96 protein-coding genes and 2 pseudogenes (1 of these 98 running past the window's edge) are annotated in these 115,343 nt (G+C 46.0%); 64 read left to right on the top strand and 34 right to left on the bottom strand.

Features of this window, described 5'->3' with window-relative positions; all coding sequences use genetic code 11:
* From DC345_RS29370 to DC345_RS29355, 4 genes and pseudogenes are all read right to left on the bottom strand, one after another.
* Positions 1–101 (bottom strand): annotated as a pseudogene (locus DC345_RS29370) (IS1182 family transposase); it reaches 1,457 nt to the left of the window's first position.
* 314 nt (positions 102–415) lie between these two features.
* Positions 416–1,204, bottom strand: coding sequence for a formate/nitrite transporter family protein (locus DC345_RS29365; RefSeq protein WP_053784134.1), 789 nt, complete (start codon positions 1,202–1,204; stop codon positions 416–418).
* A gap of 104 nt (positions 1,205–1,308) precedes the next feature.
* Positions 1,309–1,527, bottom strand: coding sequence for a bacteriocin immunity protein (locus tag DC345_RS29360; protein ID WP_113056142.1), 219 nt, complete (start codon positions 1,525–1,527; stop codon positions 1,309–1,311).
* 299 nt (positions 1,528–1,826) lie between these two features.
* Complete coding sequence (locus DC345_RS29355) at positions 1,827–2,816, bottom strand: quinone oxidoreductase family protein (RefSeq protein ID WP_113056141.1); 990 nt, start codon at positions 2,814–2,816, stop codon at positions 1,827–1,829.
* 136 nt (positions 2,817–2,952) lie between these two features.
* Here DC345_RS29355 and DC345_RS29350 point away from each other — a divergent pair, with 136 nt between their 5' ends.
* The 3 genes from DC345_RS29350 to DC345_RS29340 all read left to right on the top strand — a co-directional run bounded on the left by DC345_RS29350 (position 2,953) and on the right by DC345_RS29340 (position 6,067).
* The gene (locus DC345_RS29350; RefSeq protein WP_113056140.1) at positions 2,953–3,819 is read left to right on the top strand and encodes a LysR family transcriptional regulator; all 867 of its coding nucleotides are present in this window, start codon (positions 2,953–2,955) and stop codon (positions 3,817–3,819) included.
* Between the two features lie 15 nt (positions 3,820–3,834).
* Positions 3,835–4,935 carry a threonine aldolase family protein gene (locus DC345_RS29345; protein WP_113056139.1) on the top strand — a complete coding sequence of 367 codons (1,101 nt, stop codon included), beginning with the start codon at positions 3,835–3,837 and terminating at the stop codon, positions 4,933–4,935.
* Between the two features lie 232 nt (positions 4,936–5,167).
* Positions 5,168–6,067, top strand: coding sequence for a LysR substrate-binding domain-containing protein (locus tag DC345_RS29340; protein ID WP_113056138.1), 900 nt, complete (start codon positions 5,168–5,170; stop codon positions 6,065–6,067).
* Positions 6,068–6,275: 208 nt separating this feature from the next.
* Here the strand turns inward: DC345_RS29340 and DC345_RS29335 are convergent, their stop codons facing one another.
* The gene (locus DC345_RS29335; RefSeq protein WP_113056137.1) at positions 6,276–7,265 is read right to left on the bottom strand and encodes an aldo/keto reductase family protein; all 990 of its coding nucleotides are present in this window, start codon (positions 7,263–7,265) and stop codon (positions 6,276–6,278) included.
* 140 nt (positions 7,266–7,405) lie between these two features.
* On the bottom strand, positions 7,406–8,437 hold the full coding sequence (locus DC345_RS29330; RefSeq protein ID WP_113056136.1) for a PocR ligand-binding domain-containing protein: 1,032 nt from the start codon (positions 8,435–8,437) through the stop codon (positions 7,406–7,408).
* Positions 8,438–8,806: 369 nt separating this feature from the next.
* Here DC345_RS29330 and DC345_RS29325 point away from each other — a divergent pair, with 369 nt between their 5' ends.
* From DC345_RS29325 to DC345_RS29300, 6 genes are all read left to right on the top strand, one after another.
* Positions 8,807–9,952, top strand: coding sequence for a glycerol dehydrogenase (locus DC345_RS29325; protein ID WP_113056135.1), 1,146 nt, complete (start codon positions 8,807–8,809; stop codon positions 9,950–9,952).
* Positions 9,949–11,718, top strand: coding sequence for a dihydroxyacetone kinase subunit DhaK (gene dhaK / locus DC345_RS29320; protein WP_113056134.1), 1,770 nt, complete (start codon positions 9,949–9,951; stop codon positions 11,716–11,718). The genes DC345_RS29325 and dhaK overlap by 4 nt, the downstream gene beginning before the upstream one ends.
* 447 nt (positions 11,719–12,165) lie before the next feature.
* On the top strand, positions 12,166–13,344 hold the full coding sequence (locus tag DC345_RS29315; RefSeq protein WP_113056133.1) for an alanyl-tRNA editing protein: 1,179 nt from the start codon (positions 12,166–12,168) through the stop codon (positions 13,342–13,344).
* 197 nt (positions 13,345–13,541) lie between these two features.
* Complete coding sequence (locus DC345_RS29310) at positions 13,542–14,093, top strand: MarR family winged helix-turn-helix transcriptional regulator (RefSeq protein ID WP_113056132.1); 552 nt, start codon at positions 13,542–13,544, stop codon at positions 14,091–14,093.
* A gap of 75 nt (positions 14,094–14,168) precedes the next feature.
* Positions 14,169–15,389 carry an MFS transporter gene (locus DC345_RS29305; protein ID WP_258530915.1) on the top strand — a complete coding sequence of 407 codons (1,221 nt, stop codon included), beginning with the start codon at positions 14,169–14,171 and terminating at the stop codon, positions 15,387–15,389.
* 85 nt (positions 15,390–15,474) lie between these two features.
* Positions 15,475–16,779, top strand: a complete 1,305-nt coding sequence (locus tag DC345_RS29300; protein ID WP_113056131.1) for a DUF1963 domain-containing protein — start codon at positions 15,475–15,477, stop codon at positions 16,777–16,779.
* Between the two features lie 467 nt (positions 16,780–17,246).
* On the opposite strand, the gene DC345_RS29295 is transcribed toward DC345_RS29300, so the two are convergent.
* Both DC345_RS29295 and DC345_RS29290 read right to left on the bottom strand, forming a co-directional pair.
* On the bottom strand, positions 17,247–17,588 hold the full coding sequence (locus DC345_RS29295) for a DUF1801 domain-containing protein (protein ID WP_113056174.1): 342 nt from the start codon (positions 17,586–17,588) through the stop codon (positions 17,247–17,249).
* Between the two features lie 2 nt (positions 17,589–17,590).
* Entirely contained in the window at positions 17,591–18,166 is a 576-nt protein-coding gene (locus DC345_RS29290; RefSeq protein ID WP_181586775.1) for a GNAT family N-acetyltransferase, read from the bottom strand.
* 254 nt (positions 18,167–18,420) lie between these two features.
* Here DC345_RS29290 and DC345_RS29285 point away from each other — a divergent pair, with 254 nt between their 5' ends.
* The 3 genes from DC345_RS29285 to DC345_RS29275 all read left to right on the top strand — a co-directional run bounded on the left by DC345_RS29285 (position 18,421) and on the right by DC345_RS29275 (position 22,445).
* Positions 18,421–18,876, top strand: coding sequence for a GNAT family N-acetyltransferase (locus tag DC345_RS29285; protein ID WP_113056130.1), 456 nt, complete (start codon positions 18,421–18,423; stop codon positions 18,874–18,876).
* 243 nt (positions 18,877–19,119) lie between these two features.
* On the top strand, positions 19,120–20,475 hold the full coding sequence (locus DC345_RS29280; protein ID WP_113056129.1) for an amino acid permease: 1,356 nt from the start codon (positions 19,120–19,122) through the stop codon (positions 20,473–20,475).
* Between the two features lie 215 nt (positions 20,476–20,690).
* Entirely contained in the window at positions 20,691–22,445 is a 1,755-nt protein-coding gene (locus DC345_RS29275) for a methyl-accepting chemotaxis protein (protein ID WP_113056128.1), read from the top strand.
* A gap of 102 nt (positions 22,446–22,547) precedes the next feature.
* Here DC345_RS29275 and DC345_RS29270 read toward each other — a convergent pair whose 3' ends face one another.
* Positions 22,548–23,453 carry a LysR family transcriptional regulator gene (locus DC345_RS29270; protein ID WP_113056127.1) on the bottom strand — a complete coding sequence of 302 codons (906 nt, stop codon included), beginning with the start codon at positions 23,451–23,453 and terminating at the stop codon, positions 22,548–22,550.
* Between the two features lie 141 nt (positions 23,454–23,594).
* On the opposite strand from DC345_RS29270, the gene DC345_RS29265 reads away from it, so the two are divergent.
* The gene (locus tag DC345_RS29265) at positions 23,595–24,638 is read left to right on the top strand and encodes a 2,3-butanediol dehydrogenase (RefSeq protein ID WP_113056126.1); all 1,044 of its coding nucleotides are present in this window, start codon (positions 23,595–23,597) and stop codon (positions 24,636–24,638) included.
* Positions 24,639–24,784: 146 nt separating this feature from the next.
* Here DC345_RS29265 and DC345_RS29260 read toward each other — a convergent pair whose 3' ends face one another.
* Positions 24,785–25,294 carry a GNAT family N-acetyltransferase gene (locus DC345_RS29260; RefSeq protein WP_113056125.1) on the bottom strand — a complete coding sequence of 170 codons (510 nt, stop codon included), beginning with the start codon at positions 25,292–25,294 and terminating at the stop codon, positions 24,785–24,787.
* A gap of 171 nt (positions 25,295–25,465) precedes the next feature.
* On the bottom strand, positions 25,466–26,233 hold the full coding sequence (locus tag DC345_RS29255) for a helix-turn-helix transcriptional regulator (protein ID WP_113056124.1): 768 nt from the start codon (positions 26,231–26,233) through the stop codon (positions 25,466–25,468).
* A 194-nt stretch (positions 26,234–26,427) separates the two neighbouring features.
* On the opposite strand from DC345_RS29255, the gene DC345_RS29250 reads away from it, so the two are divergent.
* The 5 genes from DC345_RS29250 to DC345_RS29230 all read left to right on the top strand — a co-directional run bounded on the left by DC345_RS29250 (position 26,428) and on the right by DC345_RS29230 (position 33,409).
* Positions 26,428–28,749 (top strand): beta-L-arabinofuranosidase domain-containing protein, encoded by a 2,322-nt coding sequence (locus DC345_RS29250; RefSeq protein ID WP_113056123.1) that lies wholly within the window; start codon positions 26,428–26,430, stop codon positions 28,747–28,749.
* 82 nt (positions 28,750–28,831) lie between these two features.
* Positions 28,832–29,398, top strand: coding sequence for a Uma2 family endonuclease (locus DC345_RS29245; RefSeq protein WP_113056122.1), 567 nt, complete (start codon positions 28,832–28,834; stop codon positions 29,396–29,398).
* Between the two features lie 358 nt (positions 29,399–29,756).
* On the top strand, positions 29,757–30,488 hold the full coding sequence (locus DC345_RS29240; protein ID WP_258530914.1) for a hypothetical protein: 732 nt from the start codon (positions 29,757–29,759) through the stop codon (positions 30,486–30,488).
* A gap of 12 nt (positions 30,489–30,500) precedes the next feature.
* The gene (locus tag DC345_RS29235; RefSeq protein ID WP_113056120.1) at positions 30,501–32,189 is read left to right on the top strand and encodes a vWA domain-containing protein; all 1,689 of its coding nucleotides are present in this window, start codon (positions 30,501–30,503) and stop codon (positions 32,187–32,189) included.
* An 80-nt stretch (positions 32,190–32,269) separates the two neighbouring features.
* Positions 32,270–33,409, top strand: a complete 1,140-nt coding sequence (locus DC345_RS29230; RefSeq protein WP_113056119.1) for a toxic anion resistance protein — start codon at positions 32,270–32,272, stop codon at positions 33,407–33,409.
* A gap of 106 nt (positions 33,410–33,515) precedes the next feature.
* On the opposite strand, the gene DC345_RS29225 is transcribed toward DC345_RS29230, so the two are convergent.
* The 3 genes from DC345_RS29225 to DC345_RS29215 form a co-directional block, all read right to left on the bottom strand.
* The gene (locus DC345_RS29225) at positions 33,516–34,229 is read right to left on the bottom strand and encodes a YoaK family protein (protein ID WP_181586774.1); all 714 of its coding nucleotides are present in this window, start codon (positions 34,227–34,229) and stop codon (positions 33,516–33,518) included.
* Positions 34,230–34,328: 99 nt separating this feature from the next.
* Complete coding sequence (locus DC345_RS29220) at positions 34,329–35,369, bottom strand: cupin domain-containing protein (protein ID WP_113056117.1); 1,041 nt, start codon at positions 35,367–35,369, stop codon at positions 34,329–34,331.
* Positions 35,370–35,536: 167 nt separating this feature from the next.
* Entirely contained in the window at positions 35,537–36,145 is a 609-nt protein-coding gene (locus tag DC345_RS29215; RefSeq protein ID WP_113056116.1) for a TetR/AcrR family transcriptional regulator, read from the bottom strand.
* 190 nt (positions 36,146–36,335) lie between these two features.
* Between DC345_RS29215 and DC345_RS29210 the strand changes: the two genes are divergently transcribed.
* Entirely contained in the window at positions 36,336–37,094 is a 759-nt protein-coding gene (locus DC345_RS29210) for an SDR family oxidoreductase (RefSeq protein ID WP_064640518.1), read from the top strand.
* Positions 37,095–37,219: 125 nt separating this feature from the next.
* On the opposite strand, the gene DC345_RS29205 is transcribed toward DC345_RS29210, so the two are convergent.
* Positions 37,220–38,248 (bottom strand): LacI family DNA-binding transcriptional regulator, encoded by a 1,029-nt coding sequence (locus DC345_RS29205; protein ID WP_064640517.1) that lies wholly within the window; start codon positions 38,246–38,248, stop codon positions 37,220–37,222.
* A gap of 458 nt (positions 38,249–38,706) precedes the next feature.
* Between DC345_RS29205 and DC345_RS29200 the strand changes: the two genes are divergently transcribed.
* The 4 genes from DC345_RS29200 to DC345_RS29185 all read left to right on the top strand — a co-directional run bounded on the left by DC345_RS29200 (position 38,707) and on the right by DC345_RS29185 (position 43,711).
* Positions 38,707–39,993, top strand: coding sequence for a sugar ABC transporter substrate-binding protein (locus DC345_RS29200; protein ID WP_113056115.1), 1,287 nt, complete (start codon positions 38,707–38,709; stop codon positions 39,991–39,993).
* 94 nt (positions 39,994–40,087) lie between these two features.
* On the top strand, positions 40,088–41,443 hold the full coding sequence (locus DC345_RS29195; RefSeq protein ID WP_113056114.1) for a carbohydrate ABC transporter permease: 1,356 nt from the start codon (positions 40,088–40,090) through the stop codon (positions 41,441–41,443).
* The gene (locus tag DC345_RS29190; RefSeq protein WP_076290382.1) at positions 41,440–42,276 is read left to right on the top strand and encodes a sugar ABC transporter permease; all 837 of its coding nucleotides are present in this window, start codon (positions 41,440–41,442) and stop codon (positions 42,274–42,276) included. Before DC345_RS29195 ends, DC345_RS29190 begins: the two co-directional genes overlap by 4 nt.
* 148 nt (positions 42,277–42,424) lie before the next feature.
* Positions 42,425–43,711 carry an MFS transporter gene (locus tag DC345_RS29185; protein WP_113056113.1) on the top strand — a complete coding sequence of 429 codons (1,287 nt, stop codon included), beginning with the start codon at positions 42,425–42,427 and terminating at the stop codon, positions 43,709–43,711.
* Positions 43,712–43,809: 98 nt separating this feature from the next.
* Here the strand turns inward: DC345_RS29185 and DC345_RS29180 are convergent, their stop codons facing one another.
* A complete protein-coding gene (locus DC345_RS29180; RefSeq protein WP_113056112.1) occupies positions 43,810–45,969 on the bottom strand; it encodes an alpha-amylase family glycosyl hydrolase in 2,160 nt (719 codons plus the stop codon).
* 488 nt (positions 45,970–46,457) lie between these two features.
* Here DC345_RS29180 and DC345_RS29175 point away from each other — a divergent pair, with 488 nt between their 5' ends.
* Genes DC345_RS29175 through DC345_RS29165 form a run of 3 tightly spaced genes read left to right on the top strand, consistent with a single transcriptional unit; the run spans position 46,458 to position 50,661 of the window.
* Positions 46,458–47,831 carry an alpha/beta hydrolase gene (locus DC345_RS29175; RefSeq protein ID WP_113056111.1) on the top strand — a complete coding sequence of 458 codons (1,374 nt, stop codon included), beginning with the start codon at positions 46,458–46,460 and terminating at the stop codon, positions 47,829–47,831.
* 2 nt (positions 47,832–47,833) lie between these two features.
* Positions 47,834–49,255 carry a hypothetical protein gene (locus DC345_RS29170; RefSeq protein WP_113056110.1) on the top strand — a complete coding sequence of 474 codons (1,422 nt, stop codon included), beginning with the start codon at positions 47,834–47,836 and terminating at the stop codon, positions 49,253–49,255.
* Complete coding sequence (locus tag DC345_RS29165; RefSeq protein ID WP_113056109.1) at positions 49,252–50,661, top strand: ANL family adenylate-forming protein; 1,410 nt, start codon at positions 49,252–49,254, stop codon at positions 50,659–50,661. Before DC345_RS29170 ends, DC345_RS29165 begins: the two co-directional genes overlap by 4 nt.
* Positions 50,662–50,894: 233 nt before the next feature.
* On the opposite strand, the gene DC345_RS29160 is transcribed toward DC345_RS29165, so the two are convergent.
* Together DC345_RS29160 and DC345_RS29155 are read right to left on the bottom strand one after the other, a co-directional pair.
* Positions 50,895–52,664, bottom strand: coding sequence for an alpha-glycosidase (locus tag DC345_RS29160; protein ID WP_113056108.1), 1,770 nt, complete (start codon positions 52,662–52,664; stop codon positions 50,895–50,897).
* Between the two features lie 200 nt (positions 52,665–52,864).
* The gene (locus DC345_RS29155) at positions 52,865–53,446 is read right to left on the bottom strand and encodes a hypothetical protein (RefSeq protein ID WP_113056107.1); all 582 of its coding nucleotides are present in this window, start codon (positions 53,444–53,446) and stop codon (positions 52,865–52,867) included.
* Positions 53,447–53,606: 160 nt separating this feature from the next.
* On the opposite strand from DC345_RS29155, the gene DC345_RS29150 reads away from it, so the two are divergent.
* Both DC345_RS29150 and DC345_RS29145 read left to right on the top strand, forming a co-directional pair.
* Positions 53,607–54,764 carry an epoxide hydrolase family protein gene (locus DC345_RS29150; RefSeq protein WP_113056106.1) on the top strand — a complete coding sequence of 386 codons (1,158 nt, stop codon included), beginning with the start codon at positions 53,607–53,609 and terminating at the stop codon, positions 54,762–54,764.
* 223 nt (positions 54,765–54,987) lie between these two features.
* Entirely contained in the window at positions 54,988–58,467 is a 3,480-nt protein-coding gene (locus DC345_RS29145) for a glycoside hydrolase family 2 TIM barrel-domain containing protein (protein WP_113056105.1), read from the top strand.
* 176 nt (positions 58,468–58,643) lie between these two features.
* Here DC345_RS29145 and DC345_RS29140 read toward each other — a convergent pair whose 3' ends face one another.
* Positions 58,644–60,212: a stalk domain-containing protein gene (locus DC345_RS29140; protein ID WP_113056104.1), complete on the bottom strand. Its 1,569-nt coding sequence runs from the start codon at positions 60,210–60,212 to the stop codon at positions 58,644–58,646.
* A gap of 198 nt (positions 60,213–60,410) precedes the next feature.
* On the opposite strand from DC345_RS29140, the gene DC345_RS29135 reads away from it, so the two are divergent.
* Positions 60,411–60,881, top strand: a complete 471-nt coding sequence (locus DC345_RS29135) for a DUF4362 domain-containing protein (RefSeq protein WP_113056103.1) — start codon at positions 60,411–60,413, stop codon at positions 60,879–60,881.
* A gap of 128 nt (positions 60,882–61,009) precedes the next feature.
* Here the strand turns inward: DC345_RS29135 and DC345_RS29130 are convergent, their stop codons facing one another.
* Positions 61,010–61,396 carry a VOC family protein gene (locus tag DC345_RS29130; protein ID WP_113056102.1) on the bottom strand — a complete coding sequence of 129 codons (387 nt, stop codon included), beginning with the start codon at positions 61,394–61,396 and terminating at the stop codon, positions 61,010–61,012.
* Between the two features lie 309 nt (positions 61,397–61,705).
* Here DC345_RS29130 and DC345_RS29125 point away from each other — a divergent pair, with 309 nt between their 5' ends.
* The 6 genes and pseudogenes from DC345_RS29125 (at position 61,706) to DC345_RS29100 (ending at position 70,328) form a co-directional block, all read left to right on the top strand.
* Entirely contained in the window at positions 61,706–62,878 is a 1,173-nt protein-coding gene (locus DC345_RS29125; RefSeq protein WP_181586773.1) for a WXG100 family type VII secretion target, read from the top strand.
* Positions 62,878–63,360: a hypothetical protein gene (locus DC345_RS29120; protein WP_113056100.1), complete on the top strand. Its 483-nt coding sequence runs from the start codon at positions 62,878–62,880 to the stop codon at positions 63,358–63,360. The genes DC345_RS29125 and DC345_RS29120 overlap by 1 nt, the downstream gene beginning before the upstream one ends.
* Positions 63,361–63,542: 182 nt before the next feature.
* On the top strand, positions 63,543–64,202 hold the full coding sequence (locus DC345_RS29115; RefSeq protein ID WP_113056099.1) for a hypothetical protein: 660 nt from the start codon (positions 63,543–63,545) through the stop codon (positions 64,200–64,202).
* 232 nt (positions 64,203–64,434) lie between these two features.
* Positions 64,435–67,558: pseudogene (locus DC345_RS29110) on the top strand (DUF3427 domain-containing protein).
* Between the two features lie 51 nt (positions 67,559–67,609).
* The gene (locus tag DC345_RS29105) at positions 67,610–68,431 is read left to right on the top strand and encodes a hypothetical protein (protein WP_113056098.1); all 822 of its coding nucleotides are present in this window, start codon (positions 67,610–67,612) and stop codon (positions 68,429–68,431) included.
* 37 nt (positions 68,432–68,468) lie between these two features.
* Positions 68,469–70,328 carry a DUF2075 domain-containing protein gene (locus DC345_RS29100; protein WP_113056097.1) on the top strand — a complete coding sequence of 620 codons (1,860 nt, stop codon included), beginning with the start codon at positions 68,469–68,471 and terminating at the stop codon, positions 70,326–70,328.
* 72 nt (positions 70,329–70,400) lie between these two features.
* Here the strand turns inward: DC345_RS29100 and DC345_RS29095 are convergent, their stop codons facing one another.
* A complete protein-coding gene (locus DC345_RS29095; protein WP_036606225.1) occupies positions 70,401–70,742 on the bottom strand; it encodes a helix-turn-helix domain-containing protein in 342 nt (113 codons plus the stop codon).
* Between the two features lie 141 nt (positions 70,743–70,883).
* Between DC345_RS29095 and DC345_RS29090 the strand changes: the two genes are divergently transcribed.
* The 6 genes from DC345_RS29090 to DC345_RS29070 all read left to right on the top strand — a co-directional run bounded on the left by DC345_RS29090 (position 70,884) and on the right by DC345_RS29070 (position 76,505).
* The gene (locus DC345_RS29090; RefSeq protein ID WP_181586772.1) at positions 70,884–71,399 is read left to right on the top strand and encodes a HEPN domain-containing protein; all 516 of its coding nucleotides are present in this window, start codon (positions 70,884–70,886) and stop codon (positions 71,397–71,399) included.
* Between the two features lie 193 nt (positions 71,400–71,592).
* A complete protein-coding gene (locus DC345_RS31910; RefSeq protein WP_143781496.1) occupies positions 71,593–71,817 on the top strand; it encodes a hypothetical protein in 225 nt (74 codons plus the stop codon).
* Between the two features lie 160 nt (positions 71,818–71,977).
* Positions 71,978–73,012: a WXG100 family type VII secretion target gene (locus DC345_RS29085; RefSeq protein WP_113056095.1), complete on the top strand. Its 1,035-nt coding sequence runs from the start codon at positions 71,978–71,980 to the stop codon at positions 73,010–73,012.
* Positions 73,013–73,020: 8 nt separating this feature from the next.
* A complete protein-coding gene (locus DC345_RS29080; protein ID WP_309304355.1) occupies positions 73,021–73,524 on the top strand; it encodes a hypothetical protein in 504 nt (167 codons plus the stop codon).
* 226 nt (positions 73,525–73,750) lie between these two features.
* A complete protein-coding gene (locus tag DC345_RS29075; protein ID WP_113056093.1) occupies positions 73,751–74,077 on the top strand; it encodes a nucleoside triphosphate pyrophosphohydrolase in 327 nt (108 codons plus the stop codon).
* Positions 74,061–76,505, top strand: a complete 2,445-nt coding sequence (locus DC345_RS29070) for a DEAD/DEAH box helicase family protein (RefSeq protein WP_113056092.1) — start codon at positions 74,061–74,063, stop codon at positions 76,503–76,505. Before DC345_RS29075 ends, DC345_RS29070 begins: the two co-directional genes overlap by 17 nt.
* Before the next feature lie 764 nt (positions 76,506–77,269).
* Here the strand turns inward: DC345_RS29070 and DC345_RS29060 are convergent.
* From DC345_RS29060 to DC345_RS29050, 3 genes are all read right to left on the bottom strand, one after another.
* Positions 77,270–78,046: a MerR family transcriptional regulator gene (locus DC345_RS29060; RefSeq protein ID WP_113056090.1), complete on the bottom strand. Its 777-nt coding sequence runs from the start codon at positions 78,044–78,046 to the stop codon at positions 77,270–77,272.
* The gene (locus DC345_RS29055) at positions 78,021–78,947 is read right to left on the bottom strand and encodes a DUF2268 domain-containing putative Zn-dependent protease (protein ID WP_113056089.1); all 927 of its coding nucleotides are present in this window, start codon (positions 78,945–78,947) and stop codon (positions 78,021–78,023) included. Before DC345_RS29055 ends, DC345_RS29060 begins: the two co-directional genes overlap by 26 nt.
* A 221-nt stretch (positions 78,948–79,168) precedes the next feature.
* A complete protein-coding gene (locus tag DC345_RS29050; protein ID WP_090893640.1) occupies positions 79,169–79,888 on the bottom strand; it encodes a hypothetical protein in 720 nt (239 codons plus the stop codon).
* Positions 79,889–79,971: 83 nt separating this feature from the next.
* Here DC345_RS29050 and DC345_RS29045 point away from each other — a divergent pair, with 83 nt between their 5' ends.
* Positions 79,972–80,733, top strand: a complete 762-nt coding sequence (locus tag DC345_RS29045; RefSeq protein ID WP_113056088.1) for a hypothetical protein — start codon at positions 79,972–79,974, stop codon at positions 80,731–80,733.
* Positions 80,734–80,801: 68 nt separating this feature from the next.
* Here the strand turns inward: DC345_RS29045 and DC345_RS29040 are convergent, their stop codons facing one another.
* Positions 80,802–81,275: an N-acetylmuramoyl-L-alanine amidase family protein gene (locus tag DC345_RS29040; RefSeq protein ID WP_258530917.1), complete on the bottom strand. Its 474-nt coding sequence runs from the start codon at positions 81,273–81,275 to the stop codon at positions 80,802–80,804.
* A gap of 73 nt (positions 81,276–81,348) precedes the next feature.
* On the opposite strand from DC345_RS29040, the gene DC345_RS29035 reads away from it, so the two are divergent.
* The 10 genes from DC345_RS29035 to DC345_RS28990 all read left to right on the top strand — a co-directional run bounded on the left by DC345_RS29035 (position 81,349) and on the right by DC345_RS28990 (position 89,713).
* Positions 81,349–81,747 carry a hypothetical protein gene (locus DC345_RS29035; RefSeq protein ID WP_113056086.1) on the top strand — a complete coding sequence of 133 codons (399 nt, stop codon included), beginning with the start codon at positions 81,349–81,351 and terminating at the stop codon, positions 81,745–81,747.
* Between the two features lie 235 nt (positions 81,748–81,982).
* On the top strand, positions 81,983–82,609 hold the full coding sequence (locus tag DC345_RS29030; RefSeq protein WP_113056085.1) for a sigma-70 family RNA polymerase sigma factor: 627 nt from the start codon (positions 81,983–81,985) through the stop codon (positions 82,607–82,609).
* 3 nt (positions 82,610–82,612) lie between these two features.
* The gene (locus DC345_RS29025) at positions 82,613–82,792 is read left to right on the top strand and encodes a YvrJ family protein (RefSeq protein WP_076290346.1); all 180 of its coding nucleotides are present in this window, start codon (positions 82,613–82,615) and stop codon (positions 82,790–82,792) included.
* The gene (locus DC345_RS29020; protein WP_113056084.1) at positions 82,773–83,024 is read left to right on the top strand and encodes a helix-turn-helix domain-containing protein; all 252 of its coding nucleotides are present in this window, start codon (positions 82,773–82,775) and stop codon (positions 83,022–83,024) included. The genes DC345_RS29025 and DC345_RS29020 overlap by 20 nt, the downstream gene beginning before the upstream one ends.
* A gap of 275 nt (positions 83,025–83,299) precedes the next feature.
* Entirely contained in the window at positions 83,300–83,791 is a 492-nt protein-coding gene (locus DC345_RS29015) for a MarR family winged helix-turn-helix transcriptional regulator (protein ID WP_113056083.1), read from the top strand.
* Between the two features lie 174 nt (positions 83,792–83,965).
* Positions 83,966–84,784 (top strand): NAD(P)H-binding protein, encoded by an 819-nt coding sequence (locus DC345_RS29010; RefSeq protein WP_113056082.1) that lies wholly within the window; start codon positions 83,966–83,968, stop codon positions 84,782–84,784.
* A 207-nt stretch (positions 84,785–84,991) separates the two neighbouring features.
* Positions 84,992–86,290 carry a galactokinase gene (locus DC345_RS29005; protein WP_113056081.1) on the top strand — a complete coding sequence of 433 codons (1,299 nt, stop codon included), beginning with the start codon at positions 84,992–84,994 and terminating at the stop codon, positions 86,288–86,290.
* Between the two features lie 191 nt (positions 86,291–86,481).
* Positions 86,482–88,095, top strand: a complete 1,614-nt coding sequence (locus DC345_RS29000; RefSeq protein ID WP_181586771.1) for a helix-turn-helix domain-containing protein — start codon at positions 86,482–86,484, stop codon at positions 88,093–88,095.
* A 104-nt stretch (positions 88,096–88,199) separates the two neighbouring features.
* On the top strand, positions 88,200–89,249 hold the full coding sequence (locus DC345_RS28995) for an ABC transporter substrate-binding protein (RefSeq protein WP_113056079.1): 1,050 nt from the start codon (positions 88,200–88,202) through the stop codon (positions 89,247–89,249).
* Positions 89,250–89,431: 182 nt separating this feature from the next.
* Positions 89,432–89,713, top strand: a complete 282-nt coding sequence (locus DC345_RS28990; protein WP_113056078.1) for a hypothetical protein — start codon at positions 89,432–89,434, stop codon at positions 89,711–89,713.
* A gap of 146 nt (positions 89,714–89,859) precedes the next feature.
* Here the strand turns inward: DC345_RS28990 and DC345_RS28985 are convergent, their stop codons facing one another.
* Positions 89,860–90,390, bottom strand: coding sequence for a hypothetical protein (locus DC345_RS28985; RefSeq protein ID WP_113056077.1), 531 nt, complete (start codon positions 90,388–90,390; stop codon positions 89,860–89,862).
* Between the two features lie 149 nt (positions 90,391–90,539).
* Between DC345_RS28985 and DC345_RS31905 the strand changes: the two genes are divergently transcribed.
* Positions 90,540–90,908, top strand: a complete 369-nt coding sequence (locus tag DC345_RS31905) for a hypothetical protein (protein WP_181586770.1) — start codon at positions 90,540–90,542, stop codon at positions 90,906–90,908.
* A gap of 129 nt (positions 90,909–91,037) precedes the next feature.
* Here DC345_RS31905 and DC345_RS28975 read toward each other — a convergent pair whose 3' ends face one another.
* From DC345_RS28975 to DC345_RS28950, 6 genes are all read right to left on the bottom strand, one after another.
* Positions 91,038–91,661: a TetR/AcrR family transcriptional regulator gene (locus tag DC345_RS28975; RefSeq protein WP_258530912.1), complete on the bottom strand. Its 624-nt coding sequence runs from the start codon at positions 91,659–91,661 to the stop codon at positions 91,038–91,040.
* Positions 91,662–91,728: 67 nt separating this feature from the next.
* On the bottom strand, positions 91,729–92,793 hold the full coding sequence (locus DC345_RS28970) for an ABC transporter permease (RefSeq protein ID WP_113056074.1): 1,065 nt from the start codon (positions 92,791–92,793) through the stop codon (positions 91,729–91,731).
* On the bottom strand, positions 92,790–93,521 hold the full coding sequence (locus DC345_RS28965; protein WP_113056073.1) for an ABC transporter ATP-binding protein: 732 nt from the start codon (positions 93,519–93,521) through the stop codon (positions 92,790–92,792). Before DC345_RS28965 ends, DC345_RS28970 begins: the two co-directional genes overlap by 4 nt.
* A 286-nt stretch (positions 93,522–93,807) precedes the next feature.
* The gene (locus tag DC345_RS28960) at positions 93,808–94,971 is read right to left on the bottom strand and encodes a Ger(x)C family spore germination protein (RefSeq protein WP_113056072.1); all 1,164 of its coding nucleotides are present in this window, start codon (positions 94,969–94,971) and stop codon (positions 93,808–93,810) included.
* Positions 94,968–96,473 carry a spore germination protein gene (locus DC345_RS28955; protein ID WP_113056071.1) on the bottom strand — a complete coding sequence of 502 codons (1,506 nt, stop codon included), beginning with the start codon at positions 96,471–96,473 and terminating at the stop codon, positions 94,968–94,970. The genes DC345_RS28960 and DC345_RS28955 overlap by 4 nt, the downstream gene beginning before the upstream one ends.
* Positions 96,430–97,566, bottom strand: coding sequence for a GerAB/ArcD/ProY family transporter (locus DC345_RS28950; protein WP_113056070.1), 1,137 nt, complete (start codon positions 97,564–97,566; stop codon positions 96,430–96,432). Before DC345_RS28950 ends, DC345_RS28955 begins: the two co-directional genes overlap by 44 nt.
* A gap of 195 nt (positions 97,567–97,761) precedes the next feature.
* Between DC345_RS28950 and DC345_RS28945 the strand changes: the two genes are divergently transcribed.
* The 5 genes from DC345_RS28945 (at position 97,762) to DC345_RS28925 (ending at position 104,774) form a co-directional block, all read left to right on the top strand.
* Positions 97,762–98,655 carry an NAD(P)-dependent oxidoreductase gene (locus DC345_RS28945; protein ID WP_113056069.1) on the top strand — a complete coding sequence of 298 codons (894 nt, stop codon included), beginning with the start codon at positions 97,762–97,764 and terminating at the stop codon, positions 98,653–98,655.
* 249 nt (positions 98,656–98,904) lie between these two features.
* Entirely contained in the window at positions 98,905–99,636 is a 732-nt protein-coding gene (locus DC345_RS28940) for a nuclease-related domain-containing protein (protein ID WP_113056068.1), read from the top strand.
* Positions 99,637–99,969: 333 nt separating this feature from the next.
* Complete coding sequence (locus DC345_RS28935) at positions 99,970–100,869, top strand: hypothetical protein (RefSeq protein WP_113056067.1); 900 nt, start codon at positions 99,970–99,972, stop codon at positions 100,867–100,869.
* Positions 100,870–101,182: 313 nt separating this feature from the next.
* Complete coding sequence (locus DC345_RS28930; protein WP_113056066.1) at positions 101,183–102,952, top strand: ABC transporter ATP-binding protein; 1,770 nt, start codon at positions 101,183–101,185, stop codon at positions 102,950–102,952.
* Positions 102,933–104,774 (top strand): ABC transporter ATP-binding protein, encoded by a 1,842-nt coding sequence (locus DC345_RS28925; protein WP_113056065.1) that lies wholly within the window; start codon positions 102,933–102,935, stop codon positions 104,772–104,774. The genes DC345_RS28930 and DC345_RS28925 overlap by 20 nt, the downstream gene beginning before the upstream one ends.
* 59 nt (positions 104,775–104,833) lie before the next feature.
* Here the strand turns inward: DC345_RS28925 and DC345_RS28920 are convergent, their stop codons facing one another.
* Positions 104,834–105,850 carry an NADP-dependent oxidoreductase gene (locus tag DC345_RS28920; protein ID WP_113056064.1) on the bottom strand — a complete coding sequence of 339 codons (1,017 nt, stop codon included), beginning with the start codon at positions 105,848–105,850 and terminating at the stop codon, positions 104,834–104,836.
* A gap of 176 nt (positions 105,851–106,026) precedes the next feature.
* On the opposite strand from DC345_RS28920, the gene DC345_RS28915 reads away from it, so the two are divergent.
* The gene (locus DC345_RS28915; protein WP_113056063.1) at positions 106,027–106,590 is read left to right on the top strand and encodes a TetR/AcrR family transcriptional regulator; all 564 of its coding nucleotides are present in this window, start codon (positions 106,027–106,029) and stop codon (positions 106,588–106,590) included.
* Between the two features lie 124 nt (positions 106,591–106,714).
* Here DC345_RS28915 and DC345_RS28910 read toward each other — a convergent pair whose 3' ends face one another.
* Positions 106,715–108,706: a DUF4832 domain-containing protein gene (locus DC345_RS28910; RefSeq protein ID WP_113056062.1), complete on the bottom strand. Its 1,992-nt coding sequence runs from the start codon at positions 108,704–108,706 to the stop codon at positions 106,715–106,717.
* Between the two features lie 645 nt (positions 108,707–109,351).
* Between DC345_RS28910 and DC345_RS28905 the strand changes: the two genes are divergently transcribed.
* The 5 genes from DC345_RS28905 (at position 109,352) to DC345_RS28885 (ending at position 114,898) form a co-directional block, all read left to right on the top strand.
* A complete protein-coding gene (locus tag DC345_RS28905; protein ID WP_113056061.1) occupies positions 109,352–110,452 on the top strand; it encodes a Gfo/Idh/MocA family protein in 1,101 nt (366 codons plus the stop codon).
* 11 nt (positions 110,453–110,463) lie between these two features.
* Positions 110,464–111,354, top strand: a complete 891-nt coding sequence (locus tag DC345_RS28900; RefSeq protein WP_072735121.1) for a carbohydrate ABC transporter permease — start codon at positions 110,464–110,466, stop codon at positions 111,352–111,354.
* A 12-nt stretch (positions 111,355–111,366) separates the two neighbouring features.
* A complete protein-coding gene (locus tag DC345_RS28895; RefSeq protein ID WP_099855528.1) occupies positions 111,367–112,200 on the top strand; it encodes a carbohydrate ABC transporter permease in 834 nt (277 codons plus the stop codon).
* Positions 112,201–112,270: 70 nt separating this feature from the next.
* Complete coding sequence (locus DC345_RS28890) at positions 112,271–113,614, top strand: ABC transporter substrate-binding protein (protein WP_053784042.1); 1,344 nt, start codon at positions 112,271–112,273, stop codon at positions 113,612–113,614.
* A gap of 252 nt (positions 113,615–113,866) precedes the next feature.
* Positions 113,867–114,898, top strand: coding sequence for a LacI family DNA-binding transcriptional regulator (locus DC345_RS28885; RefSeq protein WP_113056060.1), 1,032 nt, complete (start codon positions 113,867–113,869; stop codon positions 114,896–114,898).
* The last annotated feature ends 445 nt before the right edge of the window (positions 114,899–115,343 follow it).

Genomic DNA, 115,343 nt, shown 5'->3' with positions numbered 1-115,343 from the left:
TTAACCGCGTCATTCACGACACGCACGAGGTGATTTTCGGGAATATCTGTCTCCAAATCCATTGGCAAGAAAAGTTGATCCATGGTATATTGAATGTACAAAGAAACCGTCTCCTTTCGAATGGTTGGGTGGTACCTCCATTTTACCAAGGAACGGTTTCTTTTTGTTTTACAATTTAGAGAAAGAGGATATCCCAAGCCATATTTATGCCTTTTGGGACATCCCCCTCTTGCTGTGTTAAAATGTGTTAAGGATTCTTCTGAAATACGCACCCATTAATATGCATAAATATACAAAATGAATTTTGCGTTTTTTCTCACTAATTATGAAAATTTGTGTTGATGTACAAGCCTTTATTGCTGATTTTTCTCATTAATTATGACAACACACAGGAGGAGATTTTTTTGCCAAAGTATTAGTGTGTCTCTTCGTCCAGAAACGGTTTGTTCACCGCATAATACATGAAGCCCATCAGCAGCACACCGCCCACCAGATTGCCAAGCGTCACCGGAATCAGATTGTGAATAACCCCGCCGAATGAGATCGTCCCCGGATGGTTCAGTACCAGCGCAATGGCGAATGTACACATATTGGCGACGCTGTGCTCATATCCCGAGATGAAGAAACAGAAGACGAAGAGCATCATGGCGAACATTTTCGCACCATTCTCCTTCATGAACATCGGCACAAAGAACGCCAGACATACGAGCCAGTTACACAGGATACCCCGGAAGAAAAGCTGCATGGCTGGAGCCTCCATCTTGTGCTCTACGACACTCAGCAGAAAACCATTCACCTGAGATGAATCGAACAGACCCGTCAGATAGATTAATAGGGCAAATACCGCCGCACCCATCAGATTCCCACTGTAACTTGCAATCCACAGCTTCACCACTTCGAACCATTTCAGTTTCTTGCGCAAGGCGGCATAGGTGTAGTAGAACGTATTTCCTGTGAACAAATCACCGCCACCATAAGCGATAAGAATAATTGCCGCGCCGAACGTGAGGGCAGCCATGGGGTATGTAAAAGGGGAATCCTCCATATAAAAGAAGTTACCCGTCTTGAACGCCACGATGACGCCAAACCCGATAAACATGCTGGCGAGCATGGAGCGTGCAAGGTACCTGATCAAGCTTTGTTTGTAAATCTTGTGTTTCTTCAGCGCCAGCTTCTCTACGTTGCGTAAACCTTCCGTTTCCATAATTCGCCTCCTGTTTGCCTGATGTCTTATTTACATTATAACGAAATTATGGAAGTTGGGGAGAGGTGGTCTGGATTTGAGGGGATTATTTAATAGGATAAGGTCTAAGGGCTGGGCGGAAGTATGATCGGACGAGCAGTCAGCGCCTCTTCCACAATCTGTTCGGGTGTCAGGTCTCGATCATCCCAGAAAATCAGATTGCTGATCTCTGCATAAGGCATCTGTTGCTGTAGCTCGTCTAGCATCTCATCCAGTTCATCTTCGGTTCCTTCGGCATTCATCAGCTTGCGAACTAATTCTACCAAGTGCAAATGATTGGACATAGCGATACCTCCTGAATGATTCATAGAGTGAATAATCTAGTCTTTCATGGGTTGATCCAATGGATCATACGTAACGATCACCGGTAAAAATTTGGGTTCAAGCGTTCAGGGTACTTTGTGTTCACATATAGCGTAGTTATCCCTCGGGCAAAGGTTGCTTTCAACATCGGAATTTGGGCCAAAAGTATAATTGCGACGAGAACAATGGCTGAACGTTTAGCGAGACGGGTCAGATGGACTCCCCCTATTATCGTAAAATGATATTTACCAATTCATGAAGGTCCATCTAAAACCAGATGTCACTCCACGAGTATAGCAAGATTGCCAAACTGCTCTCCCTTTTCCATACGTTCGAATGCTTTCGCTGTGTCCTGTAGCGGATATATGCTATCGATCACAGGATGTAAATTATGTTCTTCAACCCATTGGAGCATCTGGACAAACTCTTCACGGCTGCCCATGGAGGTGCCGATCAGGCTAACTTGAGGGAAAAAGATCGAGCGGATTGGAACATTCAGATCATCTCCCGAGCTTGCACCATACATCACGATACGGCCACCTGGTCTGATTATATCAAAATATTTGGGGAACATGGATTGTCCGATGCTATCCAAGATGAAGTCAACAGAATCGAGATCGTTCTGCAGACTCCAGTCTGCCTGACTGTCCAGAGCTTGGAAAGCGCCCAGGCGCAGAGCCTCATGTTTCTTGGCTTCACTTCTGGATGTAACGGTTACCTTGGCACCAGCAGCTACGGCCATGAGCAGGGCATAGGTCGCTACACCGCCGCCAATGCCGGGAATGAGGATATGTTCACCCTGCTTAAGTCCGCCACGAGTGAATAAGGCGCGGTATGCTGTCAAAGCCGAAAGGGACAATACCCCTGCTTCCGCCCATGATAGATGAGAGGGTTTGGGCAAGGCATTTCTGGCAGGCAGCGTAATATATTGTGCGAGAGTTCCATCCGTAGGGCCTCCTACAATATCGGGCACAAGGGGTATGTCTACTGCTTGGTCCCAACCGAGAGTAGGGTGGATAATTACCTCATCACCTACAGATAAACCCTCAACACCTTCGCCAATCTCAACGATTACACCTGCTCCATCGGAGCCAAGAATGAGTGGTGTGTCCTGGTATGTACGTCCTGCCATGATGAACAGATCACGATGATTAATTCCAGCAGATTTCAGTTGGATATGTACTTCATCGGCTTCTGGTGCTCGAGATGTTGACTCTGTATATTGAAGACCTTCAAGGCCGCTCTGGCCGGAATGTATAATAGCTTTCATTTTCAAAATTCCTCCTTGTGTATATAAAACTTCACTATTGAGCCTCATTGTACAGATGGGTCAGATTCACGTAAAATGAACAAAAATGAATGTCAGTATCAATTCAGATAATAGATAACAAGCAGGTGATCAGCGCATGGATGCAGGAGATTTGAAAATATTTCAGGCGGTTGCCCGCGAAGGCAGTATCAGCAAAGCGGCATTAACGCTGAATTATGTGCAATCCAATGTAACAACACGAATTAAACAGTTGGAAGATCAGCTGCAAGTACCGCTGTTTCATCGCTCCAACCGGGGCATGTCGCTCACACCAGCCGGTGAGAATTTGCTGGGATATGCGGATAAAATATTACATTTGTTATATGAAGCGGAGCAGGCAACGCAGATTGGGAATCCACCTGCAGGGGTGCTTCGTCTTGGCGCAATTGAGACCGCAGCCTCCAGTTATCTGACGCCGCTGCTCGCTGAATACCGTTTATGTTACCCCAGGGTGCAACATTCGTTAATTACAGGGGGGACACATGAACTCAATCAGAAGGTCATTCAACATGAGCTGCATGGGGCTATAATATATGGCCCAATCGACCACCCTGAGCTGAACTATATGAAAGTGTACGATGAAGAATTGGTACTGATTGCTGAACCCGGAACCCATGAAATGCATGCTCTATTGTGCAAACCGATGTTGTTTTTTGAAGTAGGCTGTACCCATCGCGTGCAGGCAGAAGCCTTTTTGAAAGATCAAGGCGTGCACACCCTCAACGTTACGGAATACGGAACACTGGACACCATTATGAATGGCGTATCTGCGGGAATAGGTGTGTCATTGCTCCCACGCTCTTCGGTTACGAAAGCCGAACGGAGAGGCGAGGTTACAGTGTTATCTTTGCCTGATCCGTATTGCAGGTTGGAAGTAGGATTCGTGCATTCGCAGAGTGAGCATCTATCCGGGGCGCTGGGTGCACTGGTGCAGATGATGACGAAACAAGGAATAGAACAATAAAAGGAGTGAATAACCTTGAAGGATACAGAGCTAACGTTAGCGGAAGCATTTCGTCAGGCGGAGTTTATTGTAGGCGGTCACGGCAACCGTAAAGTCAAAGTGCTTCAGGAAGTGCTGGAGCAGGTGGATGGGGAACAGGATAGTGATCATTATGGCAACGGCAAAATTATTGATGAATTCCAGCAGCAAATGGCCGACGTTCTGGGCAAGGAATCAGCTGTATTTTTCCCCAGTGGTACGATGGCACAGCAAATTGCGTTACGTATCTGGTGTGACCGCAAAGGCATCAAGCGGGTAGCTTATCATCCTTTATCTCATCTGGAAATCCATGAGGAAGACGGACTGAAGGAACTGCATCAGATTGAAACCATTTTACTGGCGGATGAGGACCGACTGATTCGATTGGAAGATGTAGAAGGGATGAATGAGGAAATTTCCTGCCTCTTGCTTGAACTGCCTCAACGCGAGATTGGTGGACAATTGCCTGCCTATGAAGAGTTGGAGGCCATCTCGGCCTATTGCCGTGAACGTGAAATCAAGCTTCATCTGGATGGTGCACGCCTGTTTGAAATCACACCATACTATCAGAAGACACCAGCTGAGATTTGCAGTCTGTTTGATAGTGTATATGTATCCTTTTACAAAGGTATTGGAGGAATCGCTGGCGCTATATTAGCAGGGGATACGGAAGTTATGCAAGAATCAAAAATATGGAAGCGTCGGCATGGCGGTGATCTGATTGGCCTATATCCATATATTCTTAGTTCCCAATATTATTTCAATGAACGGATTGGCAAAATGGGGCTTTATTACGAGCAGGCCAAGGAACTTGCTTCCTTGTTAAATGCGTGTCACGGTATACGAACGTTGCCAGAAGTGCCCGTCTCCAATATGTTTCATGTACATTTTCCCTTGGCTCAAGCCGAGGTGGAGCGTATTTTGGCATCCATGACTCAGCAATTCGGGTTAGGGATTACTTCATACTTGCAGCAGACCAGTGCTCATAGCTGTGCTTTTGAGTTGTCAACGGGGGATCGTTATCAGAATGTGCCCAAGGACAAGCTGCATTCAGCGCTGCAATGGTTGGATGAAGAACTACGGAAACATGTGAACTAAAATAAAGCTATGCGTATTCTGCCTTATCCACCTCTGGATAGGGCTTTTTTTTGCAGGAAAAGAAAGATAGGTGACGAAAGGTACTTTAATGCAGCAATAACAGCAATAATGCATCTTCTGGTATCATCGTGTCGTTAATAGTGAACATATTCGTGGACCACAATTTCATTGTGTTTCATGTTCAGGAACAGATGAAGTAACAGGCTAGTCGGAAGGGAAGTACACCAGACGTATGGATATTCGAAAACTACGATACTTTATCACCGTGGCGGAGGAGCTTCATTTCCACCGTGCGGCTGAGAAATTAAATATGACGCAGCCGCCGCTGAGCCAGCAGATTCAGAATCTGGAAGAAGAGCTCGGCGTGAAGCTGTTGGAACGCACGAAAAAAATGGTTCGTCTCACAGCAGCCGGTGCCGTATTTCTGGAACAGGCGAGGCTGATCATGGCCCAACTTGAGCGATCCATCCAGCTTACGCAGAAGGCTGATCAGGGGATCATTGGACATTTAACGGTCGCTTTTGTGGATTCGGCTTCGGGAAGTATTATGGTCGATGTGTTGAGAAAATTCCGTGCGGCGTACCCGCAGATTGAACTTACGTTGCGCGAGATGACCTCGTCCGAACAATTGCAGGCACTAGCAGATGGACAGATCCATATTGGATTTTTGCGGTATCAGGATCATAACGGACAATTGTCGTTCCGAGTCTGTCAGACGGAAACATTACTCGCAGTGCTGCCAGACCATCACCCTTTAGCTTCACAGACTCAGGTGTCAATCACCGAGCTGGCGGACGAAGATTTTATTTTATTCCCGCGGCATCTGGGTTCTCCGTTCCATCGTCTCGTTCTGGATTATTGCAGGGAGCATGGTGTAGATCCTCGTATTACACAGGAAGCTATTCAGATGTACACGATTGTGAATCTCGTTGCAGCAGGCATGGGCATCTCTATCGTTCCTTCTTCAGTAGATGTGTTCGAGCGGAGGGGCGTGGTATTTCTACCACTAATAGAAAATCCGCCCTCCGTACCGTTGTACACGGCATGGCGGACGGACTTGAATCAGGAAGTGATTTCCCGTTTTATGAATATTGTAGATGAATGTGTTGATGGGGAAAATAAGTTGAGCTAAAAATGATGTACACTTGCACTACGATGACAGAACAACCTTCCAATCGGAAAATCTGGAGATAAGCGTATGCTTCCGATGCAGCTTTCTTGTAGAAAGCTTGTAGCTTCGCTTTTTCAGTTTTTTTCTGCCCTCTCCGTTTTCGTGTAAACGATTAGTTCAACTTATATAGTATGTTTAAAGTAGTTGAAGGTAGTTGAAAAAAGAGCGACTAACCGGTCCGTGCAGGGTCTCTCTCAATCCACTCACCAAATATTTCATCAATGCGGGACAGGGTGTCCCGATCGAGTTGAACACCAGAGGCTTTTACATTCTCAAGGACTTGCTCAGGACGGGATGCACCAATAATGACGGATGACACATACGGATGCTGAAGAACCCAGGCAATGGCGAGTTGAGGGAGTGTCAGCCCGATCTCTTTCGCCAATGGAACAAGCTGCTGCACAGCAGTCAGAACATCGTCCCGTAACCACCGACCAGCCAGATTGTTGAAAAAGGGTGCTCCAGCCTCGGCCGCTGCACGTGATCCGGCTGGCAGCGCTTCGTGCGGAAGATATTTACCAGATAGTATGCCCTGAGCCAGGGGAGACCATGTAATGTGGCCAAGACCTGCTTGTGTACTTGCTGGCACAACTTTCTCCTCAATAACCCGCCATAACATCGAATACTGTGGTTGGCTCGCAATAAAAGGCACGCGAAGCTCTTTAGCTAATGCGGAACCTTCTTCAATCTGAGCCGCAGTCCATTCGCTAACTCCAATATAGTGAACTTTGCCCTGACGAACCAGATCGGCAAACGCAAGGAATGTTTCCTCCAGCGGCGTATTTGGATCATAACGGTGAGCATAATAGACATCGATATAATCGGTTTGCAACCTTTGCAATGAAGCGTTGCAGGCCTCCATGATATGTTTGCGGGAAAGTCCTCTGTCGTTGCGACCTGAGCCGGTTGGATGACAGACTTTGGTGCATAGTTCAATACTTTCTCTTCGGATATCCTTTAGAGCATGTCCTAATACAGTTTCTGCCTTGGTGTTGGAATAGACGTCTGCCGTATCAAATGTCGTGATGCCAGCATCCAATGCAGCCCGGACACAGGCTTTTGCGGTTCCATCATCCACTTGTGCTCCATGTGTAATCCAGTTGCCCAGTGAAATCTCACTGACGGTTAGACCGCTGTTTCCCAATTTGCGATATTCCATTCGTGACGCCTCCCTAAGTAATCTGGACTCCATTGTAGCAATGGCAGATTAATAGGTGAAATATCTTTTAAGCCCATCTTTGATATGAAAAAGATATCACTCGATTTTCTCTTCTAACAAAAACATATAGTTAGGCTTGCTCATTGTTCCTGCATGTATTTGCGATAGAGGGCTGGCGTAATCTCCTCGAATTTTTTGAATATTTTGATAAAATACCCCGATTCATTGAACCCCAGTTCATCACTGATCTGTGACACGGGCATGTCCGTAACTTCAAGCAGTTGCTTGGCCCATTTGATTTTGAGTCGAGCAATATAAGTCGTGAAGTTTTCACCCGTTTCCTTGGCAAACAGCCTGCTGAAATAACTTGGACTCAGGTGGCACAGATCGGCCATTTGTTTAAGCGAGACTTGCTCACTCTTGTGACTGTGAATATATTCAAAAGCAGGTTGAAGCACCGGGCTGGAGCTCTCTGTATCACTTGGACTGTTTTTAAGATAGGCATCCGCAATCGCATTGGTCATTTCTTTTTTGATCGACTCAATGTTACGGATAGAGTATCCAGGCAGAATAGTGGACAGATTCAGAGACTCCTGATGACCCGAAGCTTTCTCGAACATTTCCACCAGCAAATTTTTGTTCAGCGCTTCCTCCACGATGTAATTACAGAGTAAAGAAAGCATGTTGGAAATTTTCACAACTTCTTCGTAGGTCATGACAGGCAGTTGGTCATAGTCTTCCTGTAATTCCTTTAGCTTCGCAGCATGCATAGGTACGTTCTTGGATGTGACGATCTGTTCCAGTTCCGTCCCTTTCTCCGGGTCAGCGAGCTTCACCTGTCCTGCCATTACGGCACCAATATATTTCCCGTCGATCGTGATGGGAATTGCGATATCCACGATATTGAAATGACACAAGTAAACATAAGGCTCATTCAATCGAACCGCTTCCAGCCCACCGCGGGAATCACATTTTTGGCAGTAGGGGAGCAGTTCGGGATTTTTGCGAACATTTTGGCAAAAGGCCTGACAACTGCTATGGCTGGTCACGGGAATGCCTTTATAGTCAACGGTTAGAATAGCCAGCTTGGTTACGGTAGCCAGTGAATCCTGTAGACGCTTCCATTTATTCAGGTCGAGAATTTTATTAATATGCAGATATTCTTTAATCATGGGTGGAACCCTCCATAGCTAACCTGATGAATGATTTCGTTCGTTAAAAGTTAGCAAGTTGTACATATTAAGATGAGTTAATGACGGGTAATGTATAGATGATGTCAAAATTAACCCATCGCATGACAATAAGATACCATGATTCCGTTGAAAAGCAAAAAATTACGATTGCAAATTATAATTATTTGTTATCAAAGTCCACTGTAAACCTCACATGCATGGTATATATTTAGGTTAATTGTGAGCATTTAAAATTGAATGTATAAGTTCATCCAAGAATTACATCAGGTAGCCTTGTTAAAGGTATGCAGGTAATTGATGCAGTAAACAAACTTAACTTATATCATCCTTAGGAGGGTCTATATCATTATGAGAAAAGCATTTATTAGTCCAACGAAATACGTGCAAGGCGAAGACGAGTTATTAAACCTCGGTTACTTTGTGAAATCCTTTGGTGAATCTGCATTGCTGATCGCACATCCAGATGATGTACAGCGTGTAAAGGCGAAGCTTGATGCAACGTCACAAAAATTCAATATTACATTTGTTGAAAGCGGTTTTAAAGGAGAATGTTCCCGCGAGGAAGTCGCTCGTCTCCAGGAAATTGCGAAAGAAAAAGGATGCACATGTACAATTGGTCTCGGTGGCGGTAAAGCGATCGATGCAGCAAAATGTGTGGCAGAAGGTGAAGCACTAATCATCTGTCCTACCATCGCAGCAACGGATGCGCCAACAAGTCACTCAGCTGTGTTGTACACGCCGGAAGGTGCTTTTGATGACTATGCTTATTTCAAACAAAGCCCAAGTGTTGTCCTCGTGGACACAACAGTTATCGCAAACGCACCAACACGTTTCCTCGTATCGGGTATGGGTGATGCATTGTCTACGTACTTCGAAGCTAGAGCTACTGCAAAATCCTATTCCCGTGTAAACGCAAGTTTGCCGATGGGTTCCCGTGAAGGATACACGCCATCTGCGGTAGGTACCAATGCAGCACTTGCTCTTGCAAAACTTTGTTATGAAATGCTGCTGACTGATGGAGTAAAAGCGAAAGTAGCCAGTGACAGCAACGTCGTGACTCAAGCGCTGGAAAACATCGTTGAGACCAACATTCTGTTGTCTGGTCTTGGATTCGAAAGTGGTGGTCTGGCTGCAGCCCATGCGATCCACAATGGGTTGACTGTTCTGGAGGGTACACATCACTTCTTCCACGGTGAAAAAGTATCATTCGGTACAATTGCACAACTCGTCCTTGAAAATGCACCAACCGAAGAGCTGCATGAAGTCATGGACTTCTGTCTCGCAGTGGGACTGCCTGTAAGCTTGGCGGATATCGGTGTAGATACCATTAGTCAGGAAGAGTTGTTGAAGGTGGCCGAGATCGCATGTATTCCGGAAGAATCCATTCACGCCATGGCGTTCCCGATTACGGTTCCTGAAGTGGCTGCTGCCATTGCGGCGGCTGATCGTATGGGACGGGACTACAAAGCAGCTCGCCGGGAGGCGAAATCATGAAGAAAATTATCAATCAGGCTGAAAATGTTGTCATGGAAATGTGCAACGGGATTGCGCTGGCGCACCCGGAGCTTGAATTTTTGAAAAAATATAAGGTCATTAAACGCAGAGAGATTAACGGGGATAAAGTCAGCCTCATCAGCGGAGGCGGTAGTGGACACGAACCGGCTCATGCGGGTTATGTGGGTAGAGGCATGTTGGATGCTGCGGTCTGTGGAGATGTATTCGCATCCCCTTCCCAGATTCAGGTATACCAGGCGATCAAGGCCACAGCTAGCAAGAAGGGCACGCTGCTAATCATTAAAAACTACAGCGGCGACATGATGAACTTCAAGAACGCGGCCCATCTTGCCGAGGAAGATGGCATTGACGTGCAATATGTACGGGTTGAGGATGACATTGCTGTTCAAGACAGTCTGTATACGGTAGGACGCCGCGGCGTTGCCGGAACGGTACTGGTGCACAAAATCGCTGGAGCTGCAGCCGAAGAAGGCCGCAGTCTGGCAGAGGTGAAAACTGTTGCTGAGAAAGCAGCCCAGAACGTTCGCAGCATCGGATTTGGGTTCACTTCCTGTACCGTGCCTGCCAAAGGAACACCGACATTTGAAATCGCTGAAGATGAGATGGAATTCGGTGTGGGAATTCATGGTGAGCCAGGCATTCGCCGCGAGAAATTGGTATCTGCCGATGAGCTTGCAGGACGCATGGTTGAAGCACTGCTTGCTGACATGAAGCTGGATAACGATGCATCCGCCGAGATTGCTGTGCTTGTAAATGGATTTGGTGCGACACCTTTACAGGAGCTCTATCTGCTCAACAACTCGGTTCAGCGTGAGCTGGCACAGCGTTCAGGGCTGGGTGTAGCCACTACTTTTGTTGGCAATTACATGACGAGCATCGATATGGCAGGCGCATCGGTAACTATCCTGAAACTGGACGATGAACTGAAAACGTTGCTGTTTAAGGAAAGTGATGCACCTGCTTTCAAAGTGTCTGGTCCTCCAGTAGCACAAGTGGCCTATTCGGAAGCGTTGGAAGCAGTTGTAACTGAAGATGCGCCAGTATCCTATGAAGTGGAGACACCGACATCTTCTGCGGTAATCAGCAACAATCAATTCTCCCTGGATAATATCGTCTACCTGATCGATAAGATGAGTGAGATCATTATCAAGAACGAAGTACCATTCTGTGAACTGGATTCCCATGCAGGTGACGGCGACTTTGGCATGAGCGTAGCGAAGGGCTTTAGACAGCTCAAGCGCGAATGGAACCATATCGTGAATGAAGAGAAAAAGAATATCGGTTCATTCCTCGATGCATGCTCTCTTATCATTATGGAATACTGCGGCGGTGCATCCGGCCCAATCTGGGGTTCGGCATTCCGGGCAGCAGGCAAAGCCGTTGGTGACAAGCAGCAATTGAACGTTGCAGAGTTCGCTGATATGATGCAGGCGGCAGTACAAGGGATTCAATCTACTGGCGAACGTTCCTTCGGACGTGGTGCCGTTGTAGGTGACAAGACATTAATTGATGCACTTGTCCCTTGTGCAGACGCATGGACGCAAAGTGCGAAGTCTGGAGATGACTTCAAAACAGCGTTTGCCAAAGGTGCCGAAGCGGCAGTGGAAGGTGCGAAGAAAACCGAAGACATCGTGGCACGTATGGGCCGCGCGGGCGCTGTGGGTGATCGGAGTCTGGGATACCCTGATGCTGGAGCCTATGCGCTGGGTGTTATTTTCACAGAGCTATCCGAGTCAATGAAATAAATATGGAGTGCAACGAGATTACACTTGGCCACTCCGATTGCAGACCATACGTGATTTAGACACTCAGGAACTACACAGACAGAAAACCTTTCGATCTCTCTTACCCCCGGATTTCAATGATTTCCCTCTGAAGGGAGAAATCCGGTGATAAAGGAGCACGCTCCGCTTCTTCAGGTCATTTCTGTCTGTTTCGCTCTTGTGTCTATACCAGATTAATATGACTGCATCTCGTTTTGGTGTAATCATAGGTACAAACCATATCCAACGTTTCATTAAATGTGGATAGTGGATATAAGTAAGTAGACCGCTCTGTAGCTTGGCTTACAGAGCGGTCTTTTTGATATGGAAAGCGATGATGTGGGGCAGGAATTTGGCTTGGCTGTTCCAGATAGTGTAATCTGGAGAGTATGGACAGCCATTTGAACGAGAAGGGATCGGGATGATTCGATGACGCAAAAAATCTATTATGACTCCGCGTACACACGGGAGTGGCATACACAAATTACAGGCAGAGTGGACAAGGAAGACGGTATATATGTCACGCTGGCGGAGACGGCTTTTTATCCACATGGGGGTGGACAGCCTTGTGATCTGGGGCAAATCGGCGGCATTGATGTGTTGGATGTGATTAGTGAAGATGGCGAGGTGTTGCACAAGCTGGAGCGTGCCCCGGAGCAGAATGACGTGGATTGCCACATCGATTGGCAGCGCAGATTCGATCATATGCAGCAGCATAGTGGGCAGCATTTGCTGTCGGCTATTACGCTGAAGCTGGCAGATGCGATGACGCTCAGTTTTCATCTGGGGACAGATTACATCACGATTGATGTGGCCGCAGCTGAACTGGGAGCGAACCAACTGGCTGCAATTGAAATGGAGGTCAATCAGCAGATTTACCGGAATGCACGAATCAGCAGTTCCTGGGTCACAGCGGAAGAAGCGGCCCGTCTGCCGCTGGTGAAGCAGCCTTCCGTAACTGAAGATATTCGCATCGTGGAGATGGAGGGTGTGGAATATAACGCTTGTGGTGGGACACATGTGTCAGCCACAGGAGAGATCGGAATTATTAAACTGTTGAAAACCGAGAAAGTGAAGGGTGGTACCCGGATTTATTTTAAATGCGGATACCGAGCACTGAATGAGTTCAATGCCGCGCAAAGCGTGCTGACCGGAATTACAGCCAAATTGAAGACCAGCCGGGAAGAGCTTGCGGATCGGATCGACAAAATGGAAGCAGAACAAAAGCAGCTGCAAGCAGAGCTGAACGCTGTGAAATCTTCCAATGACGCTTATTATGCGCAAGAGCTTTTATCTGCACGGGAAGGGCTTGTCGTTGCTCAAATCTTTGAGGACAAATCGCTCAAGGATATGCAGAGTCTGGCGACCAAGTTGACATCAGAACATGAGGGACTTGTACTCTTTGCGAGCATCTCGGAGGCCAAAGTTGTATTGGCGCAGAACGGGCAGCCGCCGGAGTGGGCTTGTGGACCTTTCTTCAAGGGCAATCTCGGAGCCTACCAGGGCAAAGGTGGCGGCAGCGACAAGATGGCTCAGGCGGGTTTTGCCAGCAGCGAAGATGCGCTCGCATTTTATGAATTTACGAAGGACCAATTGGGACATCATTAATCTACGGCTTCACAGCTAGAAATAGCGATGAAATGCAATGCAAAGCCAGTACGCCACGATGTGGCGTGCTCTTTTGCATTGGATAGATCTGTTTTGATTAACGGAACCAGTTTAAACTTGTATATTTTTGAGAATTGGGATAAAATCAATTCTAGTTAGATAATCTAATTATATAATGGATATTGGCAGGTGCAACGATGAAAGAAAAAAATATCAGGGAACATACAACAGAACCGCTCCCAAAGTTAGGGCCTGGACCATATGTAGAATTGATGCAAAAGACGGCGACAAAAAGTACAGATCAAAAGTCAGCCTATATCGGTTTACTCTCGCTTTGGTTGGGTGATAACATTCTGGACGTCATGGATTTGAATCTGGCTCAGTATGATATTACCGAGAGCAAGTTTGATCTGCTGCTACTCTTAACCCTGCACGAGGGGCACACACAAGTTACGCCATCGGCATTGGCAGAGCGTCTCGGCATCAGGAGGGCGTCCGTCACAGCGATGCTGGATTGGCTGGAGAAGCGGAGTTGGATTATCCGGGAATCAAGTGCCCGGGATCGTCGCAGTGTTCATGTACGCATCTCACCGGAAGGTAAAGTATTAGTAGAGAAGGTGTTACCTTCGTTCTGGTCCACCTGTGCATCCATTATGGACGATTTGGAGCCGGAAGAACGGAGTGTTCTGGAGAAGGTTATTTTGAAATTAAATACAAACATAGAGAAGAGGCTGGGTATGGGAAGATAATTTTTTTTGGATATATAATTAGATTATCTAACTAAAATAAAAAAGGATTTATACTAAAGTTTATAGAGGTGTGCGATGTCAAAATTAATACAGACTGGAGTTAACTCCAGAAATTATCTCATCATGACCATTATTTTGTGTTGGTCCGGACTGGTCGTCATGTCCAGTTTATATGTTACAGTTCCGCTCATTCCCGTGTTTGCTGAACAATTTGGGATAACTCTAACTCAGGCCTCGGCAGCTGGCAGTATATTTTCGCTGGGATTTGCAATGGGGTGTTTAATGTATGGTGCAATCTCTGACAAGTATGGACGTAAAAAAGTGATTTTGATCGGCATGATTACGTTATCGTTCATTTCATTGATACTAGGTCTTGTGCATTCATTTGCCTGGATTATTGTGCTGAGAGGGATACAAGGAGCAGCAGCAGCCACATTTTCTCCGGTTGCATTGGCGTATGCTGTGGAGATGTATCCGGGGAATCGAAGAGTGACCGCGATTGGATTCATCAGTACCGGATTCCTGGTAGCCGGTATTGTAGGCCAGATCATCAGCAGTTTAATCAACCAGCAATATGGATGGAATGCACTGTTTGTCATACTGGCGGTAGTGTACTTGATGACTTCGCTGGTAGTGTGGTCATTGTTGCCGCGGGATGAGATCAAGCGAGGAAAAGACTCTTCGATCTGGGAATCTCTTCTGCAGATCGGCACTGTACTGAAACAGCCCAAATTACGGTTGAGCTACGTGGTGGCTCTGGTTCTGCTGATGTCCTTTGTCAGCATGTATAGTGTCCTTGGCAGTTATTTGAGCGGGCCTGCATTTGGATTAAGTGCGCAGCAGATTTTGTACGTTCGTGCAGCAGGTATACTGGGCATGCTCGTTTCTCCTTTTGCAGGAAAATTAACTCAGCGGCTCGGCGTGCGTTCCGTTCTTCGATTAGGACTTACAATGGCGGTAGTAGGACTTGCATGTATGGGCTTTTTCACCAACTTGCCATTGCTTATCCTGATGAGTTTGCTTTTTGTGACAGGCATTGCTTTGTCGGTTCCTTCACTGGTTGCTTTGGTGGGTGAGCTTGGGGGTAAGTTAAGGGGGATCGCTGTATCGGTATATACATTTATCCTGTTTGCCGGTACGAGTATTGCACCCATCCTGTCCATTCAATTCATGCGAAGCGGCAGTTATCTGCTGACGTTCCTGATGATTGCATTTGTCTTGGCAATCGGATTGACGGCTGCCTGGTTTATAGGGAAGGGGACTACCGAAGCGACTCAGGACAGGGTAACAACCTGATTTCCTGACTTCCTAAATGGAGGCCAATTCTTCCTATGGTATACTCCAGTGATAACCATTACATGCAAAAAGGAGGTACTCATAGATGACAGAACGCATTCCATGCATACGAGAGGGATGCCCAAATACGATTTTGCCAGCAACGGCTGCCAGAACAGGTGGGTACTGCATGCCTTGCAAGCAGGAGATGGAACGTGAGGCACATCAAAGATACATTGAAGCCAATCGGCAGGATGTGAATTTGTATGAGGGAATCACGGACCCAGTGGAGATTTTGAAAATGATGCATACACGCCAGGTTCATGATCCGCTAATCCGTTATGTGGCATATGAGCATTCCAAGGAACAGGTATATCTGTCATTGTCTACGGAGCAGCAAGCCCTCATGATTGATTATGCGATGCAGCTGATTCGCACAGGGGATGACGATACAGGTAAAGATATTTTGGTATATCTGGTCTGTTACCATGATACCTCGTTGTGTGCACAGATTCCTGAGCTGTTGGAGCGCGAAATCTACTACCCTGTCATTTTGTATAAGAATGCCTCGGCTGAAGTACGTGATCAACTCTTGCAGCAGGTGAACACTGATGACGAGAATCGGAATAATCTGTTGCTCATGCTTGCCTATATTGGAGATGACGTTGTCGTACGTCAGTTCCAGCAATGGAGGCAGTCGCCACCTCGCTGGGCAGATCAGCTGCATGTCGCACCAGAGCACTTTACAACCGAAGCCGGTTGGGAGTTAACGAATGAAGGTCAGCGCAGGGATTTATTTATTACCCCAAGTTATTCACTCTATAAAGTAAAAGAGAATGAAGGGGCTGACGACACATCAATTGGCGATCCGATCTCCATGCTCTTGGCAGGTGCCGATAACTGTGAGTGGTGTGGCAGTCCGTTAATGACCTTAATTGATCTGGATGTACGACATCCAGCATTGCAGGACGTTGCTTGGAACAGTGAGCGACTTCAAGTGCAGACTTGCGTGATATGCAGTTGTTATGGCGTCGTTTATATGGAGATGGATTCAGCAGGTGAACCGTACTGGAGTGTGCATAATGTGATGCCGATGGGAGCGGATGACCTTGACCCGGACGACTATGCTCAGCTTGCACCGGATGCAGGGCAGCAGTTTCGGATTGCGACTGCACCACGTCATGCGTTCCATGCCAGTGAGTGGGCGATGGAGCCTTCTGCATCCCAGATCGGTGGCCATCCCGGATGGGTTCAGGACGCGGAGTATCCGAACTGTCCATGCTGCTCTTCTAAGATGAGGGCCGTTGGACAATTGGACTGGAGCGAGGTTGAGGAGTACGGGGATGGCATGTATTACATGTTCATTTGCGAGCCTTGTCAGATGACCGCGGTATCTTATCAACAATCCTGATGCGGGAAGCAATGATCTATTTATTTCATAGCGGCGATTTAAATTGTAATGACAGCTGCATACCCAAAAGGGGCGCTCCCATCTGTCTTCGACAGATGGGAGCGCCCCTTTGTTTGACTGGAAGCAGTCCCATAGATCATTTGGATGACATGGGACCGCCCTTATTCCCGTTACTTTGGTTTAACGAACCTGTTACACGTTATTTGCTCCCATTTGCACCGTTCTGAGATGTAACGAATTACAGAAACGTTATTTCATCGCTGAGGTCAATTTTAATGCTCTGACGCCACTGTTACACCGAAATAACCTCACTGAGATTCGTTAAAGTATGTATGCCTTGAGAATCCGCCATTTAGGGTGTAACAGGTTCGTTAACCTCTTAGCCAAGCGTAGCATCTCGGTCAAATGGTGAAATGAAATTTTGGGTTGTCTGGCTGTCTCATTAGGTGCCCCTTGTTCTTTAAAGCTTAAAGATCTGCCGATGCCTGTGTTAGAAGTGCAGCTAGCCATTCATAGTCGGGCGTATCTTTTTCTTTGATCTTGATTGTTTTACGTTCTGCTGGGCCTTCGAATATCCCATCTGGCAGCTCAAGTCCGGTTGCATTGAAGATCGTGAAGGATACTGCCGGCTTGGAAGGGGAGATGACCGCTGTGTATTTACCGTTTTTCAGGAAATGAGGTTTCTTGTATTGCACACGTTCCTCTACTTCAGGAATGGACTCATGTACCAACTCCCGCAGTTTACTTGCAACCTGGGCTTGCCAGGAAACCGGGATCTGTTCGATAAATTCAGTGACTTCTGCATTCATATTCATGCTTGTCCACCCTCCACATTGATCTGATTGTGTGTTTCCCATTCCGGTCTTAGAATTCCCATCAGTAAGCGATCATAGCGTTTTCCATCACGATACACGGCTGATCTAGCACGACCTTCCAACTGAAAGCCGACCTTCTCATAGGCACGGATGCCCTTGGCATTATAGGCGATGACATCCAGACCTACCCGGTCCAGATTCAATTCATGGAAGGCATACCGCAAAATAAGGTTCAAGGCTTCCGTTCCGTATCCCTTGTTGCGATGCTCTGCGAGTCCAATGCCAATGGCAAGTTGTCCGCAGCGGTTGTTCCACTCAATGCTGTGGATGACAACGAATCCGATCAGTTGTTCATCCTCAAGCGTTCGAAGCCGAAAGTAAACTTCCTTGTCCTTTGTCTCGCCTTCATCTTCAAGCTGTTTTTCCGAATAAGGGATGGCAATATCCGTATCCACATTTCGCAAATACTCAGGATCTTCATTCCATTGCAGCATGGTCTGCACGTCTTCTGCACGGGGCGGAGTCATTTTCAATCGTTTGCTATAAAACAGATTATCAGTCGATAGTGTCATGATGGTCTCCTTTTCACAAATTAAGTTCGCTTCACCTCAGCACGACAATTAGCTATATGACTGCTACGCAATATTCTTCGCTCCTTTTAGTTTCAGATAGCCTCACTATAATGGAAATTTAAGGGTATCACAATAGACATTTCATTTGTGTTTTTGAAGTTGTTGTCAGGAAACCTGTCATGGTAGTACTATATAAACATAGGCATATATTCAATGATACAATACACAACAAAATGTCGGCAGGAGTGGTAGATATGGAGATCAAAGTAGACGATTTGAGCGGTCATCAAGTCATTGGATTAATTGCAGAACATCTGCAGGGAATGGCAGCGGATTCGCCGCCGGAAAGCATTCACGCCCTGGATCTGGATGGGTTAAAGAAACCTGAGATTACATTCTGGTGTGCATGGGAATCAGAGGAGCTGCTGGGCTGCGGTGCCATGAAGGAATTGAATTCGGAGCATGCAGAATTGAAATCGATGCGTACAGCATCGGCTCACCTGAGAAAAGGCGTAGCAAGACAGATTCTTGCCCATATTATCGAGGTTGCCAAGAACCGGGGCTATAAACGGATCAGTCTGGAGACCGGATCGATGGATTCTTTTATTCCGGCGCGGAAGCTGTATGAGGACTTTGGGTTTGTTTACTGTGAGCCATTCGCGGACTATAGTTTGGACCCGAACAGCGCTTTTATGACGAAGGAATTATAAATTATATGATAGGAAGTAAAACATAGCAGGGACACAGGAAACCAGCATTCTGTTGATACAGACTACTGGTTTTTTTGCGTGTAATGATTGTTTTGTGAAGTGCCGGATGTCAGCATTCGTTTGGGATGAATTGGCCGTATGGAACTGCTGGGCTGATCCATGAACAATAGGGTATACTGGAAGTTATGTTTCAGAAAACATAACAGAAGTTTAAAGACGTTTTTTACATCAGGAGGACTTTAATTGGCTCAGACAGAAGGAACATTACAAAAGAAACTTAAACCAAGACATATTAGCTTTATGGCTATGGGCGGTGTCATTGGAACCGGAATTTTCAAAGGAAGCGCCGAAACAATTGGACTTGCAGGCCCAGGCGTCATTGTAACGTACATTTTTGCAGGATTATTGTTACTGGTTGTCATGGCTGCGATGGCGGAGATGGCTACGGTGTACAAGAACAAAAATATGAAAGACTTTGTGCAGGAAGCGTTCGGCAGCAGAGTCTCCTTTATCATGGGATGGATGTATTGTTTCCTCTGGTTGTCGGTATGTGTGATTGAGGTGATTGCAGCAGGGAGCTTTTTGCAGTATTGGTTCACGGAAGTGCCGCTGTGGGCGTTGAGCCTTGCGTGTGCGGTGTTTATTATACTGATTAATCTGCTGAGTGTGGGCGTATTTGGGGAATTTGAATTTTGGCTGGCGGGCATTAAAATCGCCATGATTATTATTTTTATTATCCTCGGGGCTGGTCTGATCTTCGGGATCATTCCAAGTGATAACACGCCTTATCTGCATAATTACACGCAAGCAGGCGGTTTCTTCCCTAATGGATGGTCATCGATCTTTTCGGCATTATTGGTCGTCATGTTCTCTTATGGAGGATCTGAGCTTATTGGCTTAACCTTAACGGAGACGGAAAATGCGGACAAGGTGATGCCCAAAATTGTAGGGAACTTTATGCTGAGAATCATTTTATTTTTCACGCTGCCGATTCTCATCATCTGTGGGCTCATTCCGTGGAATGAATTAGGGCCCGAGAGTAGTCCTTTTGTACAGGTGCTGGCTTCCACGGGACTTCCGGGTGCGGCACATATTATGAACTTTATTTTGGTGACCGCCGTTCTGTCTGCTGCAAATTCCGGCATTTATGGCGCATCCCGTATGATGCATTCCATGGCGGTAGGTGGTGAAGCTCCCAAGGCTTTATCACATACGAATCGCAACGGCAGTCCGGTAAATACACTGCTGGTATGTGCTGTGATTCTACTTGGGGGCTCCATGCTGGGGCTATTCGCACAAGATCAGCTCTTCCGCGTGCTGCTGGCGGTTCCGGGGTTTGTCGTGATGCTTGTGTGGATTTGTATCGCCACATCACAGATGAAGCTGCGCAAGAGATATCCAGTACAACCGACATTTAAAGTGTGGGGATTTCCTTACGTTACTGGAGCTGCTGTGCTGTGTCTCGGTGTCATTGCAGTCATGTTTGTATTTGATGAAGGCAACCGATTCAGCATCAGCATCTGTCTAGTTGTACTCGCATTGCTGATTCTCTGGTCACTTATTCGGTTCAGAAAGACGAATGGACAGGCGAAAAGTTAAGTTAATAAACATGATATATTTACCTTGGGTTTAAATGACATCTCGGCGTTCATGCCGAGGTGTTTTTTTATCGTTATTCTCATCCAATATTTTCTTGCCTAATTCGACAACTTCATATACTATTTTCACATTACATAGTGCTTCAAGCATGCTGTTTTTGGGTAGGGCGTAGTCGAAAAGGCTTACATACAGGTGTGAGGGGAAGAGGATCTCGGATGGTCGGTTTTTTCAAAAAACGTTTGGTTGTTCGCATTGTTGCCATAGTTACATTGGTCATTATGATTATATCTGCGGGAAGCATGCTGCTTCAGTTGGCGAATATGAAGCTAGCCGCGCAGGAGGCCATATCGAGTTACAATATTCAGATTGCCGAGAGTTATGTGAAACAGCTGGATACAGGGCCATATGTGGAATTTGCCAAAGATCCCAAGGAAAACGACGTGTTCTTGAAGATTCGTGATGAGCTGGATGATTTTCGTGTGAGCATCGGTGCGATGTATGTGTATTTTGTGAAAATAGACGATGCAGGCACGCCTCTCATTATGGTGGACGGCATGAAAGATTCAGATAAAGCATCACCGATCAATGAAGTGACGGATATCCCAGGCGATGCAGTCCAAAAGCTTCTGCAAGGGAAAACAGCCAGTTCCCCTATCATTAATAACGAGGAGTATGGCGAATATATTTCCTCTTACGCTCCGATTTTGGACAGCAAGGGGACCTTAACGGGTGTGATAGGAATCGATACAGCTGTATCGGTCATTGGAAGCATTGAGTCAGATATTATGAAATCGAGCATTCCATTGTATGCCCTGTTGTTATTCATTACGCTTGCAGGCATCGCGGTTGTATTGTGGTTCATCGTAAGAGGACTGCGACCGCTGAAACCGCTGAAGGCAAGCGTCGAACAAATGGCGCAAGGTGAGCTGGCGGAAGCCAACCGAATTCTGACAGCGTATCGGCTGCAAAGTGAGGATGAGATTGGCAGCACATTCAAGGCGATGATTCATATGTCTGGGGACTTAAATAAAATGATCGGCGATATGGTCGCAGGTGTCTCGGTTACCACTGATATCCTCTCCAAATCAACGGAACAATTCAGTCGTGATGCAGAAGACATGCTTATAATGAATAAGAGCGTTGACCAGTCCGTACAGCAAATTAGACAGGGCGCACACACCCAGAAGCATGGTGCTGGTGACAGCGCCAATGCGATGGAAGAAATCGCCAAAGGTATTACGGACATTTCAGAGTCTTCTACAGCCGTGTCTGACGCCGCAACAACTGCGCTTGCTACGGCACAATCAGGTAAGCAGAGCATGATGCAAATGAAGAAACAGATGGAAAGCATTTCGGCTGTATCTGCTGAAGTTGTAGCCATGGTCCAAGTGCTTAACAACTTCTCGCAGCAAATCGGCGGTGCGCTTCATACGGTGCGGGATTTTGCAAGTCAGACCAAGCTACTGGCGCTGAATGCTTCAATTGAAGCCGCTCATGCAGGAGAGCATGGGAAGGGATTTGCCGTTGTAGCGGATGAAGTACGAAAATTGGCGGAGGCTTCAAGCGCATCTGTGCAGGCGATATCCGATTTGTTGCTTGGCATTCAGCAGGAGTCCCAGCACATCGGATCACAGATGGATGTTACCTCGCAAGAGATCGGCCAGGGGGTGACGAGCACAGCAGAAGCAGAGCTTGCCTTCACGCATATGGTTGAGGCGTTTCGTGTGGTAACACATCGTATCCAGGAAGTATCCGCAGCAGCGGAGGAGATATCGGCGGGTTCCGAGGAAGCGGCAGCCTCGGTCAATACGATCTCTCAAATTTCATCTGGCGTTTCAGATCATTCGGATGACATTTATCGTTTGACAGGGGAACAGTCGAGTATGTTCCAGAAGGTGGCACAAACGTCCACCCTGCTGAGGCGGCAAACGATTGAGTTGAGCGAAGCTGTAAGAAAAGTAAAGGTATAAGGGAAGCAAGCAGCAAGCTGAAACCTTATCAAATGTGGAACACTCTGGTGTAAGCACCGGAGTGTTTTTTTTGATCCCCCAATTATGACTTAGACTCTGCCATCATAACTGATCCAGCTCAATTGCCTGTCTGAAGCGTTGAGCAAATCGCTCAGCGGCTATGGCAACCTCCTTGGATTCGGTCTGCACGAAGCCGATTTGCATTTTAGGTTGCTCGATCGAGGCAATCTCTACCATTTTTGCAATGCCTTCTTTCCATAGCGGATGTTGGTGGAAGGAGAAGTCATGGCCAATGGTAGCGGCAATATTATTTCTTAAAACGGTGGTGATTGCTTCCGAGTTGTTCGTTTTGAAGAGGATGGACAGAGGGCCGTAATCATACGCGAACTCCTGCAGGAAATCTTCGATGAATCCATCACGATACAGAGCCAGCTTATGTTCTTTTAATTGTTCGGGAGTAACCCGGTTAAGCTTGGCTAGATCGGATTGGTGATGAGTGCATACGACCAGTTTACCTGAATACATGGGACTGAAATGCAGTCCATCGAATTCCCGCAATTGTTTGGCGTAGATGGCGATGAAGCCCAGGTGGGTTCTGTTGTTACGGATGTCTTCAATAATTTCCATGGAACCTTTCTCTTCAATGGCAATATTCAATTGAGGGTGCTCGCGTTTCATATCTGCAGCAGTCTGAACAAGGTAAGGCATCACACTTGGAAAAGTGGCAACATGCAGGTCTCCGGTTAACGAGGATGTCTCGGCATTCAGGGATTTCAATTCATCGATGCGCTGCAAAATATCGAGTGCCTTGGCAATAAACTGTTTGCCTTCAAGGGTGGGAAACGTTCCATGCCGCGAGCGTTCGAACAGGATCATACCCAGCTCATTTTCAAGACGATGGACAGATTGGCTGATCGCCGACTGAGTAACGTGCAGGTGCTCCGAGGCGGCCGAGAACGATTGGGTTTTGGCAATTTCAACGACATATTCAAGCTGTTCCAAGTTCATGGTTTCATCTCCGTTTTAGCATTAGTACAAGTAATATTAACATTAGTATCTATAAATATGAATAATACGTGAACAGCGATATAATTAATAGACAGTAGTTGAGTCTCAGTTAGACAAGATAAACCAAAGGGGATGTGTCTCATGAAAGCAGCAGTATGGTATGCCAAGAAAGATGTCCGGGTCGAAGAACGGGAAATACCGGTAGCCCAATCAGGACAGGTAAAAATTAAAGTCGAGTACGCAGGGATCTGCGGTAGTGACTTGCATGCTTACCATCATGGCGTTGGCATTCAGGAAGGGCAGAACCACCCGCTTTCAGGACAGAAAGCGCCGCTGATACTTGGTCATGAGTTTGCAGGAACGGTCAGTGAATTGGGAAGTGATGTAAGCGGTATCAGTATAGGGGACCGTGTTGTTGTTGAACCGTTGTATCATTGCGGACAATGTGAGTACTGTATTCAGGGGCGCTATAACCAATGTACCGAGTTCGGATTTGTGGGACTGAACGGTGATGGAGGCTTTGCTGAATACGTTGTGGTTGAGGCGTATATGGTGCACAAATTGCCGGATAACGTATCCTTTGAAGAGGGCGCACTGGTTGAGCCTACAGCGGTAGCCTTCCATGCAGTTCGCCATAGCAAATTAAAAGTAGGTCAGAAGGTTGCTGTATATGGTGCAGGTCCGATTGGATTGCTGACGATCCTGTCAGCCAAAGCTGCTGGAGCTTCCGCGATCTATGCAGTCGATGTATTTGAAGAACGCTTGAATTTGGCTGCCAAGCTGGGAGCCATTCCGGTGAATAGTGCCAAAGTTAACGCTACTGAAGTGATTTTGCAGCAGTCTGGCGGAATAGATGTAGCATATGAAGCGGCAGGTGTACAGCCAACCATGGACAGCGCCGTAGCCGTGATCAAAAAAGGTGGAGAAGTTGTTGTCATTGCAGCAATTCCAAATCCACTTCAGGTGAATTTCTTCGACCTGTTAGTGAAAGAAGCGAACCTGACAGCAACGCTGGCCTATCGTCATATTTTCCCTGAAGTCATCTCTTTGATTGCTGAGGGAGCACTTGATGTGAAACAGGTGATTACCAGAAAAATCAAGCTGGACGACATCGTTCAGGAAGGACTTGAACTGCTCATGACCGACAAGAGCCATGCGAAAATTTTGGTGCAGATCGGCGGTTAATCGTGGGGAAAATGAAGCGACTAGCATTTGCTGCTCGACTCCGATTCTTTAGCTCAGAATAACGCTGAAAAGGGATACCCTCCGTCATATAATGACTTATGGGTATCCCTTTTTGTGTTATCCGCGCTTATTACTATTTGCGAGAATTATGAATCATAACGGTAGCAGATCGCTTTGCCTCCGCCACTCTCGGAACTGAATTCCGGGTCTTCTACAAAACCGAAACGTTCGTATAATCGAATCGCGTTGACCATCTGACCCCCCGTATATAAATACACCGTATTTTTGCCCATGTGTTTGGCAGATTCAACGCATTGTTGAAGCAGTTCTCTGGCAATACCGTGACCTCTCCACTTGGGATCGACGCCCAACAGTCGAATAAACGGATAATCAATAGGCAACTCGAAGTTCGGGTAAGCCTTATGCGCGGTCTCGAACAATTGGACCGTTCCGACAATCTGATTATCTATTTTGGCAATCCATAATTGCTTGATGTAAGGATTGCTCGGCGATTCCCGAATATCCTTCAAATAATGTTCCCATTGTTCCTGTGTTTGGAATGTCTCCCGGTACTCGGAGTAACTTTCAATGAGAATATGTACAATTTCTTCATGGTCAGCTTCTGTAGCGGGATGAATCGTTACTGCCGTTGTCATCTCAAGTTCTCCTTCTGATCTAATCTTGGTTTGATAAGAGATATAGTTGACTTGAATTGTATCACACCCAATGGTACTGGATTCATTCAAATTTTCTATATATGACTCATAAAATTCTATGAGTTGGTATATCCACACAAGCACATCCAAGGTTCGCACGTATAAGGTTCATTATAGACGGTTGAGCTGTGTGGAATACAAATTATTGCGATATTCGGTAGGTGTGTTGCCTTCGTATTGTTTGAACATGCGCAGGAAGAGTTTGTAATCCGAAAAACCGCATTGTCCTGCAATTTCTTTCACACTGGCATTGGTATTGAGCAGCATTTGCTTGGCCCGGCGAATCCGTTCCGTAAGGATATAGGTTTTGAGTCCAATGCCTTTCTCACGTTTCACCATTTTGGAGATATAGTCCTTGTTAAAATTAAAAGTCTCAGCAATCTTACCCACCGTAATGTCGGTATGCAGATGAATATCCACCCACTTGCAGATGTGGTCAACGATCGCATTATGCGGTCGATAACCAGCCTGTGTGTTGCGTTCCAGTTCTTTGAGCAGCAGCAGCAATGCTGCGTCTGCTTCTTCCGGTGAGAACGATGAACTATGCAGCAATTGCTTGAACAGCTGATTGGCGGTGGACGGAACCTGAATAGTCGCATGGGTGGGATACTGGTCGAACTCTTCCTCAATTGAATCATAATGAACCCAATAAAAGCTGACGGGAGCATCGCTGATCTGATAGCCATAATGGGTGCGCCCAGCTCTCAGAAACAGCAGATCATTAGCCCGAACCACGAACTGCTCGTCCTCCTCCGCAATGTACATCTCGCCCTCCAACATCAAAATGACCTCGTGAACAGGCATGCTGCGTTTCATATGGCTCCAATTGCCTTCGGTTATGAACTTGCCGCACAGATAATGTTCCAATGGTTTTTGCATAGGACGGATTTCTCCACCTTTTCTTGGATTATGAGTCTGATGTAGCTGTATTTTATTTGATAATATGAGGATATTCAAGGCCTGTATGAAGAAAGAACGCAAGAGACAATTGAATTGCAACACGGATTTTACCCTTTGTATATCTATAAAAGTATTTCTAAATATCCACTACATACCGAGGAGGAGCGAGCAGAATGATTGAAACCAAAAAGGGATTTCTGGGACCTGAGCATGTCAATCTGTTAAATGGCGTTTTTCAAACGTCACAGGAAGTTGGAGAAAAGTATTTGTTATCCCTCGACATTGACCGTTTTCTGGCACCATGTTTTGAGGCCCATGGGTTACCGGCAAAAAAGGAACGATACGCGGGTTGGGAGGCACGCTCGATTAGCGGGCATTCCCTTGGACACTATCTGTCTGCCCTGGCTGTGACCTATCAGGCGACAGGTAATGATACGTTAAAGCAGACGCTGGACTATGCCGTCAGCGAGCTTGCATCCATTCAACAGACAACAGGCAGCGGATATATTGGCGGCTTGTCCGAAGAAGCCTTCCGCATCGCATTCCGTGCAGAGCATATTGGCAGTTTCAATATCGGCGAATACTGGGTGCCTTGGTACAGCGTGCACAAGATCTATCGCGGACTAATTGATGCATACAAATTAACGGGCAATCAGCAGGCACTGGAGGTGGTAACACGGTTTGCGGATTGGGCGGTAGAAGGTCTAAGCCCGATGACCGAAGAACAGATGCAAACGATGCTTCAAAGTGAGCACGGTGGAATGAACGAAGTATTTGCACATTTGTATGGAATCACCGGGAAATCTGTATACCTTGAGATAGCTAACAAATTCACACATCAATTAATCCTCGAACCGTTGGAACACAAGCAGGACGATCTTCAGGGCAAACATGCGAATACGCAGATTCCGAAAGTCATCGGTGCAGCCGAAATCTACAATCAGGACCATAACCATGAGAGCTACCGAACAGCGGCGGAGTTTTTCTGGGACACTACGATTCATCATCGGTCTTATGTATTTGGTGCTACGAGCATTTCGGAGCATTATGAAGCGAAAGGCATGGAGAGTCTGGGCATCAAAACCGGAGAGAGCTGCTGTACCCACAACATGATGCATCTGACGAAGCAGCTTTATACCTGGAATCCCGACAGTGCCTACATGGACTATTATGAAAATGCGATCTACAACCACATCCTGGGTACACAGGACCCGGACACAGGGAACAAAACGTATTTTGCATCCACGCTGCAAGGCCACTACAAAATCTACGGTACTCACGATACCGCCTGGTGGTGCTGCACAGGATCTGGCATGGAGAACCCGGGCAAATACGCAGAGGCAATCTATTTCGAGGAGGAGCAGGATCTGTACATCAACCTGTATATTGCTTCCCAATTGGATTGGAAATCCCAAGGCATATCGTTGAAGCTCGAAACCGAATTTCCTTATTCGGAAAAGGTAACCCTTACAATCACCGAAGGCAGCGCCTCGGCCAATCTTAGACTACGCGTGCCCTCATGGCTGCAGGAGCCAATGACGGCAACGGTCAACGGGGATACGGCTCATCCGCATACCCGGATGGAACCCGGATACCTCGACATCGAGCGCACATGGACTGCTGGCGATGTCCTCACCATCACGCTGCCGATGTCACTTCATCAATACACGTCCCGGGATGATACACACAAGGTGGCATTCCTGTACGGCCCGATTGTGCTGGCAGGGGCTTTGGGAAGCGAAGGGCTGCCCGAGGATACCATCGTGGACGAAACGGCACTGAATCCCAAAACTGCACCTGTACCTGTGATCTGGACAGAGCAGGAGGATGTGCACGAGTGGATCAAGGTCGTGGACGCAAGTACGTTGACGTTTGAGATCAGCAAGGATGTCACTTCAGACGGTAACCCGGTGAAACTGATTCCGTTCTATGATGTACATCATGAGTTCTATACGGTCTATTGGCCGTTTAACGATGAAGGGGATGCACTGGAGAAGGAATTGAATGATATCACCATCGACAGGGTGCAGCCCGATGGTCAGCAGGATGAGATCGGACATCATCTGGATAGCAATTGCCGTGCAGAACATCATAACGGTTCATATACAGACAGCCGCAACAAGCTGCATATGTGGCGGGAAGCCTTTGGTGTCAGTGGGGCTTACTTCAGCTACCAGCTGGCAGTGGATGGTGCTGCACCGAACTATGTATGCGTAGCATACTGGGGCGGGGATCATTCTCCTTTTGAACGGGAAGGAATACGGCATGAGAGAATATTTAGTATCGCCGTCGATGGACATGTAGTCGGTGAACAGCGGATTCATATGAACAAGATCGGTGAAGTATTCTACGTTACCTATGATATCCCTGAGAAGGTTACGTCAGGCAAAGACAGTGTGCGAGTTGCATTCCAGGCGTTGGACGACAACGGATGTGCCGGGAAAGTCGTGGAGGTACGTACAACGCGCAGCAAACCGGAATCTATCTTCTCATAAAAGAGGCATTGTATGAAAATGGGCAAACACAATGTTATAATAAGAGCAACATGCGGATTAGGTAAAAGAGGAGGTTGGAAGTGTGGCAAAACCGGATAATAAAGGCATCTATAGTTTTCAGGATTGGTTAACTTGGGAGGGGACTTGGGAGTTAATTAACGGCAAAGCGTTCAATATGTCTTTAGCCCCTACCTCATTACACCAGTTTATTGTGGGTGAGCTGCACTTCTCCTTGCGTACTTTTTTTCAGAATCGGAAATGTATCGTATTTGTTGCTCCCTTTGACGTGTATTTCAGTGAGAATGAACAGTATGACGTACCTGATCATGTTGTCCAACCGGATTTATCGGTGGTTTGTTCCAAAGACCAAATATCCAAAAACGGCTGTCAAGGTGCGCCGTCTCTAATCATAGAAGTACTTTCTCCTTCAACTGCGCTGAAGGATTTTAACGAGAAGTTTAATCTGTATCAGAAATATGGTGTGAATGAATACTGGATTGTTGACCCTGGCAATCAGACCGTTCATGTGTACACATTGGAAGAAGGCAGTTACCAGAACCGTCAACTGTACACGGAGCAAGAAACGATTCAATCGGTGTTATATCCGGAACTTGCGATTCCGCTTCGAAATTTATTCAAGCTGAATTAGATCTGAGAATATCATCATCACTCCGGCGCCGGGCGTCGGGGTGTTTTTTTTGCTTTTTATCGAATAAGCCCTATATAAAAAATGACACGCACAGCAAATTTCCACGTATTACCTGATAACATTTCTTTTTCCGCCACGACTGTTCAAGGGCACCAGACTCGTTTCCCAAAGGTTACAAAATCTTATCCACGTTGTCCCTCTAAAGATGAAATGGGATAAGCCCAAGCCACGTATATTATGAATATCCATATTAATCCACCCGAATGCGGCAACATCATGTACAATGAAATAAAGTTCCAATGGTAAATATCGACATAAAGCTCCAACACATAGCGCGAAAGGAGGTCTGATGATTTACATGATAAAGTACATAAAACTGCTGGGGCTGATCTTCGGCGTTGTAGTCATGAATGTTCTATTGTTCTCACCAGGATTCATCGGACTGGAGTTTGGCGGGGGAGCATTTACGACAGCGCTCTCCGTGACATTTCTGTTTGGCAGCGTGATGGCTCTCTTCTATGGAAGCTACACTTTGTTGTTCAGACAGCCTGTAGTCTTGCCCGTGAAGAATATCGAAACCCATGAAGATTATGTGGAAGCGTTATCCTTTTATCGACGTATTAAAGTGCTTGAGGAAGATATCACATTGGGATTATCTCAACTAAGCCGCATGAAGAAAAAGAAAGAAACCCTCCTGAACGTGCTGAATCAGCGATTTGATCCGGGGGAACTGAGTTACAAGAAATTTGCTTCGGTCACCCTCGAGGTGGAGAAGTTGTTATACCTCAACATCCGAAGTGTACTTAACCGACTTAATGTGTTCGATGAAGCGGAGTACGCCAGCCTGATGAAGTCCAAATCCGCAACACTTCCCCAGAAGCTTTTTCAGGAAAAGACCAAAGTATATAACGATTATCTCAGCTATGTGAAAAACTCTCTCCATTCCAATGAGGAAATTCTTTTGAAGCTCGACCAGTTAATGCTGGAAATCTCCCGCCTGGACAGCTTTGAAGCAGGCGATATTGAACAGATGCCTTGTATGCAGGAAATTGACCAATTAATCAAGCACACCAAATTATACAGACAGTGAGGGGTTGTACGTATGGCTAAGAAGGGAAAGTTTTTTTTCATATCGATCTTAATGCTGGTACTCGTGTTTGGGCTCGTATATGCAGGCATCACGCTGACGTCGAACGTGGGTAAATCCAGTACACAGGTAACGACAGAGAATGCAGGCAAAGAATTAGGCAAGCTGTATGCGGACATTGCTCCGGCAACGGCTGAACCTGTGAAGGGACAGATTGATCTCGATCCGGTGGATGTGGCTGAATCACTGCCGGACATCTCCAAATTTCCGATCACGGTCGAGAATACAACGAATGATTATGTAGAGATCTTTTCTTCCATCGAGAAGGCGGGAACCGGAGCGGATGGCTGGTTAACCGAAGTAACCGAAGAGTTCAACAAGGCTAACATTACCGTTGGCGACAAACAGGTTTCGGTAAAATTACGTAATATCGCATCCGGTACGGCGGCTGATTATATTAAGTCTGGTAAATATGTGCCTGATGCGTTTACCCCTTCGAATGAGTTATGGGGCGAGATGGTAGCTGCAAGCGGAGTAAAGACTGACCTGGTATCCAAAAGACTGGTGGGGAACGTTCCCGGCATCGTCATCTCCAAAGCCAAATATGATGCGCTGGTCGACACGTACGGCTCGGTTAATGTAAAAACCGTGACCGAAGCGATTGCGAACAATGAGCTCGCGATGGGATACACCGATCCATTTGCCAGTTCCACGGGGCTAAACTTTCTCGTGACGGCACTCAACACATACGACAGCTCCAACCCGCTTGGAGAGAAAGCGATTGAGGGTTTTGAGAAGTTCCAGGCGAACGTACCGTTTACGGCGTCCACAACCATTCAGATGCGTGAGGCAGCCAAGTCAGGCCGACTGGACGCATTTGTACTGGAATACCAGACTTACGTAAACACCGCAGATCTGAAAAGCGGATACGTCTTTACCCCTTTTGGCGTAAGACATGACAGCCCGTTGTATGCACTGGGGCAACTGCCGCAGAACAAGCAAGAGATCATTAAGAAGTATGCAGAATTCGTAACCCAAGCGAAATATCAGCAATCGGCTGAGGAATTCGGCTTCAACGGTTTACAGGATTATAAGTCCGAATTGAACACAGTGGATGGTGGCACCTTGTTGTCCGCACAGAAAGTATGGAAAGAGAAAAAGAACGGCAGTAAACCGATTGCGGCCGTATTTGTAACCGACGTATCCGGGAGTATGGACGGCGAACCGCTGAACCGACTCAAGGAATCATTGCGCAAAGGTCAGAAGTTCCTGGGCACAGATAACAGTATCGGCCTCGTCTCCTACTCTAGTGGAGTAACGGTGAATTTGCCAATTGCCAAGTATGATACGAATCAGCAGTCGATGTTTGTGGGGACGGTGGATAGCCTGCAAGCGGGTGGCGGTACGGCAACCTTTGATGGAATCGTCGTGGCGATGAAGATGCTGGAAGATTATATGGCAACTGATCCGAATGTGAAGCCACTAATCTTTGTCCTAAGTGATGGAGAAACCAATGAAGGTCATACACTGAAGGATATTCGTGATCTGGTCGAGACGTACAAAGTGCCCATCTATACGATTGGTTATAACGCGGACATCAAAGCTTTGGAGAGCATCTCCAGTATTAACGAAGCAGCGAGCATTAACGCGGATACCGACGATGTGGTGTACAAAATCGGTAACCTGTTCAACGTGCAGATGTAGCACCTGTATTGCACACGAAATGACTAATGTAAGGTTCATTATTCCATTTTATATAGCACGTAATTGAAGGGGGAACTTGGATGTCGTTTTCGATGGAGATACCTAGCCAGAAGGAAATTCAGAAGGTGATTGAGGAAGAAGTAAAGCCTGTACCTGCCGAGGTGGCAGAGCTGCAGCAAGTCGCAAATGCCAATGTGGAGATGATCATGACACTGGATCTCGAATCGTTGGAGAAACGCAAGGAGATCCTGCAATCCATTGACGGCTTTGGCATGAACACGATGAGATCCTCTTCCGAGAAAAACGCGCTGCTTCAAGTCTCCGTTGGACATCTGTCCAAGACGGGAGACGAGGGCGGTCAGGTCGCCAAAGGCTTGACCGAGCTGCATATGCAGCTGAAGGATCTCGACCCGAGCGTGGTCGATTTTGCCAAGACTGGATTGCTCGGCAAATTGTTTAATCCGCTCCGGGCCTATTTCCTGAAATACCAGAAGGCTGATGCGGTCATCGCCGATATTGTGACCTCGCTGGATAAAGGCAGAGCGACCTTGAGGAACGACAATACTACACTGGAGATTGAACAGCAAAATCTACGGGAACTCACCAAACGATTGCAAAAGGAAATTCAGCTTGGGGTGCTGATGGATGAGTCGATTGACGCACAGATCGAAGCCGCCAAAGTGCGTAATGAGGACCCGGAGAAAGTCCGTTTTATCACGGAAGAAGTGCTGTTCCCGCTACGCCAGCGGGTCATGGATTTGCAGCAAATGTTGGTGGTGAACCAGCAGGGCATCATGGCCATTGAAGTCGTCATCCGCAACAACAAGGAATTGATCCGCGGTGTGGATCGTGCCAAAAATGTAACGATCTCGGCATTGAAAATTGCCGTCACCGTCGCGAGTGCACTCTACAATCAGAAGATTGTATTGCAGAAAATTGAACTGCTTAACCGGACGACCAACGACCTGATCGCAGGTACGTCCAAAATGCTGAAAGATCAGGGCATTGCCATCCAGAAGCAAGCTTATGATGCCAGCATTTCCGTCGATACGATGAAGCAGGCGTTCACGGATGTGCTTTCCGCGCTTGACTCTATCAGTGTGTATAAACAGGAGGCCTTGCCACGGATGCGGGAGACCATTAATCAGTTCCGTGAACTGGCGGATACCGGGGAACAACAGATTCAGCGGTTGGAGAAAGGGCAGAAGCTGGGTCTGTAGTTTGGAAGGTAGTCAGAAGGTGTAGAGGAAGTTACATGCATGACCTCAAAAAACGGTTGAACACAGATAAACTCTGGTTCAACCGTTTTTTTGATCTTGATGCTGATTAGGTCAAATCTCGTTGAACATGGAGGACGTAGGGGATCAGCAGAAGAAGCAGAGCCAGTGAAGCACTCAGGGCAAGCAGCAGGCTTCCTTGGATTAATAACAGTGCTCCCAGAGCTGCACCGATCACAAAAATAACCCAGGACAGGGCGAGTACTGCCCATTCGGAAGCAGGAGCCTTACCCCGAACAGCTTTGGCCAGTGCCTGTCCAATACCGAATAATGTGCCTGTCACAAAACCTTTGCCCACGTCAGCATGAGCAACCATCTGGTGCATGGTGTTTTGCATGCCCATGGCGACGGCAATCGGGAAAAGCACGCTCTGTGTTTCGAGGAACAGCAAGAATACAATGGCGCCAGCGAAAAGCAGGGATTCAAAGCCCAAGATGCCCGCCAGTCGCCATTTGCCCGATCGATCTGTGATCAACGTACCAATAAAGGCGCCAACAACGAATAAAAAAATGACCAGACCTATATTCGTTAATACAGCGGAATCTCCTTCAAATAGCGCGATACCAAGCTTGGTACTGTTACCACTCATGAAAGACAGATAGATTTTCCCCAACTGCAAATAGCCGACCGCATCAATGAAACCGGAGATCAGCACAAGCACACATGACAGCAGAAGCCGGGAAAGACCCGGCTCCAGTCGTTCTACGGTATGTCCCACACGTTTGCGATCACTTGCCGAATCGGAAGCAGAATCAGAAACCATGATGTCCAACCCCTTTTCCATGTTACTGGAGTGGTTACGTGATATATAACAGAAGGATCACTAACCCAAACCTATATTTAATTGGTAACGGTCGTTGGACTATGACTTCGTTTTATTCGGGTCAGGTGCGATAAAAAGAGTATCATTCGGAAGCTGTTCGGCTTCCTCTTTGGACATTTCCAGATTCGTGGACAGCACATCATCCGGATTGCCTGCGAGCCACTCGCTCAGATCAATAGCTTCATAGTGTCCACTGTTGAACCCGATTAACACACGGCAGACCTCATCTCCCGTATTTTTGATATAGTGGCCCGCACCCATTGGGGCATATCCCACATCACCTGCTTCGAATTGCTCTGTCACTGCATGACCTTCTGCGAGAAATACGGTCATTTCGGCAGTGCCGCTAATGTAATACTGCCATTCGTCGGCGTTGGGGTGCCAATGCATCTCTCGTAATGCGCCGGGTTGCAGCTCGATTAATGATCCGGCCATCGTAGTGGAGATGGGGAAATCTTCGACAGTAACCGTGCGCTGAGTTCCTCCGCCTGGCGCTCGTCTGGGCTGCTTGGCATGCAGCGGATATCGGTGGGGAGTCGTCAGCTCCGAATTGCGGCGATACGTTCCGGAAGAGGAGCTGTCATTAGGGACAGGCCCTTTGACGAAGTAGGCTTCGCCCTGAGGCAATTTCGCTGCACGCTCCGGGGTAATCCCGAGATTTTGGGCAACAATGTTATTCGGTGTATGAGACAGAAAATCGGTAATGCTGAACGTGTGATCTTCCGAGAAATCACCATTATCAAATATCAGAATAAAATGGCATTCGTCCGGTCCCAATCCCTGAATGGAGTGTCCGTAACCACGAGGGAAATACCACACATCTCCTGGCTCAAATGTATCGGTGTATGCATGTCCGTCGGGATGTATGACGGTGGTGCGACATGAGCCGCTGATCACATAAGCCCATTCTGCCGCATTGGCATGCCAGTGCAATTCACGCATGCCTCCTGGTTCCAGGCGCATGGATACGCCTGCAATTCCAATGGACGCAGGGAAATCCCGAACGGAAGCACCGCGGGTAATACCGCCAGGGCCCGTACGGGGTTCTTTTTGTTCAAGCCGATATTTGAAAGATGTCATCATGATTCCTCCTCATATTATATTAGGTACACATGTAAATAGTTAAATATGGCGTTCATACCTTTTACCCATATTTTGCGAAACTATTCAATTGATTCCTGATTAATATGAGGCAAAAGAGAGACTTTCATTCAACTTTTATGTTGGGTTTGCCAATACAATTGTGCTTAGGGCGCCTTATACGGGGTGTGATACACTACATTGCCAGGTTTGTAGTTAATGATTTTAAATAACTCATCTGCCATATAAGCAGGGCTATGTTTGAATTCCTGCCGAATCCATTCAATAATCATGCCAAAGATCGCGTGGGATTGATAACTTGCCAGCAGCTCGCGATTAATATGGGACGGAAATATTTCGTTCAGGTCCTGAAGGGCAAGGTCACGCAGAACATCGCAGATCATTTGCTGAAAGTTAGATGATGCTTCTGATTTGACGACAAGGGTGTAGAATTGCGCATGCTGATGTACATGTTCGAATATTTTGATTGCCGAAGAGGGCATATGACTTACTTCAAATATTTCTTTATCCAGATACGGTTCACGATAGGAGAAGACCAGATCCTTAATGATGTCATCGATGATCTCATTGAACAGGTCTTCTTTGTATTGATAGTGTCTGTAAAAGGTGCCCCGATTCAGATCCGCCAGCTGTACGATATCAGTAATGGATATTTCTTTGAATGACTGCTTTTGCATCAATTGGATGAGGGCATCCTTCAGTGCCGCTTTGGATTTCTTGATTCTTCGATCCATGGAACTCGGAAGTTCGGTCATATGCAGTACTCCTCGTAAATAGGTATTTTAAGATAAAGTACATTCGGAATTAGAAGTGTTGATTAACGTACAATTGGGCAAGCTTTTACTGATTGAACAGGAATGCTATGACTTATTATACTAAGGATAAGAGTTAATGAACATTTGTTTGTTAACTCATTGTAAACGAATACATGGAGGTTGATACAATATGAGACTTCAAGATAAAGTAGCTGTAGTAACTGGTGCAGGTTCCGGCATGGGTAAAGCAATTGCAACACTGTACGCGCAGGAAGGTGCTAAGGTGGTTGTATCGGATATCAATGAGGCTTCAGCGCAGGCGGTTGCTGAGGATATCAAGGCAAATGGTGGAGAAGCAACGTTTGTGGTTGCGAACGTGGCGAAGGAAGAAGATATTCAGAACCTGATCGATACGACGGTTAACACCTATGGAACTGTGGACATTCTGGTCAATAATGCGGGTATTATGGACAGCATGGAACCAGCTGGCGACATTGTGGATGACAAGTGGGAGCGGATCTTTGCGATCAATACCACAAGTGTTATGCGTGCTACTCGTAAAGTGCTGCCAATCTTCCTGGAAAAACAAAAAGGTGTTATCGTCAATATTGCCTCAGCAGGCGGATTGCATGGTGCGCGTGCAGGCGCAGCTTACACCGCATCCAAACATGCGGTTGTTGGATTCACAAAAAATACAGGCTTCATGTATGCTCAGCAAGGTATTCGCTGTAACGCGATTGCTCCAGGTGGGGTTGAAACCAATATTGCCTCCACGATGACAAACATTAACCACTTCGGTGCCAGCAGACAACAGCTGGGAATGGCAATTAATCCGCGTGCAGGAAAAAGTGAAGAGATTGCACAGGTGGCGCTGTTCCTTGGTTCGGATGAATCCAGCTTCGTGAACGGAACAGTCGTAACGGCAGATGCAGGATGGAGTTCTTACTAATCCATCGTTCATAACTGAAATATGCAAAGAAGCTCATACCAGTGTATGGGCTTCTTTTTGCATGTCCACAACAGGCGAGAAGGTGGGACATTAGGTCAGCAGGACAAACGTTTGCACAGACATGTCTACGCATTCCCGGATAACGTAAATAGGGACGAATCCCGAACAATCAAACGGTGCGGAATAATAACCGGATTCTGAGGCAGATGTTCACCATTTAGAATTTTTAACAATACCTGGACTGCAGTATAGCCCAGCTGATAAGTTCCGATATCAATTGAACTAAGCGGCGGCGAAGCAAGTTCCGATAAGGCAATATTGTTAAAGCTCACAACACTTATATCTTCAGGAACGTTGTATCCCAGCTCAGCCAGAGCACGAAGCACACCAAAGGCAACATTGTCGTCGATAACGACGAGCGCGGTTGGCCTGTCGGGTAGCGACATGAACAGGGACATCGACCGGAAGCCGCTTTCCTGCAGGAATTCTCCCTCCACGATCCAGTCATTGTTAGCATCAAGACCCGCTTCTTCAAGCGCATTTTTGTATCCGAGCAGGCGATCATGAGACAACGTCAAATCTGGTGGTCCGCTAACAAATCCAACGCGTTTATGCCCTTGGGCAATCAGATGTGTAGTTGCATCGAAAGCCGTCTGTACATTGTTATTGTCCACCATCGGAGCATCAGGATGCGTTTCGCTGCGGCCAATCAGTACAAAAGGGAACTTTTCCGCCTCCAAAAACGAAATAATCGGATCTTCCCGTTTGGAGCCAAGCAGCAAGATGCCATCCACGCGCCGCCCATGCACCAGGCGAGATATGGCATTTAATTCATCGCTGGAAGACGTTTCGGTTGAGAGAAGAAGTTCATAATTCATGCGGGTGGCATGGGTAATGATTCCCCGAAGCAATTCTCCGAAAAAGTAGTTCTGAAACAGCTCTTCAGCAGGTCGGGGCAGCATGATACCCAGGGTTTGAGTCGTTTTGGAAACAAGGCTTTTGGCCATCATATTTGGATGATAATTCATTTCTTTCATGATTTGCTTCACTTTGAGTGATGTTTCCGAACTGATTCTGGGATGGTTGGAAATAACCCGTGAGACCGTAGAAGGGGATACACCCGCCAATTTGGCAATATCTTTGATTGTAATCATGTGAAAAATCCCTTCTGTACAAGCATTTCAACATGTCTCCTATGTTAATTCAAAGACTTCGATAAATCAATTGCTAACTGCTTCATGGTGAAGAGGGGAAACGAAAAATAAAGGAAGATGGTGGGAGATCAAGCAAATAGGAAATTACAGAAAGAAACACCACAAAAGTGACGGAAAATGAACGAAAATGACTTGTGCAAACGTTTGTACAAATAAAGTTTGCTGTTGTATGATGTTATTGTCATTATAGCGCTTACATTAATTAAATCAACATACTTCTTAGAGAATTCATCCCGATTACATAAGGATTGGGCCAGTTCGAGGTTAATATGAGCAAACGTTTGTATTACTTTCAAACGGATACACGGCGAACTTCGGAGTACAGGAACAGTACACAGAAAAACGGATGAAAAGCGCGAGTACAGCATCGATCATGACCACGAAAAGGGGGAAATACAATGAGAAAATGGCACCAAGCAGCACTTGCAGGATTCATGGCACTCACACTTACCGCATGTTCAAGCGGAGGTGGAGGCGCAGCGCCAACCACAACAGACAGCGGTGAGACTGGAGAAACCACAGTGACCGCGGAAAATATTCAGCCAGAAGAGGGCGCAAGCCTTGTCATATGGGAGGATAAAAATCAGAGCAGCTTTATCGAGGAGCGTGCGAAGAAATTTGAAGAGGAGTACGGCGTTTCTGTAAAGATTGAGGAATTGCCGCCGACCGATCAAGTGACTAAGCTGACCACGGACGGACCCGCGGGATTGGCTGCGGATGTGGTCGTTTTCCCACACGACAAGATTGGCAGCGCTTCAGAAGCCGGACTGATCTTGCCGAATGATATTTTTGAGCAGGAGACTACGCAATCTACCAGTGACAATGCGGTTAAAGCCGTAACCTTCAAAGACATCTTATACGGATATCCCTACAGCGTAGAAACCTATGCGTTGTTTTATAACAAAAAGCTTTATCCCGAAGCACCAAAATCATTTGATGACATCATCAGCTTTGCCAAAACCTTTAATGACCCCAAAAACAACAAATACACTCTGATGTGGGAGCTCCAGCAATTCTATTACAACTTTGCTTATCTGGCTTCCCAAGGTGGATATATCTTCGGCGATGAAGGCATGAACAGCGAGGACATTGGCCTCAACAATGAGGGAGCCATCAAGGGCGGTCAGTTCCTGCAAACGCTGAAATCGGAAGTGCTGCCTGTAAAAATGGGCGATGTGAACTATGACATCAAGAAAGGTCTCTTCTCAAGTGGGAAACTGGCCATGGATATTAACGGACCTTGGTCCATCGCCGATTATCGCAATGCTGGCATTGACTTCGGTGTGGCTCCACTCCCGGCAATTGAAGGCAAACCAATGACGTCCTTCTCTGGAGTCAAGGCATATTACGTCAATGCATTCACAACCTATCCGAACGCTGCCAAGCTGTTTGCGGCCTATCTCTCCAGTGCCGAATCCCAGATGGTCAACTTTGAGATGAACGGAACTCTCCCGGCTAATAAAGACGTGGCGGCAGATCCGAAAATTCAAGGCGATGAAATCACAAAGGCATTCCTTGAGCAATTCAACAACTCCACCCCAATGCCTTCGCTTCCTGCCATGGATAGCGTATGGGGTCCCATCAGCGCGGCAATTACCGACATATGGGATGGAGGCAAGGATGTGAAAACCTCTCTGGATAACGCAGTCAACCAAGTCAAGGAGAGCCTTGCAACTGTCCAATAAAAAAGAAAGAGCAGGTGCAGGGGAAGCCAACAGGTCCTCTGCACTCTGCTATTACTGATCGGTAACTTCGCTTGCCGGGAAGGAGTAGGAATGAATGAAACAACAGCATGTTCCAGTCACTGTTAAGCCGAATCGAGAAAGACAGCATCGCATGACAGCGGCTTTGTTGTCCGTTGTCCTCCAAGGACTTGGACAGTTGTATAACCGTCAATGGATAAAGGGAATTTGTTTTCTGATCTTAGAGGGAGTGGGACTCGCATATCTGATTCCCCGTTTGAATCAGGCCGTATGGGGAGTATGGACGCTGGGCGAGCAGACGCAACGTTTCGTCAAGGTCAATGGATCAACGGTGCTGCAGCAGGGCGACCACTCCATCTTTTTGCTGCTCAACGGAATCATAGTACTTTTGGTATTTTTCGTTTTTCTTCTTCTGTATATCTTCAATATTCGGGATGCGTACATCACGGGAAAATTAAGAGAGGAAGGAAAGCAGGTCACCGGAGCTTCTGCTTCCCTGAGATATCTGCTCGATAAACAATTCCCGTATCTGTTCTTATCCATCCCTGCGCTGGGCATCCTGTTTTTCACCATTATGCCTATTTTGTTTACGATTACTTTGGCCTTTACCAATTACTCGGCACCGGATCATATTCCTCCTGCCAAGCTGGTGGATTGGGTTGGTTTCAAAACTTTTACGGATCTGATCCAGCTTAAATCGTGGAGCAATACCTTCTTTGGTGTATTAACGTGGACGGTGATCTGGGCCATTCTGGCAACGGTCACCACGTATTTCGGCGGGGTGCTGGTTGCACTTCTCATCGAGCAGAAGGGGATTCGCTTCAAAAAGGTGTGGCGAACAATATTCATTCTTCCTTATGCCATTCCACAGATTATCTCACTGCTCCTGATGCGTAACCTATTCAACGGACAGTTTGGTCCCATTAATACGTATATGAAGGCTTTTGGCCTTGAGGGGTTGCCATGGTTAACCGATCCGTTCTGGGCAAAGGTTACCGTCGTCATTGTAAACATGTGGATCGGAATCCCGGTCAGCATGGTGCTCATCCTGGGTGTGTTGACGGCGATTCCACGGGATTTGTATGAAGCGGCTGAGGTAGACGGTGCGTCTGGCTTTCAGAAATTCCGCATCATTACGCTTCCTTTTATCATGTTCGCTACGACACCGGTGCTTATTATGCAATTTGCCGGGAATTTCAACAACTTCAATGTCATCTTCCTGTTGACGAACGGTAATCCGCTGCGTGGCGATTATCAATACGCGGGATCAACCGATCTCCTCGTGACCTGGTTGTACAAACTGACGTTGGATAACAACAAGTTCAATATGGCTTCGGCGGTCGGCATCATTATTTTCCTGATTATTGCGTCGTTCTCCATCTGGAATTTCCGTCGTTCCAAATCGTTTAAGGAGGAGGACATGATTCAATGAAAAAGCGCAACAATCCCATGCGTCTGGCGATCAGTTATGTGCTGCTGGTCATCATTGCCATCGTATCGGTGTATCCCGTCTTGTGGATATTTCTCTCGTCACTGCGTCCAGGGGCAGCGCTGTACAGCGAACGTCTATGGCCTGAAGCGTTCACGCTGGCCCATTACGGGGAACTGTTTACCAACCCGTCGTTCATGTATGGCACATGGTATCTGAACACGTTGAAGATCGCCTTTTTCACGATGATTTTCTCAACGCTTATGGTGACTTTGGGCATGTATGCCTTGTCCCGTTTCCGTTTTCGCGGTCGTAAGACCATTCTATCCACCATGCTGATCCTGGGGATGTTCCCCAGCTTCATGAGCATGATTGCCATTTATATTATTTTGCTTCAGATCAAATTGCTGGACACCCATGCCGCGTTGATTCTGGTCTATTCGTCCGGGGCCGTGCTGGGTGGATTTATTGTCAAAGGGTTCTTTGATACCATCCCGCGTAGTTTGGATGAAGCAGCACGAATTGATGGTGCCAGTCATCTGCGTGTGTTCACCAGTATCATCCTGCCGTTGTCCCGGCCGATGCTGACTTATGTAGCCTTAACCAGCTTCACTGGTGCGTGGATGGACTTTATCTTTGCCCGGCTGGTACTGCGGACAAAAGAGAACTGGACCCTTGCAGTTGGCATGTGGGATCTGGTGAGCCGCTATCAGGACAGTAACTTTACGATGTTTGCTGCCGGGGCCGTACTGATTGCCATTCCGATTACGTTGTTGTTTGTATTCCTGCAGCGCTTCCTGGTGCAGGGGCTGACCTCTGGCGCCTCCAAAGGATAAAAGAATAAACATCTAACCTCATAGACACTCTGTAAAACAATTCAGGCCACCAATCAGGCGCTTCTGAGAGGTTCCATCATCGCTGGAACTGCTCCGGAAGCGCCTGCCTGCTGTTTGAGATCCGAATGACAAGAGGAGGAAAAGATCGATGGGAACGCTACAGTCCCCAGAACCGGAATTGGGACCGAACGGGGCTCTTGCTGCTGCGGAAAGTCAGAAAATCGCCAACAGGGCACTTTGGCGCAATGTTGCTTATCGCAGAATTTTGTGTGGCTACGGCATCTCCGTATTTGGTGATTGTTTCAACGGCATTGCCATCAGTCTGTGGGTATTGCAGACCACGGGAAGTGCGAAGAGCATGGCAGCTGTACAGGTATGTAACATGGTCATCAGTTTTCTGTTCGGATCATTCGCGGGTACGTTTGCCGACAGGCTGGATCGCAGAACATTGATGTTGTCGTCGGATTTGTTTCGCGGGGCCATGGCGTTTATCATCGCGGTGAGTCTGTTTGTGCTGCATGCTCCTTTTCCAATCGTACTGCTCATGCTTTCCCTTTCGATGTTCTCCAGCCTGTTTCAGGCGCCTGCATTTCATGCTTCGGTAACCAGTCTGGTGGGGAGGGAGCATCTGCAGCAAGCTACAGGAACCATTCATCTGGTCGATAATATTGCTCGGATTAGCGGACTGGCCGCAGCGGGGATTGCGGTTTCTGCATTTGGAGGGTTTACGGCTATTATGATTACGGGTGTGACCTTTCTGCTATCTGCGATATGTGTAATGTTGGCCGGGCGTTTTCCGGATGTACAACGCTCTTCCCTACATAGAGGATCGTTCGTAAAGGAGTGGGGCGGTTCGTTTTCCTACATCTTTGCACATCCCCTGATTCGCTCCATCGTTATTCTTAATCCGCTGCTGATTCTTTTCTTCATGTCAGCCATCATGCTTGTTCAAGTCATGGCCGTCAAAGTATGGCAGGCGAATCCTGTTCAGTTCGGACTGATCGAGACTTGTATTCCATTGGGGTACATGCTGGGTTCCGGAATTCTGATTGCCTCAGGCAACCGGCTGAAACGAAGAGGTCGATGGGTGTTTATCGGTCTACTGGTCCTTGGACCACTGTATATGCTGTTATCCCATGTATCTTCTCCTTTGGTGGCCTTGCCGCTGATCATTGCTGGGGGAGCCATGTTTGCGTGCTGTACGATGTTAACCCAGATCATGATGCGTGCCGAGGTTCCCGATGAACTGCAGGGAAGAATCTACGGGGTGCTCGGTACCATTACAAGTACAGCCCCGATCCTGGGATTAACGGTGGTTTCCGTTTTGGCTGATCAGTGGGGTGCCCAAACCGTGCTGGAAAGTTTGGGAGCATTGCTGTTGGTGGTAGGAATGATTGCATCAGTTGGATTAAAATCCATTCGGACCTATCGATAGCAAATGCAGCTATTTGTTAGGATGAGCCTAATCAAAGAACCCGGAAGCAGACGCTCATCGCGTCTGACTCCGGGTTGAATGATAGGACGGTGAAGGAATTAAGGCTGCCAGTTCACTGTAACGGTTGCGGTTCCACTGGTTGGTGTGGTGAAGGTATGATTGTTGCCATTTTCCCACGTAATCGTAGAACCGTTCTTTTTGAAGAACTTAAATTCCAGATTCGTTCCGGCAGGCACGCTCACGTCATAATACCAGGTTGGATAAGAATAGATCACTTGATTGAACGCCGGACCAATGGCGAGAGGGCCTGTGGACCAGTTACCCAATTCAGCGACATTGCCCGTCAGATAGAGATTCTGGCCGAGAGTTGTGGAGGCATTATTGATGACAAACCGAACGGAAACCTGGTTGCCACTAAGAATCGTGAAATTGTTATAGGTGTTACTGTTAACTCCGCTCGCTGCGACTTTAACTGCATAGTTGCCGGCGGCAACAGCAGGGATGGTCACTTTGATCTGAGTATCTTCCCATGATGTGATCGCTGAACCTGTAACAGCGGTTGTACCGAAATAGACAGTGCCTTTGGTAGTACCAAATCCACGACCATCAATGGTAACGGTATTACCCGCTTTGCCCATTACAGGGCCCACATGACCGATGGTTGGTGTAGTGGTACTGGCTGTATACTGCCAGACCGCTGTAGCTCCTGCTGCCAATGTGAAGTTAGCGACGTTACCTCCTGTAGAGGTAATGTTATTCCCACTTAATGCACCTGCAAGAACGTCGTTGTATGTACCCGAAGGAAGTGAAGTGGTCAGGCCACTGATGGAAGTGGAAGTCGAAAGATTACGGTTAACCGCTACGACGGCCACGTTGTTGCCGAATTTACGTTCATACACATACACATCGTTGTTAATCCAGCGCTGCTGGGTAGTTCCATAGGCGATGGCTGGATTGGTTTTACGCAATGGAGCGAGCTTGCTGATAACGTTAAAAGCAGTTGTTGTTTTGGAGAAAGAAGGCATTTTGGCACGGTTATCCGGGTCACCGTTACCTGTCATATACTGCTCAGTGCCATAATAGATGGCTGGTACGCCCCGTGAAGTAAGTGTAAATGCAAGAGCTTGTTCCAAGCGACGGTTGTTAACGGCACTTGTTTTGAAGCGATCCATGTCATGATTATCAATAAAAGTCACTTGGTCATTCACTTGGGCATAATCAGCGGCGGTGCTGGTGATCATGGAATCCAGGGCAACCATCGTGGAGGTGTTATCACGGAACACGTTACGTACTTCATTGTTGAAACGGAAGTCGAGCAGACTCATGCCGGATTGGTTGGCGAAGTTGGTGTTGTCCGCATCGGATGCGGATGAACCCAGGAACCATTCACCAAACGTGAATACCGGTTTGTAGCCATAGATGGAGGACATCCAGTTCTTTTGCCATCCCATCGGCATGTGCTTCACAGCATCCACCCGGATGCCGTCAATACCCATATCCAGCCAGAGCTTGATCGCATCCTTGAAGTAGGTATCAATGGTGCTGTTATTGTGGTTCAGGTCAGCGAGATCATAGAGGTTTTTGTAGATACCGTTCTCCAGTGTGGAGAAGTCGGAGCCGCCATTGTGGTGGAAAAGTTTGTTCGTATCATTGGTGTAGCCGCCAAGCAGCGTACCGTTATTGTACAACTTTCCATTCTCTGCGAACGAGGTGTCGGTTTCCATGGCAGGAGAGGTATGGTTGGGAGCAAAATCAATGATGACTTTAATGCCTTTGGCATGTGCCGTGTTGATCAGGTTCTGGAAGTCGGTCATCGTACCGAAAGCAGGATTGGTCTTCTTGAAGTCACGTGCCCAATACCCGTGATAAGCCGTATTGTTGACACCGGAATAGTTAATCAGCGAGTAAATGTTCTCCACAGGCTGGGAAATCCAGAGTGCCGTAATGCCGAGATCGGTAAAATAGTTATCGTTGATTTTATTGATTAGCCCTTGCCAGTCGCCCCCGCAATAGAGCTTCAGGTTGGAACAGGAGGCGTCATAGGCTCCCCCAGTAGGGTTGTTGGAGGGATTGCCGTCCAGAAAGCGGTCGGTAAATACCTGATAAATAACATCAGTGCTGAAGTTCTGCTTGTTGCTTACAGCCGTATCCGCATCTGCGAATACAGAGGCCGCCGGGAATATGGGCAGTGCACTTCCGGCCAGCAAGCTGAAGCTCAGCGTGGTACTGAGGATGATTCGCTTGGTCCATTTGAACATTGGTAATCCACCCTTCGTTTATTAAATGTGTGTTCTCTTCCCTGATTAGAAAAGCGCTTTCAAGTTAGACTTTGGCAGGTTATTCTTAACGATATCCCCCCTTTAATGAACGCCAACAACCCCGGCACCTCCTGCTGGAGTTACCGGGGTTGTCCTAAACCGATTGGGTTTAAAAGCATGGCCCTCTAGTTATAATCACAACGTTATGATAATTAAATAATGGTTTGGTTGTCAATAACTTTTTCTTGAGCATTTTTTTTCTATTTCCATATTTACAAATCAGGCTCAACAGATTTAAACTATTCGCAGACCCACCAATATAAGGGCTATGCATTTTAGAACATTTCGGTGTTTTAAAACAACCCCGTCTCTTCAGAGACGGGGTTGTTTGTCGATGTAGCCAAGGGAAGAACGAAGCAGGACTAACAAAACAGAGAAACCCCGGTAGTGTATGAGCGAAATCTATAGGAGAGGCGGTTGATGGATCAGTGAACACTCATTCTGTTATCGAATGTGTGGAAGGTTTCAAGGCGTCCAGGCTGGACAACACACGAAAGATTTTTATCTATTTGCCACCAGGATATAAGGATCATGTGGATCAACGCTATCCGGTGTTATACATGCATGCGGGTCAGAGAGCCTTCGGCTCTTCGACCGCGGGAAATGAAACGTGGCACGTAGATCAGGCGGCAGACCAACTGATTGATCAAGGCTTGATGGATGGACTGATCATTGTCGGAATTGCCCATGTTCGTCCAGTTACACACAATGAATTCTATCATTTCATTGCGCCTGCAAGAGAAGCGGTGAGTGTGGGCTGCTCAGGCCTGGATTATGAACACTTTATCATTCATGAACTGAAACCGTTCATTGACGAGCATTACCGCACACTTCCAGACAAGGACAATACGGGACTGCTTGGTTCTTCCGCAGCGGCACTCAGCACCTTCCATATAGGAACACGTCATCCTGATATTTTTGGCAAACTGATCATGCTCTCTCCCTTTTACGTGGATGTGCAGCTGGATGAAACGGCGGAGAGCAGGTTACAGGAGGAGGATATGTACCTCATGCCTGAGGGCAGTGCTCCGATTCAAATGTGGATGGATATAGGGGATGCAGAAGGATTATTTCTTCCTTCCCAGGTAAGGAATGTAGTCCATCAGATGCTCGAACTGGGATATAAGCCTGGCAAGGACATCTCATTTCTGGAACAGCCGGATGCAGGTCATCAGGAAGCGGATTGGGGAGAGCGGGTTCATCTTCCGCTATTGTATATGTTCGGCCGAATCGGCAAACCAATCTCTCTGGAGCTGATGGGAAGGGATGTTATTGGATTGAAAGGCAGAATGAACTGTCACATCAATGCGCTGCTTCATTACGACAGTGGGTTCACCATGAGTGTGCTTGAAGGGGAATATCGTTCCGATCAACCCGATGTTCTTGAGGTTCGACCCAATGGGGAACTGGTTCCTGTCAAGATGGGTCATGCAGTAGTTACTCTGACGGTGGGAGAGTTGACGGCATCACGGATGTACAAGGTTGTGGAAGAATTATCGGGTCACGTGACAGTCTGCATGAGTGCGGAAGTACCGTTTCAGGACATGTATGATGACTCGATCTACGGAGGCATGGGCATGAAGCTTATGCATACCGGAGGTGGTCATTATGAAGACTGTTTCGAGGTTCCGCGTGACAGCGGATTTCGGTTCAGGTTCACGCGAGGGTTCCGGCAGTTTGAAACCGATGCAGATGGCAAGGCACTGCCCAATCGGGTGTTTCGTGCCCATGATAACCTGTCTCTACATTACAAAATCCAGTCTTGGGGCAGCACGGCTGCCAAAGCCGGGAACAGGAGGTAGCCATGATTAGTCAACCATTTCAACCAACGATGGATATTCCGTATTATTATCCCTGCAATTTTCCTTTGATTCACGAAATCCTTCAACGTCAGGGCTCGATAAGCAGTCTCGGCCTGTTGGCTTCCAGCCGCTTGTATAGTCTGACTTCCTGTTCGGATCGTGGCCTGATCAAGCCTTACTTTCATAAGCTGGATTATGAAGAGCCGATGTGGGAAGTGTTAGGAGAACGGGAGTTTGACAGCTTCGAACAAGGAAAGGCATATATTCGGGAACGCCTTGAAAACGAGGGCATTTTGGTCGTTACAGGCACAAGTTATTGCTTGCCCTATGGGGAAGATTATCGAAATCCCGAGTATATTCATAAACTCGTTAAACAAGATTCACGCCTGCATCTGGTCGATCATTGGCTGGCTGTGTACGGAATGGATGAGGAGCAGTTCTATGTCTATGATCCCGTTCCCTCCAAATACATGGGAGCTGTATCGTCTACTGATTTCCAGGAGTTCTGGAAAGGAAACAAAAATATCTCCGAGCTCGAAATAGCCCGTCGCAAAGAAACATTACGAACATATGGCACGATGGAGATTCGTGCTGTGGAGACACTCGACGCTGCAGGCTACCGAAACATGCTGCGCTCTGCGCTGGCGACGCAGGCTCATGAATTCATCGCGGGTAGAACGATCTGGCAGGGCAATCGAAGCTATTATTTTGGACAGGCTGTAACATCACAATTGTTACAAAGATTGCACCCGGATGCCGAGGTGGATCGGGAACAGGAGAAAGCCATCTCCGCGTTCCTGTTCGACATGCGATGGAGCCGCTACTTTTTCCGCGATTTGCTGGAGGAAGCAGCAGAATGGCTCGATTCTCCTCATGATCAATATGTTGAGGAATTCGGTGCAATGATTGCCCGGTGGGAACAGGCGCATAAGCTGCTGCAGATCGCCAGAATGAAACGAAGCCCTGAATGGCGGGAGCAGTTAACGGTTATTATCGAACAATTGGCGGCGGACGAATTACGCTGGTACGAAGCGCTAATGACGACACATCAGCATGCCGATCGCTTCAGACAGATCCCATCGACTGTGGAAAATCCCGCGCCTACGCCTTCACATCGTGAAGTCATTGAGCGGATTGTGCTGGATAGCTGCCATGAGATCAATCGGTACCATAACGCGTCCATTCCTCTGGAGCATGGCTTGCAAGCACCCCTGTATGGAAGTCGGGGGAGACTGGACTCCCTTGAACTTGTCACTTTACTTGCGGTTGTTGAGCAAGGGGTTGAAGATACATTTGGCATAGGGATAACTCTCGCGGAATTGGCGGCCGCTTCCATGCCGGAAAGTCCTTATCGAACGGTAGAATCACTGGTTAAATATTTGGAGGGGCAATTGAAACATTGCTCAAAGGATGATGAGGGATGAATATCACTTTCCTTCTGGAACGGTTCGCCGCGTATGGTAGTCACCCTGCGTTGATATGGAAGGACGAACAATATAGTTATAACTGGTTATTGGATCAGATTCAGACCTTTAGCCAGTGGATTTCCACTGAAGGGCTCGAAGGGGCCATCGTTGTGCTTGAAGAGGATTATTCTCCTTATGCCGCAGCGGCACTGATCGCTCTTCTGGAACGGAATTGTATTGTGGTTCCGCTGGATCGACACTTGATTGAGGCCAAACGGAATGAGTATACAGCGCTCGCTCAGGCAGAATGGCGAATGAGTGTTGGGGAAGGGGAAGCTATAGCCAGACATTGCTCTGTGCAAGGGAGTCGGTCCCCGATATTGGCAAAGCTGAGTCAGGAAAAGAAAGCAGGTCTGGTGATCTTCTCATCCGGATCGACAGGACAAAGCAAAGCTGCTGTTCACAGCGCGGATCGTCTGTTGCACGGGTTCAGGCGGCAAGTCCGGCCGCTCTGTACGATCCCTTTCATGATGTTTGACCACATTGGCGGCTTAAACACAATGCTGCAATCCCTGTCCAGCGGCGGCTGTTTATGCGTCATACCGGATCGCTCCCCCCTGGAAGTATGCAAAACCATTGAAAAGCACCGTGTTCAGGCACTGCCAGTCTCACCAACGTTCATGAATTTGCTGCTCCTTAGCGGAGTCTATCCTGAGTTTGATCTATCCAGTCTCGAAGTGATTTCCTATGGATCAGAGGTTATGCCGGAGGCGCTGCTTACCGCATGGAATAGACAGTTTCCGAATGTACGTACGGTGCAGGCTTATGGCATGTCAGAGCTTGGCATTCTGCCGACACGCTCCAAGGATTCGGGTTCATTGCTATTTACGGTTCGTGATGGGGAAGTCCGTTATCGGATTGTGGACGGGCTGCTTGAGATCCAAACGACAACGGCCATGATCGGGTATCTGAACGCTCCATCTCCGTTCACGGAAGATGGCTGGCTCCAGACCGGCGATGAAGCGGAGATGGAGGGTGGTTACATTCGCATTTTGGGTCGCCGCTCCGAGATCATTAATGTAGGCGGGCGTAAAGTTTACCCTGCGGAAGTGGAGAGTATTCTGGAGCAAATGGATGCCATTGAAGTGGCTGTGGTGAGCGGGGAACCGAGTGGAATTATGGGGCAGATGGTAAAGGCCACGGTCAAACTTACAGGTGAGCATCCTCTTACGGAACTGCGCAGACAAATCTGGGACTTTTGCCGAGACAAGCTGCCCCAGTACAAAATCCCGCAAAAGATTGTAATTACCCAGGAGACATTAACAAGTCCAAGAATGAAGAAAATAAGAAATCCCGGTCCAATCTCCGCCGTTCGGGATGAGGTTGCGGCAAGCCTGGAGGAGGATTCGCAAGGGGCACAATAGGGAATGAACGAATGGATAAAGTGACTCATGAATGCCAACGCAGCAGGGGACATCATGAGTTGTAATAGGAGAGGGGAACCTTCGGATGCGCGACGCACCGAGGGTTCCCCTTTTGTTAAACAGAGTCGAAGTTATTCGTACGAGAGATATCCTTCCACACAATTTAATGGAAGATAGCCTATACGAAGTACCAAGAGTCTCATCGGAGAAAGGATTGAGAATGAAGCAAGATGTTATGCCTTCACGTGTGATTTGACATCCAACTGCAACAGGGAGAAACCGTACGCGTCTAGGTCCAGCTTCAGCTTGTTCTGCTGAGTTTCCCGAGTTGTGGCTGAGAATACATTACGCCAAGTTCCTTGGTGTAGTGGCAACTCCAAACTGCGTGGTTCTTCACTTGCATTCAGGACGAGTACGAATTGTTCCCCCGTATCCTGATTCTTGCGTCCGATGGCAATGCACGGGTCTCCGGCTTCCGCATAAATCATTGTGATGTCCGCACTGCGCAATGCAGCGTGTTGTTTACGCAGGGCAATGGCTTGGGTGAAGAATTCGAGCAGATCCTTGTTCTGCTTCTGTTCGTCCCACTCCATACATTTGCGACAACCTGGATCATAGCCACCATCCAGTCCTACCTCGTCGCCATAGTAAATACAAGGAGCGCCTGGGTACGTAAGCAGCAGAATGACTGCTAGCTTCATTTTGCGTACATCCCCTTCACACACGGTGAGCAGTCTTGGCGTGTCATGACTGCCGAGCAGGTTGAAGGCCGCTTCGGTTACAGGCTGTGAATACGCAGCCAGCAGTTTGCCAACCTCGTTGGCAAATCCGAGGCCGTCCAGCTTGCCAAGCACAGCGTAATCCATGACTGAATTCGTGAAAGGGTAGTTCATGACTGCATCAAACTGATCCCCCTGCAGCCACATGATGGAATCATGCCAGATTTCGCCGAGAAGATAGGCATCCGGGTTAAGTGATTTGACCGTTTGTCGGAATTCACGCCAGAATTGATGGTCTACCTCATTGGCAACATCCAGCCTCCAACCGTCGATACCCATATCCTGAATCCAGTAACGGGCCACCTCCAGCAAATATTCCTTAACCTCGGGATGTTCCGTGTTCAGTTTGGGCATAAGGGGTTCAAAGGCAAAGGTATCATATGTGGGGATACCGTCTTCGATACGTGCTGGCCATTCTCTGACATGGAACCAATCCGCATAACGGGAAGCAGCCCCTTTTTCAAGCACATCCGCGAATGGAAGAAATTCTCTACCGGAGTGGTTAAATACCGCGTCCAGAACTACCCGTATGCCGCGTGCATGGCATGCATCCACAAGCTCCTTCAATTTCTCATTGGTGCCAAAGTGGGGATCAACCCTCAGGTAGTCTGCGGTATTGTACTTATGGTTGGTTGTAGCCTGGAACACCGGGCAGAAATAAATGGCGTTAATGCCAAGTGCGCTCAGATGATCAAGGTGATCCAGAACTCCTTGTAAATCACCTCCGAAAAAATTGACAGGTGTCGGTTCACCGCCCCAGGGTTCAGCATTCTTCGGACTGATAGACGGATCACCATTGGCAAAACGTTCAGGGAAGATCTGATAGAATACAGCATCCTTAACCCAAGCAGGTGCCTCGAAGAAATCCACCGGATTCATAAATGGAAAATCGAAAAATTCCAACGGATGATCAGGCAAAGCCTGCTCGAATCCCCGTTCCGTCATCCAGACCGATTCCTCTCCCTCGATCAGTTGGAAGCCGTAGCGTAATCTGCGGTAGGGTGGTTGCGCTTCCACTTCCCAATAATCGAACAAGGCATCACGGGCAAAGATTCGCATCGGAAGGTGGAGGACCGTACGATCCCATGCATATTTATCCCCGATGATGGCGATAACAGCATCCAGATCGCCCCGCTTGGAACGTAGCCTCAGGTGCATGGTGGAACGGTCATATACGTAGGACCAATTCATTTTGGGACGATGATAAATAGCTTCAAGTAACATAGCATTCACTCCTTATCTGGGATGGATAATATGGCTATAAACGCAAAAAAGGCACAACCCCAATGTTCACGAGGTTGTACCTTTCGGCAGCATAGCCTTTTGATTATAGTGCTATTATACGAACTAAATTGGAAAAAGAAAACACTTTTTTTTCCTGAAAAGATGAGTTGAATTCATCGTTTAATTTTGGGTACTATTATTTAGAAATCATACCCAAGCTTATTGGCATAAGCAGAAATTTCTTTGTGATATTTCTCGATACTTTTCTTGCCGGTATCAATTTTGGCATTGGCTTGTTTCAGGACAGCGCTGTTTACCGTTGTTTTGGAGACAGCCTTTTTAGCGAGTTGGAATCCTTCAAGCTGTGTATAACTACCTTTGATCAAGTTGGCATGGATTTTTTGCAGTTCCGCATTTTGCGGTTTAATCAGCTTCAGCTTGGAAACATATTTGGTGTAGTTAGGAATCGCTGTGTTGGTCAATTTCAGGAAAACGGACTTGCGATTGGAAGATGTAATGTAAAATCCTCCTCCCAAGGCGTTGAAGGCTTTCTCTTCATATACCGATGCGGTATCCAACTGATCCAGGTAGTTGAGGAAATCTTCCTCTTCGGCTGTAGGGATCGGTTCTTGTTCCGATGTGTCAACTTCTTCGTAGTATTCGTCTTCCGAATATGTAGTAGTTGAGTCATCCGCAGCAGCGGCATACGACCCTGCAGGTGCGAATACTCCGCCGAGCAAAACAAAACTCATAATGATTGATAGTACCCATGATTTCTTCACGTTCTAATTTCCCCTATCTATATATGTGATATTATTCCAATGGATAATCTAACATAGCACGACAAGAAATTACAGGAATCAATTGACAAAGATGGAATCTATGAATAGCTATAAAAGGTTATAATAACGTTGTGAATCAACAAAAAGGGAGGAAATCTTGATGACTGTTGAACGTTTTCATATTCATGTCTCTGATGAGATTTTGGACGATTTGCAATATCGGCTGCATCACATCCGTTGGCCAGATCAATTGGTAGACTCCGGCTGGGAGCGAGGAACTGATCTCAGTTATTTAAAATCACTTGTCTCTTATTGGAGAGATCATTATGACTGGCGAGCACAAGAGTCCAGGTTGAATCAATTTTCCCAGTTTCGTTGCCAGTTGGATGGGGTGGATGTGCACTTCGTACATGAGCGTGGTAAAGGGCCTAACCCTCTGCCGATTATTCTTACCCATGGATGGCCCGATAGCTACCTTCGTTATCAAAAGATTATCCCTCTCCTGACCGATCCTGCGAGTCATGGAGGTAATCCGGAGGATTCTTTTGATGTCATTGTGCCTTCACTGCCTGGATTCGGATTCTCTAGTCGCCCTAACCAACCTGGCTTCAACAATTCTCGTGTCTCCCGGATGTGGGCCAAACTAATGACCAAAGAATTAGGCTACAACAAATTCGCTGCTGCAGGTGGAGATATTGGCTCTGGCGTTACACGTTATCTGGCATCGAATCATCCTGAACTTCTAGTTGGAATCCACTTAACGGATATTGGTATCATAAGAGATCTTTTATCTTCCCAGGATGAGGCAGAACGCTCAGAGGAAGAACGAGAGTACAAGAAAAATGCTTCAACATGGATTTCACAAGAAGGGGGTTATATGTCCATTCAATCAACCAAACCTCAGACACTTGCGTACGGACTTTCCGATTCGCCGGTAGGTTTGGCCGCTTGGATCATTGAGAAATTTCGTGCATGGAGCGACTGTAAAGGTGACCTCAATCAACTATTTAGCAAGGATGAGTTGCTGACTCATATTATGATCTATTGGGTTACGAATACCATAGGATCATCCACACGTATGTACTACGAAAATTCGCATTCCTTGCCACCACTGGGCCGTATAGAAGTTCCGACAGGCATTGCCATATTTCCTGCGGATATCGTGCTGCCGCCCAAGTCTTGGGCGATGCAAAACCTGAACGTAACGCGCTGGACCTCCATGCCTAGTGGAGGGCATTTTACGGCTTTGGAAGAACCGGAGTTGCTGGCGGATGATATTCGGGCATTCTACAGACCGATTCGAGCAATGAACAATTAATGTAGTTATATATAGTTGAATTCATAAGGTCCCGACTTGGATATCTAAAAGCGGGATCTTTTTTTCTTGAATCTGCTCAAAAAGTGACGTACAGAGGCGGTCAGATGATATAATCGGGTGAAGTGTTATTGTCTCACCAAGTTATTTTCGAAAAGGTTTTCGGAAAATAGTCTGTTTTTGTTTGTAACCGCAATCATAATACACACAGAAAGTGAGAGCTGAGATGAATCAGAAAAAGCTTTTTACGGATGGATGGCAATTTGCGAAAAGTAAGCTGGAAGTTACGGAGTCTACGGGATTAACGTTTGAACCGGTTGAGCTTCCTCATGATTGGCTGATCTATAATACGCTTGAACTGTATGAGGACAGCATCGGATGGTATCGCAAGACATTCCCATATACGAAGGATGACCAGCAGCTTCTGCTTTGCTTTGACGGGGTGTATATGGATTCTTCCGTATATGTAAACGGTCAGCTTGTTGGAGAGTGGAAATACGGCTATTCGGCTTTTGAGCATGAGATCACGAGTGCTTTGGTGGAAGGTGACAACGAAATTGTAGTCAAAGTTGTGCATCAGAGTCCCAACAGCAGATGGTATTCGGGGGCTGGAATTTATCGCAATGTGTGGCTCAAAACGAGAGATCGGAATTATATCGTCACAGATGGTACCTATGTATCCATTCAGCAGCAGCCAGAAGGTTGGCAGGTTGAGGTGGATACGGAGCTAAGTCTCAATCAGAACGCACAACTTGTGCACACGATTTGGTATAAGGGTAATCAGATCTTTTCCAGCAAAGCGGACGTTACAGCTGCAGCGGGTAAAGACACCGGACATGAAGAGATACAATCCAACACCCAACAGCTGACGGTCGATCTTCCGAAGTTATGGAGCCCGGATGAACCGAATCTGTATGATCTGGTAACGGAACTTCAATTAGCTACAGGTGAGCAGGGCTATGAGACAATCGAGTCCGTCACACAGCGGATTGGCTTCAGGGATATCAAGCTGGATGCGAGCGAAGGATTCCACCTGAATGGGGTCAAGATGAAGCTGAACGGTGTGTGTGAACACCATGATCTCGGTGCGCTTGGGGCTGCTTTTAACCTGACGGCACTGCGCAGAAGATTTGTGCTGTTGAAAGAAATGGGCGTTAACGCCATTCGGACCGCTCATAACATGCCTGCCAAAGAGTTCATGGAACTTGCGGATGAGATGGGTATGCTGATCGTTTCGGAAGCGTTCGATATGTGGGAGAGAGCCAAGACCCCTTACGACTATGCGAGATTTTTCCCGGAATGGGCACATACTGATGTGAAGAGCTGGGTGAAGCGTGACCGTAACCATGCAAGTCTGATCATGTGGAGTATCGGCAACGAAATTTACGATACCCATGCGGATGAGCGGGGCCAAGAAGTAACCCGCATGCTGATGGATTATGTACTGGAATTTGATCCAAAAGGCAATGCAGGTGTGACGATCGGTTCGAACTACATGCCGTGGGAAAACGCACAAAAATGCGCTGATATCGTGAAGCTCGCAGGATATAACTACGCGGAGAAATACTACGACAAGCATCATGAGGAACATCCGGACTGGATTATCTATGGTAGTGAAACCTCGTCTGTGGTGCAGAGCCGTGGGATCTATCACTTCCCGTTTGAGCAATCCATACTGGCAGACGATGATGAGCAGTGCTCGGCTTTGGGCAACAGTACAACAAGCTGGGGCGCAAAGTCAGCAGAATATTGCATTTTGGCAGAACGAGATACGCCGTATTCCTTGGGGCAGTTCCTGTGGACGGGATTCGATTATATTGGAGAACCAACACCGTATCATACGAAGAATTCGTATTTTGGACAGCTGGATACAGCAACGTTCCCGAAAGATTCCTACTATATTTACCAAGCAGCCTGGACGGATTATAAGAAAAGTCCGATGGTTCACCTGTTCCCTTACTGGGATTTCAGCCCGGGTCAGCTGATTGATGTACGCGTGTGCAGTAATGCGCCGAAGATTGAATTGCAGCTGAATGGCAAAACAATCGGCACGTATGATATCGACCATGCAAAGGGAACCCAGCTGGCAGGCTGGTGGAAAGTGCCATATGAAGGGGGTGAGCTTAAAGCGATCGCTTATGATGAGAACGGTAACGTAATTGCAACGGATGTGCAAAAATCCTATACAGATGCGAAGAAGATTCGTCTGCAAGCCGATCGGGAGCAGCTGCAAGCAAATGGTACTGATCTGATTTTCGTGGAAATTCAAGTGGAAGATGAAGCAGGCAATCCGGTGCAAAATGCCAACAATCGTGTGAAGGTCCAAGTGACAGGTGCAGGTCGTCTGCTCGGTCTCGATAACGGGGACAGCACGGACTATGATCCATACAAAGGACTGAGCAGAAGGCTATTCAGCGGCAAGCTGATGGCAATCATCGGGGCAACGAACGAATCGGGAACGGTGAAGATCGAGGTGACCTCGGAAGGATTGCAAAGTGCAGTTGCCGAGTTCGAATCACAAGCTGTTGCAGGCGCTGGAGATCGTACCTTAGGTGATTCCGAGGCGGCTGCAAGTCAGGAGCAAACCGTACTCATGAGTAATACGGAACGTCCGGTTCTGACGGGACGCGTGCAGGAGATTCCTTTGCGGAAAATCGAGATGATCAGCGAAGGTGGACAGCTGTTCGACGCATCGAAACAGCAAATGACGGTGAAAGCCAAGCTGTATCCGGAGAACACATCCTATCGGGATATCGAGTGGGCAGTGGTGAACGATGCAGGTATTGAATCCAACATTGCCAAGGTCGAAGCCAATGGCCTGGAAGTCAACGTATCCGCTCTGGGCGATGGGGAATTCCGTCTTCGTGCGACGAGCAGTAATGGTACCGATAAAACGAAACTAATCTCCCAACTGGAGTTCAAAGCAACGGGACTGGGCACGGCTTACAAAGATCCATACGGCTTTATTACAGGTGGACTGTACGATTACACCAAAGGAGATGTCGGTAACGGCAATGAACGTGGGGTAGCGACAAGCCGGGACGGGGAGACACACGTGGGCTTCCGCAATATCGACTTCGGGCCGTACGGCTCCGATACCATTACGATTCCAATTTTTGCGTTGTCCAGTGAAGAGTACTTCATTCAGATCTGGGAAGGTATGCCGGATGAAGAGGGAAGTACACTGCTGGCAGATGTGGTGTATGACAAAGAATCCAGATGGAATGTATATCAGGAAGAGACGTATCAACTGTCCAAGCGGCTGAGCGGGATTACGTCGATCTGTTTTGTACTGAAGCAGAAGATTCATATCAAAGGCTTCTCATTCGAGCGCCAAAGCCGCGCATTTGAGCAGAATACGGCTGCATCATGCGATCATCTCTACGGGGATACGTTCAAGATCGAGGGTGATCATGTCGAGGGGATCGGAAACAATGTGTCGCTGGAGTTTGAAAATATGGACTTCACAACAGAAGGCACGTCCAAGCTTGTGATCTATGGACGTTCGCCGATTGATAAAAACACGATTCATATCCGCTTTGCAGGTGAGAACGGACAGAGCAATCAACTGGTGGAGTTCACACAGTCCGATGGATATGAGGAACGCGTGTTTGAGCTTGAGCAGGTGAAAGGTGTGCAGAAGGTGACCTTTATATTCCTGCCGGGCAGTCAGTTTGACTTTGGCTGGTTCCGGTTCGAGAAGTAGGATGCACGATGTCAAGTAAGTGAAACGCTACCTTCCATTGCTCCAACGGATGGAGTACTGTGGGTGCTAAAAGAGTAATCCCCTTCAAGTAAACGGTGTTCGTTAAGAACAAGATGTTTATCTGAAGGGGATTTTTCTTATGTTGAAGGGATTCATTTGGTGTTAAAGCGACTCGGTTAGCTTCCTGAATCTTTCTTATCAGCATCGTCAATGGTCAGCATCGCTTTCTCTGAATCCCAGGACACGTTCAATCCCAAACCACGCAATACCTCAAAAGGCACTGTAGTTGCTCCCGAGTAATTATTGATGGGCTCAGGTAGCTGCATGACTCGCTCCTCAGATGCATCTGCGGAAGTTATAACATACTGTGTTTCGTTAGGTCGGATTGTGATTGTCCGATTGTCATATTTCAACGTATAGTGGTTCAGGCTACCTTCCACCTGATGAATCTCAAATTTTGCTCCAAGTGCTGTGGCGATGGCTTTGATTGGCAGTTGCACGGTCTTAGGCGTTTCAACAGCGGCATACATTGACTGGAACAGCTCACCGTTCAGATATACATCTGTGCCAATCTTGGCTTGAACGGGTTTGTAGACCATTCCTCCAGATGACGTTGCAGGTGCACCCGCTTCCTCGTATTTATCACTTCCCCAGCCCCAGACGGTTCCATCCGAGGATAGGGCAAGACTGTGGTAATATCCTGCTGAAATATCGGTAATGCCGGATAAATGGTTTACTTTTCCTTCTTTACCGTTCACGCTCCTTCCGTAACTGTACACCTCACCGGATGTCGTAAGTAATAACATATATTGCGAATTTCCATCCATCTTCTTCACCTTGAAGTCGTAATCAAAGGCGAATGCTTTCCCTTTCTCGTCCACACCCCAGACTTTCCCGTTCTTATCCAGTGCAAGCAGGGACGTATCTGTACTTGTGATCGAAGATATGTTGGTCAGACCTTTTATCTTGGTAGGTTTGGACAGGACATTCCCGGGTTCGTCGGGCTCGTTCCATGTCCATACGGAGCCATCTTTCTTCAAAGCATATCCATGCAGACCTGCGGATCCAACCTGGATAACATCTTTCAGTCCGCTAATCGCATGTGGTTTACGTTTCAGATCAGAATCGCCTCCTTGAGCGGTAGGGCGCTGCCATGACCATACTGTCCCTTTCTGGAGAAGGGCGACAGTGAAAGAACCAGTCACTACATCCTTCGCAGAGTTGATGCTTTCGACTTTGCTTGGTAGTTTGCCAGCACCCCACTCCCAGACCGTTCCATCTGCCTGAACGGCGGCGTTGATTCCACCACCGGCGGCTGAAATAGCTATTACATCAGATAGTTCCGGTACGCGGATGGGACTAAATGTATGACGATATCGAATGTTCTCGCTCACACCCAGCTCTCCAAACAGATTGCGGCCCCAGGTCCAGACCGAACCATCACTTCTCAAGGCGACTGTGTAATAATAAGCCCCCTCTACGGCGGTATAGTGGAGTTTCTTCTCTGTATTTGCTGCATTCGATTGAACAGAAGTGTTACTGGCGGAATGCTGTACGTTAGTGGCTGCATGAGTAGTTGGCTCAGCTGTCAGCTCCAACAACAAGCTTGATGCAACTAATGCGGCAGCCATTGTAATGGCGAATCGTCGGGACGCTTTACTTTTACTATTAGGTCTATGATTCAAGCGTGAAGTGGGACGTCGTTTTTCTTTTGCTATGTCATCGGATGGGTTAGCCAAACGCATGTGTATCGCCTCTTTTTCAGATGAGATGGAAGTGAAAGATGCATTGTTATATAAACACTTTATGGAGGGTTGAAGTTACATACAAACGATAAAAATTCCTTTATATTGAAAGTCGGTACTGGGTGTGTTTACGTTATTTCTAACAGCACATAGGTAACATGTACGGAGACATTAGCGTCTTAAACATGAGGTGATTGGATGAAAAGGGTACTGCTCACGCTTTCGTTAGCGTTAATGATGTTAACAGCCTGTGAGGCAAACGATCCGACAGTGGATTCTCCAGTGGTTTTGAATTCATTCCCGGAAATTATTGAGCCACATAACCCTGAGCAAGCGGAGCAAAGCGGAGATGTCGTTGTACTTCTCGAAGGCATGCGGAACAAGGATAAGTGGAATACATTTGTGAAGAATGTGGAGAAGAAGCAGCAGGATCAGGTTCGTGTGACGATGTATACCATCGAAGGTGGGGCCATCATCTATGAATTGATATACGATGGCTCAGTCATTCAATCGACTTATGATAACTCAAGGGATGCCTATGGCTCCAAACAGGGGATCACGACCAACACCTGCAAAGGGATCGGTACGATGAAGAGTGAGCAAGGACGTGTTTTTAACGTGTTAACCGATTGTGAGAAGGAAGGCAGTACCTTTTCTATTCCCAAGTGATGAGAGCGGTATCTAACCGTAAATAGTTGAGCTATGTAATTATTCATGCTGTAAATCAAAAAAGATCCTGCGAAGCCGAGGCTTTTCAGGATCTTTTTGCTGCCATATGGAGAGTGAGAGCTGATGGCTTATGCATACAAAGCATTGGATAGTTCGATCAGATTACCGTCAGGATCACGTATATACACCGAACAGATTGGTCCCAGAGCACCTGTCCGCTTGACTGGTCCTTCTTCGATTTTAATGTTCTGGTGTGTTAAATGTGCAATGACTTCTTCCAGCGGTGTGCTGACCAGAAAACAAAGATCTGCTGAACCCGGTGTGGGGATATGAGCTTTCGGTTCAAACTCTTTGCCCCGTTCATGCAGATTGATTTTTTGCTGTCCAAATTGTAATGCTTTTCGGCCCTGGCCGAACTCGACCGCTTGCATGCCTAATACATTCGAATAAAATGCAATCGTTGCTTCCAGATTCTCTACGGTTAACACGAGATGATCAAGTCGTTCTAATTTCATGGATGAGCCTCCTTCAAATTGAATCATTAGGACCTGTGAGACGAGGGTTGTATATAATAGTATGTCATTTATTATACCTTAGAGCTTGGTGTGGTAATCGAATTAGGCAATGGCGAGCCTTCGGACATTTTAACCAATTGATCGAATTTTGGAGTAACATGCACGAATGCGCAATATATCTGCCTAAGGATCTTTACCAACTTCCAGTTAGACTATGTGAAAATGAATCCTCCGTTTGATTCCAATCCCCATTCTAACTTGTTAAAATTTAGGTACATATACTACGGTCAGGTTGGCGGTGAAGACGGAATGCAACGAATCGAGGTACACCCCGATGTATTAGAGGAAAAAGCCCGACTCGTCCAGCAGAAAAAACAGGAACTGGAGCGTATGGTCAGGGAACTGGAGAAATCCATTTATATGCTGCAATCGGAATGGTCAGGTGTGACAGGAGAGCGGTTCTTCTGGGATTTTATGCAGGTGAAAGAAGTTTTCCCGGCCACACTAGGACTATTTGATAAAATTCAGAACGAATTTATTTTTATAGCGAAGAATTTCAGAACAGCCGATGGTTCGGGTGAGGTTGCTCTATATATACCTGAAGAACTGAAACGAAATTTCGGTGTTGGACTGCTGGACAAGTCGGTGGGAGAAACAGTAACCGGAATGGGACAGACGGCGGAGGCGCTCTTTTATGATCCATTCGGCACGGTCGCTAGTGTGGCCTATGGGCTGACTTTGGGTAAGGTGGTCGATGTTGGGCGAGGCATTAAGTTTGCTTGGGATGCAGCCTGGGGAAACGGAACAGCCAGGTCTGATGTAGGTCAATTTGTGGATGAGCAGAAGAAACAGGTGAATGAGAGTGGGGCCGGGTATTATAGTGGTTCTGTGATGGGTCAGGTATTGGCCTATGCCTTTGTTGGCAAGGCGCTTCGTACTGTTGAAAATAAGCATAGCGATCTGGGTGGTGGGAAGGGGAAAGAGGGCGATTTTGGTAGTATAGTTAGGGATGGAAACAAAACAAAATATACGAATCCTGCTGGTAATGAGCTGACGTTTGTTGACCAACACCCTAAAAATATTGATCGTGATGTTGTTAACTTTTTGAAAAGTCCAGACGTAGGTAAAGCCACTGAAGCCAAGGTTGCCGACTTTATCAACAAAGAGCAGCAAGTTACAGCATTTGGGCAAAAGATCCTAAAGGAGAATGGCGAACCGGCGGGTGATCTAGACGTAGTTACCAAAAATGCAATTATTGAGGTGAAGGCTTCAATTAAAGCTGTAAAAGAAGATCAATTCAATAAATTTATGGATAAAAACCACGAGTTATTCTTTAATCCAGAACAAAAGCAGGTAATTCTATATATTGATAAACCGTTAAACAATTTGAGATCAGAACATTCACAAATGTTAGAACGCATTGAAAAGCAAGGTGTAACTGTTGTGAATTCATTGGAAGAATTAAAGGGGGTATTAAAATAATGGGAACTTCCGCATTTATATTAACGGAGAGAAAAAAATATACAACTGAAAAGTTACTATCAGATTCTATAGTTGCAGCTTTTAATGCAGATGCTATGCTTAACTTTCATAATAGTAAAAATTATTCAACCGATGGACATTTCCTCTCAACTACCATGAACATAAGCCATAAATTAATCAAAGAAAATAACTATTCGTTTATCTTCTACGTGGATGCAACAGATAATCCGGGATTGGAATTTTACTATAATGATGATGTTGGGCTAGAAGCAGACAGAGATCTTTTTCAGGTTGGCTGCATAGAAGAGATATACGGTGTTCAGGAACTTGTTTTTGAATTTATTTACCACTACCTCAAGTTAAACCCTAATGATTATTTTTGGGTAGCAGACTATGACTGGGTTTACAGTTGGGAGGATATGAAAAAATTAAAAGCTCTACCTTACGACCCGGATTGGTGTTATAAAAATCCGCGATCCTAAAGATTATTAACATGTGACATCTAGAAATATTAAACAGCCTATTCCAACTTGGTTACTAAGTAGGAACAGGCTTATTTATATAATCTGATTCAAGGTTAGTTGAGTTAGTATAACTCCTTGGTAGTGGTGTTTACTCAATAACCATCCAACTAATGGGCCTTGTCGGAGGAGGAATGTAAATCATGAGACTGAAAAAACGATTTCTAATCGTTGGATGTTTAGGTTTTGCAGTGCTACTCGTTCTAACCTATAGCTTTTATAAAGAAAAAAGAATATACGAAGAGTATTTAACGATGAATGTACGACAAGATATGGTTGATATGAAGAGTGCGATTTTAAACAATGAATCCTATTTTAAACGCATACTGGAGAAAGAGAAAATAACGAACGAGATGATAGAAGATGGAGAACAAGCGAGGCAGCTATCTTATAATTTGATGAATATGATTCAGATTATTAATAAGAATAATTTGATGAATCAAAGCTTTAATGAAGAAATGACTGTACTAGCCAGACCTGCCAAATCATTAACAGACAAACTAGATCGAAGTGACACGTTGCCCCTAACGCTTCAACGTATGCTAATAACATTCGACAGATTGGATGCCACAAATTACCCTTTAACACCTGAACTTAAAGCAAGAATTATGGAGTATCAACAGTTAAACAACCGATGGTTGAAAGTAGTTGGGGATCCTGAATCAACGGAAATTAATGAAAAGGATTGGCCACAATTTTTGAATGATCTTGAGAATGAGAATAGAGTTTATTTTCAAGAACAAAGTGTCAATCACGTTGATGAAGTGTGGAGAGACTCACTGAATCCGAGATATGAGTGGTAATTAAGAATAAAACTTGATACTAGATATGAGATGCACATTGGAAGTGGAGTACTCCTGCCGTTTAGAGGTAATAGGAAGAACTCCACTTTTTCGATATCAAAACAACTAATGAAATTATTCCCATACTGGACGATAATATAGTAGAAGTAATACTTAGTTATACCAATTATCTAACTCACCATATACATAGAGAACTATCCACAACCATCCTACACCCATACGAGGTACATTCATGAAACAAGGCATATATGAACAGCTTATCAACACCATCACCAGGCAGGAGATTTCTGCGCTGGACCCGGATGTGTATAACATTGGGACCGAGAAGCTGGATGCGGAGGAAGCGCGCAAGTTGCTGTCCACGTATTTGGCGGCGGTAACGCGGCGAGCGCTCAAGATTGTACGGGAACAGACGGAAGATAAAACGGCAGTGTTGGCGCAGATCCGAACGTGTAATGAGATTATTACTACCCTGAAAGGCACACTGGGGGAAGAAGAGTATAACGAATTGCAACTGGATGAGCAGGGGGAAGTGTTGACCCATGTGTATTCCAAGTTGAATAGCATTCGTGCGGTCCGGGATACCAAAATCGTTCGTCCAGATACGCCGATCTCCCAAAGTTCATTATTCACAGGCGCGAAGTCCGAACCGAGTATGTTACTGGAGCTGCAAAAAGAGATCGTGACCGCCGATCGGATCGATTGGCTGGTGTCATTTATCAAATTCAGCGGACTTCGCCTGCTTCTGGAACAGCTTCAACAATTCACAGCCGGCGGCGGGAAGCTGCGGATCATCACGACCAACTATATGGAAGCAACCGACCTCAAGGCTATTACTGAACTTAGCAAATTACCTAACACAGAGATCCAGATTTCGTATGATACCAAAGTGACACGGCTGCACGCCAAAACGTACATTTTCCACCGTGATACTGGATTCACGACAGCCTATGTCGGCTCCTCTAACCTGTCCAACCCGGCGCTGACCAGTGGTATGGAGTGGAACCTCAAGGTGACGGAGAAGGATTCACTCGACGTTCTTCGCAAGATTGAAGCGACCTTCGAGAGTTACTGGAATGACCGCGAATTCACGCGATATGTGGCTGAGGATGAAGGACATGAGGCACAGTTGAAGGCGGCTCTGAATCGCAAAAAAGATCACCCAAACCACTTTCACCTCGACATCCAGCCTTACGATTACCAAAAGGAAGTGCTGGAACAGCTTCACGCCGAGCGTACGCTGTATGGACGAAACCGCAACCTCATCGTCGCCGCCACAGGTGTCGGCAAAACGGTCATCTCTGCCTTCGACTACAAGCGATTCCGGGCAAGCCATGCGGGAGCCAAGCTGCTTTTTGTCGCCCATCGGGAAGAAATTTTGAAGCAAAGCCGTGACACGTTTCGGTATATCCTGAAGGATATGAACTTTGGTGAGCTGCATGTCGGAAATCACCGAGCGGAGGCGCTGGACCACTTGTTTGTTAGTATTCAGAGTCTTAACTCCATGAAGCTGACGGAAATCACCAGCCCAGACTATTACGATTACATCATTGTGGATGATTCCACCATGCCGCAGCGCCCTCGTACCAGAAGTTGTTGTCACACTATGAGCCTAAGATTTTACTAGGACTCACTGCCACGCCGGAACGGATGGATGGCAAAGACATTACCGCCTACTTCGATCATACGATTGCCGCCGAGATCCGTCTGACTGATGCGATTGATCGGAGGCTGCTGAGTCCGTTTCAATATTTTGGCGTCACCGATACTGTCGATCTGTCCCAGGTGAAGTGGTCGCGTAAAGGCTACGACCTGAATGAGCTGGAGAAGCTCTACACCCATAACAAAATCCGTGCCAACCAGATCATACAAAGTCTGAACAAATACGTAACCGATCTGGACGATGTGAAGGGACTTGGTTTCTGTGTAGGGGTGGATCATGCGATGTATATGGCAAAAATATTTAACGAAGCCGGCATTCCATCTATAGCCCTGCATGGTGGGTCGAGAGAACAGGAGCGTCATTCTGCGAAAGGACAGCTGGTGAACGGGGAACTGCGCATGATCTTTGTCGTGGATCTGTACAATGAGGGCGTGGATATCCCTGAGGTGAACACCATTCTGTTCCTGCGTCCTACCGAAAGTCTGACCGTATTCCTGCAACAGTTGGGACGTGGACTACGGATGGCAAAGAGTGCCTGACCGTGCTCGACTTCATCGGACAAGCGCATCAGGAATACAGATACCAGGATAAATTCCGTGCCCTGATCGGCGCTACCAAACATTCCATCTCGCACTACGTCGAGAACGGCTTTTCAAATCTACCCCGCGGCACGTTCATTCAATTGGAAAAGCAAGCGAAGGAATACATCATGCGCAACCTCAAGCAAATGAGTCGTAATCGCAGAGCGTTGATCCAGAAGCTTCAAACCTTCCAACAAGACACCGGACTGCCGCTGACACTGGCTCATTTTGTGGAACATCACGGGATGACACTAGTTGAATTGTATGGTGGACGTACGGGGAGAAGGTGCGGCATGTTGGCCGAAGCCGGACTGACAGAGTCAATCGAGAGTGAACAAGATGAGTACATCCGCAGACTGCCATCTGTGTTGACGATCAACTCCCGAAGCTGGCTGACGTTCCTGATCGACTTTATTGAAAAGGGCAAAGAACCGACGACGGCGGATGAACAGCGCATGTTGATTATGTTCTATTACACTTTCCACCGGGCTGCGCCCGAGAAATTGGGATTGAGCAGCATCGAAGAGGGTGTACAGCGTGTGTTGTCTTGTGAGGCATTCCGAGCAGAGCTTGTGGATATTTTCAAATATAATCTGGCTCATCTGCGATTTGTGGATAAAAGCAATTCATTCCCGTACACTTGTCCACTGGATATCCACTGTATGTACTCCATCGACCAAGTGCTTGCCGCCTTCGGCTACTGGAACGCTGAGCAATCACCCGCCTTCCGTGAAGGGGTGAAGTATTTTGCCGATGAGCAGACGGATATTTTCTTCATTACATTGAACAAATCGGACAAAGATTTTTCACCCTCAACGTTGTACGAGGATTATGCGATCAACGAGCGGCTATTCCACTGGCAGACACAGAGCAGGGTGTCGGAGCATACGGCTACTGCGCAGCGGTATATTCATCACCGCGAGACAGGCAACCGGATTGCGCTGTTCGTGCGGGAGTATAAGGAAGAGCATGGCTATACGTCACCATTTGTCTTCTTGGGGGAAGCCGATTATGTGAGTCATGAGGGGAACAAACCGATGAGCTTTGTATGGCGACTGCGGGAAGAGATGCCTGCGAAGATGGTGGCGGTGGCGAATAAGTGTATTGTTTGAAGATTATTTGAAAATATAAGTTATTATAAGTTGGAATGGAGCTGTAAGAAAGTGTGGAGTCAAATTGCGGAATGGTCAATAATATCAAAAATTAGTGGTCTGGGCAGTATAATTGTTTTCATTGGAACTTTAGTTGCTTTTATAAGAAAAAATCAAATAATAACTACTGTAACGTCTACTAAAATCGAGCAATTATTCTTCACTAAAGAAAAGAAGTTATATGTTAGAATGTTTAAATTTTTCATGAATTTTATTTTTTCTGTTTTGTGTAGTTGCCTTATAATTATTTTCTTTTACGAAATTAAAATTAGTTCGTCCATTGTCTACTATATTCTATGGGGAACTATTACTAGTTATGTTGTTCTAATTTATGTATCTTATTTTAAGATAGATGTTTTTGATAGATTACTTCCAAAAGCCAATAAATTTATTGTGGTATCCATAATCTTTATTTTTCATATTGGATGTTTGTTCTCATTTATACCTGGTTTTTTAGTTGCGACAATTTTAGAAAGTCAATTATCTATAAACTTTAATATAATTGAACAGTTGTTAGGTTCTATTATAGCTATTCTTTTAACCATTACCTTCGTGAATATTTGTTTTGTTGCTTTGACAATTCAGACAGCAACGCAACTTTTGAAGAAATACAATAAATACTCTGAGGAGTGTTTTTACATTAAGGCTAAGGACAATATAAAATGGTATATCTATTATCCTATTGATAATGAGTATTTTTTACTTGGTAATGAGTTACATATTGAGGAAGCGACAGTATTCCGCACAAAACAACGATCAGAGATACTCTCTGAAAAAATTTATTTTTTAAGATTATTTAGAAACGGAGAAGAATCAATAGATTATCACATATAAAAATCAGATGAATTAATTCAATTACAGGCGGTGCACCATGATTATCTACAGCAGTAACGCATTAGCTTTTCGGGAATCTGTTGATAACAATCAAATTACAGTTCAGATTGAAGAAGCATTCATTAAAGGTATGGGAAAAAGACCCAATCAAGGGGAAGTACGAGCTTGGAACAACTCTATGCAGTTTATGGAGAAAATTATCCGTAATTCGAAGGTAGCAGATGACTGCGGGATATTAATTGAGTACAACATTCCTTCTACAAGTAAACGAATAGATTTTATCATTGCAGGTCAGGATGAAAAAAAGAATGATAACTTTGTGATCGTTGAGTTAAAACAATGGGATGCAGTAGAGGCTATGGATCGGGAGGATGTTGTAAGGGCCTTTATTGGAGGTAGAACAAGAGAGACACCGCATCCTTCATATCAAGCATGGTCATACAAACAGTATCTGAGTGATATGAATGAGGCCGTATATTCCAAAGATATTAACGGATACTCATGTGCATATCTACATAACTACAGGACAGTACAGCCGGACCCCCTTCAATATAATCAATATCAGGATATCATCCGTGAAGCTCCTTTGTTTTTAGCTGATGATGCTTCTAAACTTCAAGATTTTCTAAAAAGGCATGTAGGTGAAGGGAATGGAGTTAATTTACTTTATTTAATTGAGAATGGTAAGATTCGTCCTTCTAAGAAACTAATTGATCATATCGATGGATTATTTCAAGGGAACTCTGATTTTGTTTTACTTGATGAGCAGAAGGTTGCATACGAGGCCATTATGAGCCTTGCCAAGCAAATAGATGTAAAACGCACAATCATTGTGCAAGGTGGGCCTGGAACAGGTAAATCAGTGATATCTATGAATGCCCTTGGTGGATTACTTAAAAATAAGTTGAATGTTAAATTCATTGCGCCGAATGCTTCATTCCGGACGGTTATGGTAGAGACCTTGACTCAGCGACAAGCTAGAAACAAAACTAGGACAAAGATGTTATTTACGGGATCAAGTCAGTTTTACAAAGAGCCAGCTGATATGTACGACGTACTTGTTGTGGATGAGGCGCATCGTTTAAAAGGTAAAGGAGCATATCAATATCTTGGGGAGAATCAGATCGAGGATATCATAAAAGCATCTAAAGTGAATGTGTTTTTCATAGATGACTTTCAACGTATTCGTCCTGAAGATATAGGTTCTATAGACGAGATTAAACGTTTAGCTGCCCTATATGATTCGGAAGTGCATGAATATTCACTAGCAGCACAGTTCCGTTGTTCTGGAGCAGAAGGATTTTTGAATTGGGTTGATGATGCTTTACAGATTCGTCCCACCGCTAATTTCGATGGTTGGGATCAAGATTCTTTTGAATTCAAATTAGTAGATACGCCTAACGAAGTATACGATCTAATCAAAAGTAAAAACGATCAGGGATATAAGGCGAGGATGTTAGCAGGATTTGCTTGGAATTGGACAGCTGATAAAGAAGGTAATCGCAATGGGGAAATTCCGGATGTCACTATTGAAGAACATCGTTTTGCTATGCCTTGGAATGCACGTTCTATATCAAGCACCTGGGCTATTCATGAGAGTGGTATAGATCAGATCGGGTGCGTTCATACATCTCAAGGTCTTGAATTTGATTATGTAGGCGTAATTATAGGGAATGATCTTAAATTCGATTCGGAGAAAATGGAACTTTATTCAGATTATGATGAGTACAAAGATAGAATGGGAAAACGAGGACTTAAATTTAAAAACGAGGAACTAACAAAACTGATCAAAAATATTTATAAAATCTTGATGTCTCGGGGGATGAAAGGTTGTTATGTTTACTGTCGGGATAAAGAATTGATGAATTATTTATGTAGCAGAGCAAATTCAGAATGATGTGTACCATGGACTGTGCAAAGTAGAGAGAAACCCTATCCGTCCATAAATGGACGGATAGGGTTCGTGTTTTCACATCAATATTCCTTTAATAACATTTTTGGCTACTCGAATATTATCAGGAGAAGAATCTCTTAGCAGTTGTACAATTTCTTTGATTTGTTTCTCATCTTCAGTTACTTCAAACTCTTCTTCTATATAAGCAAATAATTGAATCAAATTAACATCTAAAGATTCAGCGATCTTTGCGAGGTTTACCAAAGAAACATTCTTTTCTCCACGTTCGATCTGTCCTATGTATGAAAAATGAAATCCACCTTTTTCTCCGAGGGATTCCTGTGAATACCCTCTTTCTTTGCGTAGTGCGCGAATTCTGGCTCCGACCAGCTTCAGAACTTCTCTGTCCTCGTTCATGGTATTCACCTCTCTATGTTCAAAAGTGTAGACAAGTTTCCTCAAGGTAAACACCAAACGAAGAATACAAATAATCTAATTGATTACTATATGTATCATTTTATTGTATAATACTGGTATTAACTCTTTGGAGGGATGACAATGGCAAGAAATTGGTCCATAACCGTAGCACATTGTAATCACCAAGTAGATTTTACCCCACGTTTGCAAGACCATGATATCTCCACACAACCTAGTTCCAAACATACTCCTGCTTACCACATGCTACGTACCACAATAATGGCCTACCACCAACATGCTAAGTATCATCTCAAACTTGCCGCCATCATGTGTAATCACAATCAGTTTAAAGCCTGCCTAATTCTATGTGATTGGGCTCTAGCTTCCATGATTAAGGCGCTTTATATCCATAAGTATCATTCAGTTCATCCCCCCAAAGAACTCACCATGAATGAAATCTTGCCTTTAGTGCATACGGACACTGAACTCGGATTGGATATTGCATTGTTCATCGGCACGATGCAACATATGTCATCTTTGGAGGATTGTCCACACGATCAACCACTAAAACTAAACAACATCGAAAGTCTTATTCAACGAACGGAAGAGATATTGGATGATCTATCTGCACGTTTGATGAAGGATTCATCAGAGTAAGATGTTTTTTTAATTGATCATTTGGGTTAAATGTTTGATTTATCTATGTTACGCTTACAAGATGATATCATCCAAATAAAGGATATATGATGCAGAGAATACAAAGGATGCTCTTTGCTTTGCGTCTGGAAAGTAGGTGTACATTTTGAAAAGAGTGATTGCTATCGCGTTTTTTATATTATCTATATTGGAATTGGTTACATTAATCCTAATTGGTAAAAGCATGATGACTGGATACATGGAACCGAGTACGTTTAGAGGGATAATTTCATTCCCACTAGGCGCTACGTACCTCTCGATCTGGATGTTCTTTTCACGGCAAGAGTTTACCGGAGGACGAGTCGCGGCACAGATCAGTTTTACAGCGGCATTGTTAACGGCGTGCCCGTTGGTGTGTTTGTTAATTATTTTCTATTAAATCAAGAGATTAAGAAGATTTCCTTTGAATTAGGACCTATGAAGTACGTTGTTGGAAATATTGTTATGGTGAGAAAGGAAAAATCAGGATGTTAGAAGGATGTATATACATCAAGCTTCTGCTAACATGGTAAAATCCTATTTCAAACGCGGAGAATGATATGAGTACAATTAAAGTGACACCAGAGCAACTGTTGTATGTATCCAGACAGATCGAGCAGGGTAGGCAGCAGTTGGAGGGTATACGTAATGACCTGACCGCACGGATCGGATTCATCCAGTCTCAGTGGGCGGGAGCAACACAAGAACGATTTTTCTATGATTTTCAGCAGTCACGTTCAGTACTTGATCGAGCACTGGAAAGTATGGTTAAGTCATCCCAAGATCTGTTCGCGATTGCTGAGAGATTCGAACAAGCAGATCAGGAACAGGTGAGCTTGGGAGCCGTTGCTGGACAGATTGCTGTCCATACAATGATGAACCATAATATAAGTAACACAGAAGAACAACGACGAATGGTATATAACCCTTTGTTTGGAGTTAACATGCCTGCCAGTGAAGCAGAGGATGGGATGCCAGGGCAAAAGGAGTTTGTTAAGTATTGGGAACAGGGTGGTACCTATGAGGAAATGAGGGCTGGGCCTAAGCAACCGGTGTCTAGTGGGGGGGATATATATGATGAACAGATCAGCGCATTTAAGGAAGGTCATCATCCCGTAACTGGAGAATCCATACCTGCATGGCAAGCAGCAGTTTCTATTGGAGGTTTACAGACTGCTAAGCTCGTGTTGGCTTTTACAGGAACGTATAATAGGGGTTATAAGGTTCCGACTGGAGGATTGAAGTTTCCAAAGTCTAAGCTAGACAACTTGAATGGTGTAAACCCTGTGATATTTAACAGAGATACCGTTATTAGTTCTGCTACTGCTCCCAAAAAAGGTGGAGAAACCGTTGTAGGACATGCTTTGCAGAAACATGCAGGGCGAAACCCAGATATATGGGGAAGAGTTAGAGGTGGGCCTGAACAAATTAATCAAGTAGCTCAAAAGCATTTACAGGATATACTTGATGCTCCAGGTGAATTTAAGAAAATTACAAATAATAGAGGTATTACTTTCCTCGAAAAGAATTTACCTGATGGTCGCGGAGCAAGGCTTAACCAAGATGGTTCATTCAAAGGATTTATCGATCAATGATGGAGGTTGTGAATTTGGAAAGTTTAGAAATTATTTTGATTGATTTTAACAAAAATAATCTAGATCGATTCATTAAGAATGATTTGAACATTCAGGTGGATCGGATCAAAAGTTCTCACTTTTATGATAACCGTAGTGAAAACGATATTGAATTTCAGCAAATAGAGAGCCTTGAAGAGATTCTTTCTCCTAAGGGAACGGGAAATGTATTGTTGTCTCAGCTTAACCTGGGTCATACCTTTAACGACGTGATGATTGTATTCTCATTTGATGAGGAATTTGGAGATATTGTAATTAACTTTCCTGAAGAGGAATTGTTCAGCGGAGAAAATTCAGAGACAACGTTAGAAGCTCAGAAGTTAATAGAGTATATTCTTGATATTAAGAACAAGTATGCAATTGAGAAGGTTAGAATCGGTTATGAACCAGCTATGGATGATGACACTTGCTTAGTCGAGATTGATAAAGAAATGATGGATACGAATGTTATTGTCTCGAAACTGTTGGCTTAAAATCCTTCTGAACCAGAGTTTGATGCAGAAAAATAGACATTAATAATGGCAGAAAGCCCATTTCAACTCGAATACGAGTAGTCATGGGTTATTTTTATATCCTATTTCCAATCTACTACCTTACAAAATCAACCCATCCCTCTCCATGGCAAATGGTATAATGGCAAAAAGGGAGATTCTGGCGCGAGGCTCGAAGGCTCTCACAGCAGAAAGGATGTTATACCACATGCCTACATACAACAAATTGGTGCGGGACAAGATTCCGCATATTATCACATCCAGCGGTAAGGAATGCCGCACACGCATTCTGGACCCGGAGGAGTATAAGCAAGAATTAAGAACGAAGCTGCAAGAAGAATCGAATGAGTACGTAAGTGCAGCGAACGATCAGGAAGCGTTGGAAGAACTAGCCGACATGCTGGAGGTCATCCGGGCGCTGGCTGAAGTGCATGGTGCGAATGCGGCCGAGCTGGATAAGCTTCGGGCAGAGAAAGCCGAGGAGCGTGGTGGATTCCAGGAACGGGTGTATCTGATCGATGTCGACGAAGCTTAACGTTAAACTCATTACAGATAACTTGGCAGACGAACTGATTGCCCGGATGCAGCATGCATCCGGGATTTATATTATGACGTCCTTTATTATGCAGTCTGGGGTGAGACTGCTGGCTCCGCACTTGAAACGGGCGGCAGAACGTGGGGCAGAAGTACGTATGCTCGCAGGAGATTATCTGTATATCACGCAGCCAGAAGGCTTGCGGGCGCTCTGTGAGGTTGATCCACGAATTGAGACACGGCTGTGGCGAAGTATGGGCACTTCTTTTCACCCAAAAGCGTATCTGTTCGATCATGACAACGGGGAAGGACTGCTGATTGTCGGCTCGTCGAACTTTTCGTTCACTGCGTTGAAGACGGGGTATGAATGGAATCTCGCGATGAATGCGGAAGCGGAGCCGTACACGTTCCAGATGGCTTTGGACAAATTCATGCAGAGCTTCTACCACGAGACAACCTTGCCGGTGAACCCGGATTCGATTGCGCTGTATGAGGAAGAGTACCGCAAATATCACCAGAAGAACCCGGAGATGATCCAGCGCATCACGGAGATGGAAGAAGCGGAATTTGGCACAGGTCTACCCGAGGACAAAGAGGAAGAAGCCGCCGAGCTGTCGCTTGTGCCGATCCAGCCGCGTTTGGCGCAGTTGGATGCGCTTGAAGCACTCCATGGCACGATGGAGGAACAGTACGAGAAAGCGATGGTCGTCATGGCGACCGGGCTTGGTAAAACATATCTGGCGGGCTTCTTCGCGCAGCGGTTCAAGCGGGTGTTGTTTGTGGCCCACCGGGAAGAGATTTTGTTCCAGGCGAAGAAGTCTTTTCAGCGGATCATGCCGGAGCGCAGTCATGGCATCTATAACGGGCAGTATAAGGATGGGGCGGCGGATTGTGTGTATGCTTCGATCTTTACGTTGAGTATGCAGAAGCACCGGGATGGTTTTGCGATGGATGCATTTGATCTGATCGTGGTGGACGAATTCCATCATGCGGCGGCGAAGACGTATATGTCCGTGATTGAGCATTTTCAGCCTAAGTTCCTGCTGGGCATTACAGCGACCCCGGATCGACTGGATGGCAAGGATGTGTATGCGCTCTGTGATGGGAATGTGGCGTACCAGATGCATTTTATTGAAGCGATCCGGCGAGGTTGGCTGGCGCCATTTCAATATTATGGAGTATTCGACGATATAGATTATTCGCAGATTCGCTGGATCGGGACAAAGTATGATGAGGAACAGCTCATGGCCGTTCAGTTGCAAGAGGAGCATGTAGAGACGATCTATGCAGCCTGGACCCGGCACAAACAGACGAGAACGATTGGCTTTTGCTCGTCGATCCGGCAGGCAGACTTTGTAGCTGCGTATTTCCGAAGTCAGGGCGTTAAGGTACTTAGTTTGCATTCGCGCACATCGGAGATGTCGCGGGAGGAAGCCATTCGACAGCTTGATTCGGGTGAGCTGGAGGTTGTTCTAACGGTGGATCTGTTCAACGAAGGTACGGATATTCCACGTGTGGATACGCTACTGTTCGTGCGTCCAACGGAGTCACTCACCGTGTTCACCCAACAGGTGGGGCGAGGTTTGCGGCTGGCGGAGGGCAAATCGCATTGTGTCATCATCGACCTGATCGGAAACTACCGGAATGCAGATGTGAAGCTGAGCCTTCTGGATGTGCGCGGAGACGAGGAACGAAGCGGAAATACGATGGATTCGGCTGTGCCTGAGGTTCCGGCTAACTGTGGGATTCATCTGGAGACCCGGGTGGTTAACCTGCTTCAGGAGCTGAGCCGCAAACGGCTACCGCGCCGCGAGAAGTTGCATCAGGATTTTCTGGATGTGAAGCGAGAACTGGGGCGTATCCCGACGTATCTGGAGCTGCACCTCATGGGGCGTTCGAAGAGTATAGGGTATCGGAGTGAATTCGGTTCCTATGTTGGGTTTCTGTATTGGGTTGAGCTGCTGACCCCATATGAGGGAGAGATGTACGTCCGGCACGAGGCTTGGCTGCGTGATGTGGAGAAGACGGTCATGAACAAAAGCTACAAAATGATCGTGCTGCTGTACATGCTGGAGCGAGGCGAAGCGCACTGGATGAACCCGATCACACCGGGAGAGATGGCAAGGTTCTTCCATACGTACCTGACGGAGAAGGAGTACCGGAAACGGAAAGACTTTTCGGACAAAGGTAAACTTGCGCTATGGGAATGGAATGAGAAGACGGCAATACAGATTGAGAAACTGATTATCGACATGCCAATGTCTATGTGGAGTGGGGCAAAGGGTAGCATGACGCGATTCAAGGATGGCGTGTTTTCTCTGAATGTACAGGTACAGGATGCGAAGGAAAAGGAGTTGCTGTATCGCTGGACGAAGGAGATTTGTCTGTATCGGTTGCATGCGTACTTTGAGCGAAGAAGCAATGAATAGATAGGCAACGGAGTGGCAAGGCGTTGTGTTGCTATCTGAAATTTAAGGGTACTTTGAAATTTCCTTAATATAAAAACAAACGGCGCATTGTTAAAAAAAGGTACGCCGTTTGTTTTGTTGCAGTCAATTTCTTGTTTTCCACAATCTGTAGACGAATAAGGTTACAAGTAAAATTGTAGGAATGATTACAGGTTGGATTAGGTTTCCAACTAACATTGATGTTGTAAGGGAAATCACGAAACTAACTAATGCAATTCCCACGTACAATCCTGCATTCAAAATGATAAAATGTTTTATTGGTGTCTTTTGATATCGATACACCACAAAAATGATTGTAATCACAAATAAAATGAGGAACGTCGTTTCCATAATCGTTGTCCATGTTCCAATCTGGCTGATCGAGTTAACATCTTCTTCTGTTAAGTTGTTTTTGGATATCCATTGTTGTGATTGCTTTAATCGATAATGTTCCAGAAATATATAGCAACAATAAAATAAAAGCATTATTACAGAGTAAATAAGTAAAAAGAGTTTTGAAAGCTTTTCACTTTTTATCCGCATTCAAGAATCACCTCTTTACTTATTAAAACTGATATCACTAATTAAGGCTTCAATACTGAAGGGATAGCATTAAAAGTATCAGTATGAGAGTGAGGCTTTCAGACGAAACAAATGATCTTTGTAATAAGAAACGTACATCTTACACATTTTGTTTTGCAATGAAGATACTTTTTATTTTTTGTAATCTCAGCGGTGTATCCACATCACAAAATTTCCTTTTTCTCACCCTCCACATAAACCATAATCGCTTGATACAAAAACCTCAAAAAATCCTCATCGCCAAACTGATCAAAATAACCCACATAGCGACAATCTGTCGTATATGCTTCTGCGATACACCTCAGAATCTCATCATCACAGACCATGAACTGCTCTAGGCAACTCTTCCATTCACGCACTAACGCTTGCACCTCACCAGAAGCAGGGGACAGATCCTGATGTCTCGCCAATTCCCTAAATACCTGCTCCATGTTGATCGAAAACTGCTGGTAAGCTTTTTCTTGCTCTTCCGCAGATAGCTGGCCCACATTGGCTTCGAATTCCTGATATTTCTCGGTATCTCCATATACAAACTTTGCCTCAGATTTATATTGCTCTTCGATAGACAAAATGGAAGAATCGTCAAACAGATGAAGATGAGAGATATCCTTCCCATCCACGTACTCGTCCAACTGGTCGATGATGGTTTCGAGCTTTTGTTTGCGTTGAACGAGTGTACTGCGATGCTCTCTTAGGATATCTTTCTGTTCTTCTTTGGAAAGTTGCATCATGGCTGTAATGTCTTTCAATGAGAAATTCATTTCTTTGAACAACAGAATCATCTGCAGATTCCCCAGTGCCTCTTGATCGTAATACCGATAACCATTGTCCGCGACTTTGCTCGGTTTCAAGAGATCCGTTTTATCGTAATAATGTAATGCGCGTTTCGTGATGCCGGTAATCTGAATGATATCTTTAACGGTGAAATAGGGTGTCTTCATTCCAAAAGTCCTTTGTTTCAGCAAGGATAACACTTGCCGGAGTGATGGTTGCTTCGGTAATCGGTGTACCTGTTTTGTTCAGATAATATTGAATTAAGTGATAACCGCAGGCATAGCCAGCCGCATAGGGCATACCTACAGGAGTGAAATTTTGCATAATGGCAAGTTCATCGCCGTATAGATACGGATTAATTTGGTCAAAACCGGTGACATGCAACTGGTCTTTCATCTTCGGTTTGATAACATTGTTCAAAGTCTCCATATCTGTTTTGGCTACCCAGGGGCCTAGCAACTCTTCTCCAAACAGGGATGTCGCAAACCTCTCAGCCAACCCCTCGCTAACAACCATCTCGCCAAGCGTAATCCTTGGGTTCCACTGGATATATTGATATCTCACATTATGATTGCATTCATGGGCTAACACGGATTGCATACGAGGTAGAGTATAAGCATCTGGGCTCAGGTTCGCAATAATATAACCGGGAATGCCGCCATCTCCACAAATGCCTTCATTCATCTGTAACGTTGGGCTGTTCTTATCCCCTAACAAAATGGTGTACAGATATTCGGAAACCGATAGTTCAATCCCATCCTTTCTAAAGGTGGATAGACTCGTATGAACAGCTTCATGACACTGCTGCCAAAAGGATTCAGACGAAATGGCTGCCAGCGGCTCGTTAATCTCAGGTGTGATGTCTGCTGGAGCGATATTCATAAAGTTATTCATCATGATCACATCGAAGCCGTGAGGCTCGCTGGATCGAAAGGGAATCTGTTGAATGTTCCATTTGTTCATAAAGGGACCCATCATTCGCTCGCGGTATAACTCCAATTTGTCATCAGGTGCAGCCTGGATGATCTCTTCATAGATTTTATCCGAGCGTAACGCGGTAATCTTCATCCTTATTCTCTCCTTTAGGTGAACTTGAGCCCATTATCAAGTATGACCTGACGTAACAGTCAAGGAGAAATCGCTAAATAGTTTATTTACTAATTGTTACAATTTTGGTTCAATTCCTTTGAACTTTGAGACAGAACTGAAACCCCCACCAAAGATTCTTATTATATAATGCTTTTAAATTGGAAAAACACCCCACAGGGGGGTGTTCCGCTTTTACCATATTAAAAGTTGGTCGAGTATGACAATCCAAATGTTGAAATGTTATAACTCTTTCCGTGTACGGTGCCTGATCCATTACGAATAGCTGTTCTACGGGCGATTGGATCTGAGCCGCTAACTCCTTTCAAGACAGAATACAATCGTTCTTTGTCGGGATAACGACCTGTTTCTCCCATATCTCTCCATGCTTTTTCGAGAGATTTAATTTCGGAAATGATTGAACTTTCTCCGGAAAGGCTCCAGGACTGCACGGAATGATCGAATAAGAAGGCAAGCCCCTGAGTGCTAATAATGCCGAATTTGCCAGCGAAGGTGACGGCGCGATCAAAATAACTTTCGGCATATTTGCGTTGAAGTGCCTGGTTCGCAGACTTTGCCCCCATGGACTCAAACAGTGTCTTCCATTCGGATACCACATTACCGCCGCTTGTTGAGATACTGGCGCCCCAATCAATTTGTTGTGATTTCGTTTTGTTGTTGACCACATCTTTCAGGGTCGCGGCTTTGGAAGTACCGAATACGGCTTTGAACTCGGTTTCGTTGTTCTGAATGTACTCTTTTAGTAAAGGTTGCAGGGTCCCTTGACCAAAGTTGTACTGGATAATGCCGAACGAGATTCCTTGTCCATCAAAATTACCTGAAACGGTGGAATAACCATCGTTTCCTTCAAAAAAACCGGTATTTCTCAACAATTTGTCTTTCAAGCTGTCTGTAAGTGCCATATAACTTCATCTCCTTATGTTTGGGAATACTCATAAGGCGAACGAAGTCGACTTTAAAACAACCTGAAATGAGGAAAACGGTTATGAAAAAATATATGATCCCTTTCTTGCTCCTGTTGCTTGTCGGTTCAGGGAGTACGGTTTGGTTGTACTTAACCAGCTCATCCACGAGTGAGGCAATTGAAACATCCTCCACAGAGACGGAACTCCCGCATACCGAATTATCCACTTTACCTGATATCGTTGAGATCAAAAGCGAGGGGAAATCCATAAAATTATCCCTTAACGACATTCCTCAGTATAAGAATTACTTATTAAATGAAGGAGATATCCAAGGCGAGATTGCGCGCACTCAATTCACTTCATTGGATGTACCTTCTTCTAATATGTATGTGATGCTGAAATATAGCTGTGGGTCCAAAGATTGTTCCACCATTCTAGTCCAAACCGATGGGAATAAGAGCGAAAGTCTAAATATGCCTGTCGGCATATTTCAGGATTATAAAGTTTCTTCAGATCATAAAAAGGTGTTAATTCGTTACGCTTATGACGAAGGTAGTCTGGTCAAGAGACAAATTCTTGTTGCCGTGGATCTCGAAAAATTAAAAATCATTCCGTATACATCAGCTTCACTTGAAGAGCCATTTATGTTGAAGCCGACTTGGCCCATCATCTCATATGATTGGATAGATCATAACCAATTTATTATTGAAACGGCAGCATTAGAGACAAGCGAGTATTCGGCATTGAAAGACTGGTTTTCTTCCGAAAATCGCAAAGTGAGGAAGGTTACGATCAGGCTGGACGTGAACAAACGCCTTGATGAATATCCAAAAGCTACTTAGAGTCGGGCTTTACAAATGTATTTGAAAAAAATAAAAAAAGCTGGGAGATCACTCTCCCAGCTTTCCATTTAATTTCCGAAATAATTTTTCAAACCGTTAAGAACACCTGCGGCAAAATCGAGCGATGCTTCATACATCGGATAATCCAGGTTGGCTAATGCTGCCTCGTTGGTAATATACTCCACTTCAATAAGTGCTCTTGGATATGTAGTTCCTGACGGGTATCGCAATACACCAAGAGATCCAACAGCTGCTTTTGTATCGTCCAGCACTCCGCGATCCTTTGTACCCAAAGCGGCAACGACAGCTGTTTGAAGAGTTTGTGCAAAGCTTTTGTCTCCGGAACGCGTTTGGGCATAGTAGGTTTCTGTACCGTTCGCCGTTGTGCTGCCTCCATTCCAGTGAATACTGATCACCGCATCAACTTTCTCGTTTTGTCCTTTTTGCCAGCGATCATTAATGCCTACCGCAGTATCTGAAGTTCGTGTCATCACGACATCTACACCTGCATTGGTTAGATATGGGTAATCACCTCTATGAATTATTTGATTGGCGCCAATCTACTTCATAAAGCGTGATGAACTTATCCAAAAACAACCCAATAAGGAGTATATGATGAAAAAAATACTTATCTTTTTGTTCTCTCTGTCGTTAATTTCTCTCTCTGCCTGCTCTTCAACCAAAAAAGTTGAATTGACGTTAACTTCACCGTTAGAAGGGGCCAAACTCGAAACCACTCAATTGCATATTGCTGGGAGTATTTCTGATCAGGATATTTCCTATTTCTTTTATCAGATTGAAGATGGGCATTCTTTTGTTGGCAGCGGTAAGATTGCTATAGATGAAGGGAAATTTGATGAGATAGTTGAATTTAGTGCTCCTTCGAATGGCAATGGAATGGTAAACTTTTATCTGGATGAAGATCATAATGGAACATTCGATGAGGAAACGGACACGGAGAAGGTTCTTCATTCGGTTTCGATTACTTTTGATGAAACCATTGTCCAAAGATAAGGATTATTCACCCTAAAAGTGATAATGAGACATCAGCCTAATTGTGCTGGTGTCTTATTTTTTTATCTCTACGGATCCTGAGGATAATCATTCTTAAGGATGATTTTTTAATTATTCTGCACGATATGGAAAAAAATATAGTATAATAAAGGGAACAAATGTTCTTGTTTATGGTTGTTTTTTCTCTGGGTAAAAACGCCTTCTTAAATATAAAAGTTGAAGGAGGGGGAGTCATATGAGTTCCTTAGAGAAGATTTGTCATTACCCAGCATATTCGGTGGCTGCACAGTTTGAGGAGTACAAGCATCAAAATCCCGCGTTATTCCATAATCGGGTTGTTCTAAACTTTTTCGAGCAGGAGAAGCACCAGAAGTTATTGTTGGAGTCCATTAGAGGGGAGGCTGATAAGGAAGCGGAGTTAAATGAGGCGTTTCGTAAATATTTCTTCCAATTTCGGTTTATCACATATGTCACATCATCGCTCAAATTCATGAGCATTGATCAGATGCGGCGTAATCAGCGTTATGCTACCCGAAATGTATTGATCTATGACAAGCCATCCTCGGACGAGTCCAGTATGTGTATCGGTGAGACGATGGGTGGCTATCATACTTCAGTGGATTTTTTACAGTCAGATAAGCAATCTGCTAATAATTTCCAGGAAGGCTTTGTGGATGAGCATGTGGAATCGGCATTTGATAGTTTAACGGATAAGCAGAAGCATGTCACCACGCTATATTATGGACAAGGTTACCACGATCATGAAATTGCGAGCAGACTTCAGGTCAGCCAGCAGGCGATAGCGAAGACAAGAAACGCAGCTCTGAAAAAAATGAAAACCGCACTGGTGAGAGAGGAGTAAGTAATGGACAATAGTGCATTTGCGACTTTTATAGGAGGAATCAGTCAGGTCGGTTTTCCCATCATGATTACATTATATTTATTTACCCGATTTGAGAAGAAGCTGGATCAGCTCTCAGTGAATATTGGTACCCTTATAGAGGTCATTAAAGCGGTGATTAAAGATGAATCAAAACAACGTTGAATTCTACGATGCAGTACAGAGGGCACAAAGTGGGGATCGGGAGAGCATGCTTCAAATTATTAGTGCATTTCAACCTATTATTCAGCGAATGAGATATCAGGTCAGACCCCAAGAGCGTGACGATCTGTCTCAGACCATTGTGGAGGGATTGATCATTAAGATCATGAATTATGAGTTGGAACATGTACCTACATACGCGGAGTTCTGCAAACAACTGTTTGATGCCGAATGAAAAACGAGGGAGTATATTTAAAAAAACTAAATCTGAACCCTGTCCATATTTCATGGTGTCTTTAGTTCACTGTGAAATATCCACAGGGTATTTTTTTTCGTTAAAAAAGCGTTTATGTGGTTTCATCAAACCATATTGATATCGTTTCTGCTAGCCACAATGTAAGGGGGAGATGGACTTAGAAAAAAGAATTAAGTACATTGACATTTTAAATAGGGAAAGTTATCTTAATCAATATAGTTAAGTTATTAACTAAATGGAGTTGAACAGAACGAATGGACGATTTGCAAAAGGAAAACTTACCGCAGCATGATGCTGAACAAGAATCACTGCAGGAATATTTACTTCATCTGCCGCTGCCCAATGCAGCTTTTTTCACGATGGTTGAGGCGACTGCCAATTTGGTAGCCGTATCGGAAAAATACTGGCAGTCGAAGGGGCTGAATGGAGCAAGAATCCGTGTGCTTGTGGAGATTGCCAAAGATGGGGGGACGATGCTACCTTCAGTGCTTGCCGAAAAAATTGGTGTCACCAAGGCCAACATTAGCTTACTGCTAACTCCACTGGAGCGTGATGGCTATATCGCGAGGGCTGAACATGCCCGAGATGGTCGCAAGACGGTGATTTCCATTACCGATGCTGGAAGGACATTATTGAGTGGGCATCTGCCGGGTAACCGTGAAGCTGTAGCCAGACAGATGGGCAAGTTGGATGAACAGGAGCAGCATCAGTTGATTGTTTTGTTACAGAAGCTGAATAGGTCTTAATCGTAATGCAGTTTAAAAGCGGAGCTAAGATCAGATGATTCTGGTGCCAGATATGTTGAAAGGGATACGATTGGTTCAGCGAGGAATGTGTTGAAGTCCAGCTGATCTTCTGTCCATTTAGTTAATGACTTAACTACTTGATTATGGTGTTATTTATAGGAGGGGGAGAACAGGATGTCTATGATGATTACTGGAGCGAATGGACAACTAGGCAATCTGATTATCGCAAATCTGCTAGCCAAGATCCCGGCTACCCAAATTATTGCAGGTGTCCGTAATTTGGGTATGTCCTCAACTTTAGAAGCTCTGAAGGATCAGGGTGGAGAGGTTCGCTACATGGACTATGATATTCCGGAAACATGCCAGAAAGCTTTTACCGGGGTGAATAAATTGCTGTTGATCTCTAGCTCACATACCGATGATACAGTACGGCTAACTCAACATACTAGTGTAATTAATGCAGCGAGGAAAGCAGGGGTTGAACATATCCTCTATACCAGCTTTGCTTTTCCGCAGACGGGTCTTAAAATTCCAGTAAGCGTTCATAGACTTACCGAGCAGGTCATATTTGATTCAGATATGAAGTATACGATTTTGCGCAACGGGCTGTACATTGATTTTGTGGATGTACTTGGATTAAATGAGGCGATACAAAGTGGTGTACTGACAACTCGTCCAGGAAATTGGCGATTCAATGCTGTAACACGTAGCGATCTTGCACAGGCAATTGCGAACGTACTCGCAGGTGAAGGATATGAGCAGCAAATCTATGAACTGGCCGCGTCAAAAACTTGGACCTTTGCTGATCTGGCTGAGGTGCTTACAGCGTTTGCAGGCAAGACCATTATTCACAGCGAGGATGTATCGGTGCAGCACTGGATCTACCCTTTTTTAAGCAGTATAGATACGGTATCTACATCGAAGGACCTTGAGCAATTAATGGGTCATCCGGTAACTTCGTTGAAGGATAGCATCGCACCCTTTCTGAAATGAGCAAAACATGAATTGGAGTGAAGCAAGCCTATAATTATGAAATGAAATTAATTTAAAAAACGCTTACAAACTTTCAATTCTACCCTACCTTTTACGAAACGAAGCTGAGATAATGGTAAAGTAAACGGGCATGAATCGTTCGTTTCCCGTATTGTTCATCATCTACATCAGAAAAATAAATGCTGCATATCCATAGGAGGATTATTCATGACTACACAACCACTGGAACTGATTCAATCCACTTCAGGCCAAGCGCTGCTTGCCCAAATGTATGGTCAGCAACAACTAGAAGAACAGACAGCACGTTACACGAAGCTCAATGAATCATTCGAACAGTATTTTGGCGTACAAGAGGGTAGCAAACTGTTCAGCGCGGCTGGACGTAGCGAAATTGGCGGCAACCACACGGATCATAACCGTGGCAAGGTGCTGGCGGGAAGTATTACGCTGGATACGATTGCGGTGGCTGCGCCAACGACGGATTCGGTAATTACCTTTTATTCAGAAGGGTATGAACAGAAATATGTAATCGATCTCACGGATTTGGCACCGAAGGCTGAGGACGACGGCACTACAGCTTTGATTCGTGGTATGGCTGCGGGATTTGGACAGTTTGGATACAAAGTGGGCGGCTTCCAGGCGTACATCTCCAGTAACGTGTTCTCGGCGTCCGGGCTGAGCTCGTCGGCATCGTTCGAGATGCTGATTTGTACGATTCTGAATCATTTCTACAATGAGGGCACATTAGATGTGGTCGTCATGTCCAAGATTGGTCAGTATGCGGAGAACAACTATTGGAATAAACCATCCGGTCTGCTGGATCAGATGGCTTGTGCCTATGGAGGGCTGATTGCGATTGATTTTGAGAATCCGGCCGAGCCTGTAATTGAGCCTGTACAATGGGATTTCCAACAAAATGGTTACTCCTTGGTCATTGTGAACACAGGTGGGAATCACGCGGATCTGACAGAGGATTACGCTGCAGTTCCTTATGAGATGAGAGCGGTTGCTAAAGCGCTGGGCAGTGAGTATGTCCGGGAAATTACGGCTGAGGCGATCTACGCCAATCTCAAACAGGTACGTGAAGCAGCGGGAGATCGTGCGGTACTGCGTGCGCTGCATTTCTTGGAGGAAAACAATCGGGTGGACGGTCAGGTACAGGCCTTGCGGGAAGGGCGTTTTGCTGATTTCCTGAATCTGATTACGGCATCCGGGAATTCTTCCTGGAAGTGGCTCCAGAATGTATACCAGAGCGGCTCGGTGAAGGAACAGGAGATTGGTATCGCACTGGCTTTAACTGAAAATTATCTGCAAAAGCTGGGTGATGGCGCTTGCCGTATACACGGCGGTGGATTTGCAGGGGTCATTCTGACGATTCTTCCCAACGAAAAGGTTGAGGAATATATGTCCTGGATGCACGGCATGCTGGATACGCCAATTATTGTGGTTAATGTACGTGCGCAGGGTGCGGTATGTTTGAACACATTAATCGAAAACATGGGTTAATCTTGTCGGTGTAACACACTGCGATGTTTAATTCTGTACAAGTAGTATTAAACGGTACATTATAGCGGTTCTCCAACTTGACGCTGGTCATGGAAGAGGGCCGCTTTTTGCTGTGCATCATACGAGGGAAGATAGTCGGGTATAGGTTCATGTGATATGCTCGGTGAATGAAGTATGCGGAGGGAAACATAATGATTAGTGCAATATACGATTTGCGTGACGCACGTGAAGTCGCTGATTCAGGGACAATATTTCCAGTGCAGTTGCATCTGTCTCATCCCACGCTGATCATTCCCATGACAGAAGTGACGGTCCGATTGAAGGAGCGCGAGTATAGTACGGGAAGTGGGAAGTGTATTTTTTTACATTCCTCCGATGCAGAGGTTGCCCTTGAATCGAATGTGGAGGGGGATTCGGTTACGGTCTATGTATTGGTTTTTGAGCGATACCAACTTGTTGAAAACACAGATACCGGTGTGCATTACGAGTTGAGCCGTGAGCAGTTGCCAGGGGACGGTATCATCAAGTTCGCTCGCCATCTGCACGGATCGCTTGGGGAACTGATCCAGCGTGTAATGCAGTCTGCTGCACCTGAACAGAATCCCCGGGTGAGTTCGCTCTTGAATGGTATACTTCATCAGGTATTTGAGCATTGGAGTGATGCAGAAGGCCATTACGTACAGGACATGACGATTAAGCAGATATGTGCCTATATGAAACAACATGTGGATGAAGATCTGAACCGGGCAGCACTTGCCCGAATGACCGGATTTAATGAGAGTTATTTCTCGTCGCTGTTTCGCAAAGAAACGGGATGGAGCTTCGGAGACTATCTGAACCGTCTTCGTCTGGATGAGGCGAAGCGTTTATTGTTTACCACGACCGATTCGCTTCAGGATATTGCATTGCGGACAGGGTTTTCGGATGGTTCGTATTTGAGTAAAACCTTCAAGAAGCATGTGTACATAACCCCAAGTGCATTTCGTCAATTGCAGCAAACGAAACAGATTGCGGCTGTGCAATTTGTAGGCGCTTTGCTCAGCATCGGATTGACTCCTATCATGACCACACAAGAAGTTGCAGGTTCATCCTTGCTTCTTGAGGAAGATTTGCAGGATACGGTCATTACGAACAACTCGGAGATGCTGGAGCGCTTAAGAGAGGTGAAGTCTGAACTGATTCTTGCGCCGACGTATTTCTATCATTTTCCAGATGTGTTGAAAGAGATGGAGCAGGTGGCTCCGGTTATCATGCTGGATTGGGGCAAAATGGACAAACTGGAGGAAGTGAGCCAAGTCGGTCGTCTGTTCGGCAGAGAACAAGAGGCGAAGCAGTGGATCTTCCGATACAAGGCAAGGGTGCTTGCAGCCCGAGAGTTGTTGCAGCAATTTATTTTGCCAGAAGAAACGGTAGGAATCTATGAACTGAATTATGATCAACGCTGGCTTATGCCCCATGACAAAGTGAGGTCTGCCTATAATTTGTATCGGGCATTGAAACTTCATCCGCCTGCACGGATTCAGACCGAGGTGCTGGAACAGGATAGGCCGTTGTTCGTTACTGAAGAGGATTTGCCCAATTATACTGCTGACCACATGTTTGTTATTTTGCCTGCGTCTGATTATGGAGAAGATCTGGAGAAGTTGTTATCGCGTCAAATCTGGCAGCAGTTGGTCACGGAGGATGGATGTCGAGTATATCCACTGGTGCTGAATGAGTTTTGGATGGATGAGGGAGTATCGCTAGAGAAACAATTGGATATTTTGATGCACCTTCTTACTGACGGAGCGTGGAGCCAACCATAATACATGAGACAAAGCCAACGATAACACATCGACGTTCGTTCCGTGGTACCTCTATAATAATGATTGTAATCGGGAATGATAATCATTATTAATTGGAGGGTGTCATGAAGAGAAAAGGGTTAACCATGGTGAAAATAATGTTCCTCGTTCTGTTGGTTGCGATACTCGCTGCCTGTGGTGCATCAAGCAAGACGGCACAGACAGGCATCGGGACAAAGACAGAGGCGGCTTCCACAGAAGCAGACGAAGTACAGGCAGAAAATGCAGATACGGAGGCAGATGGTACGGACTCTGCGACCCGGATTATTAATACACCCAACGGAGAATTGGAGATGCCCGTTCATCCCAAGCGAATTGTCGTCGACGGCTATCTTCCCAATCTGCTGGCACTCGGTATGAAGCCGGTAGGCGCAACCAGTTATGAATTGGAGAACAAAGTGATTCAGGATCAGATTGATGGCATAAGCAACATTGGCGAGCGATCTCTGGAGAAAATGCTGGACCTGGAGCCGGACCTGATCATTACGTGGGTCAATCCGGCAGGTGATGCAAAGGTTATTGAACAATACAATAAAATTGCTCCAACGCTTGTACTTCCGTATAACCATTTCAAGGATACATATGAGAGCATGCGTTACTTCGGTGAACTGTTTGGTAAAGAGGCGGAAGCAGAAGCATGGTTGGCGGATCTGGATCAGATCTCCGCGGATGCACGTGAACAGATTAAACCGTATGTGTCCGCTGAGCACACCTTTGCGTTAATGGGTGTTTTTGTAGCGGACAAGAACTTTTACATCTATGGTGATGGCGGGTATCGCGGTGGGGAAGCCATTTATGAGCATATGAAGCTGAACCCTCCTGCAAAACAGGCTGCAGAAATGATCGGCAAGGAAACGTACCGACAGATTTCATACGAAGTCGTTGGCGAGTATGCCGGAGATTTTATTTTCCTGGATCAAGGCGAGATGCTCTCTGAAGTATGGGGAAGTAATGAAGGCGTGTGGAAGACGCTGGATGCGGTCAAAAACAATCGAGTGTTCCAGCTCGATCCGGACTTGTTCTGGGGGAACGACCCAATCTCTCTGAAGCTTCAGATTCAGGAGGTTGCGAAGATGATTGTGGAACGAGAACAAGCGAATCAGAAGAATAAATAAGTATGTTAAACTAAGTCCGGGCTTGCCCGGGCTTTTTGGTGTTTACCTTTTTTTATTAAATTTCAAACTTTGGAGGTCATTAACGTGTTGATAAGGTAGCGAATCAGAAAATAGGCAGCGTTGTGGATTGCTATGCGCCGGAAGGCTGAAATTTTCATTTATTTTCGTCTGGAGGGATTGCGATGACTACACCTGCATTACAGGAGAAGGAAGAGGCGCGTTTGTATGATGAGTTACGAAGTGCGCTGGAAGAAGTGGAGGAAGGAAAGCAGCGGCATAAAATCTTGAAGCATATGATCAGGCAACTCAAGTTTGCCAAATGGCGGAAAGAACGATTTCACAGGTTTGTTCAATACTTCCAGGGTGTAAGGCCAGCAACAATTTGGATCATGTTAGCCACTGGGGCACTTATGCCAGTAGTATTGTTCAGCATTTTTATATGGGTATCCTTGTGGGTGGAATGACTCATCGATGATTGGGCAGGGATCGCAGCAGGGTACAGTAATATCTCTTTGCAAAAAAAAAGTTAGATAGGAATGAACCTTCCCACCTAACTATTATGGTTTGTTATTTATACAGGGAGCAGCGTCATCCCAATAGCCGATTATGGTTAATCTGTAGCCGACTTCGCCTTGTTTAACGTCTGAATCTTCTCTTGCATGTACTGGTGGTAATCGCGAAAACTGCTGATGTGGTGCAAGGAATCGGAGTTTTCAGACTGGATCTTAATTTTACCGTCCTGAGGCAGTTTTTTCATCTCAGCAACTACTTGTTTCGAGCCTTGGATATCTCCAGCCATCTCCTGAATTCGTTGTAATAACGTTGGATGGCCCTCATGTTGCAGCATTTCAGCGAGAGGTCTCATTTCCTCCAGCTTCTGGGTGGATCGTTCAAGGGTGGTCATTACTTTGTCTTCATCCATGCTCGCATTTAGCGAAACCATGCGATGAATATGATCCTTTTCCATGCGTTCCAACGCTTCCAGGTGGGAAGCCTCCAGTCGTTTGGGATCGCTCCAGCTCTCGGTTTGAACGGTATCCTCCTGCTGCGAAGCATGGTTCATATTGGCATTGCCACATCCCCATAACAGCGACGAGCAAGTTAACACCGTTCCAACAGCGATGATGCTTTTTAACCTCATGTTGTCACTCCTTCAATAATTTCCTTATGGTAGTATGAGCCGTAAATTGGTAATTATGCATACCAACCAAAGGTACAGAAGGTCCAACTTTTTAGCATAGGTATTGTTTATAAGGTGAAGGGGTAGCTTGGTACAAACGGGGGGATTTCATGAAAATATACTCTAACAACATCTGGCGATGGAGCACGACACTGTTGTATCCACTTCTAATATTCTTAGTTCGGAGCGGCGTGGTTCCATTTCAAACGGGGTATTTAATAACCATAGCCTTTGTGTTCTGCTTTCTCTGGAGCGGGGTGAAGGACATGTTCATCTCTACCGGACTGACCTGGCTGGTTGCCATCCCGTGCTGGTGGTATTTTATTGAGCTTCCCAAGCCATCATTTGGTGCAGAGAATTTTGCCGCTCATCTGGTGCTGATTGTACCGCTTTACATCTTTGTGGTGCTGCTGCCACAGACCCTGATACTGACCACACGCCTGCGAATAATGGAGTACTATAGGCAGAATGGAAAATAATCTAATAGCCGGCTGCCGTCTTTATGTCATGCTACGGAAGGATGCTGTTTTTGCGACAGCCAGCTTGAGGGAAGTTTTTTTGCCTAAAGTGACATTACCTTTTTACGAAATAACATTGAGATTATTTCATTAATGAGATTGCCCAAGACCATTCAATATAAACAATACGACTTCATCAATTTCACTTTTGCTAACAGAAGATTTATTCAAAAGTACAAAATTAGAAACAAAGAATCCACCCATTACAGTGCTTAACATTTTTAAAATGGATTCATTTGGGACGTCTTTAATTTCACCACGTTGTTTAAATATCTCGATGACGTTCACTAAACGTTTGGATGCCGCTTCAGCAATGTATGGAAGTAGTTCATGTCTGAGTTCCTCTTTATAGATCATTTCTTTTATGACTACCTGAAATATTTCTCTATTTTTCGAGAAAAAGGTATTACGATTAGTCATGAATGATCTTAAAAACTCTTCAAATGAACGCTCCTCATCCAAAAGTTCCTCAAAGAGTTCATCTGCCATCGCAGGGAAAAATTCCTTTAGAAAAGGTACCATGATCGCTAACAGTAAATTTTCCTTCGTTCCATAATGCTTAAAAATCGTTCCTTCTGCAACGCCTGCTTTTTTTGCTATTTCAGACGTTGATGTATTGGAGTATCCTTTTTCTGCGAAAGTCGCAATCGCAACCTCAATAATTTTCTTCTTTTTAACCGTTTGTTTATTGGACTTTTGAAGAATTTTAGCCATTTCATCCAACAGATTATCATGTACCAATGAATTCACCATCTTTACTTAACGCGATATCGTTACGGTATTATAATTTACGATACTTTTTTAGAGCAAACAAATTCAAGACGATAAATACGGCTGCAAAAGCCAATAAGATATATAAGTTCCTGCTAATGTCAGATAAGCTCAAACCTTGATACATGACCCCCTTTAACGCATCTGCTGCGTAATATAACGGCATAAATTTGGCCAATATTTGTAGCCACTCCGCCATTCCCTCAATAGAGAAAATACCTGAAAAGAATATTTGTGGCACAATAACGATTGGAATGAACTGAATCATCTGGAACTCCGAACTTGCGAAAGAAGATAATAATATTCCAAGGGATAAAGCCACAAGAGCTACGATGACATTGATTAATATAACAGTCCAAATGGAACCCATTAGAACCATATCCAGCACATTTATCGCAAACAAAACAATAATAACGGTCTGGATTACGGCCAGCAAGCCGTACCCAACAAGATATCCCGTGACAATCTCGCCTCTTTTAATAGGTGTGGATAATAAACGTTCTAACGTTCCCGTGGTTCTTTCGTTTAACAGCCCAATTCCGGAGATTAAGAAAACGAAAAAAAAGACAAAGAACCCGACTAAAATAGGGCTAAAAGTATCAAAGAGCGCAGTATCACTGCTACCGTATACATAGTTGGTTTTCACCACATCTGGTGACAGAGGTTCACTTTGTATTCCATTATGTTTCATTTGCATCAGTTGAATTTCTTGATTATAAATTTGCTTTACCTTCATTTCTAAGCTTTTGGCTATCGAGGGATCTTTATTAAGTAAGGTGAGTATTGCTTTCTCGCCTTCAATTTGTAAAAAACCATCTAAATTTTTATCTAATATGGTTTCATTCACATTTGAGACCTTGTTATATTCTTTGACCTCAATATCTGCATCATTTAATTTTTCAATCATGTGTTGATTCCCATTAGCCACTCCAAGTACAGGGTTAATGGTATTTCCATTAAACACTAAATTCATCAGGGTTAGAACTAATAAAGGAGCCACAAAGAGAAGGGCCAATGTCCGCTTATCTCTGAGTATTTGTAATAAAATTCTCTTAATAAGAGCTAATATTCTCATTGTAGTTTCCTCCCTGCAGTTAAAAATACCTCGTCAAGACTATTCACTTTATAATGGTCTTTCAATTGGCGAGGGGTCCCGGTTGCAATAAATGAACCATCTCTAACCATTGCGATGTCATCACATTTTTCTGCTTCATCCATAACGTGAGTGGTTACAATAATGGTTTTGCCTTCTTCATTTTTTAATCGAGACAGCTCATTCCAAATACTTAATCTTAATTCAGGGTCTATTCCCACAGTAGGTTCATCCAGGATCAGAACTTTAGGGTTCTGAATTAAAGCGATGGCAAGAGATAATCTACGTTTCATTCCTCCTGAGTATGCTGATACTCTTTTGTTAAGATCTACAGTCAGGTTAACTAAGTCAGCAGTGTAGGCGATGCGTTTCTGTTTTTCGGCTTTATCCAAATTAAACAGGGATGCAAAAAACATTAGATTCTCCTTACCTGTAAGAGCCGTGTACAGCGCATCTGATTGTGCCATATATCCGATGTTCTGCAGAATATTTAAATCAGGCATTTTTTTACCTAATAAATAGACAGACCCTTGATCAGGAGTATCCATACCAACCATCATCTTGATTAGTGTTGTTTTTCCAGCTCCCGATGGCCCAATAAAACCGTAGATACGCCCTTCTTTAATGTCAAAGTTGATATCCTTTAATACCACTTTTTTGCCGAAACTCTTCGTTAGTTCCTGAATTTGAATCGTATTCGTTTCGCTCATTATGTAGTACTCCTCTCAAAAAAAGTGAGTGTTCAATCACTGCCATTTAGTATAATTAGAAATGGATATTTTTATCAATGGAAAAGTAAGTGGTTACTCACTTCATATATAAAGCCTATACCAATTGAATGTTTTTATTCCACTAACCTGCGCTACTGCATTCATCCCGTACTCGTGTGAATTCATTGAGCTTTCCAAACCCTCAACAACCTCATTCTGCAAAATATTCACATTATCAACCCAAAAATCCCCTAGTCCGTTTCATACGGCAGGGGATTTGTTATGGCTACACTTTCCTACGGAATTTTCCCGTATAGGGAATGGTAATATGGATGTCCAGCTTCTGAATGGAATCTTCCGTCAGGATCATCTTTGTACCGTTGTTGGACAGCTTGCGCCATAGGCCTGGATTTTTGCGATAAACCTTCTCCTGAAGTCCATAGATATCGACCCCACGTTTCAGGCCTTCGCGATACGTTTGCAAGATTTGTTCCCGCAATGTTTTCTCGCTGAATTGGACCATCTCGTCATAGGAAACCGGGGTGAGATATTCATACAATGCCGTCAGGTACTTGGCCTCGATGTTGAAATGAACCTCATTCCCACGAATGACAGGTACAATTTTGACGTTGGGCAAACCAACACTGAGCACACCATAGATGGTTCCTTCGTTTTCAATAATCAATGGCGCACGCCGCATATCCTTGAGCAACCAGTGAAATCCAGGAAGCTTGCTATGGGGCAAATATTCAAAATCATCCCCGGTTCTTTCAAAAAAAGCACCATCAATTATAAACAGTTCATAATTTTTTTTGTTCTGCGACCAGTGTTCCTTGTTCATGGCGATGCAAGGCAGATAAGTTGTCGTGGACGCATTGTTATGAGTGGCAATAAGTTTGAAACTGAGCACTGGAGGAAACAGCGATTCTTCCAGAAATGAGGGAAGAGGGTTATGCAGAATACTGTCCAGCGGCGACATATTGTATATGGACGTGGCACTTAGAATATTTTCCAATGGATCACGAGTGCCGTACACCCAAGTTGTATAACGTGATTCAGGAAAACGCCCAAGCATGTCGAACACTTCCTTAATATGCTTGCTTGTCAGGATACTTTCGGCCATGACAATGGCCGTCACATGGCCCCAGGCGATATGGAGTTGGGAACTTCGGAACAGTTCGTTTACCGCCAGATTTAATGTTCTCCCCGATGCATGTCCAACCCATACGGGTGGAGCTTCCGCAGTTTTGGTTGAATTTTCGCTCTTGGCTACACTGGCAAAGTCCATGCTCTGAACATACATATGGTACAACCCGTCTTTATAATCGATCCCGATCGCTTTCGCATAATCCACCTGTTGAATTTCATATGCACTCCAACACCCACTGGTCACGAAACAAAGAGAGAGACTTAGCAGCCCTAGCAACCATCGTTGTATAAGCCGCTTCATCGATTATTCCCTTCTTTGCGAGGCTCCTGCGTCTCCAGATAGACAGGTCTGCGTTTCATCCATCCTTTCGGAAGTTTGAACAAGGAGACCAGTGCCTGTTTGAAATTAAGCGGACTGAGTGGGGTCAGATAAGGAATCCCGAAAGATTTCAGATCGGTCAGATAGATCAGGAACAGGATAATGGACAGAATGAACCCATATATGCCAAGGGATGCCCCCAGTACAAAACAGAAAAAACGCAGAATCAAAACAGAACTGGTCATGACCTGATTTACAATCGTTGCTCCTGCCACTACGGTTACGGCTATGACAACAATCATGAGCGGGGAAACCATGCCTGCACGGATGGCCGAATCCCCAATAATCAATCCGCCAACAACGGTCAACGTTTGACCGATGGCGCTGGGAAGCCTAACCCCTGCTTCCCGGAACAGCTCCATCAGAAGCATAATGAGAAACATTTCAACACCAGACTCCATAGGCAGACCCATGCGCCCAACCGAGATTGTGGCTACAAGTGGAAAGGGTAGCTGGTCCATGTGAAAAGAAGTCAGCGCAATATAGAAACCAGGCAAAAATACGGTTATTAATAGCCCGATAAAACGCAGCATGCGACCCACATTCACCGGAAGAAACGGGAAGCTGGCATCTTCGGGTGATTTGAGAAGCAGAAACAAATTAACGGGTCCGATGATAGCGCTTGGATTGCCATCCACGATAAGGATGAAACGTCCGTTCAGTAGACATTCCGCCGCAAAATCAGGTCTGCCCGTGTAATGGGTTACCGGAAACAATGTGATTTTGGAAGGGGATAACAATTCCTCCAGTTCATTTGCGGTCAAAATCCGCTCTACATCGATTTTGCGCAGCCGATTCTTGACATCATCAATCAGCTCGGGATTGGCAATGTTCTTGATATACATCAGGGCGACTTTGGTCACGGAGCGAGAACCAATTAATTCAATATTACAGGCTAATTCAGCTGTACGCAGGCGTGTACGAATTAAGGCAATATTGACTGACAGTCGCTCGATAAAGCCATCTCGTGATCCGCGGATGGATACTTCCGTGGTGGATTCATCCGGCGATCGTGTAGGAATGTTGGATATATCCATGCTCCACATCTTCTGGAGGGAAGGAATGCAGATGAGCAAATGTCCCTCAAACACCCTCAAAGACATAAGTTCCTTTCCCAGGGGATTGTTCTGTATGTCCATACTTGTCCATTGCAGAGTAATGGATTTCTCAATATCCGATGCACGAACAAAGTGAGTACTTTCGTACGTTCGCGTCAATTCGGGAAGAATAATATCATATATGGATTTGCTGTCGACCATACCGCTGCAATACACGATGACGATCTGTGAGGGAGACTCCCCAATCATATGGCTGCTGATGATCACATCGTCTGAACCAGCAAAAAAAGTCGTCAGATTATGCTTATTAATTCGGAATGGTTCAGCCAGATGGGGGTTTTTCTTTGGTGTGGTTGTGAGCGGCATGAGCGGGAGCCTCCTTGTCTTTTTTGTGTATGAATGCGGCGAGAGTCAACAAGACTGTAACCGTAGAAACATAGGTTAGCATCACGGGAAATTGAATATGGTTTACATAATAGTCAACGTAATCAATTCTCCACCACTGTACAGCTATGGCACACATGATGAAGGTGACAATTAGAACGGCAACGTACCTTTTCTTCGGTCTGCGAAAATCGAGCAGATCGACGATAAGATAGATGGAGATTGCCACTCTGGCAAATGAACCGCTTAGCCATTGATAGATGGATAGGAAATCCACGTGCTGGAGCAACTTCCCAATGTTCACCAGCTTCCATTGCTCATAGGGGCTATTTCGTTGTTTCGCTGCCTCCTCTGGACCGAACTCTACGATTGCTCCCAGCGTTGGGCCGATCGCCATACTGAGCATGAATAACCCGAGCAGCAGAATATGCCACCAGCGAATTTTGCTTTTAATGTCATGTTGAAACAGCATCAATATCCAAATTTCCATCAGTCCGGCAAGCGAATAGATCATGCCTCTCAGGACGGGACCAGCGCCATATTCCATGATAGGAAACAACTGGCCGTAGTCCTTATATTTCATGTTGGCTGACATCACGAAATATCCAAGCAGGATCACAAATGGAAGCAGAAGACTTGAAGTCATGGCAATGGAACGGATACCTTTTGCAGCCGCCCAGGCAGCAACCAGTGCTCCCACGCCTGCGAGCACATAGGGTGGGGTGAATTGCAGATAAGTGGATACCGTCCAGTTCGTTGTTTCATATAAGGTATGTGATCCAAGTGCAAGCAGCATAAGTGAGGCAGTGATACGGAAAATCCATGAAGGAATTGCACCAAATTCCCGCGTGATCCAGTCAGTCAAACGCTGCCCGCGTACCCGTCGGATAATAACGAACATCATGCATAGGAACAACATAAAGAAAGGAGCAGCAGCGACTACCGATAGCCAGCCATCTCTGCCTGCATAATCCAGAATCGCCGGAATGGACAGAACATGGCACACAAGGCCTGCACTTAACAAAATGATGGAAAAGGACAGCCATATCGTGATTTCTCCCTTTTCACGGCTCATGGGAATCCTCCTTTCCGTTCAAGGAAGTTTCCGTTAGGTTGTACAGGAAATGGATTTTCGATTCCTATTTTATTTTTTTGAACAATAGAAGACGAAACAAGATAGACGGAAGAGACAGAAAGCATTAACATACAGATATAGCAAGTTTAGAAGACAAGCTCCAACGAAGTATAGAGAAATAGGAGGAAACCTACGATGACAAATACAACGAAGGCACCTGGAGAGACGAAAGTTGGCTTTATCGGTACAGGCGTAATGGGCAAAAGCATGGCAGGGCATATCCAGCAGGCAGGCTATCCGCTGCATGTCTATACGCGCACGGCCGCCAAAGCAGAAGCGTTGGTGAAGGAAGGTGCCGTATGGCATGACACACCAGGCAAACTGGCAGCCGAGTGTGATGTCATCATCACGATGGTGGGGTATCCGAAGGATGTTGAGGAGATTTATCTTGGTGAAGATGGTCTCGTGGCGAACGCCAAACCGGGCTCGTATCTGATTGATATGACCACGTCCAGTCCATTGCTGGCTGCTCGGATCTATGAAGCCGCGGAAGCGAAAGGACTGCATGCGTTGGATGCACCGGTTTCCGGTGGGGATATCGGAGCACGGGATGCCAAGCTGTCCATTATGGTTGGAGGTAGCACGGATGCCTTTGAAGCGGTTCGGCCGTTGTTCGAGCATATGGGCACCAATATTGTGCTGCAAGGCAAGGCGGGGGCAGGACAGCATACGAAAATGTGCAACCAGATCGCCATTGCTTCAGGCATGATGGGTGTGTGTGAGGCACTCGCTTATGCCAAGACATCCGGTCTGGACGCGGAGAATGTGCTGAAGAGCATCGCTACCGGTGCAGCCGGAAGCTGGTCGCTTAGCAATCTCGGTCCGCGCATGATCGCTGGCGATTATGAGCCTGGATTCTATGTGAAGCATTTTATCAAAGACATGGGTATCGCTCTCGAATCTGCCAAAGCCATGGGTATGAAGACGCCAGGGTTGGCCTTGGCTGAATCCTTGTATCAGGAAATATCCAGCAACGGTCTGGATGAGAAGGGTACACAGGTGCTTTACACATATTATTTGCAGGCTTAATCGTCACACCCAAGATACAGCGTGTTCTTTTTCTTCAATAGAAAGGAAAGGAATACGCTGTTCTTATAAAACCCCCTTCTCTCATGCGTCTAAAGTCACAGTATTGGTTAAAGAATTGAATATACTTTAGTTGAACAATGGATTTTTGGTCCTCTTCCCTTTATTTTTGCCCCTCTTTATCCGACATAAGTAATAGAAGTATACATAATGGATGTGCGAAACCCACACTACATAGAACGGAGCTTGCCCATGTTCAAAAAAATCCTGTCTCTGTTCAAGTCACAGCCAGAGCTCGCGAACCAGATCACAGCTTCCGCTTCATCTTTACCGTCAACGGCCCCTATTCCAACACGTATGGTCCGCAGCCGACGCAAAGCGAAATCGGATGGAGATTGGACCCGTCAGCCAGAGGAACCAAGCACTGCCCAGCAGCTGCATGCTCTTCCGGGTGAATACAAAGTTCTAAACGACTTGCTTGTTGCCAATACCAAGTCCCGCTCGGGTTATTCTTCGATTGATCATGTCGTCATCGGTCCGCGGGGGATCTTTGTGATTGAGACACGAAACCTGACTACAGGTGAGATTCGCGGCGGCCGAAGAGAAGCCAACTGGACAGTCAGCAGCAGCCGAATCAAGATGTACAACCCATTGATGCAGCACCGCGGGCATGTAGAGGCCATTCAGGCACACCTCGGCGATTATAAAAGAGTTCGTCTCGTCTCCATGGTGACCTTCACCAATCGCTGCCGGATCAGTGTTGATCCAGCTGTGCGGTATGTCAATTCGGATGAACTGATTATCTATGATCATGAATTGGTGGAGACCATTCTGCGCAAAACGGAAAGGCTTGAGACCGAAGTCCCCGAAACGTTGTATAAGGAACAGGATATTCAGGCAATCTACAACATGCTGTCCGCAGTCAACTCCACGGATCCCCAGATTCGGGCTGATCATATGGAGAAGGCCAAAGGCATTAAATAAGAGGAATCTGAACCTGCTGCATCATCCATGAACGATGAATTGAAACGAATAATGCAGCATATTAAGCGTACATATCAACACGGTTGTCCTTCATGGATAACCGTGTTTTTTTGTTCTCTCCGTATGTGAGAATTGGACAGCAAGAAATGCAGGCTAATATGCAGGCACATTGTCGTATACACCCAGTATTTAACTTATGATAAAATAAAGACCAGATTTCATAGTGATATATCCATGTTATCCGAAATACATTTATGGAATGAACTATTCATGGATTGAAGTAGAGGTTAATGTAACTCAGGTACATACATAAAATAAGGGGAAGATTACACAATGAGATGGAATCATAGAATCAAGATGTTCACAGCCATTTTCAGCTTGGCTGCCATATTGACTGCATGTGGCGGTGGGGCGAAAGAAGCAACAACGAAGGAGTCTGCTCAGGATGCTGGCACGCTAGCTACAGCGACCAACAGCTCGGACACATCAATGACAGACTCGTCGGCAGCAGATACCAATGCTGAAGGCTCTGAGGTCACCTCTTCAACTTCCGATACAGCGGGGTCTTCGCCTGAAGAAGGCAAGATCGGAGTGGGCTCTACACTGGAGGAATTGAAGCAGCAGTATGCAGACAAGCTTGGCTATATCCGTGTCCCACTTAATGATCATCCGGTGCGTAGGGTAAGTGAAAAAGGCTCCAAAAATATTAATATCGCCAACTATAGTGATGCGGTAGTGAATATGAACACAGGTATTCCGATTCATTCCGATTCACAGCGTTTGATCGATGATGCCTTTCCTTTTTTTACAACCGTTCAGGCACCGGAAGTCTCCTATGTATCATGGGAAGAAGCAACCAATCTGGAGCGTGCCATGGTGAAGACGTTGTTTATCTCTCGTCAGGCGCTGCTACTCACGGAGGATGCCATGAAGAACAAGGATTACACAAGCCAGTCCTTTACGGACTCAATGGAATTTTTCAAGAATGCAGCAGAGTTCGACTCGATGGCACCTGTCGCGCAGCATACGTATGACATCACTTTAACGAAACTTTACGATAAAGCCCGCGACGTGTGGGGCAAGCTGGCTGCAATTGATCCGGAACAGGACGAAGCTGCATTTGCCGAGAAGTATACTGAAGCCAGAACAGAAGCGAATAACGTGATGGGGCTGCTGAATATTTTGCTATCTGCCAATGAAGAAGAACGTTTGGAGCAGACATACGGTAAATAAATATGATGTATCGTTGTAAGAGTATGTTTGGTGTAACTGGAACATATCAAAAAAAATCATAAACCAAAATCATCGCTCCTGGGCAATCTGCCCAGGTTTTTTGTTGCAGATGAATGTTCACTCCAAGTCTAATTCAGGTTAATAATAAGAAGGAAAGAAGATATTAGCGATTTGAAGGTTCAAAATGCGATATAATAAGCGTATTGGATACGTGAAATTTTACATAGAGTTATGGAAAGAGACTAACGGAGCTGGCTGCGTGTACATACCGAATCGTCACGAAGATTAGACGCTCTGGGCCGGAGGAATGTAAATGATCAAGCTGTTGTACTACTTGAAGAAGTATCGAGTCGCCGCCATCGCAGCACTGGTCATGATGCTGATTGAATTGACGGTCGAACTGGCTCAACCCTATTTAATCTCGAAGATCATTGATAACGGTATCCAGCAAGGAGATCTGTCAGTGGTTTGGCTATGGGGTGGGGTGCTTGTGGGCAGTGCCGTCGTGGCGTTTGCCGCGGGTATTGCGAGTTCTTTTTTTGCGTCACATGCGAGCCTCGGCTTCGGTTACGATCTGCGGGAGAAGCTGTATGATAAAGTGCAAGCGTTCTCTTATGCAGTGTTTAACCGTTTTGCCACATCATCCCTGATTACCCGATTGACCGGGGATGTTACACAGGTGCAGGATACGGTGTTTATGAGTCTGCGATTCATGACGCGTGTGCCGCTGGTGGTGATTGGGAGCATGATTATGGCGGTAGTGGTGAATCCGAAGTTGGGTCTGCTGCTCGTTGTGATGGTGCCTGTGCTGCTCGTGTTTGTTATCTGGATGATCAAAAAGGCAGCGCTGCTGTTCCGCAATGTGCAGCGCAGACTGGATGCCGTTAACGGTGTCATCCAGGAAAATCTGACAGGCATTCGGCTGATCCGTGTCTTCGTCCGGATGGGCCACGAGATTGAACGCTTCGCCGGGTATAGCGGCAAGCTGATGAAGGGCACAATCTCCGCGCTGCGCTTGACGGAGACGACGATGCCATTCATGTTGCTCATGATGAATGGCTGCATCATCGCTGTGCTATGGTTTGGACGACGTGACATCACTACCGGAAGTGCAACCGTGGGTGAAGTGGTCGCCGTCATTAACTATCTGCTTCGCACCATTGGCGCCATGTCTGCACTGTCATGGATTCTGGTGACTTTCTCCAGAGCGAGTGCTTCGGCACAGCGGCTTAATGAAGTGTTTGATACGGAGGAAGTCTCGGAAGCAGGTCAATCGATGGAAACAGACCGTTCTGCACAAACGGGTAAAGGGAAAGGCAATTCTGTTATCCAGGGTGCAGTTGATTTTCGGGGTGTAGGATTCAGCTATCCGGGCAGTGAAATTACCGTGCTGGAGGACATTACATTCTCAGCCAAACGAGGTGAGCGAATCGCCATCATGGGAGCGACGGGCTCCGGTAAATCCTCACTGGTACAGCTCATACCAAGGCTTTATACCGAAGATCAAGGCAACGTGCGTATCGATGGTAATGATGCAGAACGGTTGGACATTTCCACATTACGCGGAGCCATTGGTTATGTGCCGCAGGAGGTGGTCCTCTTTACCGGATCGGTACGCGATAACATCGCCTGGGGGCGGGAGGACGCAACGCTCGAAGAGATTAAGGAAGCAGCGCGGCGTGCCCAAATTCACGAGACTATTGAGAAGCTGCCGAATGGCTACGATACACAACTGGGACAGCGGGGAGTTAATCTTTCGGGTGGACAGAAGCAGCGGCTCTCGATTGCCCGTGCATTGATTCGTCGTCCAAGCATCTTGATTCTGGATGACAGTACAAGTGCTCTCGATGTAGCCACGGAAGCAAAGCTGCTGGGTGCACTGGAAGAGCTGTCGTGTACAACGTTCATTATTACGCAGAAGATCAGTTCAACCACCTCTGCGGATCTGATTCTGCTGTTGGACGATGGACGTCTGATTGGACAGGGGAAACATGAGGATCTGATGGATTCATCCGAACTGTATCGCCGAATCTATGAATCACAATACGGGGAGGGTACACCACATGTTCAAAGCATTCATTGAACCTTTCCGTCAGCCCCCACCACCGATTGATCCCGAGACGCTGAAGGCAGGTGGAGGTCGCAAACCGAAGGCACGGGCGAAGAACTGGTCCGGTACGTTAGGCCGGATCTGGGCGTATCTGGCCCGTCGCAAGGTCAAGCTGACGATGGTGCTGCTGATGGTATTTGCCAGTTCCGCACTTGCTTTGCTTGGACCGTATATGGTTGGTGTAGCTGTGGATAAATTCATTGATGGAGAAGCAACGAGTTCCAGCTGGACGACATTTTTATTGGGGCTGGTGGCCGTCTATGTTCTCTTCTCGCTGACGTCATGGCTGCAAAATATATGGATGATTGAAATTGCACAGGAGACCGTGTTCCGCATGCGGTATGATCTGTTCTCCCATCTGCACAAACTGCCGATTCCATTCTTCGGCAAGCGTCAGCAGGGGGAGATCATGAGCCGGGTTACCAACGACATTGAGAATGTAAGCGGTACGCTGAACAGCTCGGCCATTCAGATTTTCTCCAGTGTGTTAACACTAATCGGAACGTTTGGCGTGATGCTCTGGTTAAGTCCGCTGCTGACCTTGCTTACATTTATCGTCGTACCGCTGATGGCCATTGGCATGCGCTGGATTACGCGTAGAACCGGCCCATTGTTCAAGCAGCGTCAACGTAATCTCGGCGAACTTAATGGGTACATTGAGGAAACCTTGTCCGGACAGAAGATTATCAAGGCTTTCTCGCAAGAGGAACGGGTCATTCGCGGGTTTGAGGAACGAAATACGAAAATCCGGTTGTCTGGTTTCTGGGCACAGACCATCTCCGGTTTTATTCCAAAGCTGATGAATGGCCTGAACAACCTGAGCTTTGCGATTGTCGCAGGCATCGGCGGGATCTTGGCGATTCAAGGTTCCGTTACAGTCGGCGTGATTATCATTTTCGTAGAATATGCCCGTCAGTTTACCCGTCCGCTCAACGATCTGGCCAACCAGTGGAACACGTTGCTGTCTGCGATTGCTGGGGCAGAGCGCGTGTTCGAGGTATTGGATGAGGATGAAGAAGCGAAGGATGAAGGCGCAGCAGTATCTCTTGAAAAGGTAGAGGGAGCCGTGCGCTTCGACAAGGTATCCTTTGGATACGATGAAGGACGCAATATTTTGCATGAAATTAACTTTGAAGCCAAGCCGGGCGAGATGATTGCTCTGGTAGGTCCGACCGGGGCAGGGAAAACAACATTGATTCAGCTGTTATCCCGCTTCTATGATCCTACATCCGGTACACTAACGGTGGATGGACGTGACATTACGACCATTCGGCGCGAGAATTTGCGCTCACATATGGCATTTGTTCTTCAAGATTCATTCCTGTTCCAGGGCACGATTCGGGAAAATATCCGTTTCGGCCGCCTGGATGCGACCGACGAAGAGGTGGAAGCTGCTTCGAGGCTGGCAAATGCCCATTCGTTCATCATACGGATGAAGGATGGGTATGACAAAGTGCTTCAGGCCGACGGAAGTGGCATCAGTCAGGGACAGAAGCAGCTACTTGCGATTGCCCGGGCAATTCTGGCTGATCCGTCCATCCTTGTATTGGACGAGGCGACCAGCAGTATCGATACCGTCACGGAGATCAAAATCCAGGAAGGGCTGCAGCGCCTAATGCAAGGCCGCACCAGCTTTGTTATCGCTCACAGGCTGAACACGATCCGCCAAGCCGATCGTATTCTTGTACTGAAGGATGGTCAGCTCTTGGAGCAAGGTTCGCATGACGCATTGCTCGAACAAGGTGGCTTCTACAGCGAACTGTATTACAGTCAGCTGCGGAACAAGGCGCAATAGAATAAAAAAGAGCGAGTAACTGAACCTCAAAAGGGTTCGAGTACTTGCTCTTTTTGCTGCTACAAGTCGGACATCCCAGTTTCTTGAGCAACTATGGAAGATAGATCATCTGTGATAACATCCCTCTGGATGACTATTTTCCCTCTCATATTCCGGGTGTCGTAATATTTATGAGCTTCGGCTACACCTTGGCGGGTAAAGGGGAATACGTTGTCTACATGTATATCGAGCTTATTCGTCTGAATCCATTGGATAAACGCTTCCCAGTCGTTAGCATTGGGGCTGATTAAGGCAAACTGGGCATCAATTCCTCGGATGAGAGGTTGCTTAACAATCGCCGGATTTACAAGGGAAATGAACGTCCCATTATTCTTTAATATGCTGTAATTTTTCAGTTCTGTTGCTCCGATTCCCGTGACTTTATCGACAACCGGGTCGCGAACCATATCCAGCACGACATCAACAGGACTCAAAATCTCAGCAAAGTCGGTTGTTGTATAATCAATGACTTCGTCGGCACCGAGCTGAAGAACAAATGAATGATTATGGGCCCGAGCCGTGGTGATCACATAAGCGCCGTGTTGTTTGGCTAATTGTATGGCGATATGTCCTACGCCACCTGCACCGGCGTGGATCAGAATACGCTGTCCCGGCTGCAGTTTACCATAGTGAAATAAGGCTTGCCAGGCCGTCGTGCCGGACGCAGAGACCGAAGCAGCTTCTGCATCGGAAAGGGACTGCGTTATCACAGCAAGATCGGATTCTTCCACTGCGACATATTCAGCGTAACCACCTCCTGTACGAGACACCGCAATAACGCGATCCCCGGTTTGTACACGAGTAACCTTTTCCCCTGTGGCCACGACGATTCCAGTTATATCGACTCCAAGAACATAAGGGAATTGGGTGGGCATGAAATGCCTGAATGTTCCGCTCCTAATCAGTTGATCCGCTGAAGATACTGTGGTCGCCTTCATCTCCACGAGCACCTGTGTATCACTAATATGTGGTATATCGCGCTCCTGCTCCGCAAAAACCTCCGAGCCTCCGTAATTTTCTATCACTACTGCTTTCATCATAGTCCTCCATTCGGTATTGCTGGCTGTCAGTTGATTTGTTCCCAGCCGTTCAATATAATGATCGTACTTATAATGGGATTGGACGACAATTGTTAAAACAGTGGAATGTGTATAATATTGAACACAATCTACTGTTTTGTTCAAACTCAGATCCGATAATAAAAGGAGTAAAAATGGACAGAAGAATACAAAAATCACGTGAATCGATTATAGAGGCCTTTATTCAACTGCTGTCCGAAAAAAATTTCGAGCAAATCACGATTAATCAAATTGCAGAGCGAGCGAATGTAAGTCGCGGAACGGTTTATTTGCATTTTATGGACAAGTTTGATTTGTTGGATCAGTGTATAAAATCCCATTTGGTGGAACTGATCGAGAGCAGTCTCTTCTGCGGAGTCACTGGCATATTTCCTTCCAAAGAAGCTCTGCTGCACAGTTTTCGGTATCTGAAAGAACATGACCTATTCTATGGTGCAGTGTTGGCTGATCAAAGTGTTCCGGAATTTCGAACTCGCTTGCAAGCTGCTCTGTTGAGAGGACTGGATAAACAAATCGACATGAGTGGCATCAATCAGGGAAGGAACAAGGGGATTATGATTCAATTCCTTGCTTCCGCGCTGGCTGGCATGATTGAATGGTGGATTACCTCAGCCGAACCGTACTCCGTAGAAGAATTGGTTGATGAATTATGGATTCTGATGGAACGCAATCAAATGACACCTGTGCCTCACGTATAGGACAGAGTTGCTGCGGTTTACTGATTGTTGTGTTCGGTTGATAGATAGTTATCATCAAAAAAAAGAAAGAGCAGGAATGAAGGGCGCTGTGGCCCTTATTCCTGCTCTTTTCATGTCATGCCGTTTACTTCGTTACACTGCTCAGCTTGAAAGAGCCGTCGGTCAGCTTGTTTGTATTGGCAAAGTCTAAGCCAGGTTTATTCGTTTCCGGGTCAATGATCGCAATCGCGATATCATAGGTTCCGGCAGCAAGACCGGAGACCGGAATGGAATCGGTCAGGGTGTAGGTACCCGTTTTCCACGTGGTCAGATTAACGGTTGTTGTTTTCTTGGCGACCACGGTATTGCCGCTGCGAAGCTGAATTTCAACCGGCCAGGCAAACGGGAAGTGCTGTACACCTTTATTCTCCACTTTAATGGTTGTTGTAAAGGTGTTTCCGCTAATGGTGGATGGGTGCGAGATTTCCTTCACCACAAAGTGGTAACCCATTCGTTTCTTGAGTGCATCAATATTGGCCTGTAAGGCATGATTCAGAGGAAGCGAGGCAGGGGAATTCGGACCCAGCCAACTTGGTTTACTTAGCTCCGTTTGACGTAACGTTTCCGTAAATCCACTACCGGTGGTTAATGCTGCAAGCATGCCGGAAGCTCCCCCGTAAAATTCGCCGCCTGAGATCCGTGTCTCCCAGAAGTTCGCATGTGCTGGCTGCTGTTGGCCGATGTCATCCCAATAGCCATTCTGGGTGCCTGTATACCAGCCCCAATCGGCATCGAAGCTGTCTTTATGTCCAAACACATCGTTGAACATGCCCATGACCATGCCTTTATTATTGGTTTTGGCGAGGGCGATACTGCGCCGGATCAGAACCTGCATTTTGTCCTCTTTGCCGGCAAAAGCATCGATATAATGCTGGACATACTTGTTCGAGATGTCATTGGTAGGGAAAGCGCCTGTGTAATTGGTCTCCCCATTTGGTCCGACATAAGGCCATGTATGGAACTCGCCCCAGTGTCCGAGAGAACCGATCTGGACAAAGGCGACCGGACGATCATTGGTGTTGTATCTTGCGGCAATGGCCTCAATGGCTAATTTGTGGCGTTCTTGCAGATAGGTGGAGTTGTAGTTCGGAGAGAAGCCCATGTTGTTTCCCGCACCCATGCCTCCGGTGGTATCGTTGTATACGGTTCCCGGGGATTCACCGCGGGCAATCATGTCATTGTAGAGCCAGTCGGGAATATCCCTGTGAGCCTGTCCTGTCGGGCTGTCCAGAATGAAGCGGAACACCACTTTGACGCCTTTACTTTTCCAGTAGGCAAAATTGTTGGCGGCTTCAATTGCACTAAAATCATATGTGCCCTTGGTAGATTCAAGCTCCTTCCAAGTCACTCCGGCATATACGAGCCTGTGTGGCTGTGCATAGGTTGTGCTCTTGGCCGAAGGCGCCCAGCCTTTGAATGGGTTGTTGAGTGGGCTGTCCAGCTCTACGGGAGTCACCACGGTATTGTTCCCTGTACCGCCACCTGATCCAGCCGAGGTCAGAAGGTAAGCGGGCAGTGTTTGTCCAGCCGCGGGCAATCTCGATGTATCCGAGCTGTTGTCGATGTACCCGACTCGCACTGTGCTGCCTGCACTGATTTGCAGTGTAGAGAGAGGAATAGCGACCTCAATGACGGTGGAGCTGCGATAGAATTGGGAGCTGGTCAACGTGCTGTTGAAGTTCCAGACCCAGTCGGTCCCGCTGCCGCCATAGCGGTATAACCCCGTATTTTCAAGCAGCCACTCCACTCCTGTAACTCCCCAGCCCGCAGCCTGGTAACCAGTTGAAGTATTGTTATCGGTATTGATCCAGAAGTTGCCCATCGTTGTACTCAGACCAGAGCCTTGAATAAGCAGATAGAGGTTGGTTCCATCATTGGTCGCCTTGAGCGTCTGGGCAGTGCCGCTATTGGTGGTGAGGGCACTAACGCTGCTCCAGTCGCTGATGTTGCCATCAATGGTGATGGTTGCAGCAGAGGCTTTGGGCAAGGCTCCCGCAGGCAATAGCAGAGTAATCATAAGGACAAAAGCCAAAAATAGTCCAAAGCTCCGCTTGCTTTGATCCAATAATCTTGTCATGGTATTTCCTCCTGAATAATGGATTTTGAATGATAACTCGTTATGCCCACCCCGAATTTCTTTATGAGGGGAGAGTTAGGAGAGCTCAACTCCTTTCTAATCCACATGAAGTGGCGGGATATTGACGTTTTATGTGAGAGTCGTGGTAGTAATTGGGGGATAAACAATTGAAAAGATGTAATTTTAGTTTGCGGCAAAAATAAAATGTGCTTTCAGTTCTTGGATTCCGTATCTAAATTGCATTATAGGGGATGGATACAGGAGATTCAACAGATATTTTTCCAGAATTTATTGTGTTTTCTATTGAAAATAAGCGTGTTTCATTGAATTTTGAACATGAGTATTGATAGATTTGAATATTATATTTGCCGCAAATAAAAATGGATACAAATTAAAGTATATGATAATACAACAAAAATGTAAACGCTTAATTTATGGTGAATAAAGAGTTATACTGTTTAGTAGTATGTAAAATACGCTGTAAATATGTTGCCGCAAAATAATTTAAAATTTAGCCAAAATCAATTGACAAGGGATTAAAACTATTTTACTATCGTTACATAGTCACAGTCCTGTTAGATTTCTTAACATCGAATTGGCTTCATGGCATTTGCCGCAAATTTACGAGCAACGGAGAGTGTAAGCATGGGAAAGATAAAGATGGCTTTTATCGGTGTAGGAGACATGGGGTCACATCATTGCATTGGTTTTGATTTGCTCGAGGATAGTGAGGTTCGTTATATCTGTGATATGAATGAAGCCAATGTGGCACGTACGCTGGCTGAACTTAAGAACAGTAATCCCACCATTGTTAGCGATTATCGTGAACTGCTTGCCAAGGAAGATTTGGATGCGGTGGTCATCAGTGTACCGAACTATTTGCATCGTGAAGTGGCAGTCGCTTTTCTGGAAGCGGGCAAGCATGTATTCCTGGAGAAACCGGTCGCCCATACCATTGAGGACTGTGATGCCATTATAGAAGCGGCTGAAGCCTCGGGAGGGGTTTTGCAGATCGGATTGGTTTATCGGTATTCGAATCTGTATCGCCGAATGGAGAAGGAATTGGAGAACGGGCGCCTTGGTGACGTGAAATTGATGTGGTGCAAGGAATTCCGTGACCCGTTCCCACCTGCGGATTGGTTCTATGACAAGACCAAGTCTGGGGGAGCGATTGTGGAGAAGGATTGTCATCACTTCGACATTTTCAACTGGATGATCCAGGCGAAGCCTGTCCGCGTGTTTGCCTCTGGAGGCCAGCATGTCATGAAGCAAGGAGAGCCTAATCGAATTCAGAATTCATACAGTCACTATCCGACGAAAGAAATTTCGGATACCTCCATCGTGGACCATGCCTTTATCACCATTGATTATGATAACGGTAGCAAGGCCAATCTGGGCCTGTGCATGTATTTGAAACCGCGCAATCTGATGGGAGAAGGGCTTGAGATTGGCCTGATCGGAGAGAACGGCGGCCAGATGGTGGCCCGTAATGACAAGACGATTGATATCGTTGGCGGACAGGACTGGACGAAGGACCATCTGGAGATTGATGTGACGTCGGATTCCATTATGGGTGGACATACCGGTGGACAGACCCAACGCATTGATTTTCTGAAATGTGTACAGGAAGGCAGACAGCCTTTTGCTAGTGCGCAGGTTGGTCGTAACGCGCTGCTTATTGCCCTGGCGGCAGAGAAATCTATTTTGGAAGAACGGTACGTCTATTTAGAAGAAATTTCAGGCTGAGGGGTGTCATCATGAACAGGTTGAGAAAATATGACACACTGCTGTTTTTTCTCTTCATTTTGCCTTGGATTATCGGATTTATTACCTTTTTCCTGTTTCCTTTCGGGACTTCGGTCTTCTACGCTTTTACGGATGCGAGACTTCCGGGAGCGACCAACTTCAATTTTGTCGGTATTGATAATTTTACACACATGATGGATGATCCCATCTTCTTGAAAAGCTTGATGAACACGATGTTTTTCGTTGTATTCGGTGTTCCGATCGTAACGGCGGGTATGCTCGGTCTGGCGATGCTGCTTAATTTTAATGTCAAAGGTATTGCCTTGTTCCGCACCTTCTTCTATTTACCGACCCTGGTGCCCATTGTGGCAACGGTTATTATCTGGCGGCTGGTGTTCAACTCCGAATTCGGCATCCTGAACGCCGGACTTGGCGCGCTGGGTATAGGCAAAGTGGACTGGATTGGCGGGGAGCACACGATCAAGCCGGTCATCATCATGCTTCAGGTCTGGATCTCGGGCAGTGGAGTACTGATCTTCCTGGCTGCACTGAAAAATGTACCCCGACATTTGTATGAAGCTGCTGCCATTGACGGTGCAAGCGGGATTCGCCGATTTTTCCAAATTACGCTGCCGATGATCAGTCCTTCCATCCTGTTTGTCATCATTATTCAGACAATGTATAACTTTCAGATGTTTACGGAAGCACTGCTGCTATCCAAGGGTGGTCCGAACTACTCTGCGTATACGTTTGTCTACAATATATACAAGTCGGCCTTTACCGATCTGAAATTCAGCATGGCGATGACGCAGTCGATTTTCCTGTTTGCCGTGATCTCGCTTGTCACCCTGATCCTGATGAAAGTATCGAACCGCTTTGTGTATTACGAGGGAGAACGATAGGAGGAGAGTTACATGAACAGCCGAAAAATAGCGGTAAAAGCGTCCCAATATACCATGCTGATTGTAGCATTAATGCTGTTCGCAGGGCCTCTAGTATGGATGCTCTCGACCATGCTGAAAACCAAAGCGGAAACCTACAAGGTACCTCCAACCATCCTGCCAGACACATTCAGTCTGGAAGCCTTTGAACGGTTGTTCGCTGTACAGCCGATGATGTGGCAGTGGATTCAGAACTCATTTATCATTTCCTTTTTTGTTGCGGCGGGAGCGGTGGTGTCCAGTTCACTTGTCGCTTACGGTTTCTCCCGTTTTGCAACGAAGTATCGGAATATTCTGTTCCCGGTCGTGCTTGTTACCTTAATGATTCCTCCATCCATTATGATGATTCCCTCGTACGTCCTTTTTTCCAAGCTGAACTGGATTGACACCTGGTTGCCGCTCATTGTTCCAGCCTGGCTAGGAGGCGCCTATTATATCTTCCTGTTCCGACAGTTTTTCATGACCATTCCCCAGGAGCTGGATGAGGCTACATATCTCGATGGCGGCAATCGCTGGACGGTATATGCACGAGTCATTATGCCGCTGTCCAAACCTATTATTATGACGACCATTATTTTTGCCTTTGTGAATTCCTGGCTCGATTTTCTGGGGCCGTTCCTGTATATCAAAAACGCAGAAATGTTCACGCTGAGTGTGGGCTTGCAGCTGCTGATTGGTCAGACGAGCCAGGATTTGCCGGCGCTCGCTGCGGGTGCATTTATAAGTATTGTACCTATCGGTCTGCTGTATCTGTTTGCACAACGTTATATCGTCGAGGGGGTGGTGCTTACGGGCACCAAAGGGTAGAGTGGCTGCCTGCTTTCCGGTTTTCAGGTGAACAGGACTTATTGATAAGACTTAAAGGGGAGCTGTGTATATGAGAGCGAAGAGTAAACGGCTATTCAATGTATGGGCACTTGTACTTGCTACAATGGTGGTGATCAGTGGATGTGGAAATGGGGGATCGTCCGAAAACGCCGACTCTTCTGGTTCAGGCAGCAGTCAGAGTGAACCTGTAACGATCACATACTCTCAGTGGGGGACGGCAGAAGAGCTTCATCGTACACAGGAACTGCTGGATCAGTTCATGAAGGCCAATACCGATATTAAGGTCAAACTCGAAGGCAAGGATTGGGGCAGCTACTGGGACGGACTAACAGCGAATGCAGCTGGGGGCACACTTCCGGACGTGTTCAAAACGAGTTATGCATACGTGGAGAAATACGCCGAGCTGGGCATTTTCAAGGAATTGGACGGCTTGCTCGCGGAAAATCAGTTTGATCTGAACAATGTGGACAAAAGTCTGCTCGGCCTTCATCAATACCAGGGTAAACAAGTATCCCTACCTATCGATGCCAACGTCATCGTATGGTATTACAACAAAGCGATCTTTGAGAATGAAGCCACGAATCCTCATAAAGCTCCCGTTCCATCGCTTGAGCCAACGTGGGATGAAATTACCGACATTGCAACCAAGCTGACGCTGGATAAGAACGGGAAAAGCGCAGACGAAGCGGGTTTTGACGCAGGAAACATTGTGCAGTGGGGCTTGTCCATTTCACCAGGGTCAACGATGGATTGGTTCCTGGAGCCGGAGTTGTGGTCCAACGGTGCGAAACTGGTGAATGACGATGGCTCCCTGGCACTTGAGACACCTGAAGCGATGGAAGTGCTGAACTATTTTATCGACTTGACCAAAAATAAAAAGATCAACACCACACCTGCACAGATTGAAGGTTTGGGTGGACAGGTGAATCTTGCGATTACGACATCCAAAGTAGCGATGAATCCGGGTGGCAGCTGGAATACAACCAACTACCAGGAGGCTGGTGTGGATTATGGTATCTCCTATTTGCCGAAATTCAAAACGAACCAAACCGTTGTTCAGCCAGCAGGTCTTGCCATCAGCTCCAATACAAAACATGAAGAGGCGGCTTACAAGCTGCTGGCTTGGCTGGCAGGTCCGGAAGGTCAGACAGAACTGGCGAAGCAGGGATACTCGATTCCGGCGAACAAGGCCGCAGCGGATGCTTATATTGCCACTGTAGGTGAAGATAATAAAATCTTCCTGGATGCGCAGCAGTATGGCATTGTATCTCCCTTTACAACCAAGAAAACCGATCTGGTCTGGACGTATGGTGAGCAATCACTCAAACTTCCGCTTGCCGGAGATGGTGATCTGAACGCAGCACTTAAGGATTTGGCCTCCAAGATGCAATAAGCAGATATAGAGGTGACAATGTTTCATACGTTTTCTTAAAAAGGGTTAAAATTGCGGCAGTTATGGGGGACAGCAAGCTCCCTGACTGCCGCTATTATTTTATAAAAGACTGCGCCCGTGCACCATATCATTGACTTCTGGCCAGTAGAAATATAGAATTATATTTGCCGCAAATTTGTGTTAGCTGAGATGAAATTGCCCCAATACGAATGGGGTTTAAATACATAGGTAGAGGAAAGGTGGGGACTTCACATGGCAAAATTGAAGGATATTGCAGACCGCGTTGGTGTATCGATCTCTACCGTTTCACGTGTGATGAAGAACGATGTCAATCGATCGGTCAGCGATGAAACCCGCAAAAAAATATGGGACACCGCTGAGGAACTGGGCTACCGTTCACAGCGTCCGGCCAAGAAGAAAAAGGTTCAGCCCAAGACGGCATATGCGATTGGCTGTGTGGTAGCCATTCCCCAAAATAAATACAACAGTCCGTATTTCTCAGTCATTATGGAAGGCATTGAGAAGCAGCTTGCTGAAGCGGGCATGCGTCTGGAATTTGTGTACAGCATCGAAAATGACGGGGATATCGTACAGCTGCAGTCTCTGGTGAAGGAACATCAGATTGATGGCATGATTGTGGTGGAACGGATTGATCCGGAAGCCTATCGCTGGCTTAAGACCAATGTACGGACTGTTGTGGGTGTGGATATTACGGACCCGGATATTCCGGTCGTCGGTTATGATCGTGAAGAGGCTGCGAGGGAAGCAACGAATCATCTGATTGCCCAAGGGCATCGGATCATTGCCTACATTGGCGGAGCAGAATTCAAGAATGATTTTCTGGAGGAAAAACGATTTCTTGGTTATCGGCGTGCCATGACTGATGCGGGATTACCTATTGATAATGACTGGGTGATCGATGTGAAATGGGATGTTTCGCTAAGTTATGAATTGACCAAGCAGGCATTTACCAATAATGCGAACAGACCTACGGCTATTTTTGCAGCCAGTGATATGATGGCGATTGCGGCCATGCGTGCTGCAACCGAACAGGGGCTCCGCATTCCGGAGGATATCGCCTTTTTTGGGGTAGATAATATTGAAATATCCGAATTCACCTCTCCGCCGCTATCGACCATCCATGTACCCAAGCTGGAGATGGGTATGTTCGCGGTGAAACAGCTGCTCGATTATCTGGATCATTCGTATGAAGTGGCAGTCAAAATGATCGTCCCGTACCGCTGTATATTCCGCCAGTCTTCCAATGGCAAGCGAGAAATGTAAATCCTATATCAGATCAACTAGGTGCCTAAAATATAGTAGCTTCTATCAAAAGAGTTCCCTTGTCCGGGTTTGGACGAAGGAAACTCTTTTTTTGCTGAAAAGGGAGTGCATCACTGTGTGACTTAGCCTATAAAAGGATCAGTTATTCATCCATAAGTGTGCGTATTTTGGCGATATCAAGGTGTATTCATGTTTTCTATAATACAACCGGAAGTATAAGTATGTCGTAATTCGCCAATAGGACCCAGAATGATAATTCAAGTATACAGCAGTCTAAATAGTCAGCTTTCTTTCCATTAAGCTAACGGGCGGTTTTGCTGAATAGATCTGCTGAGTATGTGGAGCATCTGGCCTCTCACAGTTGGTTGCGGACAAGAAAGATAAAAATCGTAAGGTAAAGGAGAAATCTGGAAAATACGATTGCGATCAAAAACTACCCATGACG

The organism is Paenibacillus taichungensis (genome assembly GCF_003287275.1).
GTDB lineage: Bacteria > Bacillota > Bacilli > Paenibacillales > Paenibacillaceae > Paenibacillus > Paenibacillus taichungensis_A.
This window is presented reverse-complemented; position numbering and strand designations above follow the sequence as displayed.

What these genes read in the sequence shown, in the direction of transcription:
- DC345_RS29365 (WP_053784134.1), bottom strand. Translation starts at nt 1,204, where the DNA reads ATGGAAACGGAAGGTTTACGCAACGTAGAGAAGCTGGCGCTGAAGAAA.
- DC345_RS29360 (WP_113056142.1), bottom strand. Translation starts at nt 1,527, where the DNA reads ATGTCCAATCATTTGCACTTGGTAGAATTAGTTCGCAAGCTGATGAAT.
- DC345_RS29355 (WP_113056141.1), bottom strand. Translation starts at nt 2,816, where the DNA reads ATGAAAGCTATTATACATTCCGGCCAGAGCGGCCTTGAAGGTCTTCAA.
- DC345_RS29350 (WP_113056140.1), top strand. Translation starts at nt 2,953, where the DNA reads ATGGATGCAGGAGATTTGAAAATATTTCAGGCGGTTGCCCGCGAAGGC.
- DC345_RS29340 (WP_113056138.1), top strand. Translation starts at nt 5,168, where the DNA reads ATGGATATTCGAAAACTACGATACTTTATCACCGTGGCGGAGGAGCTT.
- DC345_RS29335 (WP_113056137.1), bottom strand. Translation starts at nt 7,265, where the DNA reads ATGGAATATCGCAAATTGGGAAACAGCGGTCTAACCGTCAGTGAGATT.
- DC345_RS29330 (WP_113056136.1), bottom strand. Translation starts at nt 8,437, where the DNA reads ATGATTAAAGAATATCTGCATATTAATAAAATTCTCGACCTGAATAAA.
- DC345_RS29325 (WP_113056135.1), top strand. Translation starts at nt 8,807, where the DNA reads ATGAGAAAAGCATTTATTAGTCCAACGAAATACGTGCAAGGCGAAGAC.
- dhaK (WP_113056134.1), top strand. Translation starts at nt 9,949, where the DNA reads ATGAAGAAAATTATCAATCAGGCTGAAAATGTTGTCATGGAAATGTGC.
- DC345_RS29315 (WP_113056133.1), top strand. Translation starts at nt 12,166, where the DNA reads ATGACGCAAAAAATCTATTATGACTCCGCGTACACACGGGAGTGGCAT.
- DC345_RS29310 (WP_113056132.1), top strand. Translation starts at nt 13,542, where the DNA reads ATGAAAGAAAAAAATATCAGGGAACATACAACAGAACCGCTCCCAAAG.
- DC345_RS29305 (WP_258530915.1), top strand. Translation starts at nt 14,169, where the DNA reads ATGTCAAAATTAATACAGACTGGAGTTAACTCCAGAAATTATCTCATC.
- DC345_RS29300 (WP_113056131.1), top strand. Translation starts at nt 15,475, where the DNA reads ATGACAGAACGCATTCCATGCATACGAGAGGGATGCCCAAATACGATT.
- DC345_RS29295 (WP_113056174.1), bottom strand. Translation starts at nt 17,588, where the DNA reads ATGAATGCAGAAGTCACTGAATTTATCGAACAGATCCCGGTTTCCTGG.
- DC345_RS29290 (WP_181586775.1), bottom strand. Translation starts at nt 18,166, where the DNA reads ATGACACTATCGACTGATAATCTGTTTTATAGCAAACGATTGAAAATG.
- DC345_RS29285 (WP_113056130.1), top strand. Translation starts at nt 18,421, where the DNA reads ATGGAGATCAAAGTAGACGATTTGAGCGGTCATCAAGTCATTGGATTA.
- DC345_RS29275 (WP_113056128.1), top strand. Translation starts at nt 20,691, where the DNA reads ATGGTCGGTTTTTTCAAAAAACGTTTGGTTGTTCGCATTGTTGCCATA.
- DC345_RS29270 (WP_113056127.1), bottom strand. Translation starts at nt 23,453, where the DNA reads ATGAACTTGGAACAGCTTGAATATGTCGTTGAAATTGCCAAAACCCAA.
- DC345_RS29265 (WP_113056126.1), top strand. Translation starts at nt 23,595, where the DNA reads ATGAAAGCAGCAGTATGGTATGCCAAGAAAGATGTCCGGGTCGAAGAA.
- DC345_RS29260 (WP_113056125.1), bottom strand. Translation starts at nt 25,294, where the DNA reads ATGACAACGGCAGTAACGATTCATCCCGCTACAGAAGCTGACCATGAA.
- DC345_RS29255 (WP_113056124.1), bottom strand. Translation starts at nt 26,233, where the DNA reads ATGCAAAAACCATTGGAACATTATCTGTGCGGCAAGTTCATAACCGAA.
- DC345_RS29250 (WP_113056123.1), top strand. Translation starts at nt 26,428, where the DNA reads ATGATTGAAACCAAAAAGGGATTTCTGGGACCTGAGCATGTCAATCTG.
- DC345_RS29240 (WP_258530914.1), top strand. Translation starts at nt 29,757, where the DNA reads ATGATAAAGTACATAAAACTGCTGGGGCTGATCTTCGGCGTTGTAGTC.
- DC345_RS29235 (WP_113056120.1), top strand. Translation starts at nt 30,501, where the DNA reads ATGGCTAAGAAGGGAAAGTTTTTTTTCATATCGATCTTAATGCTGGTA.
- DC345_RS29230 (WP_113056119.1), top strand. Translation starts at nt 32,270, where the DNA reads ATGTCGTTTTCGATGGAGATACCTAGCCAGAAGGAAATTCAGAAGGTG.
- DC345_RS29225 (WP_181586774.1), bottom strand. Translation starts at nt 34,229, where the DNA reads ATGGTTTCTGATTCTGCTTCCGATTCGGCAAGTGATCGCAAACGTGTG.
- DC345_RS29220 (WP_113056117.1), bottom strand. Translation starts at nt 35,369, where the DNA reads ATGACATCTTTCAAATATCGGCTTGAACAAAAAGAACCCCGTACGGGC.
- DC345_RS29215 (WP_113056116.1), bottom strand. Translation starts at nt 36,145, where the DNA reads ATGACCGAACTTCCGAGTTCCATGGATCGAAGAATCAAGAAATCCAAA.
- DC345_RS29210 (WP_064640518.1), top strand. Translation starts at nt 36,336, where the DNA reads ATGAGACTTCAAGATAAAGTAGCTGTAGTAACTGGTGCAGGTTCCGGC.
- DC345_RS29205 (WP_064640517.1), bottom strand. Translation starts at nt 38,248, where the DNA reads ATGATTACAATCAAAGATATTGCCAAATTGGCGGGTGTATCCCCTTCT.
- DC345_RS29200 (WP_113056115.1), top strand. Translation starts at nt 38,707, where the DNA reads ATGAGAAAATGGCACCAAGCAGCACTTGCAGGATTCATGGCACTCACA.
- DC345_RS29195 (WP_113056114.1), top strand. Translation starts at nt 40,088, where the DNA reads ATGAAACAACAGCATGTTCCAGTCACTGTTAAGCCGAATCGAGAAAGA.
- DC345_RS29190 (WP_076290382.1), top strand. Translation starts at nt 41,440, where the DNA reads ATGAAAAAGCGCAACAATCCCATGCGTCTGGCGATCAGTTATGTGCTG.
- DC345_RS29185 (WP_113056113.1), top strand. Translation starts at nt 42,425, where the DNA reads ATGGGAACGCTACAGTCCCCAGAACCGGAATTGGGACCGAACGGGGCT.
- DC345_RS29180 (WP_113056112.1), bottom strand. Translation starts at nt 45,969, where the DNA reads ATGTTCAAATGGACCAAGCGAATCATCCTCAGTACCACGCTGAGCTTC.
- DC345_RS29170 (WP_113056110.1), top strand. Translation starts at nt 47,834, where the DNA reads ATGATTAGTCAACCATTTCAACCAACGATGGATATTCCGTATTATTAT.
- DC345_RS29165 (WP_113056109.1), top strand. Translation starts at nt 49,252, where the DNA reads ATGAATATCACTTTCCTTCTGGAACGGTTCGCCGCGTATGGTAGTCAC.
- DC345_RS29160 (WP_113056108.1), bottom strand. Translation starts at nt 52,664, where the DNA reads ATGTTACTTGAAGCTATTTATCATCGTCCCAAAATGAATTGGTCCTAC.
- DC345_RS29150 (WP_113056106.1), top strand. Translation starts at nt 53,607, where the DNA reads ATGACTGTTGAACGTTTTCATATTCATGTCTCTGATGAGATTTTGGAC.
- DC345_RS29145 (WP_113056105.1), top strand. Translation starts at nt 54,988, where the DNA reads ATGAATCAGAAAAAGCTTTTTACGGATGGATGGCAATTTGCGAAAAGT.
- DC345_RS29140 (WP_113056104.1), bottom strand. Translation starts at nt 60,212, where the DNA reads ATGCGTTTGGCTAACCCATCCGATGACATAGCAAAAGAAAAACGACGT.
- DC345_RS29135 (WP_113056103.1), top strand. Translation starts at nt 60,411, where the DNA reads ATGAAAAGGGTACTGCTCACGCTTTCGTTAGCGTTAATGATGTTAACA.
- DC345_RS29130 (WP_113056102.1), bottom strand. Translation starts at nt 61,396, where the DNA reads ATGAAATTAGAACGACTTGATCATCTCGTGTTAACCGTAGAGAATCTG.
- DC345_RS29125 (WP_181586773.1), top strand. Translation starts at nt 61,706, where the DNA reads ATGCAACGAATCGAGGTACACCCCGATGTATTAGAGGAAAAAGCCCGA.
- DC345_RS29120 (WP_113056100.1), top strand. Translation starts at nt 62,878, where the DNA reads ATGGGAACTTCCGCATTTATATTAACGGAGAGAAAAAAATATACAACT.
- DC345_RS29115 (WP_113056099.1), top strand. Translation starts at nt 63,543, where the DNA reads ATGAGACTGAAAAAACGATTTCTAATCGTTGGATGTTTAGGTTTTGCA.
- DC345_RS29100 (WP_113056097.1), top strand. Translation starts at nt 68,469, where the DNA reads ATGATTATCTACAGCAGTAACGCATTAGCTTTTCGGGAATCTGTTGAT.
- DC345_RS29095 (WP_036606225.1), bottom strand. Translation starts at nt 70,742, where the DNA reads ATGAACGAGGACAGAGAAGTTCTGAAGCTGGTCGGAGCCAGAATTCGC.
- DC345_RS29090 (WP_181586772.1), top strand. Translation starts at nt 70,884, where the DNA reads ATGGCAAGAAATTGGTCCATAACCGTAGCACATTGTAATCACCAAGTA.
- DC345_RS29085 (WP_113056095.1), top strand. Translation starts at nt 71,978, where the DNA reads ATGAGTACAATTAAAGTGACACCAGAGCAACTGTTGTATGTATCCAGA.
- DC345_RS29075 (WP_113056093.1), top strand. Translation starts at nt 73,751, where the DNA reads ATGCCTACATACAACAAATTGGTGCGGGACAAGATTCCGCATATTATC.
- DC345_RS29070 (WP_113056092.1), top strand. Translation starts at nt 74,061, where the DNA reads ATGTCGACGAAGCTTAACGTTAAACTCATTACAGATAACTTGGCAGAC.
- DC345_RS29060 (WP_113056090.1), bottom strand. Translation starts at nt 78,046, where the DNA reads ATGAAGACACCCTATTTCACCGTTAAAGATATCATTCAGATTACCGGC.
- DC345_RS29055 (WP_113056089.1), bottom strand. Translation starts at nt 78,947, where the DNA reads ATGAAGATTACCGCGTTACGCTCGGATAAAATCTATGAAGAGATCATC.
- DC345_RS29050 (WP_090893640.1), bottom strand. Translation starts at nt 79,888, where the DNA reads ATGGCACTTACAGACAGCTTGAAAGACAAATTGTTGAGAAATACCGGT.
- DC345_RS29045 (WP_113056088.1), top strand. Translation starts at nt 79,972, where the DNA reads ATGAAAAAATATATGATCCCTTTCTTGCTCCTGTTGCTTGTCGGTTCA.
- DC345_RS29035 (WP_113056086.1), top strand. Translation starts at nt 81,349, where the DNA reads ATGAAAAAAATACTTATCTTTTTGTTCTCTCTGTCGTTAATTTCTCTC.
- DC345_RS29030 (WP_113056085.1), top strand. Translation starts at nt 81,983, where the DNA reads ATGAGTTCCTTAGAGAAGATTTGTCATTACCCAGCATATTCGGTGGCT.
- DC345_RS29025 (WP_076290346.1), top strand. Translation starts at nt 82,613, where the DNA reads ATGGACAATAGTGCATTTGCGACTTTTATAGGAGGAATCAGTCAGGTC.
- DC345_RS29020 (WP_113056084.1), top strand. Translation starts at nt 82,773, where the DNA reads ATGAATCAAAACAACGTTGAATTCTACGATGCAGTACAGAGGGCACAA.
- DC345_RS29015 (WP_113056083.1), top strand. Translation starts at nt 83,300, where the DNA reads ATGGACGATTTGCAAAAGGAAAACTTACCGCAGCATGATGCTGAACAA.
- DC345_RS29010 (WP_113056082.1), top strand. Translation starts at nt 83,966, where the DNA reads ATGTCTATGATGATTACTGGAGCGAATGGACAACTAGGCAATCTGATT.
- DC345_RS29005 (WP_113056081.1), top strand. Translation starts at nt 84,992, where the DNA reads ATGACTACACAACCACTGGAACTGATTCAATCCACTTCAGGCCAAGCG.
- DC345_RS29000 (WP_181586771.1), top strand. Translation starts at nt 86,482, where the DNA reads ATGATTAGTGCAATATACGATTTGCGTGACGCACGTGAAGTCGCTGAT.
- DC345_RS28995 (WP_113056079.1), top strand. Translation starts at nt 88,200, where the DNA reads ATGAAGAGAAAAGGGTTAACCATGGTGAAAATAATGTTCCTCGTTCTG.
- DC345_RS28990 (WP_113056078.1), top strand. Translation starts at nt 89,432, where the DNA reads ATGACTACACCTGCATTACAGGAGAAGGAAGAGGCGCGTTTGTATGAT.
- DC345_RS28985 (WP_113056077.1), bottom strand. Translation starts at nt 90,390, where the DNA reads ATGAGGTTAAAAAGCATCATCGCTGTTGGAACGGTGTTAACTTGCTCG.
- DC345_RS31905 (WP_181586770.1), top strand. Translation starts at nt 90,540, where the DNA reads ATGAAAATATACTCTAACAACATCTGGCGATGGAGCACGACACTGTTG.
- DC345_RS28975 (WP_258530912.1), bottom strand. Translation starts at nt 91,661, where the DNA reads ATGGCTAAAATTCTTCAAAAGTCCAATAAACAAACGGTTAAAAAGAAG.
- DC345_RS28970 (WP_113056074.1), bottom strand. Translation starts at nt 92,793, where the DNA reads ATGAGAATATTAGCTCTTATTAAGAGAATTTTATTACAAATACTCAGA.
- DC345_RS28965 (WP_113056073.1), bottom strand. Translation starts at nt 93,521, where the DNA reads ATGAGCGAAACGAATACGATTCAAATTCAGGAACTAACGAAGAGTTTC.
- DC345_RS28960 (WP_113056072.1), bottom strand. Translation starts at nt 94,971, where the DNA reads ATGAAGCGGCTTATACAACGATGGTTGCTAGGGCTGCTAAGTCTCTCT.
- DC345_RS28955 (WP_113056071.1), bottom strand. Translation starts at nt 96,473, where the DNA reads ATGCCGCTCACAACCACACCAAAGAAAAACCCCCATCTGGCTGAACCA.
- DC345_RS28950 (WP_113056070.1), bottom strand. Translation starts at nt 97,566, where the DNA reads ATGAGCCGTGAAAAGGGAGAAATCACGATATGGCTGTCCTTTTCCATC.
- DC345_RS28945 (WP_113056069.1), top strand. Translation starts at nt 97,762, where the DNA reads ATGACAAATACAACGAAGGCACCTGGAGAGACGAAAGTTGGCTTTATC.
- DC345_RS28940 (WP_113056068.1), top strand. Translation starts at nt 98,905, where the DNA reads ATGTTCAAAAAAATCCTGTCTCTGTTCAAGTCACAGCCAGAGCTCGCG.
- DC345_RS28935 (WP_113056067.1), top strand. Translation starts at nt 99,970, where the DNA reads ATGAGATGGAATCATAGAATCAAGATGTTCACAGCCATTTTCAGCTTG.
- DC345_RS28930 (WP_113056066.1), top strand. Translation starts at nt 101,183, where the DNA reads ATGATCAAGCTGTTGTACTACTTGAAGAAGTATCGAGTCGCCGCCATC.
- DC345_RS28925 (WP_113056065.1), top strand. Translation starts at nt 102,933, where the DNA reads ATGTTCAAAGCATTCATTGAACCTTTCCGTCAGCCCCCACCACCGATT.
- DC345_RS28920 (WP_113056064.1), bottom strand. Translation starts at nt 105,850, where the DNA reads ATGAAAGCAGTAGTGATAGAAAATTACGGAGGCTCGGAGGTTTTTGCG.
- DC345_RS28915 (WP_113056063.1), top strand. Translation starts at nt 106,027, where the DNA reads ATGGACAGAAGAATACAAAAATCACGTGAATCGATTATAGAGGCCTTT.
- DC345_RS28910 (WP_113056062.1), bottom strand. Translation starts at nt 108,706, where the DNA reads ATGACAAGATTATTGGATCAAAGCAAGCGGAGCTTTGGACTATTTTTG.
- DC345_RS28905 (WP_113056061.1), top strand. Translation starts at nt 109,352, where the DNA reads ATGGGAAAGATAAAGATGGCTTTTATCGGTGTAGGAGACATGGGGTCA.
- DC345_RS28900 (WP_072735121.1), top strand. Translation starts at nt 110,464, where the DNA reads ATGAACAGGTTGAGAAAATATGACACACTGCTGTTTTTTCTCTTCATT.
- DC345_RS28895 (WP_099855528.1), top strand. Translation starts at nt 111,367, where the DNA reads ATGAACAGCCGAAAAATAGCGGTAAAAGCGTCCCAATATACCATGCTG.
- DC345_RS28890 (WP_053784042.1), top strand. Translation starts at nt 112,271, where the DNA reads ATGAGAGCGAAGAGTAAACGGCTATTCAATGTATGGGCACTTGTACTT.
- DC345_RS28885 (WP_113056060.1), top strand. Translation starts at nt 113,867, where the DNA reads ATGGCAAAATTGAAGGATATTGCAGACCGCGTTGGTGTATCGATCTCT.